The sequence below is a fragment of the Collinsella sp. AF28-5AC genome, from assembly GCF_003457875.1.
Lineage (GTDB): Bacteria > Actinomycetota > Coriobacteriia > Coriobacteriales > Coriobacteriaceae > Collinsella.
In genome coordinates this window covers 1-89080 of record NZ_QRTA01000007.1, presented here as the reverse complement: position 1 = coordinate 89080, position 89080 = coordinate 1, and the positions used below count along the sequence as shown (strand labels likewise).

Genomic DNA, 89080 nt, shown 5'->3' with positions numbered 1-89080 from the left:
CTCCTGGTACTGGCTCGACCCCGACGCGGGCGGCGCCATGGTGACGGGCCTTCACGTGTGCAACGGCTCCGCATACTGGTTCAACTCCTCCGGCGCCATGGCGACCGGGTGGGTCCTCGACGGCGGGACCTGGTACTACGCGACTGGCTCCGGTGCCCTCGCCTCCGGCTGGCTCAACCTAAACGGTACGTGGTACTGGCTCGATCCCTCGACGCACGTCATGGCCACCGGGCTCCATGGGTGCAACGGCTCCATGTACTGGTTCAACGGCTCCGGCTCGATGGCGACCGGATGGGTCCTCGACGGCGGAACCTGGTACTACGCGACGGGCTCCGGCGCGCTGGCCTCCGGCTGGGCATATGTCGGCGGCGCCTGGTACTGGCTCGACCCCTCGACGCACGCTATGGTTACTGGTGTTCAGCAGATCGACGGGGCACAATACTCTTTTGCTAGTAATGGTGCTTGGCTCGGCTAGCAACTCTTCTTTAATTGCTTTTTTCTAATTACATATTGCTCTTAGCTATCCATTTGTAGACTATGTTTATGTAAAAATTGGTTACTACTGGGGGCTGACATGGCAAGGAAAAAGCGAATAACATTAATCCTAATCATTCTTTCAACTCTACTGCTCGCTGGGCCCGGTGTGGTTGATATCGCGAACGCAGAATCCATAAGCTCCTTCATCCCTACTGATTTTGAGCAGCAATCCGTCTCCTCGACTCTTAATTCTTCCGATTCAATCAATGATGGGTCTGCTCAAGAATCCGTTAAATGGAATCAGGGTTGGAATTCGTTTGACGGTAACTGGTTCTATGTGGATTCAGTTAATCCAGTCTCGCTGCATTCTGGCTGGCTCTATACCAATGGGGCCTGGTACTGGCTCGACCCCTCGACGCATGCCATGGCCATCGGGCTCCATGAGTGCAATGGCTCCGCGTACTGGTTTGACGCCTCCGGCGCGATGGCGACCGGGTGGGTGCTCGACGGCGGCACCTGGTACTACGCGACGGGCTCCGGCGCCCTCGCCTCCGGCTGGCTCAACCTAAACGGTACGTGGTACTGGCTTGACCCCTCGACGCACGCCATGGCTACCGGCTTTCACGAGTGCAACGGCTCACTGTACTGGTTTAATGCGTCCGGCGCGATGGCTACCGGATGGCTCCTCGACGGCGGTACCTGGTACTACGCGACGGGATCCGGCGCGCTGGCGCGCGGCCTCGTATCCGTCGGCGGCGTGCCCTACTGCTTCGACGCCCGGACGGGGGCCATGCTGACGGGCTACCAGACGGACGCGCAGGGCGTCCGCCGCTACTTCGGCAGCTGCGGCCCCCTTAACGGATGGGGCCTCGTCGACGGCTCCTGGTACTGGTTTGCGAACGGCATCGCCTCGACCGGCTGGCTTTACACCGGCGGCTCCTGGTACTGGCTCGACCCCGACGCGGGCGGCGCCATGGTGACGGGCCTTCACGTGTGCAACGACTCAGCGTACTGGTTCAGCGCCTCCGGCGCGATGGCGACCGGATGGGTGCTCGACGGCGGGACCTGGTACTACGCGACGGGCTCCGGTGCCCTCGCCTCCGGATGGCTCAGCCTAAGCGGTGCATGGTACTGGCTCGACCCCTCGACGCATGCCATGACCACGGGCGTTCAAACTATCGGATCATGTGAATACATATTTAATAGTACCGGCAAGATGATGGCTAATTGCTGGTCAAACGGTGATGGGTCTTGGATGTATCATTCGTCATCCAGCGGCGCAATTGACCTTAAAGGCATAATGACCGATTCGGGAATCCAGCTGATTGACGATGACGGTAATGCCAGAACGGGCTGGATTGAGAGTCAGGGTTCTCGATATTATTGTTCTGCTAATGGGGTAATTCTGACTGGATGGCAGCAAATTGCTGGGTCTTGGTATTACTTTAACTCGGATGGTCGAATGGCGACCGGCTGGCTTAACGATGGCGGTAACTGGTACTGGCTAGATTCCGCTTCTGGCATAATGAAAACGGGATGGCTTTCCCGTGGGGACACATGGTATTACCTTGATGCCGCACGTGGGGGAGTAATGTTGAGCAACGGTTGGTATTGGATCGGCTCTACTGACTACAAGTTCAGTTCATCCGGCGCAATGGTTGGCGCTTGGGTCGATGTCCCGTGCTATTCGCAGTACCCGGAACTTCCTACTGGCTGTGAGTCGGTTGCCCTTACAAACTTGCTTAACTACTATGGTTTCGGTTTAGGTAAGACGATTATTGCGGATTACTATTTGCCCAAGGGAAGTAATGGCAATTTTGTTACCGCTTTTGATGGCAATCCAAGGCGTAGCAGCGGTGGTCTCATGGGATGCGTCGCACCTGCGATTACTATTGCTGGTAATAACTTTCTGCGTGCTGCTGGAAGTGGCAAGCAGGCAAAAGACGTCTCTTTCTCGTCAATTTCTTCCATTAAGAACAGGCTGACCTGTGGTCAACCTGTTGAGATGTGGAATACCGAATGGGGAAGTTGGCCAGGAGGCCGTTATGCTGCGCGTTGGTATAACGGGCATTCCTATGGTCTGTGGGGCGGTAATCATGCCGTAGTCCTTAAAGGCTATGATGACGAGCAGGGAATTGTCTATCTTTCGGATTCGATTAACGGCAATGTTACGCGAAATGCCCAAGTGTTCTTCGGCACGTGGCAACAGATGGATAGCCAGGCCGTGGTAATTGAATAGCCATGATGCTAAAAGGGGAGAGCTCGACGAGCTCTCCCCTTTTGCTACATTGTTAATCTAGCTACGCCGTCTTCTTACGTCCAAATAGTTCGTCCCAGTTACTGGCTGCCAAAACTGTTCCGCATACAATTACAACGCAGCAGATTACGGATGCCATGTCGGGAATTGTTCCAAGCAAGATCAGGCCAAAGACCACTGACCATGCCGAATAGGAGATATTCAGAGCCATCGCACGCGCTGCTCCGATTGCCGCAATGCCCTTGTAATAGAACAGATAGGATGCAGTTCCTGCGAGTCCGGCGAGTGCAATAATCAATGTGGGCATGCTTGGGATAGCGCCCAACGTGAAATGCCATGCTCCGAAGAGGGGGAGTACGAGCGCTCCATAAACAAGCGCACTTGTAGTTTCGCGGATTTGCAAAGCTGTTTCGTCATCAACGGCATCATCTTTCATTCCCCATGCGCACAGCACCGCTTCGGATCCCCATCCAATAACGGCAAGCACTGCGCCGAGTAAGCCGAGGGGGGCATTTGCAATCTCGCTCGATCCGGCCGATAGATAGCCCATCGTCATTACACCGCAAAGAGCAACGAGAAGGGAAAGAATCTGGCCTTTGCCCATTTTCTCCTTCAGCAGTACGAAGGAAAGGAATGCTCCGACTGCGGGATAGAAGGCGGAGATGATTGCCGTGTAGGCAGCTCCGATGTTATTAATTGCCAATACGTAGCCGGTCATTCCGATAGGTCCACCGAGTAGGGCGCCGGCGATGACGACCTTGCCCGAACGAGTTTTAAGTGCAGCGAGCGTGTCTTTTAGTCTGCCTCGGACTCCCATGTAGCCAAAGAGCCAAATTGCACAGAAGGCATCATGGAGAAAGGATCCCGCAATGGAGGCGCATGCAAGCGCTTCCGCCGATCCAATATAGGGCGCAAGCGCCAAGCCGATTCCAAGAATTACTGTATCAAGGCCCCAAAGAAGACCGCTAAAAAAGCCGAATATCATCGTTACTCACCTTTCCGATAGATCTCCAGTGCCTTTTTGAGGTATTTGGCACCGTAATTGAAGTAGATATAGAGCCATTCGCCCACGAAGTCGCCTTCGGCTTCTTTCAGAAGAGACCAGAGGTACCAGCACCATCCTGCAAGGGCAATGTGCGCATAGTTATGCGCAATTTCGTTGTTTGTTGCCTTGCGCCCAAAATATGCATCAAGCGCGCGGTCGACTTCATCTTCGGAAAGCTCGCAGCAGACACTGCATGTTCCAAAATCGTTTGCGTAATCGCTCATGCCAGCATATTCCCAGTCAATGAGATAGTACTTGTCGTTCTCATCGATAAGGAAATTGAGGTAAAAGAAGTCATTGTGGCAAAGGCATTTTGGTGCATTATCGGCCTGTACAAAGTGCTCCAATTCATCGATTTCGGCGGACATTTCCCTGTAGCCTGGAATGTCGATGGGACCTTTTTCCAGAAGAAGTGATTCGTAGCGCTTCGCTTCGAGGTAGAAGTCAAATTCGGTTTCAACATTTGCACCACTCTCGTGAAGCGAACGACACATCTGCATCATTCGATTCATTTGGGCAGGATCATGCGGGTCAGGCTGCTTTGCGTTGGGTACAAACTTCGAAATTTTCCAACCACGCTTTGGGTCCTCATGAATGAACGTGTCGTCAAGGCCGAGCTCCTTGGCCTTTTTAAGTGCGGCTACTTCTCCATTTCTGTTAATAAGCAGTTCGGTCCCGACTCCCGGATGGCGGTAAACGTACTCTCCGTCATTGGTTCTAAAGTGGCACGATAGATTCGTAAGACCTTGTTTAAGGGGATAAACGTCGTGAATCTCTGATTTGGAGCAGCCGAGCACTTGCTCGATGTTATCGAAAATATCGGAGTCAACGTTTTCGATAAAATGCGGATCAAAGGCACGCAGCTCATCAAGAGAATCGAATTCGTTGATCTCGCCCTCAGGATACTTCTTGATAACCATATCGAGCTCCTTGATGTGCTCGATATATAGATCTTCCCAAAGCTTGTCCGTTGTTTCGGGCTTGTTATATTCCGTTTCGAGAATCTGCTTAAATGCAAGCGAGAAGGCTTTATCAAAGTAGACATGTCCGAGCATATACCAAGCATCGGAACCGCCAATCGTAACATTGGTAATTCTGTCCATTGCTCCGGTTTGAATGCACCATTCTTTGGTGGCGCCTTCAGCATATTGAGCAGAATAAAATGCTTTCCAAACGTATGCTTCGAACGGATTGTTTAGAAGGTAATCATCGCTTGAGCAAATATAGGTGTTGCCAAGCCGCTCTTTTACGCACATAAGCGATGCGTGGTTATTTTTGGATGCATATTCGTTGTTGACGACAATCGAGACGCCGAACTTGCTTTCGAGATAGAAGAAATATTCTTTTTTATAGCCGACAACGACGGTGATATTGCTGATACCTGCGTCTTGCAGCTGCCTAATCTGTCGCTCAATGAGGATCTCACCACGTACTTTTAAAAGGCCTTTGGGCTTTTCATACGAAATGGGAGCAAAGCGGCTCGAAAGCCCCGCAGCCAATATCACTGCGTTTTCAACCTTATAGGGATGAAGCGCTTCGTAACCGCCGTCGGTTAGGCTGTCCGATTCGAGAAGCCCCTCATTCGTGAGCTCTTTATTCGCTGCGTTTACTGATCCAAGTGAAAGGCCGGTGCGCTCGGCAACTTCTCGCTGGCTGGCATATGGGTTCTTTAGGTATTCGTACAGAACTGTAAAGTTACGCTTGGTCAGTTCCACTGCAGGCCTCCAATTAAGATGTTCATTGCTTAGGAAAAGAATAGAATGATTGAACGATATGTTCAATCAATTGTATTTAGCTACATAGACTGAACAGAAAGTAGCGAAAATCAATCTCGAAAGGTGGATTAAAATAACTAAATAGGATATCTGGGAGGGTCGCTTATGTATCGATTCGAAAAGAAGGCCACGCTTGTTTGTGCTGCTGCGTCATTAATCACTGCTTGCTGCTTGCCCCTGAGTGCGAATGTCGCGTTTGCACAGGATTCCGTTGAGGCTCAGAGTATTGAGTCAAAAGCGGATTTTTCTTCTGTGGTTTCCGATGATTTGCAACCTGATAATTCTTCCGTCATAAAAGATGGCTGGCAACGAGACGAGTCGTCCGGAGTTTGGTATTACGGAAAAAACGGTAAACACCAAACTGGCTGGCTGCAAAGCGGGGGCTATTGGTATTGGCTTGATCCGGCCAATGATGGTGCAATGCAGACAGGTTATTTCAATGTGACCGATGCTGGCGGATCGACTGCTTCGTTTTATGCGAATGACGGCAATGCCGCAACGCCTTTTGGCGCGCTATATCAGAACTGCTGGCTACGTAACTCAGATGGAAATTGGTTTTATGCCAATGCTGGAGGCGATTTAGCTGCTGATTGGTTTTATCAAGACGGCACATGGTATTACCTGAATCCTGCCACCCATATAATGCAGGTTGGTTTTGTCGACCTCGGGAGCGGGAAATACTATTTAGATGCCACTGGTGCTATGAAAACCGGCTGGATTCTCGTTGACGGGAATTGGTACTGGGCATATCCATCGGGCGCACTTGCTTCGTCATGGCAGACGATAGGTGGGACTCGCTATTGTTTTGACTCTCAGACGCTGGCTATGTTCAAAGGTCGTCACGAGATCGATGGAAGTACCTACATTTTTGGCGACTATGGCCTCGTAAATGGATGGTTCAAAGATGGAGTAGATTGGTATTACTGCTCTAATGGTATTGCGGTCACTGGCTGGCAACTCGTTAACGGAACCTGGTATTATCTCGATCCGGCTTCCGACGGCAAAATGTCTGTTGGGTATTTAGACCTTGGCAATGCAGCATATTATTTGAATTCGAATGGGACTATGGCTATTGGTTGGGCTCAGTCCGAGGACGGCTGGTATTTTGCCTCTGAATCTGGCGCGCTTATTTCTGGCTGGTATAAAGAGGGCGTGAGTTGGTATTACCTGGACCCTGCTAGCCATCTCATGAAAACGGGCTTATTTGAGGTGGGCGGCAACGATTGTTTCGCAAACCTGAGCGGTAGACTTGTGGTGTCAAGCTGGATTACCGTTAAAGACGGCGTAGAAAGATATGCCGATGGCAATGGATATCTTTGCAAAGATGTGATCCGCGAAAACGGTACTATCCTAAAAACAGCTGGAGCTGATGGCTGGCAGGTTGCGTCCGGTTGGGTTAATGTTGCAAATCAAAGGTTTTATGCTGAGCCCGGAACGGGCGTCATTCATCGTGGATGGCTGCAGATTGATGGCGATTGGTATTGGCTTGATGCCGATTCTGGTGCGATGAAAACTGGATGGGTTTTTACTGACGGTGCATGGTATTACCTAAACGCCGACGGAAAAATGGCAACTGGTTGGAAATGCCTCAATGGAACATGGTATTACCTTGACTCCAACGGCAGCATGCATGTTGGCTGGCTTAAAGATTCGGGTAAGTGGTATTGGCTAGACGGCAGCGGTGCTATGGCAACAGGCGCAAGAACCATCGATGGCGTGCGTCGAATTTTCTGGAGCGATGGCCAGTGCGACAAGGTTGGCTGGCAAAATCCTCCGCAGTATCCCCAGGTCAGCTCTTGGACTGTTCAGTTGCCTAGCTACTGCACTGGCTACTTTACCTATGTGACTCCTTCTCGCATTTCTGTCGAAGCGACGCGGGAAGATTGCGTGAATGCCTTTATTCAGCGTGCTTACGAATATATCGGTACGCAATATATTGAGCCTTGGTCTACCGCTCCCGGCGGGGCTGTTGATTGCTCTGGTTTTGTCTTGCAATGTCTTTATGCTACTGGCATGGATATGGGTGTTTACAACCCTTATAACCATCGCTGGGATCCAAGCCAAACCTACAATTCGATGAATTGGTATCGAAGCAACATCTTTATGCCCGTGAGCACCAGCTCGATTCAGCGTGGCGATGTGATTTATTATCGCGGGCATATCGCAATCGCACTTGGCGGCGGTATGATGATTGACTCCTGGCCTCATCAGGGTGTCGGTATTCATCCCGTCAGCGCTAGGGGAAATGTGATCGGCGCAGCCCGTCCGTTTATCTAATTGATTTGCTGCAAGACGGTCGATATCGGTTGGGGGCCTGAAATGAATGTCCGGATTGAACATCGAATTTGTTGGCGAGTAATTGGCTTGATGCTATTTTCCGCCTTGCTCTCAGTTTCCGTCCCCGCATTTTCTTGCACAGCTTATGCCGTGGAAGAGGGGGCGGATAACGGTGTCGTAGAGCGCGACTCGACAGGAGGGCCGGGAGCATTGGTCGGTGGCGGTTGCTCTCAAGACTCCAGCGATTGTGCCGGCAAAACAACGGAAGATTCGAGCCTACAGGTTGTCGAAAGCCATGACCCGTCGACTACAGAACAACTATCTGGATGGCAATGGAACGGTTTGTCCTGGTATTACTATCTAGATGGCTGTCGTTTGACCGGAATTCAGAATATTGGCGACTCGCTGTACTACTTGGACCCCGCTCGTGACGGCGCAATGAGCTGCGGCTGGATTTTTACTGAAAATAAGTGGTATTACGCGGGTCCGTCAGGCGCTTTGGCAAGTGGCTGGCAGTTTATTGGAGACCAATGGTACTGGTTTGACTCCCTTAACAGCTGTTCTATGGCTACTGGTAGACGTGTTATTGATGGGCACCCTTATCTTCTTGGAACCTATGGACTGATTAATGGATGGTGCCTTGATAACGGTTTATGGTATTGGGGTAGCAATGGTGAAGTCTTAACCGGCTGGCTTCAAACTGGCAATAACTGGTATTGGCTTGATCCCGCCAATGATGGTGTTATGTCTAGAGGAATCGTTTCTGTCGGTTCGTCTCGTTACTATTTATCGGATTCCGGCGCAATGGCTGTTGGTTGGGCGTTTGATGGGACGGACTGGTATTACGCTGACGGTTCCGGCGCACTTGCATCGGGCTGGCGTTTGGTGAATGGCGTTTGGTATTGGCTCGATGTCGCAAATGACAATAGAATGACTACCGGCTTTTTTGTCATCGGATCCAATCAATATCATTTTTCTTCAACGGGAGCGCTGTCACTCGGCTGGTTTATGAGCAATGGAGACTGGTATTACGCTGAGCCTTCTCATGCATCGGGCATTGTAAAGACGGGATGGCTGAAGGATAATAGCCAATACTATTATCTCGATCCTGCCGCCGACGGTAAAATGCTGCTTGGTCATTTCTCTGTAAATGGGAAAAGCTATTATGCAAAAGCTTCAGGCGCTGTTGCTTGTCGTGAATGGGTAGATACTCAGGGCTCGTATGCAGAAGAGCCGTCTAAGGCTTTTGCTGGTTCTGATTGCTCATTGTGTGGAGCATTGCGTAGTGGAAAGCTATTTATATCAAACGGTGATGGCGAATTAGCCGAAGCTCACGGGTTTGTGACGCTTGGGGGGTGCAAATTCTATGCTGATCCAACCGATGGTTCCCTCTGCGCTGGATGGAAGAACGTTAACGGAAAATGGTACTTCTTTGATGAGACCGCTGGCTATGCGCGATCTGGCTGGCTGTACAAGGATGGCTCCTGGTTCTATTTGGACCCATCTTCCTACGTTATGAAAACCGGCTGGGTTGCCGTTAACGGATCTTGGTATTACTTGAATTCATCTGGTTATATGCAAACAGGGTGGCTTAACCTGGGGAGTACCTGGTATTGGCTTGACGCTAGTGGCGCCATGGCTACTGGCTGGCGCGTTGTGGACGGATGCTGGCAATACTTCATGGCTAACGGTGCGTGGGTGTCAGACTATATGGATGCTAAAGCACAAAGTTATTCAAGCAATACAAATTGGCTAATACTTGTCGATACGGCACGTTGTGTTACGAGCATTTATACTGGGTCATGGAATAATTGGTCCTTAAACCGTCGATATGTATGCTCGACGGGTAAAGCCAGCACACCTACGGTGATAGGGGAGTACCGAGTCTACGGAAAGGGATACTCCTTTGGGCATGGATATACTTGCTATTACTACACGCAGTTCTACGGTGATTATCTATTCCATTCTTCGCCCTACTATGTCAACAGCAATCGTGTGATGGACCCCACGATGGGTGTTCCGTCATCTGCTGGGTGTGTGCGTCTAGAGATTCAGAATGCAAAATGGATTTACGATAATATTCCTTATGGAACAAAAGTCGTTACGTATTAAGAGATTTCTGCATCAATATCTTCGATGGAAGAATAAGTCGCATGTCTTTTGTAAGAGGGCCAGGTATTGTACTGGTTTTTATGAATGGACGATTCATCAAAGATATCTACTAAGTGGATAAATTAGTCTGGGCATTGGAGTAATTCAAGAGATGAAAAAAACCTGTTTTGTTCTTAGTGGTAATGCGTATCTATGTCCTTATTTGTTCAACTTTTATGTCGATAATACTCCCGGGGAAAAATACCTTGTCTACTGGAATAGGGAGGGCGTGGAGGAGACGCTTGGGTCGATTAAGGGCATTGAATATGATAAGCCCTGCCCAGATACTGGTTTATTACGCAGACTTTACAGTTATTTTGCCTATATGTTGTTTGTAAATAAACAGCTATTAAATAGTGATTTTGATCACATAGTTTTACTTAATACTATTGCTGGTTATTTTGCGTTTCCTGCACTGCTTATTAAGTATCGTAAACGCTATGTAATGGATGTTCGAGATTACGGAGGAGAGTTTAATCCGATTCTGGGCCTCATGTCTCGCGCTATAGTGTCCTTTGCTGGAATCGTGGTGCTTTCATCACGTTTTTATGCCGCTTTTCTCGCCCCTTCTGAATACAGTTATGTTCACAATCTGCAACGACCGTCATTCTCTAATCTTGATGCTAGTTCATGTGTGAATAGTTTAAATGGCAATCCATCTTTACCGATCGTGATTGCATTCATTGGTAGTGTTGGCCAGTATATTGAGCAACATGTTAAGTTGATTAATATGTTTAAAAATGATTCACGTTTCCGTTTGATGTTTGCAGGAGCTGGATCTGAAAAGCTAAAGGATTATTGTAGAAATAATCACGTAGAAAACGTCCAACTGTTAGGGAGGTTTGCACCTGAAAAAATGTACTCTTTATATACAGGAGTCAACATAATCCACAATCTGTACGGCAATGGGGATCCATTTCTCGATTACGCTATTTCTAACAAAATGTATATAGCTGCCCAACTTCATATGCCAATTCTTGTTTGCCCGAATACCGCAATGGAAACAATGGCAAGTGATTATGGTATTGGTTTTACACTTGATTTAGATAATACAAATGTTAATTGGCCCGATTTATTGTTCGAATACTATACCGGTCTAGATTCGAATAGCTTTATTAAGGGTTGCGAGAAATTGTTAACCGATGCATATGATGACAATCAGAACTATTCGGATAGATATACTTCGTTCATTTCTTAAGGCTTGGTTTTTTAATGACGAATGAAATTCTTTCTTTTGATGCGGTGAAACACGAAGAACTGAAAATCTTGGTGGAATTTCACGATTTTTGTGAGAAATACAATTTGTGCTATTCGCTGTCGTATGGAACTCTAATCGGTGCCGTGCGTCATAAGGGTTTTATCCCCTGGGATGATGATATAGATGTTGTCATGCCGCGGAAGGATTACGATAGGTTTCTCGGCCTTGTTCAAAGCGGTAAGTTTTCTCCGTGGCTTCGCGTTCAGGCTACAGAGATTGATGGGTATTTACCTTCATTCGCAAAAGTAATTAATCCTATGATCTCCGTTCAGACAGAGAGGGATCGCCCTTCAGTTCCAGAATGGCTTTGGATAGATGTGTTCCCAATTGACGGTATATCCGATTCAAATCTAAAGGCCACTATTATGTTTTATGAAGTGAAATTGCTTGATTTGATTTGTATTGTATCAAGGCTCAACTTCCATTATCCACATCCGATTAGCATGAAAATTCTCATGGCTATTTTTTATCCCATTTCTCTAGTGCTGCCTATAGAGAAATGGGCTTCCGAGCGTTTACATAAACTTTCAAGAAAATATGTTATTGGCGAAACAAAGAGAGCGGGACAAATCGGATGGGGGTTTGGTCTCAGGGAGGCATTTCCAAATAGTTATTTTACGGATGTAATGGATGCAGAATTTGAGGGCCATCAATTTAAAATCCCAACTCATTATGATGAGATGCTTACTCAACTTTATGGCGACTATATGATCATTCCTCCCGCTGATAAACAGGTGTCTCATCAATTAACTGCATCAGTTAATTCAAGAACGGAGTAATTGTTGGGTTCCGATAAAGTTCTTTCGATAAAGTCTAATATTTTATGGAGTTCTATTGGCTCGATTATCGGTTTATCTTGCCAATGGTTAATAAGCGTGCTGGTGGTTCGCCTATCCTTTGGTTTTTCTGATGCTGGCTTATACTCGCTTTCGATGTCTGTCTATGGCATTTTTTTCCCAATTGCTCAATATAGGATGTATACATATCAAGTTTCAGATGTTAATGGGGAAAACACGGTAGGGGAGTATCTTTCCTTTAGATTACTAACCATACTTTTATCACTTGTTTTGACTTTTGCTTATTCGCTATTTACTTGTCGCCCTGCTTCCGTTTTCTGCATTTTTCTCTACGGCTTATATAAAAGCGCCAACCAATTGATAGATGTCCTTCATGCTGCTGATCAGCAGTTTTCCCGGATGGATTATGTTGGAGTCTCACTTGCGCTTCAGGGAGCCTTGTCTCTAGTTTTTTTCTGTGTTGCTTTATCTTGCTTTCGTTCGGTGCCGCTAGCTATATTTGCAATGTTTATTGCGGTCGTATTAGTTGGATGGTTTTACGATTTGCCACGTACTTCTGCGCTAACAAGCATTGTTGTTGGAATTAGCCGAAATAAGGCAAAGCGATTATTGATAACATGCTTGCCGGCTGTGGTTGCTGGCATAGCGGTTTCCGCGTCATCGTCAATTCCACGCCAATATTTATCTTCTGCATTGGGAGATTCTGCTCTTGGGGTCTACTCATCTATTGCGGCTCCTATTGCTATCATTCAAATGGGTGTTTCATATTTGTATAACCCCCTGCTCGGTTATTTCTCGAAAAGTTATTCAGATAAAGACAGGCGTTCTTTCTTTCGCCTATGTTTTGCCTGCTTACTTGGTGCGTTAATCATCGCCGTTGTGTTCGGTATTGGTTTTGAGGTGTTTGGAAATAGCTTATTTTCATTTGTATTTGGTGATGAAATACTACCTTTCATGTATTTAGTTCCACCTATGATAGCTTCTGCTGTTTTGACTGGACTGATGTGGCTTGTCAATGATTTGTTGATTTCATTTAGGTATTTTTCGCATACCCTAGTTGCTGGCGTGTTGATGTTTATCGTGTCACTAAGTTCAATGAAGTATTCCGTAGAAGTATTCAATTTAAATGGTGTTACAGTGTGTAGCTTAATATCTTGTCTTTTTGGACTTGTATATATGGTGGTCGTATTGTCTATCTTGTTGAGACGTCATTTTAATAATCTCGTTTAATTGCATCATTTGATTTAGGGCGAATTGCTCTCCCTGACTTCTTCCTCTGAATTATTTAAATGATTATTATTTGTTCGTAATGACTATGTGTATTTCAATGGTTTTTTTAAGGGGCTGGTTCTTGAAATGAAAAAGGTAATGCTAGTTTTCGGAACTCGTCCGGAAGCAATTAAGATGTGCCCACTTGTGAATGTGCTCAAAACTCATCCGGATGATTTCAGTACCGTTGTTGTAGTGACTGGCCAACATCGGGAGATGCTTGAGCAGGTTTTGCATGTCTTTAATGTGGAACCCGATATTGACCTAGCAGTCATGAAGCCTGGTCAGACTCTTTTCGATGTTACGTGTAACATTCTTCTTAAAATCAAGAAGGTTCTTGAGGGGGAAAGACCGGATGTCGTGCTTGTCCATGGAGATACCACGACAAGCTTTGCTGCAGCCTTAGCTTGTTTTTATCTGCAAATTCCGGTCGGTCATGTTGAGGCTGGTTTACGCACACATGATATTAGCAGTCCTTGGCCAGAGGAGTTTAACCGCCAAGCAGTTGACATCGTGAGTCAATATTATTTCGCACCAACCGAGGTGAGCAGACAAAACCTTCTCGATGAGGGAAAAAGACCCGAAAAGATTTGGGTTACAGGTAACACGGGAATTGATGCACTTTATACTACCGTGGATCCGGAGTATTCACATCATGAGCTTGACTGGGCAAAGGGTTCTCGTTTGATTCTTATCACCGCACATCGCCGCGAAAACCTTGGTGAACCTATGCATCGCATGTTCCGTGCTATTCGTCGCGTAATGGAAGATTATCCCGATACCAAAGCTATATACCCTATTCATATGAATCCTCTTGTTCGCAAGGCTGCCCATGAAGAGCTAGATGGATTTGATCGACTGCATATTATTGACCCCCTTGAAGTATTTGATTTTCATAACTTTATGGCTAAAAGCTATCTGATACTTACTGACTCAGGCGGTATTCAAGAAGAAGCGCCAAGCCTTGGCAAGCCTGTTCTTGTCATGCGTGACACTACTGAGCGTCCTGAGGGCGTTAAGGCGGGGACTTTGAAACTTGTTGGCACAGAGGAAGATGTAATTTACAACGAGTTTAGCAGGTTGCTCTCGGATGTCTCAGAGTATGAAGCGATGAGTCACGCTTCCAATCCTTATGGTGATGGCCATGCAAGTGAAAGAATCGCTTCGGTTCTTTCTGACGGTCATTTACGATGAACCGTGCTAGTAATAACTTAGTTATATTGGATTAAATAATTCATCTGTTTTGTTCTATACTATAAATTTCGTTGAATTTGCAAGAGGGTAGATGCAGCACACCTTGTGGCAATCATAGTGGTTACTACGCAGACCACAGATTGTCGATGGTGATAACAGCTATAGTGTTTATATGTTCTAGATCCGTTGTGGATACTGTGTTGCCTATCATGCTAGCTTCCTGCATTACATGTAGTTCGTCTTGTTGGTGCTATTTTTAGTTTTAGCTAAGGATAACGGGCTATCATTGAAAGGTTGTTCATGAGCAATCCTTATAAGGTGCTAGTTATTGTGCCTGCTTATAATGAAGCTGAATCAATTTGTGCGACAGTTAAAGCCGTGATTGATTCAGGATATGATTACGTCGTGGTCAATGATGGTTCAACTGATAATACGCTTGAGATTTGTCATGCTAACCATCTTAATGTACTTGATCTACCGCAGAATCTTGGCATTGGAGGGGCTGTACAAGCCGGCCATAAGTACGCTAAAAAATATGGATATAACATCGACGTTCAGGTGGATGGCGATGGACAACATGATCCATGTTTTATTTCCAGTATGGTTGAGCAGATTGAAGCTGGCTACGACTTGGTTATCGGGTCTAGGTTTCTCGAGCGAACTGGGGGGTTTCAGTCTACGTTTTTACGCCGAGTGGGTATTTCATGGCTTACTAGGGTGATTAAAATGTGTACGGGGAAGTACATAGCTGATCCGACATCTGGATTTAGGGCCTGCGGACCGAAGGCTATTGATTATTTCTGTAAGAACTATCCAGTTGATTACCCCGAACCCGATTCTATTGTCTCGGTGCTTGCTTGCGGTCTGTCTGTATCTGAGGTTCCCGTTGTCATGAAAGAGAGGCAAGGGGGCTCATCATCCATTTCGGGCTTTTCGAGTGCCTATTACATGATCAAAGTTACCCTTGCAATTATTATTTCTGCATGTTCAAAAACGAGGTGTTAAAGTGCCGGTAACCCTTCGCGTTTCTGTCGCAGTGGCCTGTATTTTACTCGCTGCATACGTAGTTAAGCTTATTGTGAATGGCAGGCTCCAACTTAAGTATTCTCTATTGTGGTTGGCGCTGGTCCTGGTCCTAGTCCTGTCTGCTCTATTTCCTCAGCCTCTGTGTTTTTTATCGTCGGCGATGGGGTTTGCCACGCCTTCCAATTTTATATTTGTTCTAGGGTTTGTCTTTGTAATCCTAATCATGCTTTCACTTAGTTTAATTGCCAGCAAACAGGCCGATGCGATTAAGAACTTAACTCAACGAGTTGCATTGCTTGAAAAAGATATCGAGAGCATTCTGAGGGATAAATAGTTCTATGTTTACGTGTAATGATCATACATTCGTAGTTTGCGCCTATGGCGAATCACCTTATTTGAGCGACTGTATATCGTCTTTAATGAACCAGAAACAGGCCAGTAGGATCCTTATCTCTACTTCTACTCCGAATAAACATATTGAGCAGATTGCTTCTAGCTATAATTTGCCTGTATTTATTAACAATGGGATGCCAGGAATTGGACATGACTGGAATTGTGCAATTTCCCATGCGCAATCTCCATTGGTCACCATTGCTCATCAAGATGACCTGTATTCCCCTAATTATTCAATTGAAATGCTTCGCTCTGTGAACGCCTCCAAACATCCCTTGATCTTCTTTTCTAATTATGGGGAGATTCGTAATGGGGAGTATGCCGATGACATATCGATCCTTAAAGTGAAAAGAATACTACTAAGAAAATTCGCTCGGGACGGTAATTCATCTATAGTCAGAGATAAGCGTCGGGCTTTGCGGTTTGGATCTGCGATTTGCTGCCCTTCGGTCACGTATGTTATGCCTAATCTCGAGACACCTTTGTTTTCGAGCGAGATGAAGTGTGACTTGGACTGGGAAGCGTGGGAGAGATTTTCGCGACTTGAAGGTTCCTTTGTTTATTCTCCCGAGATTCTCATGCATCATCGAATTCACGAAGAATCTGAGACGACTTCCTTGATCGAAGATAATACACGGAGCTCCGAAGACCTTGCAATGCTTGAAAAATTCTGGCCTAAAAAGGTTGCGAAAGTAATTCATCGGCTATATTCAGTCAGCATGAATAGCAACACTCTTTAGCGTTTCTGTGTTGAACGTCTCCTCTGAGTCGGTTGACGAGCGCATTGTGCATGACTGAATTCGGTTATTAGCCTTCGAAGTCGGATGCTACGGCGCTATGCTTGCATTGATATTATCGACGTAACCTCCGAGATATTAATTAGCTTGTTGATATACTTGCTACCATTACATTTAGTTTGCGCTCATGTGAGTTTTGACATTTAAGGATTCCAGCATGACGAGTTTTGTAAGATGTAAACCTGCTTTTCTTACTTTTGCCGGTTTATTTGCAGTCTATTCAGTCTTTTGGTACTTAAATAATCCTAGATTGCTTGTTCTGCTTACAATTGCGATTTCGTTAATTATAATTCTCGCACTCGGCAGCGTATTTGCTAGTGAAAAGGATCGCCTTAAAAATGAGTGGGTATTCTTGGCACTGCTCATATCATTTTTAATCATATTTTGCTTAATTTTTCCTCCGTTCACCGCACCCGATGAGGGTCATCATTATTTTTCGACTTATTGGTTGGTTGATAGCCTTCCATTTAATGCTCATGTGACTAAAGACGGTGCTTTTCTGGTGCGAGATATTGATTACGCGCTGTACAATAGCCGCCAACCGGGCGATGCAATTAATTCAACTTCATTTGATTCTGTTATTAATGGTTTTTCACTATTTGGAAATGGACAGCTGATTCCTTTTAGTGAATTTTCTTTTAGTGTCGGCAGCGAGAATGTTACTGCAAAACTAGGCTCTATTATTGGCTTACAGATTGGGCTGTTCTTTAGGCTTGGAGCTTACCCTGCGTTCTATATGGGTCGAATTGGTTCGGCTCTCGTTTTTTGCTTCTGCGCTTTCCAGGCATATCGAATTGCACCTAAAGGCAAATCGGTCATTGTATTCGTTTCATTGTTGCCCATGACGCTTCATTTGGCCGCTTCATATTCCTATGATTCCGGAATCATAGCTTATTCACTTTTGATATTCGCATGTTTGATGCGCGGTTTTTTTGGCGAACAGCGGTCGATAGGCAATAGAGAAATCGTTATATATTTAATTATTTCGGTTCTTTTGGCTCCTTGCAAGATTATCTATTCAGGGTTGATTTTACTTGGATTGTTCGTCCCTCTTTCGCAGTTCATTGATGAGAAGACCGGGCGTTTTAGCAGGTTCTTGTTGATCTTTTGCGTTATGGTTTCTGTATTGGCCTTACGTTTGGCATCGATGAGCAGCTTGGTTTCTCAGTCTTCAGATTCCTCTCGGGGCCATGAAACGGGGCAGTTATATTCGCTCGGCGATATTCTGCTGCATCCAAAGAATAGTTTCCTTGTTTTTTGTAGAACTCTCGATTCTTTAGGTGATTTCTATTGGGAAACGACTTTGGGCTATTCCCTTGGATGGCTTCAAGAGAACTTGCGTTTCCCTGCATTCTATATGATTCCTTATTTGTTTTTCGGGTTTATTTGCTGCCTTGACTCTAGTGATGAGCCTTCGTTTCTTGCTGCTCCTGTATCCTTTCTCTTCATTTTTGCTTTCCTTTTGGCTGCACTCGGTTCCATTGCGTCGATGTGGTTGGCATGGACTTTCAACTATGAAAATGTAATACAGGGTGTTCAGGGGCGCTATTTTCTTCCAGCTTTACCAGCTTTGTTGTTTGGACTAAGAACACGATTATTTAGGTTCAATTCTTCTTCCATTTCCGTTGTTACTACTGGCGTCTGTGTTATGAACTGCCTATATCTTATTCGTTTTATTAGCGTCGCCTCCTGTTTGTAGATTCATCTCGCACGCAGTTGCTTTGGTAATTTCTTGTAGTTGGGGACTTCATCTCGGGATTGACTAGGCCTGGTCTATCAAAGGCTAATTTAATTTAATAGGAAAAGTGTAGTGATGAGAAATCGTTATTTGAGTTTTATCGGTGTGGCCTGTCTTGTATCAATTTGTTTCACCCCTCTTTTATGCCCTACGATTGCGTTTTCATTACCCGAAGATTGTCCGGTTCTAGGCGCTGATATTTCTACAGATCAATCGGTACAGGACCCAGTTGGGCCATCGGATAGTGATCGGTTGCTTTCGGATTCAGTTAACTTCACAGCGTCTATCGATTTGTCGACATATGAATACACTGGCGATGCGATTACTCCGAGGGTGTCGGTTTTTGCTGCTAGCGGTTTTATGCTTACATGTGGGACTGATTATGAAGTCTTATATGCTAATAATATTGCACCTGGGTGTGCTGCTATAACTGTAAATGGGCTAGGGGACTACGCTGGTGCCACCATCCGGTTGTCGTTCCAGATTGTTCGCTCTTCTGATAACAAAATCGCTCTTCCTGGTTCTTGGGTCTACGAAAACGGTAAATGGTGGTGGAGATATGAGGCCGGTGGTTGGCCGTCAAACTGTTTTCTGACTATTGGGGGAGCCGGATATTATTTTGATTCCGAAGGCTACGCAGCTACTGGCTGGAGATACCTGAGTGATGGATGGCACTTATTCTCTGAATCCTGTGCGCATTTGAAGGGATGGGCTGCCATCGGCGGTCATTGGTTCTTCCTTGACGAAACATCAGGTTCAATGAAGACCGGCTGGGTTTTAGACAATCATAACTGGTACTATTTGGATGGTTCGGGCACTATGCATACTGGCTGGCTGCTCCTTGGCAATACTTGGTATTGGCTTGAGCCTTCCGGATCAATGGCTACGGGCTTTAAGCTTGTAAACGGCAGTTTGTATCATTTCTCTCAATCTGGATCCATGAACACTGGTTGGTTTGTTAACGATGGGACATGGTATTGCGCCAATGCCTCTGGAGCGATTCGTACTGGATGGTTTTACTTTGATTCTAACTGGTATTTGCTTGATTCCAATAATAATGGCGCCATGCTCGAAGGATTTCAGTCTGTAAATGGTAATTGCTACTATCTGGATTCGGATAGTGGCGGCGCATTAGAGTGCAACGCCTGGGTCATCACGCAAGATGGAAACGCATATTATGCGTGTAGCAGTGGTGCAATTGTGTTAACGGGTGTCAAGGACAGCGTGGGCGAAATTAAGCTCAAAGACGCCAAGGGAAAGCCTATAGTAGGCTGGTATTGGTCTTCCGCTGCTCAGACGTGGTTTTACGCAGATCCAGACGGGGTGCTACAGCGCGGTTGGCAATTAATTGGCAAGAAGTGGTATCACCTCGACAACGAATCCGGCGTTATGAATACAGGCTGGTTCCGTGATGATGACGGGCTATGGTATTACCTTATGTCGTCAGGTCAAATGGCAACTGGTTGGAACAGTATCGATAATGGCGAGTATTTCTTTAATGCAGCCGGTGCTTGGATAGAGCCCGAACGTTCTGCTTGTACTTCCTTTCAGTCTCAAATTGTTAGCCGCTGCTACAACGTTCCTTCTCCTGGAGCGGGATTGTGCTCGGAGTGGGTTAGCGAGGTTTTTTATCCCGTGCTAGGGTCTTATCCCAACGGTGACGCATGCGACATGTTTTGGAATTGGTGTCACAGCCGAGATATATCGCAGCTAAAGGTTGGAATGATTGTTGCGGTCCCTACTCATACGCATACTAATGCGGGGGCTCGCTGGGGACACATTGCTATTTACGTCGGTAACGGTATGGTTATGGATAACATCGGCTACATTAGGACGACATCACTGGCCTGGTGGCTGAACTACTACCACACTACCGCTACGCCTCAGTGGGGCTGGGTTTTAAATACGCCATTAGAATAAGATGCTCTCTGACTGTCGAGTGGAGGACAACTTATCACAACAGGGGAATCAAGGGTTACTCCTCGATTCCCCTGTCTAGCTAAGACATACGTTAATTTGCCCTGATTGAATAAGAGAAGAAACGCCAACTTCTTATAAATGATAATAACGATTCGCGGGTTCCCCAACGGTAAAGTTTGGATTCATATAGGGATCGCCTTCGACATAGTAGTTTGCCCAGCGATAATTCATGTACGCAACCTCTTTGTGGAAGCGAATCTGCTTGTCCGTGTTGTTTTCAACGCCTCTGGAAATTGACTCGTAATGATACAGCTCGACTTCGGGCGTGTATACAATCAGATCGTTAATCTCGCGAAGCTTTAGGCAATAGTCAACATCATTAAATGCGACTTGAAGCTCTTCGGTGAAACCTCCGACTTTTTCGTATTCGCTTCGTTTGGTCATAATGCAAGCCGCCGTGACGGCGCAGAAGTCTTGCTGCGCATCGTTGAGTGCAAAATAGCCCCAGTTGTCTTTTGGCATGCTTTGACAGAGATGTCCTGCCACGCCGCCCGTGACGCATAGGCCAGCGTGTTGAATGGTGTTGTCGGGATAGTAGAGTTTTGCACCAACTGCGCCAACATCCTCGCGTGCGCAGATGCCAAGCATAGTTTCAATCCAAGTGGGCGTAATCACTTCAGTGTCGTTATTCAGCAGCAAGAGATAATTACCCTTGGCATGGGACACTCCAAAGTTCATGAGCTTGGAGAAATTGAATTCGTGTTCCCAAGTTACAAGACGAACGATGTCAGGATATTTTGCTTGCAACTTATCGTAATAATCGAACGTCGCCTTTTCTGTGCTGTTGTTTTCGATTATGACAAGCTCGTAATTGTCGTACGTTGATTTCTCAACAATTGACTTAATGCAGTTGTCCAGAATGTCGGCGTGGTCTTTAGTCGGAATGATAATCGACACGAGTGGATGGGAATCTGGCACAGCGTAGGTTACTTTATATGTAAAGGGACGACGCGCTTGTTCGACCTTCGCATTGAGCCCAAGCCTGTCCAAATGACTCTGGACCGCTTTGATACCTGCGATAGTGGCATACGGCTTGCTATCGGCATTTGCTGCGGTGGAGGTCTCGCTTAGGCGCCAGTGATATAGAACCTTTGCAACATGATGAACTTTCCTTGCCTTTTCCACGGCGCGGAGAGTCAGATTATGATCCTGTGCTCCATCGAACTCTTTCGTGTTCGGTTCTAGAGTGTCAAGCAGAGACTTACGGATGGTAAGCATATGGCAGATATAGTTATTGTTTCTGAGCAGATCGATATTGAAATCCGGCTTAAAGAACGGCTGCGCTAGCTTTCCATCGGGCATGAGTTTATCTTCATCACAATAAAGAAGATCGACGTCATTATTGTTTTCAATTGCCTCGGCATATGAGAACAGCAAGTCCGGTTCAAGAATGTCGTCATGGTCAAAGAAACAGACGAAATCACCCGAAGCGATGGCAACGCCGGCGTTTGTATTTTCGGAAATGCCCTTATTCTCGGTAAGGTTAATTGATTTAATTTTGTTGTCGTGGGCCGTCTCCTGCTCAACGCGTGCCTTCAGTTCCTGATTGTCAGGACTTGCATTAACTAGGATGAGCTCCCAGTTTGCATAAGACTGGCTTTTTACGGATTCGGCCATATCGTTAAAGAATGAAATGGGTGTGTTGTAAAGAGGGACAATGATGCTGAACTTCGGAGCGCAGTCGAAGGCGATTTTTCTCTGCTTCTCCAAAGCGCCGATGGTTGCCTTATGCTCCGTGAACCATTCGGGGTATTCGGGGTCAAACTGCGCATGGGTAAAGAGAAAGTTGGTCTCCTCAAGAAGCAAGCCTAATTTATCGGGCGTTAAGCAGTCAAATGCACTGAATGATGGGTGATTTTGATCGTCAATAACAAAGTAGTAACGATCGAACGCCTTTGGCATGCGAATCGAGAGCTGCGTTTCAAGTTGCTTTTTCTCGGACGTAAATCCAACGCTTGTTACATTCGAACCGAAATTGACGATGCTCAAATCAACTTCATTGAGGGCTCGATCGAGGCAACGCAGTTTGATTTTGGAGTCGTTACGATAAGGTGTTCTCACCGTGCACCTAAGGATATAGTCGCTTGAATCTTCGATGCACTGCCAAAAATCAATCGTTGCCATGTCAAACTCTGAAACGTCATCGTAGTTTCGGAGTTTGCTGCACATGTCAGGTTTAATTTTGTAGTTAAGGCGCGACTCCCATTTGATGTTCTTGCAATTTAGCGAAAGGGAGTCGCTGCTCAGGGTGCGACCGTCTTGGCCAATTTCGCTAAACTCAATTTTGATTGCGCGAGCATCGGGATCGGGGATTACAAGGACGTATGAGTTCGAATCACAGCTATTGTCCCGGAATTTTAGGAGGGATAAAGGCAAGCAGCGGTTATCGTCTGTAGCCGCCTGGGCTGTTACGCTGGAGCCTTTATGGATGCCTTCAATCTTAAGCTGCTGGTAGATTTTCCAGTTTCCTCTGCATACTCCGGTTGTTTCGACTCGCATTGTTTGCCTTTCGTTTGTTGGACACTGCTCATTGTACTTATTCACTTCATGTCTCGCTATAAATGCAGAGAGGAGTTCCGTGATTTCTGGCATTCTTAGATGTGTCGCTATGAGTTCGTCAGACGCTCCGTTCCGCTGTGTTAACATCGAAGAGGACATCTACGTACATCACGCTTTCTGTCGCTGTTGAGGTTCAGGTTATGGTCCTCGTGGCGCTCTGCTTCCTAGTCGTTGCTCATTTCGGGTCCATTGACTTCAAGGGGGTTATTATGAAAGTTGTCTTGTTTGTTGGAGGGGCTGCAAGGGTCCTAGGCGGGGGCTGCGCCCAACGAACGGATTGACGTGACGTGCGAGGTGTGTCCTAGGCCCGGGGGTTCGAATCCCCCGGCCCCCTCCGTAAAGAAAGAACCGCCATTGGGGCGACCCTTATCTCCTGGGGTGGCCGATTCGGCCGCCGCCACTCTTTTCCAGGTCTGCGGACCTGTGTTCGTCCCGGAACGGGAACAGGCTCCTCGCTCGAGCACTCGACCCCGACCTCGTCTAAATGGACGCTTTCGATGGGGAAGACGCTTGCTCTCCTCTGTGCCGAACCCATGAGGTCGATTGCCTCTTGTGTCCCTTTTGGTAACCTGCTTCCGCGCTGGTCTGCGCTATCGCAGCCCAAGGTTTTCCACCCTATGGCCCACGGCGGTTACGGATACGTCCAGTACGCCCCGTCCGCCATCTCACCGATGCTACAATTGTCCGCCCAGAGTCTCGCTACGACCTGTGCCGGCATGAGGGGCGCGGCGGCAAACGAGTTCGCCCATATCTCCTCGGGGTCGGTCCTTCGAGACGAGAGGGCGTCCCTTCGCTCAATTATCCCAGCAACCTCCCCGTCTCCTAGGTTTTGGTACGAGTGGATGTAGTGTCCGAGCGCGTGCGCGAGCGTGAACCTGGCGCGTACACTCGGGGCTTTCGAGTCTATGACGGCGCAGAACGGCTCATGCGGGGTGTTTCGAACGAGAAGGCCGCCGACGCCCTCGTCAAGGTCGAGGCGCATGAAGGTGACGTCGAGCTTCTGTGCGATGAGCTCGACGTCGATGGAGATGCTTATCATCCCGTCTTTGATGAGGGTCCGTACGAGTATGTCGTGCGCGGCCTGGTCAGGCCCACTGGATGTATCAATGACCTCTATGCAATCCAAGGCGCTCGGCTCTCTCCGTCCTTCTTTTGTGCAGCTTCGCGGCCCGCGTGCCCTCTCGCGTATACTTGAATCAACTGTGAACGCCCAACTCTGGAGGCCAACCTATGAAGGGTATTATCCTCGCGGGCGGCTCGGGCACGCGCCTGTACCCGCTCACGCTCGTCACCAGTAAGCAGCTGCTGCCGGTCTACGACAAGCCCATGATCTACTACCCTCTGTCCACCCTCATGCTGGCGGGCATCAAGGACATCCTGGTCATCTCCACGCCGACCGACCTGCCCAACTTCCAGCGCCTGCTGGGCGACGGCTCCCGCTTCGGCGTGAACCTCTCCTACGCCGAGCAGCCCTCGCCGGACGGCCTGGCGCAGGCCTTCACCATCGGCGAGGACTTCATCGCCGGCGAGCCGTGCGCCCTGGTGCTCGGCGACAACATCTTCTACGGCAACGGCCTGTCGCGCCACCTGACGCGCGCCGTCCAGAACGCCGAGTCGGGCCGCGCCACGGTCTTCGGCTACCACGTGGACGACCCCGAGCGCTTCGGCGTGGTGGAGTTCGACCGCGAGGGGAGGGCCGTCTCCATCGAGGAGAAGCCCGTCGAGCCCAAGAGCTCCTACGCCGTCACCGGACTCTACTTCTACCCGGGCGACGTGGCCGCCAAGGCCCACGAGGTGAAACCGTCGGCCCGCGGCGAGCTGGAGATCACCACGCTCAACCAGATGTACCTGGAGGAGGGGACGCTGTCCGTCGTGACACTCGGCCGCGGCTACGCGTGGCTGGACACCGGCACCATGGAGAGCCTCCACGAGGCCGCGGAGTTCGTCCGCGCCGTCGAGCACTCCCAGGACCTGCCGGTCTCGGTCCCCGAAGAGATCGCGTGGGAGAACGGCTGGATCACCACCGCCGAGCTCGAGGAGGCCGCCAAGGCCTACGGCAAGTCGGTCTACGGCCAGCACCTGAAGAAGGTCGCCGCCGGCGAGATCGTCAACAGCCCGCGCGAGTACTAGCGCCGTCTTACTTTCTTTTAGGGGTCACCGTTTATCTGGTGGCCCCTTTCGTTATGATTACGTTGACCGCAAAGACAATATGATTGGGAGTGGATGTGTTAAGCGTCTACTTTGGCGATATGCCAGAAGCGATTTACAACACAGCGACATATTTCAAAAACTCTTACCGGTCTTCTTGGATCACGGACCCCTATGCGGTTTCGATCATTAAAGATGTCGATCGATCGGATGTTGTCTCCGAAAATGCCATTGAAAGCCCCGTTCTTGGGCCTATTTCGCCACTCCAGCTATCCCGCGGCGTGAAAACGTTGCTGCTTATGAGGTTCGATCGAAAGCATATCTATAATGCTTCGACCTGTGGCGATAACTGCGCCAAGTGGATTCTTGACATGGCGAAAGACCGCAAGCTCGTTGTGAACCTTTACCATGTGATGGACTTTGGTCGCGAGGTTTTTAAAATTAAAGTCCTGAACAGTGGCAATATCGCTCATAACTTGGGTGAGTTAATTCACGAGTCGATTCCGTATCTGTAGGTGCTGCTTGATTATGGAAGCTATATTAAGGCGAGACGGATTGTCTCTTGAGCTCCTTTCCTCGCTATCCTATAAAAGTGAGCTGGGCATTTCGCTTAAGAAGAATCTTCACTATTTCAATCGCGATGAGCTGCTGGATGAATTGAATCGTGTCCGTAAATGGTATACATCCCTGGGCGTTCTTGCTGACCTGCCCGTCGACTATCGAATTAAAAGTGCTCAGTCGATTTCATTTAAATATGATCGCTATTACCCCGATCACCAAGTTCGAAAAGTATTTAATGACCTGCTTGGCTTTCGTTCGATGGTTGATTCCTACGATGACATTCTCGGGGCTGAGGAGGCATGCCTAAAGGTCGTTGATTTGTCTTGTGGCAAGTCTGTCGACGATGGCTACAGGGGCGTTCACGTGTATTTCACCCGCAAGCCTGGGTACTACCCAGTGGAGATTCAGTACAATACGTATTACGATAGGCAGATTAATAACTGGCTTCATAAACATGTCTATAAACGTTTCGATAATCCCGATATTGGATTCGAGCTTCGTTTGGCATACGAAAGAGGCTATATCCATAGTGAGGATGATTTTGTTAGGAGGTTAGACGATGTGTTATCTGGTTGCTAAGTGGTTTTCGAAAGAGGGCTCGCTTGCGCTGAGTGCAAAGCCTGGACAGGATCTGATTGACTTCATTGATAAGGTTGAGGCACGGTTCGGTTCCTCCGATCTCCAGTTAGTTACAATTAGTCGTCCCTCTGCATATGGCGAATATGAGCCTTATGAGTTTGTTGACTCGGAAAACGAATTAATCGATAAGCTGGAAAAGCAAGCTGCTGCGTAAACATGTAATGAGGAGTTTCATGTCTGAGATTTTTGAACCTAAGAACATCATCGTCACGGGCGGCTGCGGCTTCATCGGCAGCAACTTCGTGCACTATGTCGTCAACAATCACCCGGACGTCCACGTCACCGTCCTGGACAAGCTGACCTACGCCGGCAACCCCGAGAACATCGCCGGGCTGCCGGCCGACCGCGTGGAGCTCGTCGTGGGCGACATCTGCGACGCAGGGCTGCTGGACCGCATCGTCCCCGGCCACGACGCCATCGTGCACTACGCCGCCGAGTCCCACAACGACAACTCCATCGCCGACCCGGAGCCGTTCCTGCGCACCAACGTCGAGGGCACCTTCCGCCTGCTGGAGGCCGTCCGCAAATATGGCATCCGCTACCACCACGTCTCCACCGACGAGGTCTACGGCGACCTGGCGCTCGACGACCCGGCCAAGTTCACCGAGGAGACGCCCTACAAGCCGTCCTCTCCGTACAGCTCGACCAAGGCCAGCTCCGACATGCTCGTGCGCGCCTGGACCCGTACCTACGGCCTGCGCACCACGATCTCCAACTGCTCCAACAACTACGGCCCCTACCAGCACGTGGAGAAGTTCATCCCGCGCCAGATTACGAACATCATCGACGGCGTGCGCCCCAAGCTCTACGGCCGCGGCGAGAACGTCCGCGACTGGATCCACACCGAGGACCATTCCTCGGCCGTCTGGGACATCCTCACGAAGGGCGAGATGGGGGAGACCTACCTCATCGGCGCGGACGGGGAGAAGAACAACATCACGGTCCTGCGCATGATCCTGGAGGCGATGGGCCGCGACCCCGAGGACTTCGACTGGGTCGCCGACCGCCCCGGCCACGACCGCCGCTACGCCATCGACTCGACGAAGCTCCAGCGCGAGCTGGGCTGGAGGCCGGCGCACACCGACTTCGCCGAGGGCCTGAAGCAGACCATCGACTGGTACGTCGAGAACGAGTCCTGGTGGCGCCCGGCCAAGGAGGCCACCGAGGCGCGCTACCGCGCACAGGGCCAGTAAGACCGCATCCCGGAGAACCGCGCCGCGGGGCGCCGCGCGGGGCCGCAGGGCATGGGGATGATCCTGCGTCCCCGCGCGGGCGCCCCCCGGTTTACCAACCTCTTCGATAGGAGCTTTTCCCACATGGCAGACATCGCATTCGAGAAGGACCTCTCCGTCGCCGAGACCGGCATCGAGGGCCTCAAGGTCGTCGACCTCGCCGTCCACGGCGACTCGCGCGGCTGGTTCAAGGAGAACTGGCAGCGCGCCAAGATGTGCGCCCTGGGCATCCCGGACCTCAGGGTCGTCCAGAACAACATCTCCTACAACGACAGCCGCGGCGTCACGCGCGGCATCCACGCCGAGCCCTGGGACAAGTTCATCTCCGTGGCCCGCGGCTCGGTCTTCGGCGCATGGGTGGACCTGCGCGAGGGCAGCGCCACCTACGGGAAGGTATTCACCTGCACCCTGGACCCGAGCAAGGCCATCTACGTCCCTCGCGGCGTGGGCAACTCCTTCCAGGCCCTGGAGGACGGCACCGCCTACACCTACCTGGTGGACGCCCACTGGTCGCTCGAGCTCAAGAGGACGTACACCTTCGTGAACCTCGCCGACCCCGAGCTCGCCATCGAGTGGCCGATCCCGCTGGATCAAGCCACCGTCTCCGAGGCGGACCTGAACCACCCGATGCTGAAGGACGTCGTCCCCATGGCGCCGAAGCGCACGCTCGTCACCGGCTGCGACGGCCAGCTGGGCCATGCGGTCCGCGCGCTCGCCGGGGAGCGCGGCACCGCCAAGGACTTCGACTTCTGCGACATCGACACCTTCGACATGTCCGACCCCGACGCCTACGCGCAGTACGACTGGTCGCTCTACGGCACCGTGATCAACTGCGGCGCCTACACGGCCGTTGATAAAGCGGAGACCCCCGAGGGCCGTGTGACCGCCTGGAAGGCCAACGCCACCGGGCCGGCCCTTCTCGCCCGCACCTGCGCCGAGCACGGGATCACGCTCGTGCACGTGTCCTCCGACTACGTCTTCGACGGCACCGCCGAGGTGCACGACGAGGACGAGCCCTTCAGCCCGCTGTCCGTCTACGGCCAGACCAAGGCCGCCGGCGACATCGCCGTGGCCGGGTGCCCGCGCCACTACATCATGCGCTCCAGCTGGGTCATCGGCGAGGGGCACAACTTCGTCAAGACCATGAAAATGCTTTCCGACCGCGTAGCCGACCCCGAGGACGGGCTCGAGCAGGTCACCGTGGTCGACGACCAGCTGGGCCGCCTGACCTTCACGCGCGACATGGCCGAGGCCATCTTCCACGTGCTGGACTCGAAGGCCCCCTACGGCACCTATAACTGTACCGGCTCCGGCGCCGTGAAGTCCTGGGCGGACATCGCCCGCGCCGTCTTCGAGGCCGCCAACGGCAACGGCGAGAAGGTCGAGCCGGTGTCGACCGCCGACTACTACGCCGGCGCCGCCGGTCCCGTCGCCCCGCGCCCGGTCCACTCCGCGCTCGACCTTTCCAGGCTCGAGTCGGCCGGCTTCCACATGCCCGACTGGGAGGAAGAGCTGGGGGAGTACCTCAAGACGCTCTAGCTGCTATTAACTTTTCGAGAGCAAAAGCCGCCGCTTGTTAACGGTGGCTTTTCTTGTTGGTGGCTATCTGCGCAGTGGTGCCAATAGTATTCTGCGGAAGATCTACCTCTCGCTTGTCTCGGTGGCGGACTTGCCGGGCTGGTCATCGTAGGCGTATTTGCTGTACACGTTGACCTCCCACTGCTTTTTTTCGACCTTTGCCACAGAATCCAGGATGAATCCGGTTGCAAGGCTCAGACCACAGAGGAACATAAACGATGCAGCAAGCATGGCAGTGGGGAAACGCGGGACCAGGCCGGTCTGAAAGTACTCAACAAAGATAGGAATGCCCAAAACCAGGCCGATAATCGCGAATAGAAGCGCGACGAGGCTGAAGAGCTTCAGCGGGCGGTAGTCCTTGAACAGCGTGCCGATCATCGCAACGACTTTAATGCCGTCGCTCACGGTATTGAGCTTGGACTCGGAACCCTCGGGACGGTCGCGGTACTCGATGGGCACATCTTTGATGCGCCAGCGGTGGTCGACGGCGTGGATCGAGAGCTCGGTTTCGATCTGAAAGCCCTCGGAAAGCACTGGGAAGGTTTTAACGAACGGGCGGCTCATGGCGCGGTAGCCTGTCATGACGTCATCGAAGCTGTAGCCATAGATCCACTTGATCATGGCGCGGACCAGATTATTGCCAAAGCCGTGGAAGGCACGCTTGTTCTCCTCGGCGTAGGTGCCGTTGGAAAGGCGATCGCCTACGGTCATGTCGGCCGTGCCGTTAAGGATGGGCTCGCAGAGGGCCTTGGCCGCCTCGGCGGGGTAGGTGTCGTCTCCGTCGACCATCAGGTAGCAATCGGCGTCGATATCGCGAAACATCTGGCGGCACACGTTGCCCTTTCCCTGACGGGGCTCAAAGCGGACTGTGGCGCCGTGCTCGGTGGCAATGCGTGAGGTATCGTCCGACGAGTTGTTGTCATAGACATAGACCGTCGCCTGCGGAAGCTCGCGGTGAAAGTCGTCGATGACTTTGCCGATCGTGAGCGCTTCGTTGTAGCAAGGGATGATGACGGCGATGGATTCAGAATTCACTTAATGCTCCTTATACATTCAATCCTAGAAAGTATAGCCGTTTGGGCCTGGCATCCTAAGATGTGGGTTAGTTCTCCAGTTTTGTTGCGCGAATCGTTTGCATGGCCGTCGGGTCTATACTGTTCGTTTGTCAACGATTACGAGTAAAGGAGTTGCATCCGTGTCGGATCAGACAAAGCAACAAGAAACTCGCAGTCTGCCTGCGACGTTTGCTAAGAACGAATTTGAGAAGGACGCGTTTATCCTTCGTCAGCTGGTTACCAAGGATTTTAAGATCAAGTATCGCCGTAGCGTTCTGGGCGTCGCATGGTCGGTGCTCAACCCGCTGCTGATGATGATCGTCATGGCCATCGTGTTCTCGACGATTTTTGGCCAGGGCCGCAATGGCTCAATGACGCCCGAGATGTACCCGCTGTACTTGATCGTGGGTAACATCACCTTTGCCGTCATGTCTGAGTCTACTAACCAGGCCCTGACGTCGATCGTGGGCGCTGCCCCTCTGCTCAAGAAGGTTAAGGTGCACCGCTGGGTTTTCCCGGTGCAGAAGGTGCTCTTCTCGCTGGTCAACTTTGCCTTCTCGCTGGTCGCCGTCGCCATCGTCATGCTGTGGTTCCGCGTTATGCCTTCTTGGCACCTGATTCTGTTGCCGGTTTGCCTGCTGCTGCTTATGTGCTTCTGCATGGGCCTGGGCATGATGCTCTCTGCCCTTACGGTCTTCTTCCGCGACGTTATGCATCTGTGGAGCGTCGTCATTACGGCGTGGACTTACATTACGCCCATCTTCTGGACGACTGACTATATTGCGCAAATGCCGCATCTCGTGCGTATCTTGATGTATGCGAACCCCATGTTCAACTACCTGCAGTTTATGCGCGATATCTTCCTGTTCCAGACTACGCCCTCGCTTATGACGTTTGGTATGTGCGTCGCTTGGGCGGTTCTTGCGCTTATTATTGGCTATACCGTGTTCCATAAGTCCGAGCGCAAGTTTATCCTCTACATCTAAGGAGTGCTGTGATGACTGAATCTGTTGTTGATTACAGCGAGCAGCCTCTGGCTGTCGAGGTCGACGACGTCACCATGATCTTTAACATGGCGTCCGAGTCGCTGACCAACCTCAAGGAGTACTTCATTAAGCTTGCCAAGCACGAGCTGTTCTTTGAGGAGTTTAGGGCACTTAAGCACATCTCGTTCGATATTCATCGCGGCGAAGTTGTCGGTCTGGTTGGCACCAATGGTTCCGGTAAGTCTACGATGCTCAAGATTATCGCTGGCGTGCTTGAGCCTAGCGAGGGCAGCGTTAAGGTCCATGGCAACATCGCACCGCTGATTGAGCTCGGCGCCGGCTTTGATCCTGAGCTGACGGCCCGCGAGAACATCTATCTGAATGGCGCCCTGCTCGGCTATACCAAGGAGTTCATCGACGCCAACTTTGACGGCATAATCGAGTTCGCTGAGCTTCAGAACTTTGTCGACATGCCGCTTAAGAACTTCTCCTCGGGCATGGTTGCGCGTATCGCCTTTGCAATCGCGACGATTACCGAGCCCGATATTTTGATCGTTGACGAGACGCTGTCCGTCGGTGACGTGTTCTTCCAGCAGAAGTGCGAGGACCGTATCCAGCACTTTATCCAGAGCGGCGACGTGACGGTTCTGTTCGTTTCGCACTCCATGGAGCAGGTTGAGCGCATCTGCCAGCGTGCCGTTTGGATCGAGAAGGGTGACCTTCGCATGGACGGCCCGGTCGATGAGGTCTGTAAGGCGTACCGCGAGCAGTTCAACTAGGTTATAATTACTTGCGCCTGACAGGCTTGCGCTTGCTTGGGCGTGCGGTTATTTGCTCCATTAGCTCAGTTGGATAGAGCAGGGGACTTCTAATCCCAAGGTCGACGGTTCGAATCCGCCATGGAGCACCATCGTTTATTAAGCCCGGACCGCTTGATGGTCTGGGCTTTTTTGTCTTGTATGCTGCTGGAGCCGAGCGCGAGCAAGCCGCTACTGTTCGTTGGGGTTGGCATTTTACTTTTCGAGACGTTCCCTCAACAGCTCCATCGCGTGAGCGTAGCCTTGGAGGCCTTCGCCGGTGATGGTGGCGAAGCAGGCCAAGCGGGCGTAGCTCACCTGGCGGAAGTCCTCGCGCGTCTCTACGGCGCTGATGTGTACCTCGACGGCAGGGATGGCGACGGCCTTGAGGGCGTCGAGGATCGCCACGCTCGTATGCGTGTATGCCGCCGGGTTGATGACGATGCCGTCGACCTTGCCGTAGGCCTCCTGGATCTTGTCGACGATGCTGCCCTCGTGGTTGGACTGGAAAACCTCGACCTCGTCGAAGCCCTGTGCGGCGCCTGCTTCCTGGCAGATCTGCACTAAGCGGTCGTAGTTGTCGCTGCCATAGATGCCCGGCTCGCGAATGCCGAGCATGTTGAGGTTGGGGCCGTTGATGACGAGTGCTTTCATGGTTGCTTCCTTTGCGATTGGAAAACCACCACAAAGGCGCCTGTCCCCTTTGTGGTGGTTTTGGTTAGAGAGCGGGTGGGAGGGTGTCGAGGAGGGCTTGGGCGGTGTTGGCGGCGCAATCGCGCGAGTCGATGAGGTAGTCGGCCCAGGCGCGGTAGCGCGGCATGCGCTGCTCGGCCAGCTTGTCGATGCCATCGCGGGCGGTGATGGGGCGACCCTTGTGGGCGAGCTCGTCGAGCTTGCGGTTGAGCATCACAATCTGGCTGTTCTGGTGCAGCAGCGGGTAGTTCTCGTCGCGCGTGACCACGCCGCCGCCGGTGGAAAGCACCAGGCCGCTGCGCTTGGAGATGTCGGCCAGCGCCGCCGTCTCCTGTTCGCGGAACGCCGCCTCGCCGCGCTCGACGATAAAGTCGGCGCAGGGCATGCCCAGGCGCTCCTCGAGGGCGCGATCCAGATCGATGTGCTTTCGCCCCGTGAGCAGGGCAATCTGCTCGCCCACACGGGTCTTGCCCGAGCCCGGCATGCCGATCAGCGCGATGTTCTGTTCGCGGCGTGACAGGCGCTCCGTTACGTCCAGAATGCGCTCGCGCGGAGTGACCTGGCCGGTGTAGCGCTCAACGGCTTGCGCCGCCTGGGCCACGAGCATGAGCAGACCGCCGATGCAGGGGATGTCGCGGTGCTCGGCCTCGAGCATGAGTCCCGTGCGAGCGGGGTTGTAGACAATGTCGATAACGCCCTCGAGCGCATTGAACCCCTCGAGTGTGCAGGGGGCGTCGGGACAGTGGGGGAACATGCCGGCGGGCGTGCAGTTGACGAGCAGTGCGGCGTCGGACTGCTGCGCGATGTTGTCGTAGTTGACTTCGCTCGTGCGGCCGACCGGCACGACGATGGCGCCCAGGTCGCCGAGCACCATGCTGGCAGTGGTGCCGGCGCCACCGGTGGCACCGAGCACGAGGGCCTTCTTGCCGGCGACCTCAACGCCCAGCTCCTCGACTAGGCACTGAAAGCCGAAGTAGTCGGTGTTGTCGCCGCGCAGGCGGCCGTCGGGCAGGCGCGTGATGGTGTTGACGTTTCCCATACGCTCGGCGAGTGGACTCAGCTCGTCCAGGTATTCCATGACGGCGCGCTTGTAGGGGATGGTCACGTTGGTGCCCTCCCATTCGTCACCCGTCATAAAAGCCTGGAGGTCCTCGGGCTCGCGCTCAAATCGTACGTACTCGAGCCCCGCGAGCTCCTTGTAGATGGTCGGGGTGTAGCTGTGGCCCAGCACGCGGCCCAGCACGCCGTAGGGGCGGGTTGCGGCGACATCGGTCATCTAGAGCACCTCCGTGTAACTGCCAAAGTAGGTGAAGCTCTCGCACACGTCATCGATGGAGTCGAGCAAGTCGTCGAGGGCCTTGCTGCTAAAGGGGCAGTCCAGGTCAAAGTAGAACATAAACTCAAAGTCGTGCCCGGGGATGGGGCGGCTCTCGAGCTTGATGAGGTTGATATTGAGCGCGTAGAAGCGCTCGAGTACGCGATAGAGTGCGCCCGGCTCGTTGGCCGTGGTAATCATGAGCGAGGTGCGGTTGGCGCCGGGGTAGACGCGTGGCTCGCGGCTGATGACGACAAAGCGCGTGTAGTTGTTGTCCGAGTCCTGGATGTTGGGCTCCAGTACCTCCAAGCCGTAGAGTGCGGCGCAGCTGCGCGATGCGATCGCGGCAACATCGGTGCGTTCGGAGCTGGCGACCATCTCGGCCGACATGGCCGTGTTGGGGTACTTGGTGGCGTGCAGGTCGTGCGCCTCGATAAAGCCGGCGCATTGGGCAATGGCCTGGCCGTGGCTGTAGACCTCGTGCACGTCCGCAAGCTTGGCGCCGGGCTTGACGAGCAAGTTGTGGTCGATTTTGAGGCGAAGCGAGCGCACGATGTGGAAGTCGAACTGCGCGAGCAGGTCGTAGACGGCGTTGACTGAGCCGGCGGTGGAGTTCTCGATGGGCAGCACGCCAAACTCGCAGAAGCCGTCGCGCACGGCGCGCATAACGCCCTCGAAGGTCTCGAAAAACGCGATGTCGGGCACATCGAAGAGTTTGCACGCGGCGATTTGACTGTAAGCGCCCTCAACACCCTGGCAGGCAACGGTGGCCGTCTGGGGGAAGGGCGTATCGAAGGCCTCGGCCGTGGCGTGTGCCCTTTGCGAGACCGTGATGCCCTTGAGCTCGTTGATATAGCGCTGCTGCTCGGCCTTGCTCATGCTCATGAGGAGACGGAACAGGGTGATGGTCTGCGCCTCGTAGCGCTCGGGCGCGCGGCTGGCAAGGTTGTTGAGCTTGGAGCGCTCACGGGCGGGGTCGAAGACGGCCTTGCCCATCTCGATTTTTGACTTGGCGACCTCGGTGGCAATGTCCATGCGCTCGACAAAGCTGTTGAGGAGCGTGGTGTCGATGCCATCGATGGCCTGGCGGATGTCAGCAAGGTCCATGGAGACCCCTTTCACGTGTCGGGGGATGTTGAGGGGTGGGTAGTTAGCGCTGAGCGGCGTCTTCGAGGAGGGCGTCCCAGATGGCAAGGGCGGCGGCTGCCTCGGCTACGGGGACAGCTCGGGGGACGATGCAGGGATCGTGGCGGCCGTGGACCGAGAGCTCGGCATTTTCCATAGCGTCCATGTCCACCGTCTGCTGCTCGCGGCCAATCGAGGGCGTTGGCTTTACGGCCATGCGCCACATGACGGGCGCGCCGGTCGAAATGCCGCCCAGGATGCCGCCGGCGTTGTTGGACTCGACCTCGATCTTGCCGGTCTCGGCATCTATGCGATACGGATCGTTATTCTCGCTGCCGCGCATGGCGGCGACGGCAAAGCCCATGCCAAACTCCACGCCCTTTACGGCGGGAATGCCAAACGCGATTTGCGCGATGCGGTTCTCGATACCGTCGAACATGGGGTCGCCGATGCCTGCGGGAAGCCCGTAAATTCCGCACTCCACGATGCCGCCGATGCTGTCGAGTTCGTCGCGCGCGGCTAGGATCTCCTCACGCATGCGGCCGGCTGCGGCGGCGTCAATGCACGGCAGATCGTTCGTAAGGATCGCCTTGCGGTCGGCCTCGCGATAGACCATATCGTCCATCGGCAGGTCGGAGATGCCGCCGATCTGCGCCACATGCGCCATCACTTTAATGCCGCAGGCCTCGAGTGCCTGCAGCGCAATGCCGCCGGCGATGCACAGGGGTGCCGTTAGGCGGCCGGAGAAATGCCCGCCGCCGGCGACATCGTGCATGTTGTGATACTTCACGCGTGCAGGGAAGTCCGCATGTCCCGGACGGGGCTTGCGGCGCAGCTCGGAGTAATCCTTGGAGCGCGTGTTGGTGTTCTCGATAATCGCGGCAATGGGCGCGCCGGTGGTGTGCCCATCGACCACGCCGGCGATGATTTGGGCGGCGTCGGCCTCGCGGCGCTTGGTCGCGGTCTCGTCGCGACCGGGGGCGCGACGGTTCAAAAAGGCCTGCAGCGCTTCTTGGTCAACGGCGATGCCCGCCGGAATGCCATCGAGGGAGCAGCCGATGGCGGGGGAGTGCGACTGGCCGAAGATGCTTAAGTGCAAGACGTTGCCAAAGGTCGAGGACATGCTATTCCTCCTCGAGCGTGACCTTGCCGCCCAGCAGGCGGTAGTGGTCGAAGAAATCGGGATAGGACTTGTTGACGGCCTCGGCGCCGTGGATCACGACCTCGCCGGTGGCGCGGCTCGCGGCGATAGCGGCCATCATGGCGATGCGATGGTCGTTGTGCGAATCGACCTCGCCGCCGGTGAAGGCGTCGACGCCCTTGATGATGAGATCGTCGCCGGCAATACGCACCTGCGCGCCCAGCGCGCAGAGCTCGCGGGTGGTGGTGGCCAGACGGTCGGATTCCTTGATGCGCAGACGGGCGCAATCGCGAATAAAGGTGCGGCCCTGTGCCAACGAGGCCACGGCCGAGATGACGGGCACCAGGTCCGGAATGTCGTGGGCACTCATCTCAAAGCCGGCGAGCTTGTCGGACTGCACGGTGGCGGCGTTGGTGGAGCGCACGATGCGGGCGCCAAAGCGCGAAAGCGCGGCAAGCACGTTACGGTCGCCCTGTGCGGAGCTTAGCGACACGCCCTCGACGGTGATGGGGTCGGTGCCGATGGCACCGGCGCACAGCCAAAAGGCGGCGTTGGACCAGTCGCCCTCGACAGCAACGCTGCCGGGCGTGCGGTACGAGCCGCTGCTCACGCGGAAGTTCGTGACCTCGGGCTGGCCGTCCTTGGCCGGAATACGCTCGACGTTGACCTCGACGCCAAAGGCCTTCATGGCCTGGATCGTCAGGTTGATGTAGGGACGGCTCTCAATGAGGCCGCATACCTGCACGCAGGAGGGCTGGGCCAGCAGTGGGGCTGCCAGCAGCAGGCCCGAGATGTACTGCGAGCTCACGTTGCCCGGAAGCACAAAGGTGCCCGGGCGCATGCGGCCGCTCGTCTTGAGCGGAAAACCGCCCAGACCCTGTAGGTCGCAGCCGGCGGCGATGATCTCGTCCGAGAGCGGGGAGAGCGGGCGGGCGCCCAGGCGGCCCTGGCCTACGAAGGTGGCATCCGCACCCAGCGCGCAGGCGACAGGCAGCATAAAGCGCAGCGTGGAGCCACTTTCACCGCAGTCAAGCGTGCCGCCGGCAAGGGCCTTGAGCAGGCCAAACTCAACACTCTTCATGGTGGGGTGGACCTGGAAGCCGTCCTCGACGGTCTCGATGCGAGCACCCAGTGCCGTAAGGCAGCGCACCGTGGCCTCGATGTCGGCGCAGGTGGTGTTGCAGGTGACGTGCGTCTCGCCGTTGGCAAGCGCAGCGCAGATGATGAGGCGATGCGCCATCGACTTGGACGCGATGGCGGGAACGGTGCCCTTGAGCGGGGACGGGGTGATGCGGGCTAGCATGCGGATGCGTCTCCCTTCTGGCCGAGGCCCTCGGCAATGAGTTCGTGGAAAGTGGAAAGTGGCGTGCGGTCGATGCTGCAGCGGCCAATGCCGTGCGGAATCACCAGGTCGATGGTGTCGCCCGCGCGCTTCTTGTCGTGGAGCGCTTCGGCAAAGACGGCATCGGCATCTAGGCCGCAGCGGGTCTTGAGGCCATGGCGGGCGCAGAGCTCCTCAATACGACCGGGCAGCGCAGCATCGCAGACGCCGTGCAGGGCCGCGGCGCGCGTGATGATACCCATGCCGATCGACACGCAGTTGCCGTGTCCGAGCTCAAAGTGCTCGCAGGCTTCGACGGCGTGTCCGGCGCTGTGTCCAAAGTTGAGGAGCTTACGCTGGTTAGTCTCGCGCTCGTCGGCGACGACCACGGCGCGCTTGATGTCGATGTTGCGGGCGATGATGAGTGCTACGCGGGCCACATCGTGGTTGAGCAGCTCCAGCGTGAGCGGGGTCTTCTCCAGCTCGGCGAAAAGCTCCGGATCGGCAATCACGGCGTGCTTGACGACCTCGCCGCAGCCGTCAGCGAACTGCTCGGGCGTGAGGGTGGCCAGGCACCCCACGTCGGCAATGACCACGCTCGGCTGCCAAAAGGCGCCGGCCAAGTTCTTGCCGGCAGCCAGGTCGATGGCGGTCTTGCCGCCCACAGACGAATCCACCATGGCGAGCAGGCTCGTCGGGATCTGCACAAACTTGCAGCCGCGCATGTAGGTGGCGGCCACAAAGCCCGCCACGTCGCCCACGACACCACCGCCGAGTGCCACGATCACGTCGGAGCGCGAAAGCTCGTGCTCGGCCACAAACTCCAAAATGGCAACATAGGTTTCGGCGCGCTTATGGGCCTCGCCGGCCTCGAAGGTGCAGATGCTCACCTCGTAGCCTGACGCCTCCAGGCTCTGCTTAACGGGCATCTGGTAGAGCGGGCCCACGTTGGTGTCCGTCACGATGACGGCCTTGGTGCCGCCGGCAGTGGCGCGCACGAGCGGTCCCGCCTGCTCCAGCAAAAACGTGCCAACATGCACCTGGTAGGGGCGTGCGGTGTCGATATCGATGGTAATCGCCATAAGCTTCGGTCCTTTCGACCTGGCGTGATAGGTGGTCTAGTGGGAGGCCTCGTCGTCGAGTGCGCGCTTAATTCGGTCGCCCTCGGCAAGGAGATTCTCCAGATAGCGCTGGTCGCGGTCTTTAAGGGCGCGGCTGTAGGCGCCGAGCGATTCGATCAGATGGTCGATCTCGAAGGCGAGCGCATTGGCGTCGTCGATCATGAGCTCGGACCACATCTGCGGATTGAGGTGCGCCACGCGGGTGAGGTCGCGGTAGCTGCCGGCCGAAAAGCCGTGGTGGACCTGAGCGGTCGGGCTCTTAACATAGGCGTTGGAGACGACGTGCGCGAGCTGGCTCGTAAAGGCGATGACGCGGTCGTGCTCGGCGGCGCTGGTCACGCTGAACTTGCCAAAGCCCAAGGGGCGTACCATCTCGCGCACCTGGCCCAAAAGCTCCAGTTTGAGCGCATCGTCCACCGCGGGCGGTACGAGCACGAGCGGGGCGCCCTGGAACAGGTCGGCGCGGGAGTGCGCATAGCCCGAGTACTGCGTGCCCGCCATGGGGTGCGCGCCCACAAAGTAAAAGCCGTGCTCGCGGGCAAGCTCAAAGGCGCGCTCGCACACGATGCCCTTGACGCCCACCGTGTCGATCACCACGGGGCCCATGATGGCCTCGGTGTCGGTGGCGTCGGCGAGCGCCTGGGCGTGCGCCTCGAGCCACTCGATGCATGCCTCGGGATAGCAGGCAAGGACGATGATGTCGCATTCGCCGAGCGTCTTGTCGTTGAGCTCGCCGGCAACGGTGCCCATGCTGGCAGCCGTCATGACATCGTCATCGGGATCCCAGGCCAGCACGCGGACGCCCGCCTGCGCATAGCCGCGGGCAAAGCTGCCGCCGATGAGGCCAAGGCCGACGATGCCGGCGCACTTGGGGCCGCCCTGGTTGACGCGCGCGTTTCTCACTGTACCCATGGGCTACTCCATGGTCTCTTGGCAGACGACCTCGCGGATGGCTCGGATGCGGCGCATGGTGTCGTCGAACTGATCGGGGGTGAGGGCCTGGGCGCCGTCGGACCAGGCGCGGCTCGGCTCGTCGTGGACCTCGATCTCCAGGCCGTTGGCGCCGCAGGCGGTCGCGGCAAGCGCCATGGGCTCAACGTAGCGGGTGTAGCCGGTGGCGTGGCTGGGGTCGGCGACGACGGGCAGGTGCGACAGGTGGTGCAGCACCGGCACGGCGTTGAGGTCGAATGTGTTGCGAGTACGGGTCTCGAAGGTGCGGATGCCGCGCTCGCACAGGATGACGTTGTCGTTGCCCTCGCTCATGATGTACTCGGCGGCCATGAGCAGCTCATCGATCGTGCCGGACATGCCGCGCTTAAGCAAGATCGGAGTCTTGGTCTTGCCGACCTCTTTGAGCAGAGGGAAGTTCTGGGCGTTGCGGGCGCCGATCTGCATGACGTCGATTTTCTTGTCCAGGAAGACCTGCACGTCGCGCGGGTCCATGATCTCGGTGACGATCGGCATGTCGAGCTCGGCAGACGCCTCGCACAGCAGGTCCAGACCGGCGGGGCCCATGCCCTGGTAGGCGTACGGGGAAGTGCGGGGCTTGTAGGCACCGCCGCGCAGCATCGTGGCACCGGCGGCCTTCACGCGGCGGGCGATGCGGATGAGGTTCTCGCCCTCGACGGAGCACGGGCCGGCGATGACCTGGAACTGATCGCCGCCGATCTTGACGCCGTGGCCGCAGTCGATGACGGAGTCCTCGGGGTGGAACTTGCGGTTGGCGCGCTTGAACGGCTCGGAGACGCGCTGCACGCGCTCGACGACATCCATGGACTCGAGCAGGAACGGGTCGATCTTGGTCGTATCGCCCACCAGGCCGATGATCGTCTCATTCTCGCCGCGCGAGACATCGGTCTTCAGGCCCTTTTTCTCAATCCAGCTGACGATATGGCTGACGGCCTCGTCGCTGGCGCTCTCTTTTAAAATTGCAATCATGGTGTGCCTCTCACCTCGATGGATAACCCTTGCAAAAACGGCCCGCATCGCGAGCCGTGTACATATGGTGCATGAGAGTTTATACTATCCGACTCGCTTTTGCCTTCTAAAGTGGGCCGTTGAGCCGCGTCTTCCTCGGAATTGCAAAGCTTTTTCTTTTATTTTGATAGCCCGTGGTGCACTTGGGTATAATGCCAAACGTTGGCCCTATTAGCTCAGGGGATTAGAGCGTCTGCCTCCGGAGCAGAAGGCCGTTGGTTCGAATCCAACATGGGGCACCATCGAACGTGAGACCGTCCGAACCTCGCATGGTCCGGGCGGTTTTTCTTATACCGACGCGACGTGATGGGACGTGGTATGGCAGCAACGGATATCGAGCGCGGACTCTCGACCGCCGAGGTCGAGGAGCGCATCGCCGCCGGTAAGATCAACCGCAACATGGAGCTCAAGACCAAGTCGGTCAAAGAGCTCATCATCGAGAACCTCTGCACGCTGTTCAATTTGATCAACGTGATCTTGGCGTTCCTGGTCATTTTGACCGGTTCGTTTAAGAATTTGACGTTCCTGTTCGTGGTGTTCCTCAATACCGCTATTGGCGTCATTCAGGCCATGCGTTCCAAGAAGATGGTCGATAAGCTCACGCTGCTGACCTCCAAGAAGGCCATCGCGGTGCGTGACGGCTCCGAGGTGGAGCTCGACCTGGACCAGATCGTGCTCGACGACATCATCCGCCTGGGGCGCGGCGACCAGATTCCCGCTGACGCCGTGGTGGTTTCGGGCGAGGCGCTCGTGAACGAGAGTCTGCTGACGGGCGAGAGCGACCTTATTAAGAAACAGCCCGGTTCCGAGCTCATGAGCGGCAGCTTTATCGACTCGGGCCTGCTGCGCGCCCGCGTGATCCATGTCGGCGCCGACAACTACGTGGCCAAAATTAATAACGAGGCCAAGTACGTCAAAAAGGTCAATTCCGAGATCATGAACGCGCTTAACGCCATCGTGCGCTTTGCGAGCATCATCATGATCCCGCTCGGTTTGGCGTTGTTTGCCTCGAGTGTGAGCGAGCTGTGGGATGCCGCGGGAACCCCGGGCGATAGCGCGCTTTCGTGGTGCTTCTCCGAGCTGCTGGCCGGCCGCGTGCCCTCGTCGGCGCTGCTGTCCACGGTGGGCGCCCTGCTGGGCATGATCCCGCAAGGCCTGGTGCTTCTGACCTCGTCGGTGCTCGCCATCGCCACGGTGCGCTTGGCCCGCCGCAAGGTGCTGGCGCAGCAGCTTTACTGCATCGAGACGCTCGCTCGCGTCGACGTGCTGTGCCTGGACAAGACGGGCACCATCACGTCGGGTCGCATGGAGGTCGAGGGTACGTATCCGCTGCCGGTCGAGGGTATGGGTGCGGGGGAGGGCGACGCCGCCGTTCCCGTCGATACCACGGTGCTCGATTTTGCGCTGGCTAACGTGGCGCGTGCGACCTCGGCCGATGCCAACGAGACCTGTCAGGCGCTGCTCAACTATTACGCCGACCGTCCGGTCGAGGTGTCCGAGCCGCTGTCGGTCATTCCGTTCTCGTCTTCCAAAAAGTGGAGCGGCGCGTCGTTTGCACAGGGCTCCTATGTGATGGGTGCGGCGCAGTTTGTGCTCTCTGATCGTGCGTTTGCCCAGGTCGAGAACCGTGTCGCCGAGCTTGCCGATACCTGCCGCGTGCTCGTGGTGGCGCGCGTGGACGGCTTTACGCCCGATGGCGAAATGGTGGGCGAGGCCGAGCCCGTGGGCTTTGTGACCATCCGCGACGAGATTCGTACCTCGGCGGCCGAGACCATCGGCTACTTTAACGAGCAGGGCGTGACGCTCAACGTGATCAGTGGCGACGACCCGCGTACGGTGTCGTCGATCGCGCGCGTGGTGGGCGTGCCGGGGGCGGACGCTTATGTGGACGCCACGACGCTCGATACGCCGGCCAAGCTCGATGCCGCAGTGGACCGCTACCATGTCTTTGGTCGTGTGACCCCGCAGCAGAAGCGCGAGCTCGTGCAGGCGCTCAAGCGCCGCGAGCACACCGTGGCCATGACAGGCGACGGCGTCAACGACGTGCTGGCGCTCAAGGAGGCCGACTGCTCCGTGGCCATGGCGGCCGGCTCCGATGCCGCGCGTAACGTGGCCGAGATCGTGCTCGTCGACAACGACTTTGCCTCGATGCCCGCCGTGGTGGCCGAGGGCCGTCGCTCCATCAACAACCTGCAGCGTTCGGCTTCGCTGTTCCTGACTAAGACGCTGTTCTCGATGGGCCTGGCGGCGCTGTGCATCGCGCTGCCGCCGTACCCTTTCGAGCCGATTCAGATGACGCTCATCAACTTCTTCTGCATCGGCGCGCCGGGCTTTGTGTTGGGCCTGGAGCCCAACAATGCTCGCGTGAAGGGGTCGTTCCTGACGAACGTGCTCAAGCGGGCACTGCCGGCGTCGATTGCGGTCATTTTGGCCGCGGCGCTCGATATCTTTGTGGCGCGCGTGTTTGGCTTTAGCCAGCTCACGCTGTCTACGATGTGCCTGCTTTCGTCGTGCGCGGCGAGCGTCAGCCTGATCTGGCGCATCTCGCAGCCTCTCACGCCCTTACGTGTGGTGCTCTTCGTGTTTGTTGTCGCCGGCATCCTGGTGGGCGTTATCGGATTCCCGGAGCTGCTGTCTATTGCCAACCTGTCGATGGGCCAGATGGTAATCTTGGCTGTCATCGTGGTCTTTACCTGCTCGGTGTTCTTTAAGCTCGCCACGATGATGGATTCGCTCAAGCCGCGTCGTCGTCATGCCGCAACTGGTTTTGGCCGCGGTGTGCGCGTCCACCTGGGTCGCGGTGGCGGCAAGGTGAGCTCGACGGGTTCGACGGCCGAGCGTTTTGCCAAGCGCGTCGCCGCCGACATGGCGCAGCGCCGCGAAGATCGCACCGCTCGCGAGGCCGAGGCCCGCGCACTCGAGGGCGTGGCCCAGGCCCAGCCCAAGAAAAAGAAGGGTAGCGGAGCCAAGCGCTCTCGCGTAACCAAGTCCGCCCAAGGCATCAAAGTCTCGATGCCGAGCAAAAAGAAGAAGTAACTACGCGCCCTGGCGATGTTGAATTGGTGCCTTGCTCCTGTAGGGCCGTGGCGATGTTATGCTCTAACCTCGATTATTTGAATTGCTTCGAAAAGAGGATGCCGTGATCTGCCCGCATTGCCTTAAGACTATCGAGGACGGCGCCTCGTTCTGCCCCTACTGCAACGCCTATGTGGGTCCGGGCGATGGTCCCGAGCACACCGAATTCGTGTTCTGTGAGGGCTGCGGTGCCCGTCTTTCTCCGCATGATCGTACGTGCCCCAAATGCGGACGCCCCGCTCCGGGTATCCTCTCCGAGGATGCGGCAGCATCCGACCTGGCAGCGGGCCGCACGGCGGGCTTTCCGCGCCTAACGCAAGAGCAGATCGATACCGAGGTGCCGCATGCGCCGGCCTCTGCCGCTGCGGTGCTTTCGGACGCCGCCGACCCCAATGAGACCTGCGTGCTGCCAGCTTTCGATATGGATTTCGGTATCCCCAAGGTCGATATTCCCACGCCCGTTTCCCTGCATGACGATGCTCAAAAACCCAAGCGCAAGGTGCATCCCGACGAGGACGCCTATCACAAGCACAAGCGTCATATCCCCAAGCCGCTCATTATCATCGCGGTCCTTGCCGTCGTTTGCGGCGGTGCCTATTGGTTCGTGACGGCCGATCCTATGGGTGTCATGCCTGGCTTCTACGACCAGTTTGGCCAGGCCGCGCAGACGACCTTCCCCACGCGTCAAAAGGGCGAGGCCACTGAGGACGATACCAAGCAGGACGATTCTGCCGAGGTGGTCCAGGAAGAAACCGTGCTCACCGATGATCAGCTCTATACCAGGCTCGACGGTCTGTATCAGACCATCGTGTCCTATGCTGACGAGGATCAGATCGGCGAGGTCATCGATTCCTTTAACAACGGCTATCTCCGAACGCCGCTGTCCACCCGTCAGGAGCTGTCGCAGAGTGCCTACGCCCTGCGTGATCAGATCAAAAAGACGCAAGATGAGCTTAACAACCTGAAAGTACAGGACGATACGGTCTATGCGGATGACATCGCCCACTTAAAGCAGCTTGCCGAGTGGATGTATGAGCGCGTCGACGTGATCTGCCAGAGCTGGGATATCTCGCTGGCCATTCCCGATGGCGAGTCGATGAGTTCCCACCAAAGCGAGATCCTGGCGCCCATCGCGCAGGGCGGCAACAGCGCGCTGAACCAGTACGACGCCAATGTGGGTTCCTGGAAGCCGCAGCAGCGTTCCTAAAATTAGTTCGCCATAGTCGGCATAACCTACGTGCGCAATTGATGTAAGCCCGTGCTTATTGCTACAATTCGTACAAATATGCTTTAAACGCACGAGGAAGGAACCACATGTTTGGTTTTAAGAAAGAGCTCTACACGCCCGAGTATCAGCTTGTCGGCGACGAGTGCGCCGTAATCGAGACGTCGAAGGGTACCATCAAGGTCAAGTTTGACGGCGAGGGCGCTCCCATTCATGTCGCGAACTTCTGCGAGCTTTCCACGATGGGTTTCTATGATGGCCTTAAGTTCCATCGCTATGTGCCCGGTTTTGTTATCCAAGGTGGCGACCCCAATACCCGCGACATGTCCGGCGCCGACGTCGCCGCCGGTCTTGAGGGCCCCGACGGCATGCCCGGTACCGGTGGCCCCGGCTACTGCATCAAGGGCGAGTTTGCCACCAATCCGCGCAACAGCCATGTCGATGGCGCCCTTGCCATGGCACGCTCCATGGACCCCGATTCCGCGGGTTCGCAGTTCTACTTCTGCCTGGGTGCCCAGCATAACCTCGATTCCGGTTACACCGTCTTTGGTACCACGGTCGAGGGTCTCGATGTGATTTCGCAGCTGCGTGCCGGCGACGAGATCGTCCATGTCGAGATCGTTCACGAGTAAAGGGGACTTCCTTGAATAGCCAGCTGATCCAACAGGGCCGCGCCGCTTACCGCGCGGGTGATTTTTCCGCTGCAGCCCAGATGCTTGGGGCGGCAAAGACTCCCGATGAGATTATGGGCGAGGCCGATCACCTTCGTGGCAACGCCTTGATGCACCTGGGCATGTATGCCGAGGCCGCCGAGGCCTATGCCGCCGCCCTCAACGACGGCACCTACGGCAAGCGCGGCGCGCTGCTCACCAACCGCGGCAAGGCGCTTGCCGCCGTGGGCGACTACACGACGGCCGCTCAGGCGTTCTCTGCTGCTACGCAGGATGCTTCCTATGCCACGCCGTTCAAGGCCTATCTGGGCCTGGGCAATGCGCTGTTCCAGTCGGGCGACTATGCCAACGCGGGAACCGCCTTCCGTCAGGCTGCCATCGACGGCACCAATCCGGCTCCTGCCGCCGCGCTCGGCGAGCTCGGTCGTTGCTTCATTAAGCTCGGCCGTCCGGCGGATGCCGTGGAGACTTACCGCACGGCTATCGACTTTGCCGGCCCCCGCGACGACACGCGTGCGCTCAACGCCGGCATGGGTCAGGCGCTTTCTGCCGCCGGCCGCCCCTCCGACGCACTCGATGCCTTTAACGCCGCTACTGCCGATGGCATCTACCAGCTCACCTCCGAGCAGGCCGATGAGCTTGCCCGCGTGCACGATTCGCTTGCCGCGCTGTCTGCCCAGACGGCTATGGCCACGGCTCCGGCGCCCGCGATGGACGCTCCTGCCGTCGATCCTCTCGATCCTACGGGCGCGACCGGTCAGTTTATGCCCGATCCCTCGGACACCGGCTTCTTTACGCTGTCCGAGTCCGAGATGGTCCAGCAGGACCGTCAGGATCGTAAGCAGGCCAAGGTCCGTCGTCGCCATCGCCATACGGGTCTTAAAGTCTTCATCGTTCTGCTTCTGCTTATTTTGATCGCCGCGGGCGGTCTGGGCTTTGCCTACACGCGCGGCTTTGGCTTCCCGTCTCAGGAGTCTGTCGTTACCGATCTGTTCCAGGCTGCCGGCGACGGTGACGCCGCAAAGGCCGAGTCTTGCCTGGCCTCGAGCCTGTCCGAGGACGCTAAGTCGATGATCATCTCCTCGATTCCGCAGGGTGCCACCGTGTCCGTCGAGGGCATGGATCAGTCCATGACCGAGACGACCGCCAAGGTGAAGGCATCGCTGTCCAAGGGCGGCGAGCAGGAGTACACCGTCAAATTCGTGCGCTCCGACAACCATATCGGCTGGGCCGTTTCTTCGCTTGATATGGATTTCTCGGCTGCTGACAACCAGTAGTGACCTTATGGGATTTAGCTTTGCCCGGCGCTTCACCGCAAGTGAGGCGCCGGGCTTGCGCTAGTATGATGAGCTAGTAGTTTTCCAGCAATCATCCAACACATCAGGAGTTGCGTTGTTTTCTTTGATGGATATGTTCTTCGGTAGCTATGCGGGCGATCTTGCCATCGACCTCGGCACCGCCAATACGCTTGTCTCCGTGCGCGGCAAGGGCATCGTCATTCGCGAGCCCTCTGTTGTCGCCATCGACAAGAACGACGAGCGCATCTTGGCGGTCGGTATCGAGGCAAAGCGCATGCTCGGCCGTACGCCCGGCAACATCGTGGCCGTTCGTCCCCTGAAGGACGGCGTCATCGCCGACTTTGATGTTACCGAGGCCATGCTTCGCTACTTTATCGACAAGGCGTCCGAGAAGCGCTATCCGTGGACTCCGCGTCCGCGTGTTGTCGTCTGCGTTCCCTCCGGTGTCACGTCGGTCGAGAAGCGCGCTGTCTTTGAGGCCACGATCCAGGCCGGTGCCCGCCAGGCCTATCTGATCGAAGAGCCCATGGCGGCTGCCATCGGCGCCGACCTGCCCGTCGAGGAACCCACCGGCTCCATGGTCATCGACATCGGTGGCGGTACCACCGAGGTTGCCGTTATCGCTATGGGCGGCATCGTCGTCTCGCAGTCCATCCGTATTGCCGGCGACGAGTTCGATCAGGCCATCCTCACGCACGTTCGTGATGCCTACAACCTGGCCATCGGCGAGCGTACGGCAGAGGACATCAAGATCAAGGTCGGCTCCGCCGTGCCGCTCAAGGATGAGCTCGACGTCGAGGTCAACGGCCGCGACGTGATCACCGGTCTGCCCAAGACCGTGCGCATCGAGAGCGAGGAGATTCGTCGCGCACTCAACAAGCCGCTCGACGAGATGGCCAAGGCCGTCAAGGACGCACTCGACGCTACGCCTCCCGATCTTGCCTCGGACCTTATGTACTATGGCATTTTGCTGACCGGTGGCGGCGCGCTGCTGCGCGGTCTCGATGTGCGCCTGCGCGATGAGACCGGCGTTTCGGTCAACGTCAGCCCCACGGCGCTCGATAACGTTGTTAACGGCTGTGCCCGCGTGCTCGAGGCCAATGCGTTTGATGGCGGCTTCGTCCAGACCAATGCTTAATTTCCAAAAGGTGGATTCCATTTGGCACGATCTTCGGGTTTCTCCACAAATCTGAATACCAAGCGACAATCAACGGGTATGCGCCCGTTGATTGTTTTCAGCCTGATTTCGGTGTTGCTGCTCACGTTTTACATCCGCGAGGGCGAGGCAGGACCGATTCATGCCGTGCGCTCGGGCGTGACGACGATTACCTCGCCGGTGCGCTTTGTGGGCTCGGCTGTGGCGGCTCCCTTCAATGCGATCGGTAACGTGTTCTCTAACCTTACGGCGTCGCAGGACACGCTTGACGAGCTTAAGAAGCAAAACGAGGAACTGACCTCTAAGGTTGCCGAGCTCTCCGAGGCTCAAAAGACCGCCGAGCGACTGGAGGGGCTGGTCGGCCTGCAGTCGACCTACAACCTCAAATCAACCGCAGCTCGTATCGTCGGCGCTTCGGGCGATGCCTGGACCTCGACCGTCACCATCGATAAGGGTTCTGCCGACGGTCTTACCATCAACATGCCTGTGACGAGTTCTGCCGGTGTCATAGGCCAGATTATCGAGGTCTCGGCCAAGACGTCCACCGTGCGCCTGATTGGCGATGAGAACTCGGGCGTGTCCGCTATGGTGCAGGACACGCGCGCCCAGGGCATGCTGCAGGGTCAGGCTGACGGCACGCTGCGTCTTGAGTACGTGAGCGTCGATTCCGACGTTAAGGTTGGCGACATCATCGTGACCTCGGGCATTGGCGGTGTGTTCCCCAAGGGTCTACCGCTCGGCACCGTCTCGTCTGTTGAGAAATCGGCTAACGACGTGTACTACACCATTGTGGTGCGCGCCCAGACGACGGCCGAGAACAACGAGGAAGTGCTGGTCATTACCTCGCTGACCGACGAACAGTCGGCCTCGGATGAGGACGTGAACACGGCCAACAGCACGCCGCAGGGAACGTCGCGCGATGCTGCGACCAAGACGAAGGACGAGAGCCCGGATGACAGTTCCGACACGTCCGAGACGACCGATTCCGGCTCGAGCGAATAGGGGGCATGTCCATGGATCTACACGAGCAGGGGATGAGCTCCCGCACGTTTGTAATCGCCGCCATTGTGTGCGTGCTGCTGCAGGCAGGCCTGGCACCGCAGATCTCCATTGCGGGCGGTCGCGTCAACTTTATGATTATCCTGGTGTGCCTAAGCGTGTTCTCGGGCGACCCGACCCGTGCCGTCGTGTGCGGTTTTTGCAGCGGCTTGTTCTATGACCTTTCCGCTGCCGTGCCGGTGGGCGTTATGTCGCTCCTGCTGACCGTGGGTTCTTTTGCCCTGGTGCATAGCGCTGCCGGTCAGACGGGCGGTACCCCGAGTGCGCGCGGCATCACTGTGGGCGCCTTCGCGTTCGTCATTAATGTGATCTACAGCATCATCTTGCTGTTTATGGGTTTGGAGACGAGCTTTGTCGTGGCGATCTTCGGCCATGCGCTGCCGTCTTCGATCCTGACGGGTCTGGTTGCCATTCCGTTTTTGATGTCCGGCGTCGTGCCGCAGTCCGGTTATGGATTCTCCGCACGTGGCGGACGCCAGACGGGCATGCGCTTTAAGCCCAAGACCCGTAAGCTCAAATAGGGGAGGCCTGTAGATGTCTTCCCAGATGACGGTTATTATCGCCGGTATCGTGCTGGTAGTGGCCATCGTGGTCGCGCTGGTCATCATGCGTCGCGGCGATTCTCGTTTTACCTACGATACGCAGCATGGAACGGCCCCGCGCGCCACCGAGGGCGAGGGCAATACCGCGGCGACCGCCTTTAAGGGCCGCTTCTCCATCCTCACCACGGGTGTGGGCGCGATGTTCGCGGCGCTTGCCGTCAAGCTGTGGGGCATGCAGATGGTCTCGTCGGACTATTACGAAAAGCAGGCTAATAGCAATCAGACGCGCACCGTTACCACACCCGCTGTGCGCGGCCGCATCCTCGACCGCAATGGCGTGGCACTTGTCCAGAACCGTCCCTCACTTGCTGTCGTGGCCTACCGCGACCTTGCCGAGGATGAGGTTCTGGTTCGCCATCTTGCCAACGTGCTCGGTATGCCCTACGTGGCGGTGCTGCGCAATATTCAGGACAATTCCGAGGGTGCTCAGAGCCTGCATACCATCGCGACGGACGTCCGGCGCTCCACGGTTGCCTATATTCAGGAGCACGCCGGCGAGTTCCCGGGCGTCAAGATTGCCGAGCGTACCGAGCGCCAGTATCCATATGGCGAGACGGCATGCCATATCTTGGGCTATACCGGCACCATTACCTCCGAGCAGCTCGAGGCCCAGAATAAGAAAACCTCTGGCGATGATGATGCTTCTGCTGGCCGGATTACGTACCAGTCGGGCGATATCGTGGGCCAGGCGGGTGTTGAGAGCTACTACGAAAACCTGCTGCAGGGTATTCGTGGCGAGCAGACCGTCAAGGTCGATGCCTCGGGCAATGTGACCGGTCAGGCCGGCGCCGTGCCCGCCAAGGCCGGCTCCGACATTAAGCTCACGCTCGACCTTAAGATTCAACAGGCCTGTGAGACGGCGCTGGCGAGCGCCATCGAGCTTGCCAAGACCACTGGCTACAGCAATGCCGGCAACGGCGCTGTGGTGTGTCTCGATCCCAACAATGGTGAGATCCTGGGCATGGCGAGCGAGCCCAAGTTCGATCCTTCCGTCTTTATCGGCGGCGTCTCAAATGACGTGTGGACCGAGCTCAATGATGACAAGGGTTCGCACCCGCTGCTCAACCGCGCCATTAGCGGACAGTACATGTCGGCCTCGACCATCAAGCCGCTTTCGGCACTGGCCGGTCTTGAGTTTGGAACCTACACTTCAACACAGACAACCAACTGCACGGGCTATTGGACGGGCTTGGGCAGGGCTTGGGGCAAGCGCTGCTGGTTGACGTCTGGCCACGGCACCATGACGCTGCAGTCGGGTATCGCCAACTCGTGCGACCCCGTCTTCTACGACATGGGCAAGGCGTTCTTTTATGACGAGCAACATTCCGAGGGGCTGCAGGAGGTCTTTCGTCGCTGGGGCCTAGGCAAGACCTGCGGTATCGATCTGCCGAGTGAGGGCGCGGGCCGTATTCCCGATGCCGAGTGGAAAGAGTCGTACTTTACCGACGCCTCTGCCGAAGACCGCAAGTGGAATGCCGGCGATATGACCAACATCGCCATCGGCCAGGGCGACATTTTGGTGACGCCTCTGCAGATGGCATGCGCCTACATGGGCCTTGCCAACGGCGGCAAACAGTACGTGCCTCACGTGTTTTTGTCTGCCGTGTCGCGCGATGGCGACGGCGATGCCTATAAGTACAACGGCAAGGGCAAGAAGAAGCGCCTGGAGGCCAAGATCAACAGCGATTCGGATTTGGCTCTTGTTCGCAACGGCATGCACGACGTGATTTACACGGCATCGACGTCCTTGGCGGCTCACTTTGGCACCCTGACGCCGCAGGTGTACGGCAAGTCGGGCACGGGCGAGAAAAGCGGCGAGGACGAATACGCGTGGTTTTGCGCCTATGCGCCGGCCGATGATCCCAAGTATGTCATCGCTACTGTCCTGGAGCAGGGCGGCGGTGGCTCAGATACCGCGATGCATGTCGTGCGCGATGTGCTCGGCGTGATTTATGACGAGCCCGATACCTCTTCGGCCTCGGGCGATTCTTCGGTTCGATAGGAGGTTGCGATGGTTTTTTCTCCGGCGGATCTGTTCCGTTCAACCAAGACCGGCTCTCGCAGCAGCCTGGACCGTGTCAACAAGCAACTTTCGGCCTCGCGCGGCACGTTTCGCCAAAAGGTGCATATCGGTGTGCTCGTGGCCACAGTGGCGCTCGTCGCCTACGGTGCCATCATTATTTGGTCGGCGTCACAGTTTAAGGCCGACGCCTCATTCTCGCGCCACCTGCTGGGCATTGGCATTGGCGCGGTGCTTGCGGTGCTCGTCTGGCGGACCGATCTGCGCGGCATCTCTAACTTCTCGACGGCGCTGCTCGTCATTGACCTTATTGTGATCTTCTCGCCCAAGATTCCGGGCCTGTCCTATACGGGCGGTCTGGGCATGACGGGCTGGATCAAGATTCCCGGTATCGGCTTGACATTCCAGCCGGTTGAGCTTGCCAAGCTCATCACCATCTTCTTTATCGCCACGCTTGGCTCGCAGTATAACGGCCGCATCGATACCGTTCGCGACTACGTCAAGCTCTGCGGCATGCTGTCCATTCCGTTTTTGGCCGTCGTCGCCATGGGCGACCTGGGCTCGGGCCTGGTCGTGCTGGTCTCGGGCGCCATCGTCATCTGCATGAGCGGTGCACGCCGCGAATGGGTGCTGTCGACCCTGGCCCTGCTCGTGGGCCTGGTGGCCCTCGTCCTGGCGCTCGATTCGGTCTTTGATTCGTTGCTCGGCCACGATGTGCTCATCAAGCAGTATCAGATGAACCGCCTGACGGTCTTTATCGACCCCGATAATGCCGATTCGGACGATGCCTACAACCTGCAGCAGTCGCTTATCGCCGTTGGCTCGGGTGGCTTCTTTGGTAAGGGTTTGGGCCATGCGACGCAGTCGGCCGGCGGCTTTCTGCCTGAGTTCCACACCGACTTCGTCTTCGCCTTCCTGTCCGAGACCTTTGGCTTTTGCGGTTCCTTTTTGCTCCTATGCCTCTACGTGCTGCTGATCTTTTCGACGATTCGCGTCGCCTTTAAGTGTGAGTCGCTGTTCTTGCGCCTATCGTGTGTGGGCATCGTTGGCATGTGGGCGTTCCAGACCTTCGAAAACATCGGCATGTGCATCGGCATGATGCCGATTACCGGTATTCCGCTACCGTTTATTAGCTTCGGTTCGTCTTCGATGATGATTCAGCTGCTGACGGTGGGTATCGTACAATCCATATGGCGGCATCGTTCGGGCGCCGCGTAACCGCTGGAGGGGTTTGCTATGAAAATTCCCGTAGATAAGCTGACCCGCGCTTTTAAGATGGGCGCGTCCGTTAAGAAGGATTCCGATACGCCGGTGCGCGTCTCGGTCTATCTGGATTCGTCCGCCTCGCGCTTTCTTGCTGAGACGGTGCGTGACGCCTTTGTGCCGCAGACGACCTCGGGCATTGTGCGCGTCGAGCGTCTGGGGGAGGAGCGAATTGCTCCAAAGACCGATACCGATGTGGTACTGGTGCTCTCGTGTGGTTCCGACCGCCTGGAGAGTGCCGTGCAGGAGCTCGTGATCGCCGGCGCGCCCGTGTGCGTGCTTGCCGAGTCTGCTGTGGAGGTGCCGTTTATCGAGGAGTCCACGCCCATGCTCGGCGTGGTGGCGGCAACCGATAAGACGTATCTGCTCGAGACGCTTGCCCGCTGGATTCTCGATCGTACGGACAAGGAGACGGCTTTTGCGGCGAACTTTGCCTTTATGCGCATCGCGGCAGCTAATCGTATCATCACCTCGTGCGCGCTCACCAATATGGCGACCGGTGCGCTGGTGTTTTTGCCGGGCGCCGATTATCCCGTTATGGCGCTGGCGCAGGTGGGCATGCTCTTTGAGCTCGCTGCCGTCTTTGGACGCGGCATTAAGCCTGAGCGCGGCTACGAGGTCGCGGGCGTGCTTGCCGGCGGTCTTGTGATCCGCGCGGTCACCCGCGCGCTCGTCAAGCAGACGCCGCATATTGGGTTTGCCGTTAAGGCGCTCACTGCTGCCGCGGGCACCTATGGCATGGGCCGTGCGCTTGTTTCGCTCTACGAGCGCGATGTCGACTACAGCCGTGCCAACGAGGTGGTCACTGCCACGTTCTCCCGCGTTCGCGATCTGGTGACCACGGTCGCGGGCGCTACCCGTCCTATGGCGTCCTACCAAGACGCATCCGATCTCGCTGCTTAGGGGTTTTCTGTTGCGCGTTCCGTATCAAGACTGCTTTCATTTAATTGAGCCGCTGCTCGCCAAGGTCGAAAAGCCGAGCCGCTATATCGATCACGAGTGGGGCACGCTTTCCAAGGCCGATGCCGACTACCGTTGCTGCCTGATCTACCCGGATGTGTACGAGGTTGGTTTGCCCAACCAGGGCATCGCCATCCTCTACAACATCCTTAACCAGGCCGAGGGCATCTCCTGCGAGCGTGGCTATGTGCCGTGGCCCGATATGGGTGATGCCATGCGCGAGGCGAGCATTCCGCTGCTGTCGCTCGAAGGTGCTGCCCCCGTTGCTTCGTTTGATATCGTCGGTCTGCATGTGCCGCACGAGATGGCGGTGACGAACTTCCTCGAGGCACTCGATCTCGCTGGCATTCCGCTGTTAGCGGCCGACCGAGGTGAAGACGACCCCATCATCATCGCCGGCGGCCCCTCGGTGTACAACCCCGAGCCGTACGCGGCCTTCTTCGATGCCATCCTCATCGGCGAGGGCGAGGAATCGCTGCTCGAGACCTGCCAGCTGCATCGGCGCCTGCGCGACGAAGGAGTCCCGCGCGCGCAGATTGTTGAGCAGCTTGCATCCATTGCCGGCAACTACGTGCCGTCGCTCTATGAGATTCGTCACGACGAGCCCTGCTCGCCGCATGGCTACACCGTGCCGCGCGAGGGCAAGGATGCTCCGGCCGTGGTCTACAAGCGCGTCGTCGAGGATTTCGGCGCCACGAATCCGCTGTCGCAGTCGTGCGTGCCCTATGCGCAGCTGGTTCACGACCGCCTGTCTATCGAGATTCTGCGCGGCTGCGCTCGCGGCTGTCGTTTTTGCCAGGCCGGCATGACGTATCGCCCGGTGCGCGAGCGTTCGGCCGACCAGATCGTCTCGTCGGTGATTCAGGGTCTGGAAAAGACCGGCTATGACGAGGTGTCGCTGACCTCGCTCTCCACGACCGACCACTCCTGCATTCGTGACGTGCTCGGCAGGCTCAACCGTCGCCTGGAGGATACGGGTATTCGCGTGTCTATTCCGTCGCAGCGCTTGGATTCGTTTGGCGTGGATATGGCCGAGTCGGTCGCCGGCGAAAAGAAGGGCGGCCTGACGTTCGCGCCCGAGGCCGGCAGCCAGCGCATGCGCGACATCATTAACAAGAACGTGACCGAGGAGGACCTGGACCGTGCGGCCAAGGCGGCCTTCGAGGCCGGCTGGAACCGCATGAAGCTCTACTTTATGATGGGCCTTCCCGGCGAGCGCGACGAGGACATCGTGGCCATCGCCAATCTGGCCGATCACGTGCTGGAGCTTGGTCGTTCCGTGGTGCCCAAGGCTCGTCGCGGCTCGATCTCGGTGTCCATCTCGGTTTCGGTCTTTATCCCCAAGGCTGCCACGCCGTTCCAGTGGTGCCCGCAGCTCGACTACGACGACGTCAAGCGTCGCCAGAAGTTGCTTATCACGAGCGTTCGCAACCGTGCCGTCCGCGTGCATTACCACGATGCCGAGACTTCGCTCATCGAGGCCGCGCTGTCCCGCGCCGGTCGTGACATGACGCCCGTCATCATCGATGCTTGGCGCGCGGGCTCTCGCTTTGACGCCTGGGTAGAGCATTTCTCGCTCGATAACTGGAAGGAGGCTGCTGCCAAAAACGGCATCGACCTCAATGAGCTCGTGCACCTGCCCTACGAGTTGGACTGGCGCCTGCCGTGGGAGCATGTGAGCCCCGGCTGCACGCGCGGCTTCCTCGAGCGCGAGTACCGTCGCTCACTCGAGGGCGTCACGACTCCCGACTGCACCCGCACGTCGTGCACCGGCTGCGGAATCTGCCCCACGCTTCACGCCAAGAATGTATTGATGGGTGATCGCGCATGAGTGAGCGCCTGACCGACACCCCCACGCTCTTTAGGCTTCGTGTTCGCTATGGCAAGCGCGATCGCCTTAAGTACCTGGGCCATCTCGAAGTAATCCATACCATTGAGCGCATCGTGCGCCGCGCGGGACTTCCCTATGCCGTCACGCAGGGCTTCTCTCCGCACATGCGCGTGGGCTTCTCTTCGGCGCTACCGGTGGGTACGTCGTCGACCTGCGAGTGGTATGACCTGTTTATGACCGAGTTCGTGGCGCTCGACGAGGCGTTTGGGCGCCTGGCTGCGGCGTCTCCGGCCGATCTGGCGCCCATCGAGGCGGCGTACATCGACGTGCGCACGCCGGCGTTGACGGCGCAGCTCACGCGTCTGTCGTATCGCATCGACCTGCACTTGGATCCCGAGGCGCCCGTAAGCGCCGACGAGGTGCGCGCTGCGATTGACATGCTGCGCGCGGACCATGGCATCGACTACGCGCGCGGCAAAAAGAGCAAGCGCTTGGATTTGGATCACACGCTCGTGGGCTATGAGCTCACGGCAGGGGAGCGCCCGGACCATTTGGTGCTCATGCTCGACACCCATGCCGACAACGAGGGCTCCATGCGTCCGGAAATTTTGCTTTCCGCTGCTGATGTTTTGTTGCAGGGCTTGACCCCGGGCGTGGATGCACCTATTGTTTCCACCGGTATGCAAGACCTCGTGACCATCTGCTCCTACGATGTCGAGCGTCAGAATCAAGCATGCGAGGACGACGAGGGCCGACTCGTCAGCCCCATACCTGTGCGAACTTGTGGATTTGCTCCACATACTCGTTGACGGGGGTATTTTCGCCTGCTACTATATTCGGCTGTTGCACTAACTGATGCATGAAGGGCAAGTAAACATGTACGCAATCGTTAACACGGGCGGCAAGCAGTACAAGGTCGCCACCGACGATGTCATCACCGTCGAGAAGATCGAGGGCAATGAGGGCGACAAGGTCACCCTGCCGGTCATCTTCCTCAACGATGGTAAGAAGATCGTCACCGATCCCGACAAGCTGGCCAAGGCCAAGGTTACCGCTCAGATCGTTGAGCAGTTCAAGGGCGAGAAGCAGCTGGTCTTCAAGTTCCACAAGCGTAAGCGCTATCGTCGTCTGAAGGGTCACCGTCAGCAGCTCACCAAGCTGAAGATCGTGAAGGTCCAGGCTACGTCCCGCGCCAAGAAGGCTGTCAAGGCAGAGGCCGAGGCTGTTGCCGAGGCTCCCGTCGCCGAGTAGATTACACTCGTAACGAAAGAGTAGGTATACACAATGGCACACAAAAAAGGACTCGGTTCCTCCCGTAATGGCCGTGACTCCCGCGGTCAGCGCCTTGGCACGAAGCGCTATGCCGGCCAGACGGTAACCACGGGCACGATTCTCGTCCGTCAGCACGGCACTCACATCCACCCGGGTGAGAACGTTGGCCGTGGCAAGGACGACACGCTGTTCGCGCTGGTCGACGGTACCGTTGAGTTCCACAAGGGTATCAAGCACAGGGTCAGCGTACGCCCGCTCGCGAACGCGTAATTCACCCTTCATAGAGCACATATGTGGGAGGCACTTGAGTTTTAGGATTCAAGGGTCTCCCTCTTTTTGTAGGAGGCGATTCTGTTGTCACAGTTCACCGATATCAGCCGCATTAACGTGTGCGGCGGCGACGGCGGAGCCGGATGCATGTCGTTTAGGCGCGAGGCATTTGTCCCCAAGGGCGGCCCCGATGGCGGCGACGGCGGTCGTGGCGGCAATGTCGTCATCCAGGCCGATGCTCAGCTGTCTTCGTTGATCGATTACCGCTTTAAGCATCACTTTCGTGCCGAGCGCGGAACGCACGGTCAGGGCGCCCGCCGCAACGGCAAGAGCGGCGAGGACCTCATTTTGAAGGTCCCCATGGGCACCGTGGTCCGCGAGCTCGATCCCGAGACGCAGACCCCGATGTTCGAGATTGCCGACCTGGTGCACGACGGCGAGCGCGTTGTCGTGGCGCCCGGCGGTGCCGGTGGCCTGGGCAATACGCACTTTGTGACGTCGGTGCGCCGCGCGCCCGCGTTCGCTCAGCTGGGCGAACCGGCCGAGGAGCACTGGATTGAGCTTGAGATGAAGCTTATGGCCGATGCCGCACTCGTGGGCTTCCCCTCGGTGGGCAAGTCCTCGCTTATCGCGCGCATGAGTGCCGCCCGTCCCAAGATCGCCGACTATCCGTTTACCACACTCGTGCCGAACCTCGGCATGGTGCGTGCCGGTGAGTATTCTTACGTCGTTGCCGACGTTCCTGGTTTGATCGAGGGTGCGAGCGAGGGCAAGGGTCTGGGCCATCAGTTCCTGCGCCACATCGAGCGCACGGCCCTGATCATGCATGTCGTTGACATGACGGGTGGTTTTGAGGATCGCGACCCGGTTGAGGATTACCGCATCATCAACCGTGAGCTCGAGCAGTATGGCGCCGAGCTTTCGGAGCGTCCGCAGATCGTCGTCGCCAACAAGTGCGATGCGCCGGGCACGGCCGACAAGATTGCCGACCTCAAGCGTGCGGCGCTCGACGACGGGCATATGTTCTTTGCCGTGTCCGCCGTTACGGGTGCCGGCCTCAATACGCTGATGCTTGCCGTGGGCGAGCAGGTGGCTAAGCTGCGAGCCGAGCTGGCGGTCTCTGATGAGCCGGTCGATCTGCGCGACGAGGAGTGGGAGCGTCGCCGTCTGCAGCGCGAGAAGCGTTTCCGCATTGTCCAGGAGGAGCCCGGTGCCTTCCGCGTGGTCGGTCGTGCCATCGAGCGCATGGTCATCCAGACCGACTGGGAAAACGAGGAAGCCGTCATTTACCTGCAGCACAAGTTTGCGCGTATGGGTGTTGACGACGCGCTCGAGAAGGCCGGTTGCCGTGCGGGCGACGAGGTCCGCATTTGCCAGCGTGCCTTTGACTTTGAGGGCGCTGAGGACTTCTCGGAGTACGAGGAGCTCGAGGACGCTGGCGAGGACGTTGCCGTTGAGGCCATTGACGTGGCCGATGCTGCGGATGAGGGCGTCGAGGCTATCGATGCGGCTGATGCCGCGGACGATGCCGAGACCTCGGAGGGCGAGTAAGCCATGTCGCTGCGCGGTGGAATCGGTTTGCCCGAGCTACCCATAAAAGAGGGCAAGGAGTTTCGGCTTGGCATTATGGGCGGCACCTTTGACCCGATTCATTACGGGCACCTGGTGACTGCCGAGCAGGCGCGCGAGTCGCTCGACTTGGACGCTGTGCTCTTTATGCCGGCGGGCTCTCCCGCCTTTAAGCTTGACAAGCCGGTGACGCCTGCCGAGGACCGTTATGCCATGACGGTCCTCGCCACCGCCGCGAACCCGGCCTTTTTGGCGAGCCGGTTCGAGATTGACCGTCCGGGCGTAACCTATACGGCCGATACGCTTCATGCCCTTCGCGACTTTTACCCGCCGCAGGTAAAGCTCTACTTTATTACGGGCGCCGACGCGATTATTGATATTGTGACCTGGCATGATGCCGAGCGAATTGCTGAGCTTGCTACCTTTATTGCGGCGACGCGACCGGGTTTTGATATCGATACGGCGCGTGCCCGAATCAAAGAGTCGGGGCTGCCGTTCGATGTGCGCTATATTCAGATTCCGGCGCTGGCGATCAGCTCGACGAACATTCGTAAGCGAGTTGCCCGCGGCATGAGCGTGCGCTATCTTACGAGCGAGTCTGTGCTCGGCTACATTCGCAAGCGCAGGCTATATGCCGATCTGGGTCAAGAAGATTTTGAGTGATGGGGGCTACGTTGTCGGTAGAGGATCAGTTTGAGGGCGATGAGCGCGCGCTGCTCAAGCGCATTCAAGAGCTGCTCGATGTTCGCATGAAAGATAAGCGCAAGCGCTATGTGCATTCGTTGGGTGTTGCCGAGACCGCACTTCATCTGGCCGAGGTCTACGGCGTTGACCGCTTTGATGCCGCTGCCGCCGGCTTAATTCACGACTGGGACAAGGTGCTTTCCGATGACGAGCTCGTGGCCCGCGCGATTCACTATGGCATCAAAGTTGCCGGCTCTCCTTCCGCCGCGACGCCGCTTTTGCATGGCCCTGTTGCCGCCTATGAGCTTCCGCAGCTTTTCCCCGAGCTGTCGCCGGCTGTTTTCCAGGCTGTCGACCGTCACACCGTGGGTGCCTGCGATATGACGCCGCTCGATATGGTGGTCTTTGTGGCAGATGCCATCGAGCCTAACCGTCACGGCGACTATGTCCATGCGCTGCGCAAGATGGTGGGGAAGTCCTCGCTCGATGAGTTGTTCTTCTCCTGTTTTGCGCAGGGTCTGGTCTATGTGATCCAGTCCGGGCGCTATCTTTATCCCACGGCTATTACGATTTACAACCATTACGCCCAGCTGCGCTAGCTCGGGCTGTCTAGAAAGAGGTATTCCATGGCCGACGAGACCATGACCGACGAGCAGATTCTTGAAGGTGTGGAGCACAAGAGCTTCGTTGCCACGTCCGACCGCACTGCCGCCTCGCTGTCCGCGAGCGGTGTCGCCGCCGAGGATGTCGCCCGCGCCGCCGCGCAGGCCGCCTACGACAAGAAAGGCGAGGACGTGCAGGTGCTCGATCTGACCGAGCTCTCCGACGTGTGCGACTACTTTGTGCTCGCCACCGGTACCAATAACCGTCAGGTCGATTCTATCGTCGACGAGATCGAGGAGAAGGTCGCCGTGGCTTGCGGTGAGCACCCGTTCTCTATCGAGGGCCGCGAGCAGAAGACCTGGATGCTCATGGACTACGGCTCGGTTGTCGTCCACGTCTTCACTCCCGAAGCCCGCGACTTCTACCGCCTAGAAAAGCTCTGGGGTGACGCCCCCCAGCTCCCCCTCAATCTCCTCTAGTAGCTCATTTGATACGGGGCTTTTTAGCTAGCTTCGCGCATTTCGCCGGGCAGTTGCGGTTTTCCGCACCTGCCCGGCTTTCTTTTTTGCCTAAAGGCGGTTAATCGTTGAAGCGGGATTGGCGGCCGAAAGATAGGGCGGTGTCGCCGAACTTGTCTCGGACGGCGTCGATAGCGACCGAGAGGTCGCGACGGTCGCTTGATTGGGCTCCGCGGTCGTCGACTTCGCAGAACAGGTCGGTCTGGATGCCGCCTTGGTGGTCGAAGTCGCTCATGCCGATGCCCGCTAAGCGAACATGCATGCCTTCCTGCCAGATGTTGTCGAGCAGTTCGAGTGCAACCGCCACGAAGATGTTCTCATCGTCGGTCGGATGAGGCAGCCGGCGCTGTGCCGTACGCCCGCTGCCATACGAATACTTAAGCTTGAGCGTTACCGTGCCGCCCGTCAGTCCCTGACGGCGCAGGCGGCGTCCAACCGACTCACCCAGCAGCGCAATCGCCGCTTCGATGTCCCCGCGCTCAGTCAAATCTTTCGCAAAGGTGCGTTCATTGCTGACCGACTTGACCTCGCGCTCTTCATCGAGACTCGTGACTTCGGAGATTTCAAGTCCCAGCGCACGCTGACGCATACGTTCGCCGTTGACGCCAAAAATAGAGGCCAAGGTGGATTCCGGCGCGCGTGACAGCTCGCCGAGCGTGTAGATGCGCATACGGCGCAGTCGCTCCTCGGCCGAGCGCCCGATGCCGCTCATGGCAGATACCGGCAGCGCGGCCAAAAAGCGCTGCTCGGTTCCGGGGCGCACGATGGTCAGCCCAAACGGCTTATCCCGCTCGCTTGCGATCTTTGCGACCGTCTTGTTGCAGCCCACGCCAATGGAGCACGTCACTCCCAGCGCTGCCACACGGTCGCTTATACGCCGTGCAACCAGCAGTGGGTCCTCGGGCGCAAAGCGACCCGGTGTGATATCGATAAAGGCTTCGTCGATGGATACGCGCTCAACGCGCGGCGTCTCCTCGGCAAGAATCGCCATGACCTGCGCGCTCACCTCGCGGTAGCGATCAAAGTGCCCGTGCGTCCAAATGGCTTGCGGGCACAAGCGCCGCGCCTCGGCCGAGGCCATGGCAGAGTGCACGCCAAAGCGGCGCGCCTCATACGAACACGTGGACACGACGCCACGCGAATCGGCGTCTCCGCCCACGATGAGTGGCTTTCCGCGCCATTCGGGATGATCGAGCATCTCCACGCTCGCAAAAAACGCATCGAGGTCCATGAGGCCCACCGCCGGACCCGTCCAGGGAGGCGGCGTGACGCTCATGGCATCCTCATAACCGTATGTATGTTCGCGTCTTTCCATGTCATGAGTATACCGCGCAGCTCATGTGGGGTGCGTGTATGTGCTTGCAAATCCCGAATTCTTGTCTAAGATATGGATTTGCCCTCGACTACACCGAAGAAGTTGGTCTCACGGACTTCACCTGCCCGCGTCGATGGCGTATTATGTTCAACTGTTTGTTTGTAGTTGCAGCCTAAAGCTGCTTGGTTGGAGGAGTTTCCTTTGGCAGTCAAGATTCGCCTTGCTCGTCACGGCGCTAAGAAGCGTCCGTACTACCGTGTCGTCGTCGCCGATTCCCGCGCCCCGCGTGACGGTCGTATCATCGAGGAGGTTGGCCGCTACAACCCGATGACCGCCCCCAAGACCATCAACCTCGACCTCGAGAAGATCGCCGACTGGCAGTCCAAGGGCGCTCAGCTCACCGACGCCGTCGCCGCTCTGGTCAAGGCCGCCAACGAGGGCGAGAAGACCGAGACCGTCGTCAAGAAGTCCAAGAAGCAGCTCGCCAAAGAGGCCGAGGCCGCTAAGGCTGCCGCTGAGGCCGCTGAGGGCGCCGAGGAGTAAATCGTGCCTGAGGTTGACGCTGCACAGCTCGAGGGTGAGGCAATGCTCTCAGATCGCATCGCCGATCTCGTCGAATATCTCGTTGTTCAGATCGTCGACGACCCGGATTCCGTGAGCCTTGAGGTCATTGATGGTGATGACGCCTCTACGATTGAGGTTTCTGTCGCCGAGGATGACGTCGCTAAGGTCATCGGCCGTCGTGGCCGTACCATCAAGGCCATTCGCACGCTCGCCCGTGCACTGGCCGCTCGCCTCGACACTGCTGTCGAGGTAGAGGTTCTGGGCTAGGACCTTGAGGTCCCAGTACAAAAACATCGCCCGTGTGGTCAAGCCGCACGGAAGGAAGGGGGAGGTCCTCGCGCAGCCGCTGCGGGGGCTTCCTTCTGTATTAGAGCCGGGTATGCGCGTCGCCCTGACGCCGCCGGCGCTCAAGCGCGACCGCTTTTGCACGGTCGTGTCCGTCACCGATACGGGCGATGGCGATCTGGTCTCGTTTGAGGGCATTGACGACTTGACGGCCGCCGAGGGCATCACGGGATGCTATGTGCTGGCAAATCGTGACGACTTTGAGCTCGATTCGCTCGACGCCGCCTATACCGACCTGATGGGTCGCGAGGTGGTCGACGAGCGCTTCGGTTCGCTCGGCACGATTGTCGAGATCATGTCGACGCCTGCCAACGATGTTTGGGTTGTCGAAGGCGATCGGTACGGCGAGGTACTGATTCCCGTGATCGAGCGGGTCGTGCTCGATCTTCCCGATGCAGGAACAATTTCCGTCCACGTGATGGATGGCTTGATCGATATGGACAAGTAGGGAGGACAACATGCTGATTGAGACCCTTTCGGTCTTTCCCGAGATGTTTGAGCCCGTCATGTCCACATCGATTTTGGGCCGCGCCCGCAAGGCCGGCCTTTTTGATTTTAAGGCGTATAACCTGCGCGACTGGACGCACGACCGCCATCGTACCGTCGATGACGAGCCGTACGGCGGCGGGCAGGGCATGCTCATGAAGGTCGAGCCTATCGCCGAGGCCATCGAGGCCATTAGCGCGGAGGGCCCCAAGCCGACGGTGGTGTTCTTCACCCCGTGCGGCGAGCCTTTTACGCAGCATGTGGCCGAGCGCCTGCTCAAAAGCGAGCGCCTGCTGTTTGTGTGCAGCCGTTACGAAGGTGTCGACGAGCGTGCCTATGCGTATGCCGACGAGCGCCTGTCGATCGGCGATTACGTGCTCACGGGCGGCGAGCTTCCCGCTATGGTCGTTGCCGATGCCGTCGTACGCCTGATTCCCGGCGCCCTGGGCGACGAGATGAGCAACGTCGACGAGTCGTTCTCGACCGCCGAGGACGGAGGCCTGCTCGAGTATGCGCAGTACACCCGCCCCGCTGAGTTCAATGGCCAGGGTGTGCCTCCGGTGCTCGTGAGCGGAGATCACGCTAAGGTCGATGCCTGGCGCCGCAAGAATGCCATCGAGCGCACTTGTCGTTGGCGTCCCGATCTGATCGAGACGGCGCGGCTTACGCCCCAGGAGCGCGCATACGCGCAGGAGATTCTGGACGCTTCGTATTCGCAGAGCGAGGAGTGAGAATGGTTCCATCGCAGCATTCCGCGTTGAGGGGCGCCTTTGAGTGGATCGCGGTCATCGCAATCGCGCTCGTGGCCACCTTCCTGATCCGCACCTTTGTGGTCGAGCCCTTTGTGGTGCCCACCGGCTCCATGGAGTCCACGATCGAGATTGGCGACCAGATCTTGGCGCAAAAGGTGAGCCTTGAGCTCGGCCAGCCCGTCAAGCAGGGCGATATCGTGGTGTTTCACAACCCCGATGGCACCTCCGAGCACGATGTTCTTGTCAAGCGCGTTATCGCCACGGCCGGCCAGACGGTCGATTTGCAGGACGGTCGCGTGGTCGTTGACGGCCAGGCGCTCGATGAGGACTATACGACCGGCATGAGCTGGCCGCTTTCGGTCCAAGCGCCTGGCGCCCAGGTGAGTTATCCCTACACCGTTCCCGACGGGTGCGTGTGGGTGATGGGCGACAACCGCGAAAACTCTGCCGACTCGCGCTACTTTGGTCCCGTCGATCGCTCTGATTTGATCGCTGTGGCGCTTGTGCGCTACTGGCCGCTCAACCGCATCGGCGCTATCGACTAAAAACCGCTATAGTACAGTACCTAACCGTGTAATCGTTTCGACGAGGGGATATTAGAGGCATGAACGCTTCATCGCTTTCCTTCCAAGACATCATCCTGCGCCTCCAGCAGTACTGGGGCGAGCAGGGCTGCGTCATTATGCAGCCCTATGACTCCGAGGTCGGTGCCGGTACCTTCCATACCGCGACCACGCTGCGCTCGCTCGGCCCCGCCGAGTGGCGCACCTGCTATGCGCAGCCCTGCCGCCGTCCCGCCGACGGCCGCTACGGCGAGAACCCTAACCGCATGCAGCACTACTATCAGTTCCAGGTGCTCATCAAGCCCTCGCCGGTCAACGCCCAGGAGCTCTACCTGGGTTCGCTGGCCGCCATTGGCCTGGACCCCAACGACCATGACGTCCGCTTTGTCGAGGATGACTGGGAGAGCCCAACCCTGGGCGCCTGGGGCCTTGGCTGGGAGGTTTGGCTCAACGGCATGGAGGTCACGCAGTTTACGTACTTCCAGCAGGTGGGCGGCATCGAGGTCGACCCCGTGCCCGTCGAGATCACTTATGGCCTGGAGCGTATCGCCATGTATGCCCAGGGCGTCAACTCCGTTTACGACCTGGTGTGGAGCTACCTGCCCGACGGTACGCCCATGACCTATGGCGACGTGTTCCTCGAGAACGAGCGCGAGTTCAGTGCTTATAACTTTGAGGTCGCCAACGTCGAGATGATGCGTCAGAAGTTTGACGACTACGAGGCCGAGTGCCATTCCTGCCTGGAGCGCAAGCTGCCGCTGCCAGCGTATGACTGTGTCATGAAGTGCAGCCACGCTTTCAACCTGCTCGATGCCCGCGGCGCCCTGTCCGCGGTCGAGCGTGCCAACTACATCCTGCGCGTCCGCGCCGTCGCCAAGGCGTGCTGCGAGGCCTATATGGCCGAGGTCGCCGGAGTCAACGAGAATGCCGACCAGGAAGGCGAGGTGGCGTAAGCCATGGCAGACGCTAAGGATTTCCTGTTTGAGATCGGTACGGAGGAAATGCCCTCCGCACCGCTGAACAATGCTGTCAAGCAGCTTGGCACCATGATCGCCAAGGGTCTCGACGAGGCCGGTCTGGCCCACGGCGAGGTCCGTGTGATCTCGAGCCCGCGCCGCCTGGCTGCGCTCGTTGCCGACGTCGCCACCGCGACCGACGAGGTTCACGAGGTCAAGCGCGGCCCCGCGGCCAACATCGCCTTCGATGCCGATGGTAACGCCACCAAGGCCGCCCAGGGCTTCGCCCGCAAGTGCGGTGTGGCTGCCGAGGATCTGGTTCGTCGCGAGGACACCGACGGTCGCGAGTATGTCTTTGCCGAGAAGAACATCCCTTCCGCCCCGGCCACCCCGATCCTGACGGCCCTGTGCGAGAAGACTATCGCTGGCCTGCAGTGGCCCAACTACCGCTCTCAGCGCTGGGGTCACGAGCATGCGACCTTTGTTCGTCCGGTCCGCTGGATCTGCTGCCTTCTGGGCGAGGACGTTGTGCCCGTGTCGTTTGCCGACGTGACGAGTGGCAACACCACGCGTGGTCATCGCGTGCTTGGCCCCGGTGACCATGTGGTCGCCAGCCCCGCCGTCTACGAGCAGGTGCTCGAGGACGCCGGCGTGCTTTCTGCCGAGCGCCGTCGCGAGGCCATCCTTGCCGGTATCGCCGAGGTCGAGGCTGCCCGTCCCGGCTGCCATGTCGATACGCCCAAGAAGGTCTTTGAGGAGGTCATCAACCTCTGCGAGTGGCCGACGGTGCTCGTCGGGACCTTCGATGAGGAGTTCCTCAAGGTCCCGCACGAGATCATCTGCGAGTCCATGCTCACCAACCAGCGCTACTTCCCGATCTATGACGGCGAGGGCAAGCTCACGCGTGAGTTCGTGGTCGTCTCCAACAGCAAGCCCGAGAACGCCGAGCGCGTGATCGACGGCAACGAGCGCGTTGTGCGTGCCCGTCTGGACGATGCAAAGTTCTTCTACGAGGAGGACCTGAAGATCTCCCTCGACGAGTTCCGCGAGCGTCTGGCCAAGGTCGCCTTCCAGGAGAAGCTCGGTAGCGTGCTCGCCAAGTCCGAGCGCATCGAGCAGCTCGCGCTCGCTATTGCCCGTGAGGCACACCTGGGTGCTCACCTGGCAGCCGATGCCGCTCGCGCCGCGCACCTGTGCAAGGCCGACTTGGTATCCAACGCCGTCGTCGAGTTCACGAGCCAGCAGGGCGTGATGGGCGGTTACTACGCCACCGCGATGGGGGAGAACGATGAGGTCGCCCACGCCATTCGCGATCATTATCGTCCCCGCTTTGCCGGTGACGAGCTGCCCGAGGGCACCGCTGGCTGCATCGTGGCCTGCGCCGACAAGCTCGATACCATCGCCGGTATCTTTGCCATTGGCGAGCCCCCGACCGGCTCCTCCGATCCCTACGCGCTGCGTCGTGCCGCTATCGGCATCATCAACATCCTGCGCGACCGTCTGCCGATCGATCCCACGTCGCTTATCGACTTTGCCCTTGAGCTCTATAGCGAGCAGGGTATCGAGTTCGACGCCGCCGAGGTCGCTCAGCAGGTTCGCGACTTCTTCCACGGCCGTCTGGTGAGCATGACCCGCGACGAAAAGATCCCGGCCGATACCGTTGCCGCCGTCTCCGCGGTGCACATCATCGCCCCGTCCGTCTTCTTCGCCCGCTGCGCCGCCCTCGACGAGGCCCGCAAGAACGACGCTGAGACGTTCGATAACCTGGCGACCGCCTATGCCCGCGCCGCGCACATCTCCAAGCCCGAGCTGGGCGCGGAGTACGACCGCGCCCTGATGGGCGAGGTCGAGCTCGCGCTTGCCGATGCCTCCGAGGCTGCTCAGACCGCTGTCGACGCCGCCCTTGCTGCCGAGGATTATCCGGCCGCATTTGCTGCCCTCGCCGCCCTGCGCGCGCCCATCGACCGTTTCTTCGACGAGGTCATGGTCATGGACAAGGACGAGCAGCTCCGCGATAATCGCCTTAAGCTGCTCAACCGCTTCGAGGCCGTTTTCTCCGGCATCGCCAACATCGGTGAGCTTGCTCGTAAAAAGTAAGCCAGCCTGCGTGTAAGCGCAAAAGGAGCCCCGCATGGATTGCCCGGTCACCGCTCGTCCCACCGTTATCGTTATCTCCGACTCGCTCGGTGATACCGCTTGTGAGGTGGTGCTTGCGGCGTCCGGGCAATTTGATGAAGGGGCTTTTCGTCTCTTGCGCCTGCCCAAGGTGAACTCGGTGGAGCAGGTCAAGTCGTTTGTGGGTCCGCGCGTCGATGCCGATCATCGCGATATTGCCGTGTTCCACACCATTGTCGATCCGGCGCTTCGCGCCCGTGTGCTCGATTACCTGGGCATGCTGCATATCCGTTCGGTCGACCTGATCGGCCCGACGCTCGCTGTGCTGTCGTCGCTCATCGGTGTGCCGCCCAAGGGCGTTGCGGGCGTGATTCACAAGACCGATGACCGCTATTTCCATCGTATCGAGGCCATGGAGTATTTCGTTGAGCACGATGACGGGCGCGGCTGCGACGATCTGTCGGGTGCCGATATCGTGCTGCTGGGCGTATCGCGTACGTCCAAGACGCCGCTGTCGATGTATTTGGCCTATCAGGGCTACAAGGTCGCCAATGTCCCACTGGCGCATGGCATGGAGCCGCCCAAGTCGATTTACGAGGTCGACCCGATGCGCCTGTTCGGCCTGATTTCGACCGTCGATGTGATTTCCGAAATTCGCGATAGCCGCTTGGGCGATGACTACGCTCGTGCCGTTGCCGGCTCCTATGCCGAGCCTGAGAGCGTGCACAGCGAGCTCGAGGAAGCCCGTGCGCTCATGAAGCGCCTAGGCTGCTTTGTGGTGCGTACCGACGGCAAGGCCATCGAGGAAAGCGCAGCCGAGATCATTAGCCACTTGGAGGAAATCCAAGAAGCCCGTGCCCGCCGCGCCGCCCGTCGAGCCTAATAGTAGCAGCATTTTGATAAAGCGATTTAGCAAAAATATCGCATCTGACCTGCACTTTCTTACAGTGGTATATTCATAAGGTAACCACCTTTACCTACCGTTTACCGCCAGTTTTAGCACGTTTACCAAACCGCGCATCCTCTGCTTAAGCCCGCTCAAAACCCGCCGTATAGTTCCCTCACGGCCCGCATTTGGCGGGTCGATTCGTTACCACGGTCGTGCGCGTAAGTGCATGAAAGGGGAAGTATCGTGAGCGATTGCAAGAGGGTTTACCGTTTTGGAACCGACGCCCAGGGCACCTGTGTCACTGAGGGCGACAAGTCCATGAACTTCGTGCTTGGCGGCAAGGGCGCAAACCTTGCCGAGATGAGCCGCATCGGCCTGCCGGTTCCCGGTGGCTTTACCATTACCTGCCAGACTTGCGTCGAGTACTCCGGTGCCGGCAACGTGTGGCCCGAGGGCGCACTCGATGAGATCGTTGCTGCCGAGGCGGACCTCGAGGCCCGCTGCGGCAAGAAGCTCGGCGACGCCTCCGATCCGCTGCTCGTGTCGGTTCGTTCGGGCGCTCCGTTCTCCATGCCCGGCATGATGGACACGGTCCTCAACTTAGGCCTCAACGACGACTCCGTTCAGGGGCTCATCGCCCAGACGCAAAATCCGCGTTTTGCTTGGGATAGCTACCGCCGCTTTATTCAGATGTTCTCCAACGTCGTTATGGGCGTTGACGCCGACCTGTTCGAGAACGCCCTGACCCAGGCCCGTCTGGTCGCCGGCGTTCGCGTCGATTCCGAGCTTTCGGCTGAGGACCTGCAGGAACTCGTCGAGACCTTTAAGGGCATCTTCTCCGAGAACGTCGATGCCTCCCTGTATCCCGAGCTCGAGGTCGCTGACGGCAAGCCCGTCTTCCCGCACGACCCGGAGCTTCAGCTACGCCTTGCCATCCAGGCCGTCTTTGGCAGCTGGATGAACGAGCGTGCCTGCATCTACCGCAAGCAGCATGGCATTTCCGACGACCTCGGCACCGCCGTCAACGTGCAGGCCATGGCCTTTGGCAACAAGGGCGAGACCTCTGCGACGGGCGTCGCCTTTACGCGTAATCCGGCCGACGGCACCAAGGAGTTCTACGGCGATTTTCTGGTTAACGCCCAGGGCGAGGACGTCGTCGCCGGCATCCGCAACACCGAGCCCATTGCCGACCTCAAGACCACCCCGGGCCTCGAGTCCGCAGGTGAGGAGCTCGAGCGCGTGTTCCTGACGCTCGAGGATCATTATCGCGATATGTGCGATATCGAGTTCACCATCGAGCAGGGCAAGCTCTGGATGCTCCAGACCCGCGTGGGCAAGCGCACCGCCACCGCCGCCCTGCGCATCGCTATCGAAATGGTCGAGGAGGGCCTGATCACCCGCGAGGAGGCCGTGAGCCGCATCGATCCCGCGCAGCTCGACCAACTCCTGCACCCGCAGTTTGACGCCTCCAAGAAGTACGAGGCGCTGGCCAGCGGTCTGAACGCCAGCCCCGGTGCCGCCGTGGGCGAGGTCGTGTTCTCGAGCGACGACGCCGTCACGCGTTCCGCCGAGGGCCACAAGGTCATTCTGGTTCGTTGGGAGACCAACCCCGACGACCTGAAGGGCATGGTCGCCGCCGAGGGCATCCTGACCAGCCACGGTGGCAAGACGAGTCATGCCGCCGTTATCGCCCGCGGCATGGGTACGCCCTGCGTCTGTGGCGTTGAGCGCTTCCATATCGACGCCGCCGAGAAGGTCGTGCGCATCGAGGGCAGCGACCGCGTGCTGCGCGAGGGCGATGTCATCTCCATCGACGGCACCCAGGGCATCGTCGTCGACGGCGCCGTCGACCTGGTCTCCGCCGAGCTTACCGGCGATCTGGACACCATCCTGTCCTGGGCCGACGAGATTCGCCTGGACGAGACCTGTGGCCATGCCAACCATGTGCGCGTCAACGCCGACAATCCCGAGGATGCCGAGCTTGCGCTCGAGTTTGGCGCCGAGGCCATCGGCCTGTGCCGCACCGAGCACATGTTCCTGGGCGACCGCAAGAACATCATCCAGAGCTTTATCCTGTCTGACGATGAGGCCGTGAAGCAGCAGGCCCTGGCCGACCTGCTCAAGGTTCAGACCGAGGACTTCCTGGCGATGTTCAAGACCATGTCCGGTCGCGATGTGGTCGTCCGCCTGCTCGATCCGCCGCTTCATGAGTTCCTGGATAATCCTCGCGAGCTCGAGGTCGCCATCACCAAGAAGGAAGCCGCCGGCGCCAGCGAGGAAGAGCTTGCAGCCCTGCGCGCCCGCCTGCGTCGTATCGACGGCATGGTCGAGTCGAACCCCATGCTCGGCCTGCGCGGCGTTCGCCTGTCCGTCGTCTTTAGCGATCTGCCACTCATGCAGGTTCGCGCCGTCGCCACGGCTGCTGCCCGCCTTATCAAGGAGGGCGTCGACCCGCGACCCGAGATCATGGTTCCGCTCGTCTCCATCACGGCGGAGCATGTCCAGACCCGCGAGGTCATCGAGCGGGTAATCGCCGAGGTTTCTGCCGAGGAGGGCGTCGAGCTCAATATTCCCGTGGGCACGATGCTCGAGCTGCCACGCGCCTGCATGGTCGCTGACGAGATCGCGCGTCATGCCGACTTCTTCTGCTTTGGCACCAACGACCTCACCCAGACCACCTTCGGCTTCTCTCGTGACGATGCCGAGGCTAAGTTCATCCCGCTGTACATGCACAAGAAGATCTTGAAGGACAACCCCTTCGAGACCATTGACACGGCGGTGCTCGAGCTGGTGCGCATGGCCGTCGAGAAGGGCCGCGCCACCAACCCCGACATGCACTTTGGCGTGTGCGGCGAGCACGGCGGCGACCCCAAGTCCATCAAGGGTCTGTTTAATGTGGCCGACGTGGACTACGTGTCCTGCTCGCCCTACCGCGTGCCCCTCGCACGCCTGGCTGCCGCCCAGGCCAAGCTCGAGGCGAAGCGCTCCGCCTAACGTTTTGGGTTCAGACGCCTAACGTAGCCCCCCTTCATGCCGTCCGTCTCATTCGTGAGGCGGACGGTTATCATGTGCGGGTTTTGTCTTTTTGTCTGCGTAAAAAATTGTTCTTGCAGCAGAAACCCGCGCGTGTATACTCGAATACGTTTGTTCAACTACGTGCCGGCCAGAGTGGTACGGCACCTCTAGAAGAGTAAGGAATTGCACATGGATTACATCCGCGCAATCGAGCGTCAGCAGATCCGCGAGGACATTCCTCAGGTTCGCGTCGCCGACAACGTCAAGGTTCACTACCGCATTAAGGAAGGCGACCGCGAGCGCATCCAGGTCTTCCAGGGCGACGTCATCCGCATGGCCGGCGCCGGTGCCCGCGAGACCTTCACCGTCCGCAAGATGTCCTTCGGTGTCGGTGTTGAGCGTACCTTCCCGCTTCACAGCCCCAAGATCGCCAAGCTCGAGGTCGTTCGTCACGGTCGCGTCCGTCGCGCCAAGCTGTACTACCTCCGCGACAAGGTGGGCAAGGCTGCTCGCATCCCCGAGAAGCGCTAAGAAGATCGCAGCGTCTGTCCACTCGTTTGGACGTAAGGGTCACCTTCGGGTGGCCCTTCTTTTTATCTGATTTGCATGCAAGGAGGGCCTGGTATGGCCAATATGACGAGCTCGGTTTCGGCATCGCAGGTTGCCGGAGAGCTGGCGAGCGCAACGTTTGAGGAGATCCCCGCCCTCGTGGAGCATTATCGCGAGGACCCGCGCCAGCAGGTGATCAAGGCTTGTGAACGCGCCCTCAAACGCCATTCCAAAGAGGTTGCCGAGCGCGAGCGCGTCAATGGCATGTACGAGCTTATGCATGAGCTTGGCGGCGATGGGGTGGTCGTTGGTGTCGACGAGGTGGGCCGTGGCTCGGTAGCGGGTCCCTTAACCGTGTGTGCCGTGTGCCTTCCCATGGAGCCGCGCGTCTGGGGCATCAACGATTCCAAAAAGCTCACGCCGGCGCGCCGCGAGCTGCTCTCTGTGAAGATTGCCGAGGTGGCGACGGCGATTGGTTTTTGCCATATCGCGCCTAAGGATATCGATGAGATGGGTATGGCCCGCGCCATCCGCGTTGCCGTCGCGGGCGCCGTGGCCGATACGGGACTTGAACCCGACTGCGTCCTCATGGATGGCAACCCCTTGGGCGCCGTTCCCAATGAGCGCGACGTGGTGAAGGGCGATGCCAAGATCGCCTGTATCGCCGCGGCGTCCATCATGGCCAAGGTCACGCGTGACGAGATGATGGTCGAGTACGACGCCGAGTACCCCGAGTACCATCTGGCCGAGTCGAAGGGCTATGCGAGCCCCGAGCACATCGAGGCCATTCGCAAACATGGACTTTGTCCGCTGCACCGCGTGAGCTTTTGCGGAAACTTTCTGCAGACTGAGCGCCTTTTCTAGGTCAATTGTGGAGACAGGGACCTCTGGGGTTTTATAAACCTGCTGGTAGCGGGCCGTATGCAACACCATTGCTGCGTACGGCCCGTTTTTTGACGGCATTTGGTCAGCTTTTGGTTTGCTTCCGGTACTTACCCGCATGAAAGGTGCTCTCATCATCGGGGCAATGCAGTGTGCGGGAAAGGAGACCCCATGAGTGCCGCAAGCAAAAAGAGTAAGACGCAGCAGCTCAAGGAGTGTTGGGAAAACGGCAAGCTCGACTGCGGGGCGATGACGCCCGAGTTTATCAAGGGACTCAGTCCTCGCGAGCTGGGCATGCTGGGCGAGCTGATCACCATCGACTACTTTAACGAGCGCGGCTACACCTTGCTGGAGCAGGGTTATCGTTGCACCGAGGGCGAGGCCGACCTGGTGCTGCTCGATGAGCTCGACGATGTCGTGGTGATGGCCGAGGTCAAGACCAGACGCGTTGCGCTGGATTGCAGCACGCGGGTCTTTCCCGAGGAGGCCGTGGACGCCCAAAAGCAACGTCGCTACCGCCGCATCGCAAGTTGCTATCTCATGGAGCATTATCCGCTCAAGGCGATTCGCTTCGATGCCGTGGGCGTTACCATTCGCGGCGGGCATATCGCCGAGATCGAGCACCAGTACAACGCGTTCGATTGGCAGGTGTCGTGATGGCGTTCGAGACGTTTGCCGTTCACGCGGCCTGCATCCGCGGCGTCGAGGCGATTCCCGTCACGGTCGAGGTCTCGCTTGCCGGCGGCGTTCCGGGCATCCAGATGCTCGGCATACCGAGTATGGAGGTGATGGAGTCGCGCGGTCGTATTCGCTGCGCGATGCGCTCCGCCGGGTTCGAGATCCCGCGCTCGGGCATTACGGTCAATCTGGCGCCCGGCGATATCCGCAAGACCGGTAGCGGCTTTGATCTGCCCATCGCCATCGCGGTATTGGCGGCCGATGGGCAGATTCCCCGCGACAACCTCGATCGTTGTCTTATCGCTGGTGAGCTTGGCTTGGACGGTACGGTGCTTCCTGTCAAGGGCGAGGTGGCGTTTCAGTTATTGGCGCGTGATTTGGGGCTGTCCTTTATCGCCGGCAGGTCAGACCAGCATGTGCCACTCGCGGGCGTGGATTGCGGATTCATCGATCATTTGTCTCAGCTTGCTCATGGTATGGGCGATGCCGCGCGGCACTACTTGGATTCCGAGGGCGTCGAAGCGACCTTTGAGCCTGAGCTCGACTATGCCGACGTGCTGGGGCAGGAAGTCGCTAAACGCGGCATGGCGCTTGCGGCGGCAGGAGAACTCGGCTTGCTCATGATCGGGTCTCCGGGATCGGGCAAGACGATGCTCGCACGCCGTATGACCGGCATCCTGCCCGAGCTTTCCGTTGAGGATCAGCAGGAGGCACTGTGCATCCATTCGGTTTTGGGTGAGAACATTGATGGCTTGTTGGCGGGGCACCGCCCCTTCCGCAGTCCCCACCACAGTATTTCGACCGCAGGCCTTATCGGCGGCGGGCGCCCGGTGCACCCGGGTGAGATCAGCCTTGCTCATGGCGGCGTGCTCTTTTTGGACGAGCTTGCCGAGTTTCCCACGGGTGTACTGCAGACGCTCAGACAGCCTATCGAGCGCGGCTACGTGAGGATCGTACGCGTCGATGGGGCTTTTACCTTCCCGTCGCGCTTTCAGCTGCTGGCTGCGAGCAATCCCTGCCCCTGCGGCTTTTTGGGCGATCGCGAGGTACCGTGTCGCTGCTCGGCGGCGATGGTCGAGCGCTATCGGTCTAAACTGCGCGGTCCTTTGGCCGACCGTATCGACATGATGATCGATGTGACCCGTCCCGACCCTCAAGTGATTATCGAGGGCGCAGAGGGTATGTCGTCGGCCGAGTTACGTGACTACGTTGTGCGCGGTCGCGCTTTTCGCGCTTGGCGCGAGTCCCGTATGGACGATGCGGATGCCGAGGCCGAGGATGACGAGACGCGGTCCATTGACGGCGTCGTTTCGACCTTCGAGCTCGATGATGCTGCCGAGAAATGCGTACTCGGCCTATCCAAACGCACGCATCTCACGGGCCGCGGCATCGTACGCCTGGTGCGTATCGCGCGTACAATCGCTGACGTCGCCGAGAGCGAGCAAGTGACGCAGGACCACGTGCTCGAGGCGGCGATGTACCAGGGAAGGAGGGACCAATGATGGCCGAGGGGACCTTTGAGCTGCATCCAGGTGATGCATTGTATCCCGAGACCGTTTTGGAGCTTTCTGATGTACCCCAGACGCTCTATGTGTGTGGCAACCCCGAGGTGCTTTCGACGCCCGCGCTCTCCATCATCGGCGCGCGTAAGGCCTCGCCGTATGGTCTTGCCGTGGCAGAGCTTGCGGCAAAGGTGGCGGTCGAGGCGGGAGTGACGGTAGTTTCGGGCGGCGCGGTCGGTTGTGACCAGGCCTCGGGTTGGGCTGCGGTCAACGCCGGCGGCAAACACGTCGTGGTGCTGGGGACGGGCGCCGACGTGGTCTACCCGCGTTCGAGCGCGGGGCTTATTACTCGCACGCTCGATACGGGTGGCGCGGTCGTGTCGATCTCTCCGTGGGGCATGGGTCCGCGCAAGTTCGCCTTTCCGCGCCGCAATCGCGTGATCGCGGCCCTGTCGCAAGCCCTCTTTGTATCCGAGGCGGGTATGCCTTCTGGGACGTTTTCTACAGCCGAGGCTGCTATGGATTTGGGGCGCGAACTTCTTGCCGTGCCGGGGTCGATCCTATCGCCCGAGTCGCGTGGCACGAATTACCTCATTGCGAACGGTGCCTGCTGCATCATCGACGAGGAATCTATCGAGATGGCTATCTCACGCATCTACGGAACCCTGCGCTACTCGCGCCCCGATGCTCCCGGCATTGCCGACCTGGATCCAACGCAGCAGACCGTGATGCATGCGCTCATCGCATCTCCGCTCAAGGTCGACGACATCGCGGCGCTCGTCTCGCTCGATGCAGTTGGCGTACTCAAACTCTTGGGTTCGCTTGAACTCGAGGGCCTTATCGAGCGCATGATGGATGGAAGGTATGCGCCCTCCAAGTTTGCCCTTCACGCCCAGACGCCCTTCGGTCACAATGGAAAACGTGTCAATTAGAAAGGTGTTTGCAGATGCAGTTCGATCAGGTGACAGTTATCGGTGGCGGTCTGGCGGGTTCGGAGTGCGCGATCCAGCTGGCAGATCGCGGGTTTGCCGTAAAGCTGTGCGAGATGCGCCCCCAGGTGAGCTCCCCGGCCCACCATACCGATCACCTGGCAGAGCTCGTCTGCTCCAATTCGTTTAAGTCGACCCGTCCGGATTCCGCGGCTGGTTTGCTGAAGGCCGAGCTTGAGCGCATGGGTTCAGTCCTGCTCGATTGCGCCCATCGCGCGGCTGTTCCCGCCGGTGGCGCCTTGGCGGTCGACCGCGTCAAGTTTTCCGAGCTTGTCGAGGCCGAGGTTGCCGCTCGTCCCAATATCGAGGTCGTGCACGGCGAGGTCACGCAGATTCCCGAGGGCCAGGTGGTCATTGCCGCGGGCCCGCTGTGTTCACCGGCGCTGAGCGAAGAGGTCATGAAGCTCGTCGGCGGCGACGCCCTTGCGTTTTTCGATGCCGCGGCGCCGATCGTCGATGCCTCCACGCTCGATATGGACGTGCTGTTCTCGCAGTCGCGCTACGAGGAGCAGGGGAGCGGCGACTATCTCAACGCTCCGCTCAATAAGGAAGAGTACGAGGCCTTTATCGAGGCGCTTACCACGGCCGACCGCGTGGTGCTCAAAGACTTTGAGGGCGGCGATCTGTTCCAGGCCTGCCAGCCTGCCGAGGAAGTTGCGCGCACCGGCAAGGACGCCATTCGCTTTGGCGCCATGAAGCCCGTCGGCCTCACCGACCCGCGTACCGGACGTCGCCCCTGGGCGGCAATTCAGCTGCGTGCCGAGAACAAGGAGAAGACCGCCTATAACCTGGTTGGCTTCCAGACCAACTTGACCTTTGGCGAGCAGAAGCGCGTCTTCCATATGGTGCCGGGCCTGGAGAACGCTGAGTTCTTCCGCTACGGTGTCATGCACCGCAATACCTTTGTCGACGCCCCGCATGTGCTCGATGGCACCTTTGCCGTGCCCGGTACCGGTGTGCGCCTGGCCGGTCAGATCACCGGCACCGAGGGGTACATGGAAGCCGTGGCGACCGGTCTTCTCGCGGCGCTCAACACCTATGCCGAGGCTATCGGTGCCGCGGGCGTCGAGTTGCCGCGTGTGGGCGCCCTAGGTGCGCTCGTGGGCTATGCGACCGATCCTGCCACCGTGGGCTATCAGCCCATGCATGTCAACTTTGGCCTGGTGCCGCCACTCGAGGATGGTAAGCGCCGCAGCAAGCGCGACCGCTACCAGGCCTATGCGGACCGTGCGCTCGAGGCCCTCGATGCCTACTTGGCCACGCGTTCCGACTTGTTTGGAGGCGACCGGTCATAGCCTTTGACCTGTACGACACCGTCGACTCGTTTATCGCCTATATCGCACGCGTCGAGGGACTTTCTCCCAACACGGTGACGGCCTATGGCTCGAGGCTGGAGCGCTTCGCTGCCTGGTGCGAGCGCGAGGATATCGATGCTTTCGCTGCCGACGTGCGCACCATTCGTCGCTATCTTGCCGAGCTTTCGCGTGAGCAGGTGGCTCCCCGAACGCTTGCGGCGCACCTGTCGGCTATTCGATCTCTCTATCGCTGGATGGCTGCCGAGGGGATTGTCGAGGGCGATGCGGTCTCGGCGATCGCATCGCCCAGGCTGCCGCGTGACCTGCCGGGTGTCCTTACGACCCAGCAGGTTGAGGCGCTGCTCAAGACGCCTGATACCTCGACGCCCGCGGGACTGCGCGATGCGGCGATGCTTGAGTTGCTCTATGCCTCCGGCGCGCGAATCTCGGAGCTCGCGGCGCTCAACGTGGAGTCTATTGGTTGGTCCGAGCGAACGCTGCGACTTTGGGGCAAGGGGAGCAAGGAGCGTATCGTCCCTCTGTATCGTCGTGCGCTCGATGTGACGCGTCTCTATATTGAGGAGGGGAGGCCGGAGTTGCTCGCTCAGGCAAAGCGCCGCGACCTCGCTACTGGGCCGCATCCGCTGCTTATATCGGCGCGTGGCAATCGCATGAGCGCCGCCATGCTCCGGCGGCGGTTCCATACGCTGGCGACGCTCGCCGGCATTCCGGCCGACATCGCCCCGCATGCGATGCGCCATACCTTTGCGACCGACTTGCTTGAGGGCGGTGCGGACCTGCGCTCGGTTCAAGAGCTGCTGGGTCATGCGAGCCTGTCCACGACGCAAATCTACACGCATCTCACGCCCGATCGGCTCAAGCGTGCCGTGGCTCAAGCCCATCCCCGCGGCGAATAGTGGCTGGGACGTCCCGCGCCGCACTCAGGTGTGTGGTTTTGATTGCGGGTTGGCAGAAAGAAGCATTCCTGCTATCATTCATCGGGTTGCTTCACGGCAACATGTTTTTATCACGCACGCGCGGCTACTTCATACCGTGGTGCCCGGGCTTTGGTAGCACATGTCCGGGTTGGTTTTGGAGGATGACCCCGCGCGGAGGCAAACCACAGGAGGTTTAACATGGCTACCAAGATTAATATCCGCACCCTGCTCGAGGCCGGCTGCCACTTCGGTCACCAGACCCGTCGCTGGAACCCCAAGATGAAGCCGTTCATCTTTGGTGAGCGCAACGGCATCTACATCCTCGACCTCAAGCAGACCATCCTCGACGCCGACCAGGCCTATACATTCGTCAAGAACGTCGCTAAGGGCGGCAACGTGCTGTTCGTCGGCACCAAGAAGCAGGCTCAGGAGGCCGTCAAGAACGCTGCTGAGCGCGCCAACATGCCTTACATCAACCAGCGTTGGCTCGGCGGTATGCTGACCAACTTCGTCACCATCCGCTCCCGCATCAACCGCATGGAGGAGCTCGAGGCCATGGTCGAGGACGGCCGCATGGCTGTTCTGCCCAAGAAGGAGCAGGCTGTTCTCGGCAAGGAGCTCACCAAGCTCCAGACCAACCTCGGTGGCGCCCGCGACATGAAGGGTCTGCCCCAGGCTCTCTTCGTCATCGACACCAAGCGCGAGGAGAACGCCATCAAGGAGGCTCAGCGCCTGAACATCCCCGTCGTCGCCCTGATCGACACCAACTCCGATCCCGACGAGGTCGAGTACGGCATCCCCTGCAACGATGACGCTATCTCCGCTGTCACCCTTATGTGCGAGCTCATGGCTGACGCCTGCCTCGCTGGCTCCGGCAAGGAGCAGGTCTCCGAGGCCGAGATGGCCGCTGAGCCCAAGGCCGAGTAAATCAGTCTTAGTTAATTCTTTTTCATCTCTTTGAAAGGAACCACAATGGCCCAGATTACCGCCGCTATGGTCAAGCAGCTCCGCGAGATGACCGACTCCCCGATGATGGAGTGCAAGAAGGCTCTCGTCGAGGCTGACGGCGACATGGACGCCGCTGTCGACGTTCTGCGTAAGAACGGCCTTGCCAAGGCTGCCAAGAAGGCTGGCCGTGAGACCAACGAGGGCGCTGTCGCCGCGTTCGTCTCCGAGGATGGCAAGACCGGCGCTCTGCTCGAGCTCTCCTGCGAGACCGACTTCGTTGGCTCCAACGCCAAGTTCACCGGCTTTGCTTCCAAGGTCGCTGAGGTTGTCGCTACCACCGAGCCTGCTGACGTCGACGCTCTGCTCGAGAAGCCGATGGGCGAGGAGACCGTTTCCTCCGAGCTCACCGAGATGATTCACATCATGGGCGAGAACATGAAGATCTCCCGCTTCGCTGCCCGCAAGGCCGAGAACGGCGCGCTCGCTTCTTACATCCACATGGGTGGTAAGATCGGCGTCCTCGTCGAGTTCGCCTTCGAGAAGGCCGAGACCGCTCAGGCTGAGTCCTTCAAGACCTTCGCTCACGACGTTGCCCTTCAGGTTGCTGCCGTCGCCCCGATCTGCGCTACCCGCGATCAGGTTCCGGCCGAGACCGTCGAGCACGAGAAGCAGATCTACATGGCCCAGGCTGCCGAGTCCGGCAAGCCCGAGGCTATCCAGGAGAAGATGGCTGTCGGCCGTCTGGAGAAGTTCTACAAGCAGTCCGTGCTCACCGAGCAGGAGTTCATCAAGGACAGCTCCCTCACCATCAAGAAGTACGCTGAGCAGGTCTCCAAGGAGCTCGGCGACACCATTACCGTCGTTGCCTTTGACCGTCTGGTCCGTGGCGAGTAAATAAGCTCTTGTAGCTGGTAATGAGCAGGCTGTGGGTTTTACTCACAGCCTGCTTTTTCATGGCTCTTATCAGAGCCTTTGATATCATATTGAGAGTCTAATTAAAGGAGGATCGCTTTGTCCGACATCCGATATAAACGCGTGCTTCTTAAGCTTTCCGGCGAAGCACTGATGGGCGACGGCCAATATGGCATCGACCCCAAGGTTACCGACCATCTTGCCAAGCAGGTCAAGGAGCTGCTAGCCGTTGGCCATGAGGTCGGCGTCGTTGTCGGCGGCGGCAATATTTTCCGCGGCATGGCCGGCGCTGCCGGTGGCATGGAGCGTGCTCAGGCCGATTATATGGGCATGCTCGCGACCGTTATGAACGCGCTCGCCCTGCAGGATGCCTTCGAGCACAACGATGTTCCCTGCCGCGTGATGAGCGCTATCCAGATGAACGAGATCTGCGAGCCCTATATTCGTCGTCGCGCCATCAACCACCTTTCCAAGGGCAACGTCGTTATTTTTGCTGCCGGTTCGGGCAATCCGTACTTTACGACCGACACCGCCGCGGCTCTTCGTGCGTGCGAGATCGGCGCCGAGATTCTGATTAAAGCCACCAAGGTTGACGGCATCTACGACAAAGATCCCGTCAAGTGCGCCGATGCTGTCCGTTTTGACAAGATTACCTACCACGAGGTTCTTGTCCGCGGTCTGCAGGTTATGGATTCCACGGCTACGGCACTGTGCCAGGATAACCGTATGCCGATTTTGGTCCTCAACATCGATGGCGAGGACACCGTCAAGCGCGCGCTTTCGGGTGAGCCCGTCGGCACGCTCGTCTATCAGGAGGATTAAGCATGGCAGAGAACATCACCGCCCATATGGACAAGTCGCTCGAGTCCCTCAAGCATAACTTCTCCAAGGTCCGTACCGGCCGTGCCAATGCCAACATTCTGTCCGACATCACCGTCGATTATTACGGTGTTCCCACGCCGGTCACGCAGGTTGCCGCCGTCAAGACCCCCGAGGCCCACATGCTGCTCATCGAGCCGTGGGACAAGGCACTCATCAATGCTATCGTCAAGGCCATCGGCGCTTCCGATCTGGGTATTACCCCCAACTCCGATGGCACCGTCGTTCGTCTTCCGTTCCCGGCTCCCACTGAGGAGCGCCGTCGCGAGCTCGTCAAGGAGTGCCGCGAGTACGCCGAGCAGGCCAAGGTGTCTATCCGTAACATCCGTCGCGACTTCAACAACAAGCTCGAGCGCGATGAGGAGCTCACCGAGGACGATGTCCGTCGCGAGCAGGCCAAGGTCCAGAAGCACACTGATGAGTATGTCGCCAAGGTCGAGGAGCTTCTGAAGGAAAAAGAAGCCGAGGTCATGGAGATCTAAGGTGCAATACGACGAGCATAAACTGGTCGAGTACTTTGCCGACGCCCCTGCGGGCGTCGGTTTTTCCGACCTTGACCTTAATAACATTCCGCACCATATCTCGTGCATCATGGACGGTAACGGTCGTTGGGCCACGTCGCGCGGTCTTGCACGCACCGAGGGCCACAAGGCGGGTATCGTCTCCCTGCGCGAGATCATTACCGCATGCGTGCGCTTGGGTGTCGACGTCCTTTCGGCCTATGCGTTTTCCACCGAAAACTGGAATCGTCCGCAGCACGAGGTCAACGTTTTGATGCATTTGTTTGCCAAGACGTTTATCGATGAGTTGCCGCTGCTTAAGCGCGAAAACGTTCGCGTTGTCTTTTTGGGCGATATTTCCGCACTGCCTAAGAAGACCCGCGATGTCTTTGAGCGAGGTCTTGCCGAGTGCGCCAATCACACCGGCATGACGCTGGCGCTTGCCGTCAACTACGGCGCGCGTGCCGAGATTACCCGCGCTGTCCGTCAGATCGCACTCGACGCTGCCGCCGGTAAGATCGATCCTGGCGCAATTGATGACGACATGGTGGCTTCCCACCTCTATACCGCTGGCCTTCCCGATCCTGAGCTTGTGATTCGCACTTCTGGTGAGCTGCGCCTTTCGAACTATCTGCTGTGGCAGGTGGCTTATTCCGAATTCTACGTCACCGATACCTATTGGCCCGACTTTGATCGTTGGGGCCTTGTCGACGCCATTTTGGCCTATCAGGGCCGTGACCGTAGGTTTGGTGGTCTGAGCAAGACCGAGGAGGCTTAATCGTGTCCGATCGTCCCAAGGCAATTGCTCCCAAGACATCTGAGCGCAAGGCTGTCGCTGCGGGAGCGCCCGCAGCGAAGAATGGCACCGGTTCGTGGCTTGCCGGCTTTATCACCCGTGCCGCCGCCGGTATCGTCTATGCCGTTGTCTTTATCCTGTGCCTGGTTTTGGGTATTGTGCCCACGGCCATCTTTGTTTCTGTCATGAGCGGTCTGTGCTGCTATGAGTTTTTCCGTATGACGAGGCTCGATGGCAAGATGGCTAACGAGCGCATGGGTATCGCTGCCGCCGTACTCTTTCCGCTGTCGGCGTTGGGCGATTCGATGTTGCTGAATGCCCTGCTTTTTGCCCTGATGCTCGCTGTGGGCATTTGGTATGTTTGGTCGCCGCGTACCCGCATCTCTGATGTGGCCGTGACGCTCATGGGTCCCATCTACACTGGCTTTATGCTGTCGGCTATCGTGCTGCTGCGCGATGCCGTGCCCGGTTTTGCCGGCGCCCTGCTTTCGGTGGGCGTTTGCGCGTCCCTTTGGGTCTCCGATTCGTTTGCCTACATCGTGGGTAGCCGTATCGGCAAGCACAAGATGGTTCCCAAGATCTCTCCCAAAAAGAGCTGGGAGGGGTTTGTCGGCGGCATCCTGGGCTCGGTTTTGATTTGGCTCATCCTGTGGGCGACGCACTTCTACAAGCTCAGCCTGCCCTATGCGCTGCTGTGCGGCGTGGTCGTGTCCGTCCTGGGCGTTATCGGAGACCTCATCGAGTCGCGCATCAAGCGCGGTGTGGGCGTTAAGGATTCCGGTAACCTTATCCCGGGCCACGGCGGCATGCTCGATCGTAGCGATTCGCTTATCTTTGGCTGCATTACCGCGCAGCTGCTTTTGATGATCGGAGGCGTGCTGTAATGTCCTTCCAGACGACGTATGGCCCCGATGGACGTCTCCGTGTTGCCATCCTGGGTTGTACGGGCTCTATCGGCACCCAGGCGCTCGATGTGTGCCGCCAGCATGCCGATCGCCTGCAGGTGACGGCGCTATCCGTTAACTCCAGTACCTCCGAGCTCGTTGCCGCTGCCCGCGAGTTCTCGGTTCCGGCGGTTGCCGTGGCCGATGTCGCTCATGGCGATGACGCCGTGCTGCAGGAGTTGCCCGAGGGAACGAAGCTCGGCGTTGGCGCGCAGGCGGTTTGCGAGCTCGCGCGTCGCGACGATGTCGACTGCGTGCTCGTTGCTATTGTGGGCGCCGCCGGTCTCGAGGCGAGCCATGCGGCCTTGACCTCGAATAAGCGCCTTGCCCTTGCCAACAAGGAGTCCCTCGTCGTCGGTGGCGACTTGCTTATGCCGTTGGCGCAACCGGGCCAGCTTATTCCAGTCGACTCTGAGCACTCCGCCATCTACCAGTGCTATCTGGGGGAGGACCCGCGCGAGGCTCATTGTATTTGGCTCACCTGCTCGGGCGGTCCGTTCTTTGGCCGCACGCGCGACGAGCTCAATCGCGTGACGCGTGCCGATGCCCTCGCACATCCCACGTGGGCCATGGGCGCCAAGATCACCATCGACTCCGCTACCCTCATGAACAAGGGCCTGGAGCGCATTGAGGCCATGCATCTGTTTAACTGCGGCCTCGATTTCATTAACGTGGTCGTGCAGCGTCAGTCCAAGATTCACTCTATGGTCGAGTTCGCCGACGGCTCCGTGATGGCGCATCTCGGTGCTTCCGACATGCGTATTCCCATCCAGTTCGCGTTCTCGTATCCCGAGCGTTGGGATACCCCGGCGCCTCGTATCGATTTCCGCGAGCTGGGGCAGCTCACGTTTGATGCTGCCGACATGGATACCTTCCGCTGTCTGGCACTGGCCGAGCGTGCCGGCAAGACGGGTGGCACCATGCCGTGCGTGCTCAATGCCGCCAACGAGGTCGCTGTCGATGCCTTCCTGCACGATGGCTGCAGCTTTACCGATATCGATCGCATTGTAGAATCCTGCATGGATGCCCACGATATGCAGGCGGTCGATTCGTTTGAGCAGCTTCGCGACATCGATGCGTGGGCGCGTGAAAAGGCTGCGCAGGTGCTCGCCGCAACCCGTTCCTAACCCATAAGGATTGCTTTTTCGTTTTATGGATACTGTTCTGAGCGTTCTCTCATCGGTCTTTTGGGGCCTGCTGATGCTTTCCGTCCTCGTGTTTTTGCACGAGGGCGGCCACTTTTTGGCGGCGCGTGCCTGCGGCGTCCGTGTGACCGAGTTCTTTTTGGGCCTGCCGTGCCGCTTTGACATCCATTACACGTCGCGTCGCATTGGAACCAAGTTTGGCGTGACCCCGCTGCTGCTGGGTGGCTACGCTGCCATCTGCGGTATGGATCCGACCGACGTCTCCTGCGCCGATCGCGTGCTCGCGGCTATCTATCGTCATGGTCGCGTGACCGTGGCCGACCTTGCTGTCGAGCTCGAGCTATCCGAGGAGGTTGTGCTCGAGGCATGCGCCTTGCTCTTGGGTTGGGGCTCTATCGCGCCTTGGTATGAGGAAGGGGAGAAGCCCTCGCCGAGCTACTATCCCACCAAGTATCAGACGCTGCCGCGAGACGCGGCGGGTTACACCACCTTTGACGGCCGCCGTTTCGATCGAGAACATGCGACTACCGAGGGCGATGTGTGGGAGCTGCCGTGCGGCGAGGCTGATTTCTTGGCGCAAGAGCGCTCGCACACTTATCTGGGCCAGGGTTTTCTCAAGCGCGCCTTTATGCTGCTCGCGGGCATTCTCGTCAATATCCTGACGGGCTTTTTGCTGCTTATGAGCATCTACTCTATTGCGGGTGTCACCGTGCCGATGGATACCAACGTGATTGGTCAGGTTGACGAGGGGTCTATTGCCGCCAAGGCGGGTATCGAGGGCGGCGACGCGATCCTTTCGGTTGACGGAGTATCGTGCTCTACCTGGATGGACGTTTACGATGCTATCGGCAAGGCCGCCGGTAAGGACGATATCGCCATTGAGTATGAGCGCGACGGCAAGCAGCATTCGACCTCGGTTGCGCTCAAAGAGGACGAGCGCCTAGGTGTGTATGCCTCTACGCAGGTGGTCCGTTTAGACCCCATCACGTCGGCTCGCCTTTCGTTCTCCTATGTCGTGCAGACAGCGGAGGGCGTGATGCGCCTGCTCCAGCCGCAGCATACGATGGAGATTCTCGATCAGTCTTCTTCGATTGTGGGCATTAGCGTTATGTCTTCACAGGCTGCTGCTGCCGGCCCTGCCACGTTCCTTTCGTTTGCCGCCCTCATTTCGTTCTCGCTTGGCTTTATGAACCTGCTGCCCATCCCACCACTCGATGGCGGCAAGCTGGTCATCGAGATCATTCAAAAGATTGCTGGCCGCGAGCTTCCGTTCAAGGTCCAGACGATTGTGAGCTATGTGGGCATCGCGCTCTTTGCGCTGCTGTTTGTCTATATGCTTCGTTCCGACATCCTTCGATTTATTCTGTAGGGGAGTGTTTGGATTGTCTTTATCCCATCCTTTGCCTCGCGATTTGACGCGCCCCGTGCATGTGGGCGGTGTGCAGATCGGTGGCGGTGCGCCGGTGGTGGTCCAATCCATGACCTGCACCGATACCGCTGATGCCCAGGCAACACTTGCGCAAGTGTGCGCGTTGGCGCAGGCTGGCTGCGATATCGTGCGTGTGAGCGTGCCCACTGAGGCCGCGCTTGAGGGTTTCCGCACCATCTGTACCGAGTCTCCGGTGCCAATCGTTGCCGATATCCACTTTAACCACAAGCTGGCCATTGGCGCTGTGGAGGCCGGTGCCGCCAAGCTCCGCATCAATCCCGGCAATATCGGCGATTGGGCTAAGGTCGACGCGGTGATTGATGCTGCGGGTGCTGCGGGCTGTGCGATTCGTATCGGCGTCAATGCCGGTTCGCTTGAGCAGGATATCGCCGAGCGCGATGACCTCACGCAGCCCGAAAAGCTCGTGATGTCGAGCGAGCGCTTTGTGCGGCACTTTGAGGATCGTGGGTTTACCAACATAGTGCTTTCCGCCAAGGCCCATAGCGTACAGACGACGCTCGATACCTATCGAGCCCTGTCGCGTGAGATTCCCCACGTTCCGCTTCACCTGGGCGTGACGGAGGCGGGGACCAAGCTCCAGGGCACCATCAAGAGCTCTGTAGGCTTGGGTATCTTGCTTTCCGAAGGCATTGGCGACACCATGCGTGTGTCGCTCACAGCCAATCCGGTTGAGGAGCCGCCGGTTGCCTGGGGTATTCTGCAGTCGTTGGGCCTGCGTCGCCGTGGCCCCGAGATTGTCTCGTGCCCCACATGCGCCCGCTGCCAGGTTAACCTTATTCCCATTGCCGAGGAGGTTACCGAGCGGCTTAAGAACTACTCCGCGCCGCTTTCGATCGCTGTGATGGGATGTGCCGTTAATGGCCCCGGCGAGGCTTCTGATGCCGATCTGGGCGTTGCTTGCGGACGTGGTCAGGCCTTGCTCTTTTCGCATGGCCAGATCATTGGTAAAGTAGCTGAGGACCAAATTGTCGACGCGCTTATGGCCGAGGTCGACAAGCTTATTGAGGAGAAATAAATGACCCGAGCAATGTATATGTCTAAGCTTTATGCGCCGACGCTTAAAGAGGATCCGGCGGACGCTGAGCTCGCCAGCCACCGTCTGCTGCTCCGTGCCGGCATGATCCGCAAGGAGGCCGCCGGTCTATATTCCTACCTGCCGCTTGCTTGGCGCTCGATTCGCAAGATCGAGAACATCGTGCGCGACGAGATGGACGCCGCCGGCGCCCAGGAGCTTATGATGCCTATCATGGTCGACGCCGAGTTGTGGCGCGAGTCCGGCCGCATCGACGCCTATGGTAAGGAGCTTGTGCGCTTTGACGACCGTCATGGTCGCGAGTTCGTCCTGGGCCCCACGCACGAGGAGACCGTCACGGCCTTGGTGCGCAACGAGCTGCGCTCCTATAAGCAGCTGCCTGTCAACCTTTACCACATTCAGGACAAGTTCCGCGACGAGTTCCGTCCCCGCTTTGGCCTGATGCGCGGTCGCGAGTTCATCATGAAGGACGCCTACAGCTTCTCCGCCACGCAGGAGAGCCTGCAGGAGGAGTATGACAAGATGAAGCAGGCCTACGCTAACATCTGCGAGCGCTGCTACATCAAGGCCCTGCCTGTTGTTGCCGACTCTGGTGAGATCGGTGGCGATACCTCCGTTGAGTACATGGCTTTGGCCGACGCTGGCGAGGCTTCGCTGGTCTACTGCGACGATTGCGGCTTTGCTGCCGATGACGAGGCGGCAAGCACCAAGGTCGTCGTGACCGAGGGTCCTGGCGACGGTACGCTTACCAAGGTCGAGACTCCGGGCATGGGCACCATCGAGGCCGTTGCAAAGTTCTTCGGCTTCCCCGAGAACGGTACACGCAAGTCCTTGGCTCTCATTGACGCCGAGGGCAAGCCAGTCGTGGCCATTGTTCCGGGCGACCACGAGCTCAATGATTGCAAGGCCGAGCATGTCTTTGGCAAGGGCTATCGAATGATGACTGATGAGGAGCTCCAGACTTATGGTCTGCATAAGGGCTTTATCGGACCGGTTAACTTGCCCGAGGGCATCCGCCTGGTGTGTGACGAGAGCCTGCGTGAGTCTAAGCAGTGGGCCTGCGGCGCCAACGAGGTCGACTATCACTTTACCGGTGCCTGCCCCGAGCGCGACTTTACCGTCGACGAGTGGGCCGACCTGGTAACCGTTGTGGCCGGCGATCCCTGCCCGCACTGCGGCAAGCCGCTCTCCGCTGCTCGCGGCATCGAGGTCTCCCAGGTCTTCCAGCTGGGCACCAAGTATTCCGAGGCCATGGGTGCCACCTTTATGGACGAGGACGGCAAGGAGAAGCCGCTCATCATGGGCTGCTACGGCGTTGGTGTGTCCCGCTCGCTCGCTGCCGTCGTGGAGCAGCACAACGACGAGCACGGTATCGTCTGGCCGGTCTCCGTTGCCCCGTACGAGGTCGCGGTGATTCCGCTCGATCCCAAGAAGGAGGAGTGCGCTACCGTCTGCGAGCAGATCGTTGATGGCCTGTGCGCCGAGGGTATCGAGGTTGTCGTCGACGACCGCGACGAGCGTCCCGGCTTTAAGTTTGCCGACAACGACCTTATGGGCTTCCCGTTTCAGGTCGTTCTGGGTAAGCGTGGCCTTAAGAATGGCACCGTTGAGCTCAAGGACCGTGCCACGGGTGAGCGCGAGGATGTGGCGATCGACGAGGTCGTCGCCAAGGTCGCCGAGCTTGTGAAGGCTGCCCGTCGCTAATCTACGCTTCTGCTATTAGATGTAATTGCAGGACTGCTCCGTATCTCTCTTAGGATGAGATGCGGAGCAGTCCTTTTTGTTGCGTGAATTAGCTCGACGGGTAAAGGAAAACCCCACAGCCCATTCTGAACTGCGCCCCAATTCTTGGACGGGCTAATAAGCGGCCTACGCCGCACAT

Annotated in this window: 78 protein-coding genes, 2 tRNA genes and 1 pseudogene; 67 read left to right on the top strand and 14 right to left on the bottom strand. The window is 57.3% G+C overall.

Features of this window, described 5'->3' with window-relative positions; genetic code table 11:
* Nucleotides 1–475: pseudogene (locus tag DWZ01_RS06400) on the top strand (N-acetylmuramoyl-L-alanine amidase family protein); the annotation flags it as partial.
* A gap of 99 nt (nt 476–574) precedes the next feature.
* A complete protein-coding gene (locus DWZ01_RS06395; RefSeq protein ID WP_117848412.1) occupies nt 575–2716 on the top strand; it encodes a C39 family peptidase in 2142 nt (713 codons plus the stop codon).
* Nucleotides 2717–2777: 61 nt separating this feature from the next.
* Here DWZ01_RS06395 and DWZ01_RS06390 read toward each other — a convergent pair whose 3' ends face one another.
* Nucleotides 2778–3719 carry a DMT family transporter gene (locus DWZ01_RS06390; RefSeq protein ID WP_117848411.1) on the bottom strand — a complete coding sequence of 314 codons (942 nt, stop codon included), beginning with the start codon at nt 3717–3719 and terminating at the stop codon, nt 2778–2780.
* Between the two features lie 2 nt (nt 3720–3721).
* A complete protein-coding gene (locus DWZ01_RS06385; protein ID WP_199412404.1) occupies nt 3722–5494 on the bottom strand; it encodes a phosphotransferase in 1773 nt (590 codons plus the stop codon).
* Nucleotides 5495–5659: 165 nt separating this feature from the next.
* Between DWZ01_RS06385 and DWZ01_RS11015 the strand changes: the two genes are divergently transcribed.
* The 11 genes from DWZ01_RS11015 to DWZ01_RS06340 all read left to right on the top strand — a co-directional run bounded on the left by DWZ01_RS11015 (nt 5660) and on the right by DWZ01_RS06340 (nt 20374).
* Complete coding sequence (locus tag DWZ01_RS11015) at nt 5660–7831, top strand: NlpC/P60 family protein (RefSeq protein ID WP_117848410.1); 2172 nt, start codon at nt 5660–5662, stop codon at nt 7829–7831.
* Between the two features lie 42 nt (nt 7832–7873).
* Entirely contained in the window at nt 7874–9943 is a 2070-nt protein-coding gene (locus DWZ01_RS06375) for a L,D-transpeptidase family protein (RefSeq protein WP_117848409.1), read from the top strand.
* A gap of 268 nt (nt 9944–10211) precedes the next feature.
* On the top strand, nt 10212–11180 hold the full coding sequence (locus DWZ01_RS10635; protein ID WP_147332630.1) for a glycosyltransferase family 4 protein: 969 nt from the start codon (nt 10212–10214) through the stop codon (nt 11178–11180).
* 14 nt (nt 11181–11194) lie between these two features.
* Nucleotides 11195–12019, top strand: coding sequence for a phosphorylcholine transferase LicD (locus DWZ01_RS06370; RefSeq protein WP_117848408.1), 825 nt, complete (start codon nt 11195–11197; stop codon nt 12017–12019).
* 3 nt (nt 12020–12022) lie between these two features.
* Entirely contained in the window at nt 12023–13267 is a 1245-nt protein-coding gene (locus DWZ01_RS10630) for a lipopolysaccharide biosynthesis protein (protein ID WP_147332629.1), read from the top strand.
* 87 nt (nt 13268–13354) lie between these two features.
* Nucleotides 13355–14500 carry a non-hydrolyzing UDP-N-acetylglucosamine 2-epimerase gene (gene wecB, locus DWZ01_RS06365; RefSeq protein WP_304485483.1) on the top strand — a complete coding sequence of 382 codons (1146 nt, stop codon included), beginning with the start codon at nt 13355–13357 and terminating at the stop codon, nt 14498–14500.
* 300 nt (nt 14501–14800) lie between these two features.
* Nucleotides 14801–15505 (top strand): glycosyltransferase family 2 protein, encoded by a 705-nt coding sequence (locus DWZ01_RS06360; protein WP_117848406.1) that lies wholly within the window; start codon nt 14801–14803, stop codon nt 15503–15505.
* Between the two features lies 1 nt (nt 15506).
* Nucleotides 15507–15860 (top strand): DUF2304 domain-containing protein, encoded by a 354-nt coding sequence (locus tag DWZ01_RS06355; protein ID WP_117848405.1) that lies wholly within the window; start codon nt 15507–15509, stop codon nt 15858–15860.
* 4 nt (nt 15861–15864) lie between these two features.
* Nucleotides 15865–16659 (top strand): glycosyltransferase family 2 protein, encoded by a 795-nt coding sequence (locus DWZ01_RS06350; protein WP_117848404.1) that lies wholly within the window; start codon nt 15865–15867, stop codon nt 16657–16659.
* 214 nt (nt 16660–16873) lie between these two features.
* Complete coding sequence (locus DWZ01_RS06345) at nt 16874–18415, top strand: DUF2142 domain-containing protein (RefSeq protein WP_117848403.1); 1542 nt, start codon at nt 16874–16876, stop codon at nt 18413–18415.
* A gap of 114 nt (nt 18416–18529) precedes the next feature.
* The gene (locus tag DWZ01_RS06340) at nt 18530–20374 is read left to right on the top strand and encodes an N-acetylmuramoyl-L-alanine amidase family protein (RefSeq protein ID WP_117848402.1); all 1845 of its coding nucleotides are present in this window, start codon (nt 18530–18532) and stop codon (nt 20372–20374) included.
* 132 nt (nt 20375–20506) lie between these two features.
* Here DWZ01_RS06340 and DWZ01_RS06335 read toward each other — a convergent pair whose 3' ends face one another.
* Together DWZ01_RS06335 and DWZ01_RS06330 are read right to left on the bottom strand one after the other, a co-directional pair.
* Nucleotides 20507–22933 carry a glycosyltransferase gene (locus tag DWZ01_RS06335; protein ID WP_199412403.1) on the bottom strand — a complete coding sequence of 809 codons (2427 nt, stop codon included), beginning with the start codon at nt 22931–22933 and terminating at the stop codon, nt 20507–20509.
* Between the two features lie 691 nt (nt 22934–23624).
* Nucleotides 23625–24119, bottom strand: a complete 495-nt coding sequence (locus tag DWZ01_RS06330) for an ImmA/IrrE family metallo-endopeptidase (RefSeq protein ID WP_117848400.1) — start codon at nt 24117–24119, stop codon at nt 23625–23627.
* A gap of 104 nt (nt 24120–24223) precedes the next feature.
* Between DWZ01_RS06330 and rfbA the strand changes: the two genes are divergently transcribed.
* The 6 genes from rfbA (at nt 24224) to DWZ01_RS06300 (ending at nt 29112) form a co-directional block, all read left to right on the top strand.
* Nucleotides 24224–25123: a glucose-1-phosphate thymidylyltransferase RfbA gene (gene rfbA / locus DWZ01_RS06325; protein ID WP_117848399.1), complete on the top strand. Its 900-nt coding sequence runs from the start codon at nt 24224–24226 to the stop codon at nt 25121–25123.
* 95 nt (nt 25124–25218) lie between these two features.
* The gene (locus DWZ01_RS06320) at nt 25219–25656 is read left to right on the top strand and encodes a DUF4869 domain-containing protein (RefSeq protein ID WP_117848398.1); all 438 of its coding nucleotides are present in this window, start codon (nt 25219–25221) and stop codon (nt 25654–25656) included.
* 40 nt (nt 25657–25696) lie between these two features.
* Nucleotides 25697–26281 carry a hypothetical protein gene (locus DWZ01_RS06315; RefSeq protein ID WP_199412402.1) on the top strand — a complete coding sequence of 195 codons (585 nt, stop codon included), beginning with the start codon at nt 25697–25699 and terminating at the stop codon, nt 26279–26281.
* Nucleotides 26262–26495, top strand: coding sequence for a DUF6718 family protein (locus DWZ01_RS06310; RefSeq protein ID WP_117848397.1), 234 nt, complete (start codon nt 26262–26264; stop codon nt 26493–26495). Before DWZ01_RS06315 ends, DWZ01_RS06310 begins: the two co-directional genes overlap by 20 nt.
* Nucleotides 26496–26514: 19 nt before the next feature.
* Complete coding sequence (gene rfbB / locus DWZ01_RS06305) at nt 26515–27534, top strand: dTDP-glucose 4,6-dehydratase (protein ID WP_199412401.1); 1020 nt, start codon at nt 26515–26517, stop codon at nt 27532–27534.
* 123 nt (nt 27535–27657) lie between these two features.
* Nucleotides 27658–29112, top strand: a complete 1455-nt coding sequence (locus DWZ01_RS06300; RefSeq protein WP_117848395.1) for a bifunctional dTDP-4-dehydrorhamnose 3,5-epimerase family protein/NAD(P)-dependent oxidoreductase — start codon at nt 27658–27660, stop codon at nt 29110–29112.
* Between the two features lie 102 nt (nt 29113–29214).
* Here the strand turns inward: DWZ01_RS06300 and DWZ01_RS06295 are convergent, their stop codons facing one another.
* The gene (locus DWZ01_RS06295; protein WP_117848394.1) at nt 29215–30186 is read right to left on the bottom strand and encodes a glycosyltransferase family 2 protein; all 972 of its coding nucleotides are present in this window, start codon (nt 30184–30186) and stop codon (nt 29215–29217) included.
* A 160-nt stretch (nt 30187–30346) separates the two neighbouring features.
* On the opposite strand from DWZ01_RS06295, the gene DWZ01_RS06290 reads away from it, so the two are divergent.
* From DWZ01_RS06290 to DWZ01_RS06280, 3 genes are all read left to right on the top strand, one after another.
* Nucleotides 30347–31192, top strand: a complete 846-nt coding sequence (locus tag DWZ01_RS06290) for an ABC transporter permease (protein ID WP_022094778.1) — start codon at nt 30347–30349, stop codon at nt 31190–31192.
* Nucleotides 31193–31203: 11 nt separating this feature from the next.
* Entirely contained in the window at nt 31204–31971 is a 768-nt protein-coding gene (locus DWZ01_RS06285) for an ABC transporter ATP-binding protein (RefSeq protein WP_022094777.1), read from the top strand.
* A gap of 54 nt (nt 31972–32025) precedes the next feature.
* Nucleotides 32026–32102, top strand: a tRNA-Arg gene (locus DWZ01_RS06280).
* Between the two features lie 103 nt (nt 32103–32205).
* Here the strand turns inward: DWZ01_RS06280 and aroQ are convergent.
* The 8 genes from aroQ to aroF form a co-directional block, all read right to left on the bottom strand.
* The gene (gene aroQ, locus DWZ01_RS06275; RefSeq protein ID WP_117848393.1) at nt 32206–32643 is read right to left on the bottom strand and encodes a type II 3-dehydroquinate dehydratase; all 438 of its coding nucleotides are present in this window, start codon (nt 32641–32643) and stop codon (nt 32206–32208) included.
* A gap of 64 nt (nt 32644–32707) precedes the next feature.
* Entirely contained in the window at nt 32708–33958 is a 1251-nt protein-coding gene (locus DWZ01_RS06270; protein WP_117848392.1) for a shikimate kinase, read from the bottom strand.
* Complete coding sequence (gene pheA / locus DWZ01_RS06265; protein ID WP_117848391.1) at nt 33959–35104, bottom strand: prephenate dehydratase; 1146 nt, start codon at nt 35102–35104, stop codon at nt 33959–33961.
* A 43-nt stretch (nt 35105–35147) separates the two neighbouring features.
* The gene (aroC, locus tag DWZ01_RS06260; RefSeq protein WP_117848390.1) at nt 35148–36245 is read right to left on the bottom strand and encodes a chorismate synthase; all 1098 of its coding nucleotides are present in this window, start codon (nt 36243–36245) and stop codon (nt 35148–35150) included.
* 1 nt (nt 36246) lies between these two features.
* On the bottom strand, nt 36247–37566 hold the full coding sequence (gene aroA, locus DWZ01_RS06255) for a 3-phosphoshikimate 1-carboxyvinyltransferase (RefSeq protein WP_117848389.1): 1320 nt from the start codon (nt 37564–37566) through the stop codon (nt 36247–36249).
* Nucleotides 37560–38666, bottom strand: a complete 1107-nt coding sequence (gene aroB, locus DWZ01_RS06250; protein WP_117786072.1) for a 3-dehydroquinate synthase — start codon at nt 38664–38666, stop codon at nt 37560–37562. Before aroB ends, aroA begins: the two co-directional genes overlap by 7 nt.
* Nucleotides 38667–38702: 36 nt before the next feature.
* The gene (locus DWZ01_RS06245; RefSeq protein WP_117766673.1) at nt 38703–39617 is read right to left on the bottom strand and encodes a prephenate dehydrogenase/arogenate dehydrogenase family protein; all 915 of its coding nucleotides are present in this window, start codon (nt 39615–39617) and stop codon (nt 38703–38705) included.
* Nucleotides 39618–39620: 3 nt separating this feature from the next.
* Nucleotides 39621–40643 (bottom strand): 3-deoxy-7-phosphoheptulonate synthase, encoded by a 1023-nt coding sequence (gene aroF, locus DWZ01_RS06240; RefSeq protein WP_117786071.1) that lies wholly within the window; start codon nt 40641–40643, stop codon nt 39621–39623.
* A 204-nt stretch (nt 40644–40847) separates the two neighbouring features.
* On the opposite strand from aroF, the gene DWZ01_RS06235 reads away from it, so the two are divergent.
* From DWZ01_RS06235 to rsfS, 19 genes are all read left to right on the top strand, one after another.
* Nucleotides 40848–40924 (top strand) — tRNA-Arg (locus DWZ01_RS06235).
* 76 nt (nt 40925–41000) lie between these two features.
* Nucleotides 41001–43718 carry an HAD-IC family P-type ATPase gene (locus DWZ01_RS06230; RefSeq protein WP_117786070.1) on the top strand — a complete coding sequence of 906 codons (2718 nt, stop codon included), beginning with the start codon at nt 41001–41003 and terminating at the stop codon, nt 43716–43718.
* A 103-nt stretch (nt 43719–43821) separates the two neighbouring features.
* Entirely contained in the window at nt 43822–44964 is a 1143-nt protein-coding gene (locus tag DWZ01_RS06225; protein ID WP_158557002.1) for a zinc ribbon domain-containing protein, read from the top strand.
* A 107-nt stretch (nt 44965–45071) separates the two neighbouring features.
* Nucleotides 45072–45614 (top strand): peptidylprolyl isomerase, encoded by a 543-nt coding sequence (locus DWZ01_RS06220; protein ID WP_055249980.1) that lies wholly within the window; start codon nt 45072–45074, stop codon nt 45612–45614.
* A gap of 11 nt (nt 45615–45625) precedes the next feature.
* Nucleotides 45626–46930, top strand: coding sequence for a tetratricopeptide repeat protein (locus tag DWZ01_RS06215; RefSeq protein ID WP_233506184.1), 1305 nt, complete (start codon nt 45626–45628; stop codon nt 46928–46930).
* Nucleotides 46931–47057: 127 nt separating this feature from the next.
* The gene (locus tag DWZ01_RS06210; protein WP_006236061.1) at nt 47058–48089 is read left to right on the top strand and encodes a rod shape-determining protein; all 1032 of its coding nucleotides are present in this window, start codon (nt 47058–47060) and stop codon (nt 48087–48089) included.
* Between the two features lie 78 nt (nt 48090–48167).
* Nucleotides 48168–49109, top strand: coding sequence for a rod shape-determining protein MreC (gene mreC, locus DWZ01_RS06205; protein ID WP_117564242.1), 942 nt, complete (start codon nt 48168–48170; stop codon nt 49107–49109).
* 11 nt (nt 49110–49120) lie between these two features.
* Nucleotides 49121–49687, top strand: a complete 567-nt coding sequence (locus DWZ01_RS06200; protein ID WP_117646379.1) for a hypothetical protein — start codon at nt 49121–49123, stop codon at nt 49685–49687.
* Between the two features lie 13 nt (nt 49688–49700).
* Entirely contained in the window at nt 49701–51770 is a 2070-nt protein-coding gene (mrdA, locus tag DWZ01_RS06195) for a penicillin-binding protein 2 (RefSeq protein WP_117848388.1), read from the top strand.
* A 9-nt stretch (nt 51771–51779) separates the two neighbouring features.
* A complete protein-coding gene (locus tag DWZ01_RS06190) occupies nt 51780–53006 on the top strand; it encodes an FtsW/RodA/SpoVE family cell cycle protein (protein WP_117848387.1) in 1227 nt (408 codons plus the stop codon).
* An 18-nt stretch (nt 53007–53024) separates the two neighbouring features.
* Nucleotides 53025–53954 (top strand): YcjF family protein, encoded by a 930-nt coding sequence (locus tag DWZ01_RS06185; protein WP_006236071.1) that lies wholly within the window; start codon nt 53025–53027, stop codon nt 53952–53954.
* Nucleotides 53955–53964: 10 nt separating this feature from the next.
* On the top strand, nt 53965–55842 hold the full coding sequence (locus tag DWZ01_RS06180) for a TIGR03960 family B12-binding radical SAM protein (protein ID WP_117848386.1): 1878 nt from the start codon (nt 53965–53967) through the stop codon (nt 55840–55842).
* A complete protein-coding gene (locus DWZ01_RS06175) occupies nt 55839–56651 on the top strand; it encodes a TIGR03936 family radical SAM-associated protein (protein WP_117848385.1) in 813 nt (270 codons plus the stop codon). Before DWZ01_RS06180 ends, DWZ01_RS06175 begins: the two co-directional genes overlap by 4 nt.
* Nucleotides 56652–56718: 67 nt before the next feature.
* The gene (gene rplU / locus DWZ01_RS06170) at nt 56719–57093 is read left to right on the top strand and encodes a 50S ribosomal protein L21 (RefSeq protein ID WP_035138585.1); all 375 of its coding nucleotides are present in this window, start codon (nt 56719–56721) and stop codon (nt 57091–57093) included.
* Between the two features lie 33 nt (nt 57094–57126).
* Entirely contained in the window at nt 57127–57384 is a 258-nt protein-coding gene (gene rpmA / locus DWZ01_RS06165; RefSeq protein ID WP_006236075.1) for a 50S ribosomal protein L27, read from the top strand.
* An 84-nt stretch (nt 57385–57468) separates the two neighbouring features.
* The gene (gene obgE, locus DWZ01_RS06160) at nt 57469–58935 is read left to right on the top strand and encodes a GTPase ObgE (protein ID WP_192934567.1); all 1467 of its coding nucleotides are present in this window, start codon (nt 57469–57471) and stop codon (nt 58933–58935) included.
* Between the two features lie 3 nt (nt 58936–58938).
* Complete coding sequence (gene nadD, locus DWZ01_RS06155) at nt 58939–59616, top strand: nicotinate-nucleotide adenylyltransferase (protein ID WP_117637231.1); 678 nt, start codon at nt 58939–58941, stop codon at nt 59614–59616.
* A gap of 86 nt (nt 59617–59702) precedes the next feature.
* On the top strand, nt 59703–60236 hold the full coding sequence (gene yqeK / locus DWZ01_RS06150) for a bis(5'-nucleosyl)-tetraphosphatase (symmetrical) YqeK (RefSeq protein WP_192934568.1): 534 nt from the start codon (nt 59703–59705) through the stop codon (nt 60234–60236).
* Between the two features lie 27 nt (nt 60237–60263).
* Complete coding sequence (rsfS, locus tag DWZ01_RS06145; RefSeq protein WP_117848383.1) at nt 60264–60719, top strand: ribosome silencing factor; 456 nt, start codon at nt 60264–60266, stop codon at nt 60717–60719.
* A gap of 100 nt (nt 60720–60819) precedes the next feature.
* On the opposite strand, the gene dinB is transcribed toward rsfS, so the two are convergent.
* A complete protein-coding gene (gene dinB, locus DWZ01_RS06140) occupies nt 60820–62073 on the bottom strand; it encodes a DNA polymerase IV (protein ID WP_199412400.1) in 1254 nt (417 codons plus the stop codon).
* A 201-nt stretch (nt 62074–62274) separates the two neighbouring features.
* Here dinB and rpsP point away from each other — a divergent pair, with 201 nt between their 5' ends.
* From rpsP to DWZ01_RS06010, 26 genes are all read left to right on the top strand, one after another.
* Complete coding sequence (rpsP, locus tag DWZ01_RS06135; RefSeq protein WP_022094749.1) at nt 62275–62616, top strand: 30S ribosomal protein S16; 342 nt, start codon at nt 62275–62277, stop codon at nt 62614–62616.
* 42 nt (nt 62617–62658) lie between these two features.
* The gene (locus DWZ01_RS06130) at nt 62659–62904 is read left to right on the top strand and encodes a KH domain-containing protein (protein WP_171021534.1); all 246 of its coding nucleotides are present in this window, start codon (nt 62659–62661) and stop codon (nt 62902–62904) included.
* A 34-nt stretch (nt 62905–62938) separates the two neighbouring features.
* A complete protein-coding gene (gene rimM / locus DWZ01_RS06125; RefSeq protein ID WP_233506183.1) occupies nt 62939–63430 on the top strand; it encodes a ribosome maturation factor RimM in 492 nt (163 codons plus the stop codon).
* A 10-nt stretch (nt 63431–63440) separates the two neighbouring features.
* Nucleotides 63441–64199: a tRNA (guanosine(37)-N1)-methyltransferase TrmD gene (gene trmD / locus DWZ01_RS06120; RefSeq protein WP_117639941.1), complete on the top strand. Its 759-nt coding sequence runs from the start codon at nt 63441–63443 to the stop codon at nt 64197–64199.
* A 2-nt stretch (nt 64200–64201) separates the two neighbouring features.
* Entirely contained in the window at nt 64202–64765 is a 564-nt protein-coding gene (gene lepB, locus DWZ01_RS06115; RefSeq protein ID WP_117639939.1) for a signal peptidase I, read from the top strand.
* Between the two features lie 59 nt (nt 64766–64824).
* Nucleotides 64825–65736 carry a glycine--tRNA ligase subunit alpha gene (locus DWZ01_RS06110; protein WP_006236091.1) on the top strand — a complete coding sequence of 304 codons (912 nt, stop codon included), beginning with the start codon at nt 64825–64827 and terminating at the stop codon, nt 65734–65736.
* Between the two features lie 3 nt (nt 65737–65739).
* The gene (gene glyS, locus DWZ01_RS06105) at nt 65740–67836 is read left to right on the top strand and encodes a glycine--tRNA ligase subunit beta (protein ID WP_117770367.1); all 2097 of its coding nucleotides are present in this window, start codon (nt 65740–65742) and stop codon (nt 67834–67836) included.
* 34 nt (nt 67837–67870) lie between these two features.
* Nucleotides 67871–68737: a pyruvate, water dikinase regulatory protein gene (locus DWZ01_RS06100; protein WP_117770366.1), complete on the top strand. Its 867-nt coding sequence runs from the start codon at nt 67871–67873 to the stop codon at nt 68735–68737.
* A 249-nt stretch (nt 68738–68986) separates the two neighbouring features.
* Nucleotides 68987–71737: a pyruvate, phosphate dikinase gene (gene ppdK, locus DWZ01_RS06095; RefSeq protein ID WP_117770365.1), complete on the top strand. Its 2751-nt coding sequence runs from the start codon at nt 68987–68989 to the stop codon at nt 71735–71737.
* Between the two features lie 210 nt (nt 71738–71947).
* Nucleotides 71948–72289: a 50S ribosomal protein L19 gene (gene rplS / locus DWZ01_RS06090; RefSeq protein WP_006236098.1), complete on the top strand. Its 342-nt coding sequence runs from the start codon at nt 71948–71950 to the stop codon at nt 72287–72289.
* A gap of 93 nt (nt 72290–72382) precedes the next feature.
* On the top strand, nt 72383–73171 hold the full coding sequence (locus tag DWZ01_RS06085) for a ribonuclease HII (RefSeq protein WP_055309871.1): 789 nt from the start codon (nt 72383–72385) through the stop codon (nt 73169–73171).
* 189 nt (nt 73172–73360) lie between these two features.
* Nucleotides 73361–73846 (top strand): YraN family protein, encoded by a 486-nt coding sequence (locus DWZ01_RS06080; protein WP_055309872.1) that lies wholly within the window; start codon nt 73361–73363, stop codon nt 73844–73846.
* Entirely contained in the window at nt 73846–75369 is a 1524-nt protein-coding gene (locus DWZ01_RS06075; protein WP_055309873.1) for a YifB family Mg chelatase-like AAA ATPase, read from the top strand. Before DWZ01_RS06080 ends, DWZ01_RS06075 begins: the two co-directional genes overlap by 1 nt.
* A complete protein-coding gene (locus tag DWZ01_RS06070; RefSeq protein WP_369832483.1) occupies nt 75366–76301 on the top strand; it encodes a DNA-processing protein DprA in 936 nt (311 codons plus the stop codon). The genes DWZ01_RS06075 and DWZ01_RS06070 overlap by 4 nt, the downstream gene beginning before the upstream one ends.
* Nucleotides 76302–76315: 14 nt before the next feature.
* Nucleotides 76316–77653 (top strand): methylenetetrahydrofolate--tRNA-(uracil(54)-C(5))-methyltransferase (FADH(2)-oxidizing) TrmFO, encoded by a 1338-nt coding sequence (gene trmFO / locus DWZ01_RS06065; protein WP_117770364.1) that lies wholly within the window; start codon nt 76316–76318, stop codon nt 77651–77653.
* Complete coding sequence (locus tag DWZ01_RS06060; protein WP_117770363.1) at nt 77650–78570, top strand: tyrosine recombinase; 921 nt, start codon at nt 77650–77652, stop codon at nt 78568–78570. The genes trmFO and DWZ01_RS06060 overlap by 4 nt, the downstream gene beginning before the upstream one ends.
* A 219-nt stretch (nt 78571–78789) precedes the next feature.
* The gene (rpsB, locus tag DWZ01_RS06055) at nt 78790–79518 is read left to right on the top strand and encodes a 30S ribosomal protein S2 (RefSeq protein WP_006236109.1); all 729 of its coding nucleotides are present in this window, start codon (nt 78790–78792) and stop codon (nt 79516–79518) included.
* Between the two features lie 45 nt (nt 79519–79563).
* A complete protein-coding gene (gene tsf / locus DWZ01_RS06050; protein ID WP_022094736.1) occupies nt 79564–80433 on the top strand; it encodes a translation elongation factor Ts in 870 nt (289 codons plus the stop codon).
* A gap of 117 nt (nt 80434–80550) precedes the next feature.
* Nucleotides 80551–81273 carry a UMP kinase gene (gene pyrH, locus DWZ01_RS06045; protein ID WP_035138557.1) on the top strand — a complete coding sequence of 241 codons (723 nt, stop codon included), beginning with the start codon at nt 80551–80553 and terminating at the stop codon, nt 81271–81273.
* Between the two features lie 2 nt (nt 81274–81275).
* Nucleotides 81276–81812 (top strand): ribosome recycling factor, encoded by a 537-nt coding sequence (gene frr, locus DWZ01_RS06040; RefSeq protein WP_006236112.1) that lies wholly within the window; start codon nt 81276–81278, stop codon nt 81810–81812.
* A 1-nt stretch (nt 81813) separates the two neighbouring features.
* The gene (locus DWZ01_RS06035) at nt 81814–82608 is read left to right on the top strand and encodes an isoprenyl transferase (protein WP_055309876.1); all 795 of its coding nucleotides are present in this window, start codon (nt 81814–81816) and stop codon (nt 82606–82608) included.
* A 2-nt stretch (nt 82609–82610) separates the two neighbouring features.
* Nucleotides 82611–83510, top strand: a complete 900-nt coding sequence (locus tag DWZ01_RS06030; RefSeq protein WP_233504656.1) for a phosphatidate cytidylyltransferase — start codon at nt 82611–82613, stop codon at nt 83508–83510.
* The gene (dxr, locus tag DWZ01_RS06025; protein WP_117770362.1) at nt 83510–84697 is read left to right on the top strand and encodes a 1-deoxy-D-xylulose-5-phosphate reductoisomerase; all 1188 of its coding nucleotides are present in this window, start codon (nt 83510–83512) and stop codon (nt 84695–84697) included. Before DWZ01_RS06030 ends, dxr begins: the two co-directional genes overlap by 1 nt.
* 25 nt (nt 84698–84722) lie before the next feature.
* Nucleotides 84723–86084, top strand: a complete 1362-nt coding sequence (locus tag DWZ01_RS06020; protein WP_117770361.1) for an RIP metalloprotease — start codon at nt 84723–84725, stop codon at nt 86082–86084.
* Nucleotides 86085–86097: 13 nt separating this feature from the next.
* Complete coding sequence (gene ispG / locus DWZ01_RS06015; RefSeq protein WP_117770360.1) at nt 86098–87180, top strand: flavodoxin-dependent (E)-4-hydroxy-3-methylbut-2-enyl-diphosphate synthase; 1083 nt, start codon at nt 86098–86100, stop codon at nt 87178–87180.
* Between the two features lie 12 nt (nt 87181–87192).
* Nucleotides 87193–88902, top strand: coding sequence for a proline--tRNA ligase (locus DWZ01_RS06010; protein WP_117770390.1), 1710 nt, complete (start codon nt 87193–87195; stop codon nt 88900–88902).
* Nucleotides 88903–89080 lie beyond the last annotated feature (178 nt).

Bases quoted from the DNA above. Each gene is read 5' to 3' on its own strand.
- DWZ01_RS06310 (WP_117848397.1), top strand. From the start codon at position 26,262: ATGTGTTATCTGGTTGCTAAGTGGTTTTCGAAAGAGGGCTCGCTTGCG.
- DWZ01_RS06245 (WP_117766673.1), bottom strand. From the start codon at position 39,617: ATGGGTACAGTGAGAAACGCGCGCGTCAACCAGGGCGGCCCCAAGTGC.
- DWZ01_RS06350 (WP_117848404.1), top strand. From the start codon at position 15,865: ATGTTTACGTGTAATGATCATACATTCGTAGTTTGCGCCTATGGCGAA.
- DWZ01_RS11015 (WP_117848410.1), top strand. From the start codon at position 5,660: ATGTATCGATTCGAAAAGAAGGCCACGCTTGTTTGTGCTGCTGCGTCA.
- DWZ01_RS06185 (WP_006236071.1), top strand. From the start codon at position 53,025: ATGAAAATTCCCGTAGATAAGCTGACCCGCGCTTTTAAGATGGGCGCG.
- DWZ01_RS06345 (WP_117848403.1), top strand. From the start codon at position 16,874: ATGACGAGTTTTGTAAGATGTAAACCTGCTTTTCTTACTTTTGCCGGT.
- DWZ01_RS06175 (WP_117848385.1), top strand. From the start codon at position 55,839: ATGAGTGAGCGCCTGACCGACACCCCCACGCTCTTTAGGCTTCGTGTT.
- DWZ01_RS06100 (WP_117770366.1), top strand. From the start codon at position 67,871: ATGGATTGCCCGGTCACCGCTCGTCCCACCGTTATCGTTATCTCCGAC.
- DWZ01_RS06335 (WP_199412403.1), bottom strand. From the start codon at position 22,933: ATGCGAGTCGAAACAACCGGAGTATGCAGAGGAAACTGGAAAATCTAC.
- nadD (WP_117637231.1), top strand. From the start codon at position 58,939: ATGTCGCTGCGCGGTGGAATCGGTTTGCCCGAGCTACCCATAAAAGAG.
- DWZ01_RS06210 (WP_006236061.1), top strand. From the start codon at position 47,058: ATGGATATGTTCTTCGGTAGCTATGCGGGCGATCTTGCCATCGACCTC.
- DWZ01_RS06395 (WP_117848412.1), top strand. From the start codon at position 575: ATGGCAAGGAAAAAGCGAATAACATTAATCCTAATCATTCTTTCAACT.
- glyS (WP_117770367.1), top strand. From the start codon at position 65,740: ATGGCAGACGCTAAGGATTTCCTGTTTGAGATCGGTACGGAGGAAATG.
- DWZ01_RS06375 (WP_117848409.1), top strand. From the start codon at position 7,874: ATGAATGTCCGGATTGAACATCGAATTTGTTGGCGAGTAATTGGCTTG.
- DWZ01_RS06080 (WP_055309872.1), top strand. From the start codon at position 73,361: ATGAGTGCCGCAAGCAAAAAGAGTAAGACGCAGCAGCTCAAGGAGTGT.
- aroC (WP_117848390.1), bottom strand. From the start codon at position 36,245: ATGTCCTCGACCTTTGGCAACGTCTTGCACTTAAGCATCTTCGGCCAG.
- rpsB (WP_006236109.1), top strand. From the start codon at position 78,790: ATGGCTACCAAGATTAATATCCGCACCCTGCTCGAGGCCGGCTGCCAC.
- DWZ01_RS06130 (WP_171021534.1), top strand. From the start codon at position 62,659: ATGCTCTCAGATCGCATCGCCGATCTCGTCGAATATCTCGTTGTTCAG.
- aroF (WP_117786071.1), bottom strand. From the start codon at position 40,643: ATGATTGCAATTTTAAAAGAGAGCGCCAGCGACGAGGCCGTCAGCCAT.
- dinB (WP_199412400.1), bottom strand. From the start codon at position 62,073: ATGGAAAGACGCGAACATACATACGGTTATGAGGATGCCATGAGCGTC.
- DWZ01_RS06340 (WP_117848402.1), top strand. From the start codon at position 18,530: ATGAGAAATCGTTATTTGAGTTTTATCGGTGTGGCCTGTCTTGTATCA.
- mreC (WP_117564242.1), top strand. From the start codon at position 48,168: ATGCGCCCGTTGATTGTTTTCAGCCTGATTTCGGTGTTGCTGCTCACG.
- DWZ01_RS06390 (WP_117848411.1), bottom strand. From the start codon at position 3,719: ATGATATTCGGCTTTTTTAGCGGTCTTCTTTGGGGCCTTGATACAGTA.
- DWZ01_RS06360 (WP_117848406.1), top strand. From the start codon at position 14,801: ATGAGCAATCCTTATAAGGTGCTAGTTATTGTGCCTGCTTATAATGAA.
- DWZ01_RS06285 (WP_022094777.1), top strand. From the start codon at position 31,204: ATGACTGAATCTGTTGTTGATTACAGCGAGCAGCCTCTGGCTGTCGAG.
- DWZ01_RS06085 (WP_055309871.1), top strand. From the start codon at position 72,383: ATGGCCAATATGACGAGCTCGGTTTCGGCATCGCAGGTTGCCGGAGAG.
- rfbA (WP_117848399.1), top strand. From the start codon at position 24,224: ATGAAGGGTATTATCCTCGCGGGCGGCTCGGGCACGCGCCTGTACCCG.
- aroB (WP_117786072.1), bottom strand. From the start codon at position 38,666: ATGGCGATTACCATCGATATCGACACCGCACGCCCCTACCAGGTGCAT.
- pheA (WP_117848391.1), bottom strand. From the start codon at position 35,104: ATGGACCTTGCTGACATCCGCCAGGCCATCGATGGCATCGACACCACG.
- rplU (WP_035138585.1), top strand. From the start codon at position 56,719: ATGTACGCAATCGTTAACACGGGCGGCAAGCAGTACAAGGTCGCCACC.
- lepB (WP_117639939.1), top strand. From the start codon at position 64,202: ATGGTTCCATCGCAGCATTCCGCGTTGAGGGGCGCCTTTGAGTGGATC.
- DWZ01_RS06070 (WP_369832483.1), top strand. From the start codon at position 75,366: ATGATGGCCGAGGGGACCTTTGAGCTGCATCCAGGTGATGCATTGTAT.
- DWZ01_RS06020 (WP_117770361.1), top strand. From the start codon at position 84,723: ATGGATACTGTTCTGAGCGTTCTCTCATCGGTCTTTTGGGGCCTGCTG.
- rfbB (WP_199412401.1), top strand. From the start codon at position 26,515: ATGTCTGAGATTTTTGAACCTAAGAACATCATCGTCACGGGCGGCTGC.
- frr (WP_006236112.1), top strand. From the start codon at position 81,276: ATGGCAGAGAACATCACCGCCCATATGGACAAGTCGCTCGAGTCCCTC.
- DWZ01_RS06190 (WP_117848387.1), top strand. From the start codon at position 51,780: ATGGTTTTTTCTCCGGCGGATCTGTTCCGTTCAACCAAGACCGGCTCT.
- rplS (WP_006236098.1), top strand. From the start codon at position 71,948: ATGGATTACATCCGCGCAATCGAGCGTCAGCAGATCCGCGAGGACATT.
- DWZ01_RS06270 (WP_117848392.1), bottom strand. From the start codon at position 33,958: ATGACCGATGTCGCCGCAACCCGCCCCTACGGCGTGCTGGGCCGCGTG.
- mrdA (WP_117848388.1), top strand. From the start codon at position 49,701: ATGTCTTCCCAGATGACGGTTATTATCGCCGGTATCGTGCTGGTAGTG.
- DWZ01_RS06300 (WP_117848395.1), top strand. From the start codon at position 27,658: ATGGCAGACATCGCATTCGAGAAGGACCTCTCCGTCGCCGAGACCGGC.
- aroA (WP_117848389.1), bottom strand. From the start codon at position 37,566: ATGCTAGCCCGCATCACCCCGTCCCCGCTCAAGGGCACCGTTCCCGCC.
- DWZ01_RS06110 (WP_006236091.1), top strand. From the start codon at position 64,825: ATGAACGCTTCATCGCTTTCCTTCCAAGACATCATCCTGCGCCTCCAG.
- DWZ01_RS06230 (WP_117786070.1), top strand. From the start codon at position 41,001: ATGGCAGCAACGGATATCGAGCGCGGACTCTCGACCGCCGAGGTCGAG.
- yqeK (WP_192934568.1), top strand. From the start codon at position 59,703: ATGAAAGATAAGCGCAAGCGCTATGTGCATTCGTTGGGTGTTGCCGAG.
- tsf (WP_022094736.1), top strand. From the start codon at position 79,564: ATGGCCCAGATTACCGCCGCTATGGTCAAGCAGCTCCGCGAGATGACC.
- dxr (WP_117770362.1), top strand. From the start codon at position 83,510: ATGTCCTTCCAGACGACGTATGGCCCCGATGGACGTCTCCGTGTTGCC.
- DWZ01_RS06010 (WP_117770390.1), top strand. From the start codon at position 87,193: ATGTATATGTCTAAGCTTTATGCGCCGACGCTTAAAGAGGATCCGGCG.
- trmFO (WP_117770364.1), top strand. From the start codon at position 76,316: ATGCAGTTCGATCAGGTGACAGTTATCGGTGGCGGTCTGGCGGGTTCG.
- rpmA (WP_006236075.1), top strand. From the start codon at position 57,127: ATGGCACACAAAAAAGGACTCGGTTCCTCCCGTAATGGCCGTGACTCC.
- aroQ (WP_117848393.1), bottom strand. From the start codon at position 32,643: ATGAAAGCACTCGTCATCAACGGCCCCAACCTCAACATGCTCGGCATT.
- DWZ01_RS06075 (WP_055309873.1), top strand. From the start codon at position 73,846: ATGGCGTTCGAGACGTTTGCCGTTCACGCGGCCTGCATCCGCGGCGTC.
- DWZ01_RS06370 (WP_117848408.1), top strand. From the start codon at position 11,195: ATGACGAATGAAATTCTTTCTTTTGATGCGGTGAAACACGAAGAACTG.
- DWZ01_RS06200 (WP_117646379.1), top strand. From the start codon at position 49,121: ATGGATCTACACGAGCAGGGGATGAGCTCCCGCACGTTTGTAATCGCC.
- rsfS (WP_117848383.1), top strand. From the start codon at position 60,264: ATGGCCGACGAGACCATGACCGACGAGCAGATTCTTGAAGGTGTGGAG.
- DWZ01_RS06220 (WP_055249980.1), top strand. From the start codon at position 45,072: ATGTTTGGTTTTAAGAAAGAGCTCTACACGCCCGAGTATCAGCTTGTC.
- trmD (WP_117639941.1), top strand. From the start codon at position 63,441: ATGCTGATTGAGACCCTTTCGGTCTTTCCCGAGATGTTTGAGCCCGTC.